Raw genomic sequence first — 111,433 nt, 5'->3', positions numbered from 1 at the left:
ACGATCCTTGTCGGCATCGTGGCCGCGCTCGTCGGATCGTGGATCGCGTCGGCGTTCGACGTGGCCGACACCAACGGCGTCGACTGGATCGAGTGGCTCATCCAGATCGGTCTGGCCGCGGTCGGCGTGGCCGCCCTGGACCGGTCCAGGGCACGCCCGGGCCGTTGAGGACGGACTCGACCGTCACCGGTTGCGGAGCCACGCCTCGTACCAGGTGACGGTCGCGTCCACGGTGTCGGCGAGCGGCGTCGGGGCGGCCCCGAAGAACCGCTCGAAGGCACCGGAGTCCATGATCTGCGGCTCCGTGTGCTGGTAGAACATCTCCTCGTACTCGGCCATCATCTGCTCGTCGAACGGGCCGAAGGCGCGGGGCCGGTCGAGCACCACGACACTCAGCGGGCGGCCCACCCGCTTCTCGACCATCGCGTGGATCTCGCGTGTGCTGACGGCGGGCGCGGTCGGCAGGTGCCAGACGCGGCCGTCGCCGTCGGGACGCTCACCGAGCGTGGCGAGGCCGGCCGCCACGTCCGCCATGCCGGTGTAGCTGTGCGGAAGTTCGATGTCGCCCATGGCCACGACGTCCCCGCCGGTGAGCGCGCCGGGGAAGACCGCCGCCCCCAGGGACGAGTTGAGAACGCCGGGCCCGACGAAGTCGGCACTGCGACCGAGGACCACGCGGGCCCGGCCCGACCGGTGGGCGGCGAGGTACCGCTCGTCCAGTTCGGCGCGCATCCGGCCCTTACGGCTGGTCGCCTTCCAGGGACTGTCCTCGGTCATCACCGCTCCCCCGGTCTCGCCGTACGGGTAGAGCGTGTCGAGTACGACCAGCCGGGCGCCGCTCGCCTCCACGGCGGCCAGGACGGCCTCCTGAACCCGGGGCATCACCTCGACCTGGAGGTGATAGGCGACGTTGACGCAGTGGTACACGACGGCGGCGTCCCTTACGGCGGCACGGGCGCCGTCGGCCGTGCTCACGTCGGCGGCGACGCGCTCGACGCCCTCGATCTCGGGGCCCGCTCCCCTGCGGTCCACCAGCCGGACGGGGTGCCCCCGGCGCACCAGCTCACGGGCGAGCGCGGTGCCGGCGGGGCCGGCTCCCAGGACGGTGTGCGGGGCGTGCGGCTGCGGGGTTGCGGTGGACATGGTGCTCCTCTTGCCTCGACTGGCTAGTGCTACTCCCTTTCGTTAGAGACTCTAACTCGCGCGAATGCCGATAGCAAGATGCTCCGGCGAGGAGACATAGGCTGGGCGGAGAGATCACGTGAGGATCACGTCACGAGGAGGGCCGTACGCCATGGTCGTGAAGGACGCCGAACTGCCCCACCTGCGCCGTTGCGTGGAGCTGGCGGCCGAGGCAATGGGGGCCGGCGACGAGCCGTTCGGTTCGGTGCTGGTGGGCGGGGACGGCACGGTGCTGACCGAGGACCGCAACCGGGTGGCCTCCGGCGACCGGACCCGCCACCCGGAGTTCGAGCTCGCGCGCTGGTCCGCCGCCCGGCTGACCCCCGAGGAGCGCGCCGCGGCCACGGTGTACACGTCCGGCGAGCACTGCCCGATGTGCGCCGCCGCACACGCGTGGGTGGGCCTCGGGCGCATCGTGTACGTCGCCTCGTCGGAACAACTGGTGGCGTGGCTGACGGAGTTGGGCGTTCCCGTGCCGCCGGTGCGGCCGCTTCCCGTGCGGGAGGTGGCGCCCGGCGTGATCGTGGAGGGGCCGGTGCCGGAGCTCACCGAGGAGATCCACGCCCTGCACCGGCGCTTCCACACGGGACACGCCTGAGGCCGGGACGCCTTCGGCGGGGACGGCGCCCCGGTCGGCGCGCTCAGCCCCGGGTGCCCGGCCGGAAGCGGCGGTAGAGGGCGGCGCCACCCAGCACGAGTGCGGCGCTGCCGGCGAGGGCGGGCAGGGTGCCGTCCGCCCCGGTGTGGGCGAGGGCGACCTGTTCCCGCGGCGGCGCGGCGTGCTGGGACGGTCCGGGCCCGGCGCGCTCCTCCTCCGGGGCGGACGGCTCGGGCTCCGCCGGGGGCAGTACGGGTTCCGGGGTGTCGCCGGAGTCGTTGACCGACTCGTTGCCGACGGCCGGGTTGCCGACGCCGACCACGTCGACACTGTTGCCGCTGACGTTCACCGGGAGGTGCACCGGCAGCTGCACCCCGTTGCCGGAGAGCACGCCCGGCGAATCCGCTCCGCCTCCCTCGGCGACCGCGCCGCCCGACGTACCTGTGGACGTGCCCCCGGACCCGCTGTCGGACGTGCCCCCCGGGGCTTGTGCCCCGTGGTGCGAGGCCGCCGTCTCCCCGGTGTTGGCGCAGCTGTTGCCCGCGGCCGGGTTGAGGAGCCCCGCCACGTTCACGGTGTTGCCGCACACGTTGACCGGCACGTCCACCGGGAGCTGGACCGTGTTGCCGGAGATCAGTCCGGGTGAACCGGCCGAGGATCCGTCGGCGCCCGCACCGTCGGACGCGAACGCCGCGCACGCCGGCATCGTCACGGCCAGCGCGCCCGACGCGGCGACGGCGAGCACACCGTTTCGGGTAACCCTTCTCATGAGGTTCCCTGCCTTCCAGACATGGTCGCGGGCGCTCGCCCGCACCGGTTAAAACGCGGGCGCACCATCCGAGTTATGGCTTATCGGTCTTTCACCCCATCGAGTGGGCGGTTCATCGAACAAGCGGTGCCCCGCCCGGTGCGCGGTCGCCCGGAGGCGCGGGGTGCGATGCCCGCTTATGGTGAGCGAGGGCGCCGACCACCGGTCCGCGACGGGGCGCCCGGGAGGCATCGATGCAGGCCAAGCTGGAGACTCGGCCCTCGGTCCGGCGCTGCGCGGTCACCGGAGCGCTCGGCCTGGCCCTGCTGGGTGCGGGACTGCCCGCCGCGAACGCCACGGCCACCGCGGCCCCCGTGACCCCGCGGGACGCCGGGTCCGGCCTGTCCCGGTTCTACGACCAGAAGGTCAAGTGGTCGGCGTGCGAGGGCACGGAGATGCCGAAGGACCTGCAGTGCGGCAAGGTCACCGTCCCCGTCGACTACGCGCGGCCCAGGGGCAGGACCCTCGACGTGGCCCTCGCCCGGTACCGGGCGACCGGCGCCTCGCGGGGCTCCGTCCTGCTGAACTTCGGCGGCCCCGGCGGTTCCGGTGTCAATGAACTCGCCGTCGGCGGCAAGGAGTTCATGCACCTCACCAACGGCTACGACGTCGTGACCTTCGATCCGCGCGGCGTCGGCCGCTCCTCCCCGGTCTCCTGCGGACCGGCCACCTTGAAGATCATGGAGGCGACGGACGGGGACGAGGGGACGGGTGACGCGGAGGACGTGCTGAAGCGGCTGCGGGACGGGGCCGCCGAGTGCGCCAAGTACTCCGGCCCCGTGCTGCCCCACATAGGCACGGTCGACGCCGCGCGCGACCTGGACGTGATGCGCCGCGCGCTCGGTGACGACCGGCTCAACTACCTGGGTTTCTCCTACGGAACCCGGCTGGGCGCGGTGTACGCGGCCCAGTTCCCGGACAAGGTCGGCCGGATGGTGCTCGACGGTGTGGACACGCTGACGGAACCGCTGACCGAGCAGGGGCTGGCCGGCGCGCGGGGACAGCAGACGGCGCTGGAGAACTTCCTCGACTGGTGCGTCGAGGACGTCGCCTGCCCGTTCGGCCAGGACGCGAGGAGCGCCCGGGACCAGGTCGTACGGCTCGTGGGCTCCCTGGACTCCGACCCCGTGCCGTCGGCCTTCGGCGAGCCCTTCACCGGTCAGGACATGGTCGGCGCGATCGGCCAGGCGCTGTACAGCCGGGATCTGTGGCCCTCGCTGGAGCGGGCGCTCGCGCAGCTGCTGGAGGACGGCGACACCCGCGGCCTGGAGGGCTTCTCGTCCGGCGGGGTCACCTTCCCGGTCCGGGCACCGGCGCGCGCACCGGCCCGTGCGGACAAGGACGGCGCCGGGCTCACGGACGAGGAGGACGTCCCCATGGACAACCTTCCGGCCGCCCTCATGGCCATCAACTGCGCGGACGATCCCGACCGTCCCACCGCCGCCCAGGTCACCGCGTCCCTCGGGCCGCTGCGGGCGCGGTACGAGGAGGCCTCGCCGGTCTTCGGCCGGTACCGGCTCACCCAGGTGCTCATGTGCTACGGGCGGCCCAGGGGCACCGACTACATCCGGGACGACGTGAAGAACCTCGACACCGCGAAGGTGCTCCTGGTCGGCACCCGCGGCGACCCGGCCACGCCGTACCGCTGGACGACGGAGACGGCCGACCGGCTCGGCCCCTCCGCCGTGGTCCTGGACAACCGCGGCGAGGGGCACACCGGCTACGCGTCCTCCGAGTGCGTGCACCGCAAGGTCGACGACTTCCTGCTGTACGGTTCCCTGCCGCCCGACGGCAGCTCCTGCGGCTCGGAGTCCGCCGGTGACGGTTCCGGCTGAGCGGCGCTCCGTTCCGAATGCCCTATATGCCCGTCGGCCCTATCGTGCTGTCATGGAGCACGATCTGAGTCCCGCCACCCTCGCCGAGCTGCGGCGCCCCCGCCCGTACCCGGCCGTGTCCGTACTGACGCCGACGCACCGACGTGAACCGGACAACGCCCAGGACCGGGTCCGGCTGCGCAACGCGGTCGCCGCGGCCAAGAAGCAGCTGGAGGAGGACCCGTCGGTCAGCCGCGACCGGCGCGCGGAGGTGTCCCGTGAGCTCGACCGGGCCATGGCCGAGGTCGACCTGACCCACGCCGAGGACGGTCTGGCGATCTTCGCCGCTCCCGGCGAGCACCAGGTCTGGACCCTCAGCCGTTCCGTGCCCGAGCGCGTGGTCCTCTCGGACACCTTCCTGACCCGCAACCTTGTCGCCGCACAGGCCGCCGAACGGCCGTTCTGGGTCCTGTCGGTCGCCGCCGACCGCGTCAAGCTGTGGAACGGCGGCGCCGGCCGGGTCGTGGAGGAACACCTCGGCGGTTTCCCGCTCGACCGGCCCGCGGAGGACTTCGACCCCGAGCGCCAGGAGCGGATCGGCGACGCGCCGAGCACGTTCCGGGACGAGGGCACGCGCAAGTTCCTGCGCGACGCCGACGCCGCGATGGGCAAGGTGCTGCGCGCCCGTCCCCGGCCGCTGTACATCACCGGTCCCGAGCCCGCGCTGTCCCTGTTCGACGAGGCGGGCGCGCTGGCGGCGGACGCGGTGCTCGTCCCGCACGGCGGGCTCGCGCACGGTTCCGCCGAGGCGGTGTGGCAGGCGGTGTGGCCGGTGCTCGAGGACGAGGCGCGCGGATCGGTCGAGGCACTGGCCAGGGAGCTGGACGCGGCCCGCGGCCGCAAGGACTTCGCGGCCGGGGTCGACGAGCTGTGGGAGAGCGCCCACACGGGCCGCGTCCGGCTGCTGGCCGTCGAGGAGAACTTCAAGGTGACGATGCGCGACGACGGCGAGCACCTGCTCCCGGCGGAGGACGGCGACCTCGACGCCCGGGAGGACATCGTGGACGAGATCGTCGAGCAGTGCCTAGAGACGGGCGCCGACGTGCGCTTCGTACCGGACGGCACGCTCCGGGACGCGGACGGCATCGCGGCGGTCCTGCGGTACTGACAAGCCCCGGCCGCCTCCGGCCCGGGGCCGCTCCGCTCCCCCGTGGCCCTTGACGGGCGTGAAAACCTGTCCGCCGTACACGCACCCGCTGCGCGCGGGTGTGCGGCGGACGGTGAAGGAGCGGGCGCGGCGTGAGTGAACTTCTGGGTGTGGCGGTCCTGGGCGCGGGCCACATGGGTGCCGACCACGTACGACGCCTCGACCGGGTGGTGAGCGGCGCCCGGGTCGCCGCGGTGGCGGACCCCGACGCCGAGCGGGCGAAGGAGGCCGTGGGCGGCATCGGCGGGGTGAGCGTGCACACGGAGGCCGAGGCGGCGCTGGACGCGCCGGGCGTCGAGGCGGTCCTGGTCGCCTCGCCCGGCGAGGCGCACGAGGAGGCGCTGCTGGCCGCGTTCGCCCGGGGGCTGCCCGTCCTGTGCGAGAAGCCCATGGCGCCGGACGCCGCGGGCGCGCTGCGCGTGGTCGAGGCCGAGGCACGCCTCGGCAGGCGGCTGGCGCAGATCGGTTTCATGCGGCGCTACGACGCCGAGTACCGGCAGCTGAAGTCCCTCCTGGACGGCGGGCGTCTCGGCCGGCCGTTGATGCTGCACTGCGTGCACCGCAACGTCTCCTCCCCGCCGCACTTCACCTCGGCGATGCTGATCAGCAGTTCCGTCTCGCACGAGATCGACGCGGCCCGCTGGCTGCTCGGCCAGGAGCTGAGCGCGGTGACCGTGCTGCGTCCGCGGCCGTCGGCCGGTGCGCCCGGCGGCCTGCTCGATCCGCAGTTCGTGCTCTTCGAGACCGAGGGCGGAGCCGTGGTGGACGTGGAGATCTTCGTCAACTGCGGCTTCGGCTACGAGGTGCGCTGCGAGGCCGTCTGCGAGGCGGGCAGTGCGCGGATCGGCCAGGAGCACACCATGGTGGTGACGGCTGCGGGCGGCGCGCGGGAGGAGGTGCCGCAGGACTACCTCGTACGGTTCGCGGACGCCTACGACCGCGAGGTGCAGAGCTGGGTGGACGCCACCCGGCGGGGCCGGGTGACCGGGCCCGGTGCCTGGGACGGATACGCCGCCGCCGCGGTCGCCGAGGCCGGAGTGCGGGCGCTGGAGACGGGCGCACGCACGCCCGTCGAACTGGCGCCCCGGCCGGACCTCCACGACCCGGCATAGAACAAGCGTCCGTCGAACGAAAGGGCGATGACGCCCCGGACCCGAATGCGCCTCAAGTCCCGTAGCGAGCCTACGACTTGCCCCCACCCCAGGGGGTACCGAACGCGTACCCGAGTCACTCCGGGAAGACTGTGGCATATGCCGGAAGCACCACCGTATCGTGTGTTGCCAAATCCCTTACGGCGCTTGGCGGGCTGTGCAACAGTCGTAGCGGTCCTCCCGTCACCCTCGGTTCCGCCTTGGTCGTACCGTCAGCACATCGGAGTGCGTCATGTCGTCCCATCTCTCCGCGGACCACCCGGCCGCCCAGCCACCGGGACACGGCTCGGTCGAGGCACTCATATCGCAGGCCCGGCGGCTGCGGGGCGACGTCGACGCGGTACGACGGGACAGCCAGGAGGACGCGGCGGACCCCCGGGGCCGCTGGCAGCGCGCCCTGTACGACCTGGCGCTCCATCAACTCACCGACCTCGACGCCCACTTGGCGCAGCTGCGGGACGGGCCGGCACCCGCGCCACGTCCCGGTTCGCTGCTCAGCCGGGTCGGCAGCGCGGAGTGGAACCTGCTGACGGACGAGGCCGAGTGGTCCGGGGAGCTGTTCCAGATCCTGGGCCGCGACCCCGGGTCCGTCCCGCTGAGCCTCGACGAACTCCCCTCCGTGGTACTCGCCGACGACCGCCCGAAGCTGACCGCGATGGTCACGGACTGTCTCGTCGACGCCCGTCCCATCGACGGCGAGTTCCGCGTCGTGCACGCCGACGGGACCGTACGGACCGTGCACATGATGGGCGAGCCCGTCCTGGACGCCGACGGCAGCACCGCGTCGATGTGGGCGGTACTGCGGGACGTCAGCGAACTGCGCCGCAGCCAGCGGGCGGTGAGCGAGACCCGTGACTCGCTCCGGCACCCGCCGCTGCCGCCCTGGCACGGTCTGCTGCGGTTCCCGGACGAGGGACGCCCCGGTCTCGACCTGGCCGCCGCGCACCTCCCCGCGGTGCCGGCGACGGGCCTGCGGTCCCGGTACGGCGGCTGGTACGACGCGTGTCCGCTCGCCGTCGACGGCGAAACCCTGCTCACCGTCGGCGACTTCGAAGCCCCGGGGAGCGAGGCGCACGGTCCGGCGGTGCTCGTCGGCGCCCTGCGCGGCCTTGCACTGGCGGGCACCCGGCCCGAGCGACTGCGGGACGGGCTCGCCGCACTGCTCGGGACCACCGCCCTGCCCCCGGTGCGCGGCGCCGTCTACTGCGGCTACCGGCCCCGCACCCGCACCCTGACGTGGGCCGACGCCGCGGGCCCCGCCCCGCTGCTGTTCCGCGGCGGGACGGGGCGTGGGCTGTCCGGGCAGGCCGGGGCGACCCTCGAAGCGGGCGACCTGCTGCTCCTGCACACCGGCGCACTCGAACCGGCGGCCGTGGAGCACCTCCTCTCACTGGCCCCCCGGCTGGCGGGGACGGGCTCGGCACAGGACGTGGCACGGATCGTGGCGCGCGAGCTCGGTGAGTCTCCGAGCCGTCAGGACGCCTGCGTGCTGGTGGCCAGGGTGACTCCCTGACTCGACGCCCGGTGGTCCCGCGCGAGTCCGGTGCGTGGCCTCCTACGCCGGCGCGACGGTCCCGCCCGGCCCCTTCCCCCTGGGTGACTTGCCCTTGGGCAGCGCCAGTTTGATCTCCTCGCGCAGCTCCTGGATCCTCGGGTAGCCGGCGTACTCGGCGGTGAGCCGGTACATCTGGCGCAGCCGGTCCCAGGTCCGCTGGGAGGAGTTGGAGCCCATCGACACCAGGGCCAGGCGGGCGTACCGGTCAGCCTGTTCGGGGTCGTCGGCGATGAAGCAGGCGGAGGCCATGGACAGATAGTCGAAGATCTTCGACCGCTGCCGGCCGTCGATCCTGAGGGCCAGGGCCTTGTCCGCGTAGTGCTGCGCGTGCGCGGCGGCCCCCGGCTCGAACTCGGCGAGCGTCCGGTAGGCGAGGGCCTGCATGCCGTACAGGTCCTCCTCCTTGAACGTCTGCATCCAGTCCGGGGGCGGCACGTCCGCCTTGTCGGAGACGAAGAGGTCCTCGGCCCGTCCCAGGGTGCGCCGCATCGCCTGGCCCTTGCCCATGGAGGCCTGCGCCCAGGCCTCGATGGTGTAGAGCATGGCCTTGGTGCGCGGCAGCACCTGCTCGCCGGAGCCGGACCGGGCGAGCTTCATGAGGTCCAAGGCCTCGTCGGGGCGCCCCAGGTGCACCATCTGGCGGGCCGCCCGGGAGAGCGCCTCGCCCGCCCGGGGCCGGTCGCCGCCCTCGCGTGCGGCGTGCGCGGCGATGACGAAGTACTTCTGGGCGGTGGGTTCCAGGCCGACGTCGTGCGACATCCAGCCCGCGAGGACGGCGAGGTTGGCCGCGACGCCCCACAGGCGCCGCTGGAGATGGGGTGGGTGGTGGTAGGAGAGCATGCCGCCCACCTCGTTGAGCTGGCCCACCACGGCCTTGCGCTGGAGTCCGCCGCCTCGGGCGGCGTCCCAGGCGCGGAACACCTCGACCGAGCGCTCCAGTTCCTCCACTTCCTGCGACCCGATGGGGGCGGCCTCGTAGCGGTCGAACCCGGCGGGGTCGGCGTGCAGGGGTGGGTGGGGGTCGGGGGCGTCGGCCGCCAGGGCCGGGTCGGTGTGCAGCCAGTCGTACATGGCGCTGCTGAGTGCGGAGCCCGCGGCGAGCGCGGCGCCCGCGCCCACCAAGCCGCGTCGGTTGAGCATGAGGTCCATTCCCGTGAATTCGGTGAGGACCGCCGCAGTCCGCTCGGGCGCCCACGGCACGCCGTCGGGATGCTCTTCGCTCCCGTCGTGTGGCCGTTTCCCCGCACGCCCGTGCCGGACCAGACCGAGGTCCTCGATGGTCACGACACGGCCGAGACGCTCGGTGAACAGAACCGCCAGCACCCGCGGCACCGGATCGCGCGGGATCTCTCCCATGTCGATCCACCGCCGCACCCGCGAGGTGTCGGTCGCCAGTTGGGGGTGGCCCATGGCCGCCGCCTGCCGGTTGACCAGCCTCGCGAGTTCGCCCTTGGACCAGCCGGCCAGGCCGAACAGGTCCGACAGACGGGTGTTGGGTTCTTTGCTCACGTCAAGCCCCCAGGTTCTCGGCTGAGTTGACAGTAGCCCCGTGCGGGTTGCCGGGCGACTATTCGCCACCGTTCGCCAGGGTGCGCCAGATGGTGTGCCACGGGCGGCCGGGTGTCAGGTAGGAATGCGCCACCCCGACCCGGTCGCCGCGGGGGTACTCCCCAGGGTGGCCCCAGGCGGCCGGTCGGGCGGCGCGACGGCTTACGGAAGACGTGCCGGCCCCCGGTACCGAACGGACCGGGCTGGCACCGCTCTTCAGGCAGGCACAGCAGGCACACGAAGGGATCTGTCTCGCCCATGTACGCAGCATCGTCCTCCGTGTCCGCCCCGCAGCGCTCGCTGCACCCCCGCCCGGCGGCGGGTGGCGGCCCCTATCTCGCCCCCGCGCGTCCGGCGGCCCCGGTGCTCGGGGCGGGCCGGGCGCGGCACGGCGCGGGGCCCGGCACCCAGCCGCTCAGCGGTCGAATCGACCTGTCCGGCCCCCAGGGGGCCCAACTGCGCACGGCGATCGCCGCCGTGCACCGGATCTGCCCGGAGTTCTCCCCCGTCCAGGTACTGCGGCGCAGCGGCCGGTCCGTGCTGCTGGTCGGCACGACCGGGCGCAGCACGGCGGTGGCCAAGTGCTTAGTGGACCACTCCCCCGCGTGGGCGGAGCGCAGCCGGCACGAGATAGGGGCATACCGCTCGTTCGTCCGGCAGCGCCCTCCGGTGCGGGTGCCGAGACTGATCGCGGCGGACCCGGACAACGGCACGCTGGTGATCGAGCGGATGCCCGGGCGGGTGGCGGCGCTGCAGCGGCACCCCCTGGAGGCCCCGCCCCAGGCCGACATCAGGGCCGCGATCGGAGCGGTCTGCCGGCTGAACGCCTGGCGGCCGCCGGCCGGCACCTTCGACGCCCCGCTCGACTACGCGGCCCGGATCTCCCGCTATCACGAGCTGGGGCTGCTCACCGACCGGGACCTGGGCGACCTGCAGAAGCTGCTGCACGGCATCGCCCACGCCGGCGGGCGCCAGGGCATGGGCCAGTTCTGCCACGGTGACGCGCTGCTGTCCAACGTCCTCATGTCCCCGGCCGGACCGGTGCTGGTGGACTGGGAGCACGCGGGCTGGTATCTGCCGGGCTACGACCTGGCCACGCTGTGGGCCGTCCTCGGCGACGCCCCGGCGGCCCGCCGTCAGATCAGCCAGATCGCCCAGTCGACGGGCACGGCGGCACGCGACGCCTTCCTGGTCAACCTGATGCTCGTACTGACCAGGGAGATCCGTACGTACGAGACGGCCCTGCAGCGTTCGATGCACGACACGGTCGCCGCGTCGTCGGCGCCGGCCCATCCGGGTGCCGCGCCGACCGGCGAGGAGCAGCGGCTGCTGCTGCGCCGGCTGCACGACGACTGCCAGATGGCCCGCCGGGCCGTGCGGGCGGCGGTCGGCACGCGCTGACGGAAGGACGAGGAAAGACGGGGAAGACGAAACACAGGAAAGACGAATGGTCCGCGGTGTGCCCCTCGGGGCGCACCGCGGTTTTCGTGTGCCCGGCGGACCGGATCCGCGCGGGAGCCATTGGTGTGAGCCACTGACGCCGCGCAGGCCCGTGGGCCGCCGCCACGAAACTCGCCACACCCCTCCCTGACGTGGGAAATCGTCGATGCGACGGCATGATTGACGGATCGTCGGACCGCCGGGTACCACTGACCCACGCCCGGCCCCGCACACCCCGCCACGCCCCGTCACGCCCGACCGTCACAGGAGGCCGTTTTGCGAGGATCCCCCGTCGTGCCCGCCCTGGCCACCGCGGCGCTGCTGCTGCCGCTGCTCGGCGCGGCACCGTCCGCCGCCGCGCCCCCGGACGCGCCACCCGCCCCGGACCGGCTCCAGCGGGCGTTCGCCACCGCGGCGGCCGAGTACCACGTGCCGCAGAGCGTCCTGCTCGGTGTCTCCTACCTGCAGTCCCGCTGGGACGCGCACGGCGGCGCGCCGAGCGTGACCGGCGGCTACGGCCCGCTGCACCTCACCGACGCCCGCACGGCACTGGCCGAGGTGCCCCGGTCCCACCACTCGGAGGGCTCCGAGGACCCGCGCGGCGACGACGCGCGTGCCCGGCTGCACCCGGCGGACGGTGCCACGCCGTCGGCGTCCACCGATCTGCCGGCCCGGCTGACCACGCTGCCGAAGGCCGCCGGGCTGTCCGGCCTGAGTCCCGAGGCGCTGCGCACCGACCCGGCCGCGAACGTGTCGGGCGGTGCCGCGCTGCTCGCCGCCGCCCAGCGGGACCTGGGTGAGCCGCTCAGTGCGGACCCGGCCGACTGGTACGGGGCGGTGGCCCGTTTCTCGGGCGCGGAGGACGCCGCGACGGCGGCGGCGTACGCGAACGACGTGTTCGAGGTCATCCGCGCGGGCGAGCGGCGCACCACGGACGCCGGCCAGCGGGTCACGCTGGCCGCCCGTCCCGGCCTGGCGCCCGACCTCTCGCAGCTGGACGGCGCGGGCCTGCGCGCCGCGTCCGCCGCCGGAACGGAATGCCCGACGTCGGTGTCCTGCGAGTGGATCCCGGCGCCGTACGAGGAGTTCGGCGACGGCGACTACGGCAACCACGACCTGGGCGACCGGCCCGACTCCCAGCGGATCGGCTACATCGTCGTGCACGACACGGAGGGCACCTGGGACGGCGTCCTCAACATGGTTCAGGACCCCACCTACGTGTCCTGGAACTACACGCTGCGCTCCACCGACGGTCACATCGCCCAGCACGTGAAGGCGAAGGACGTCGCCTGGCACGCCGGCAACTGGTACGTCAACGCCAAGTCGGTCGGCCTGGAGCACGAGGGGTTCCTGGCGGAGCCGGACGCCTGGTACACGGAGGCGATGTACCGGTCGTCGGCACGGCTGGTGAAGTACCTGGCCAAGAAGTACGACATCCCGCTGGACCGGCAGCACGTCCTCGGCCACGACAACGTCCCGGGCACCACCACGGCGACCATCCCGGGCATGCACACCGACCCGGGTCCCTACTGGGACTGGCGGCACTACTTCCAGTTGCTGGGCCGCCCCCTCCAGCCGACCGCCGGGAAGAAGTCCTCCCTGGTGACGATCCGCCCCGACTACGGGGCCAACCGGCCCGAGTACACCGGCTGCGAGAGCGCGGGCGAGTCCTGTGCGACGCACGGTTCCAGCGAGGTGCGGCTGTACTCCGACCACGACGTGAACGCGCCGCTGATCAAGGACATCGGCCTCGGCACCACCCCCACGACCGGGGTGAACGACCTGTCCTCCCGGGTCTCCACCGGCCAGCAGTACGCGGTGGCCGACCGGTGGGGCGACTGGACGGCCATCTGGTACCTGGGCCAGAAGGCCTGGTTCCACAACCCGCGCAGGAGCCCGGCGGCGGTGCCCGCGTCGGGCCGGGTGGTCACCCCGAGGAAGGGGCTCGCCGGCGTCCCGGTGTACGGCCGGGCGTACCCGGAGGCGGCCGCCTACCCCGCCGGCGTACCCGCGCAGGCCGTGTCGCCGCTGCCGTACACCCTGCCCGCGGGGCAGAGGTACGTGGTCGGTGAGAAGGTGCCCGGCGAGTACTACTACGCGGTCGACTTCGACGGGGCGTCCCGCCAGGTGGTGCGGGGCAAGGACCAGTACTACGAGATCCAGTACGGCCACCGGGTGGCGTACGTACGTGCCGCCGACGTGACGGTGACGACCGCGCGGTAACCGCCGGACGCTCTCAGCCCTGCTGGAAAAGCTCCGCCGGGAGCGGCTTCAGCAGGGCGTACAGATCGTCGGTGATGGGGCGGTCCCAGGCGGCGATGGTCACCAGGACGCCGTCGCTCCGGTCGAACTGCACGCAGGAGATCCGGCTCTCGGAGAGCTTGAGGCGGCGCACGACGAGCAGGTTGTCGCCCTGCATCACGGGGACGTCCTCGGCGCCGACGACCGTGATCTCCTCGTCGTTCTCCAGGGCGAGCAGCAGCTGGGCCACCTCGAAGGGGATCTCCCCCTCGGGGACCTCGCGGGCCGGGGAGCCGTCCGGGAGGTTGCCGATGATCATCGCGGGGCCGCGGCCGCCGAACAGGTCGTAGCGCAGGAAGACGCCCTGGCAGGTGCCGTCGGGCGCGGGCAGCAGTCCGGCGCCGAGGTTCCCGGGCCAGTCGCCCGGGTCCATGGCCAGTACGTCGAAGTCGGGCCCGGCGGGCGTGGCGCTGCGGCGGCGGAGGAACGACATGCCGCCATGGTACGTGGCCGGACCGTGTGAACGGCGTGCGGGCGGGCGCCGGCCGGACTACGCGGTCCGCCCGTGCCGCTCCTGGTGGCGGGCCACTCGCGCCCGGTTGCCGCAGGAGGGCTTGCACCATTCCTGACGGGGGTGCTCCTTGAGGAAGTAGCGCACGCAGCGCGGTGCGTGGCAGGCCCGCAGCCGCTGCCGGTCGGGCCCCGCGAGGAAGCCGATCACGGCTTGTGCGAGGGCGGCGGCGAGGTCGGTCCCGGCACCCTCGGCGGGTACGGCGCGGACCACTGGTGGGGTGGCGTCGGCCCAGGCGAGGACGGGGACCGTGGGGGTGCGGGCGGCGGCCTCGTTCAGGCGGCGCACCGCCTCCGGCGCGGGCAGCAGCCGGGCGGCGTCGGCCGGGCTCGGCTCGCCGGGGCGTACGGCGCGGGCGAAGAGGGCGCGGGCCGCGGCCCGTACGTCCCGGACGGCGGCGAGGGCGAAGGCGTCGGCGGTGAAGCCCTCGCCGTCCGGCACGAGCCCCGGGTGATCCTCGACCCAGGCGGTGAGCCCGGAGGGTTCGGCCAGGTCGTCGGCGACCGCGCCGTGTCCGTCGTGCCGGACGGTCAGCGCGAGGTCGAGCGCGATCCGGGTGTCCCTGCCGGGCGAGTCCTGCATGGGGCCGATGATAGGCACGCCGGAGCGGGGCGGGTGTCACTCCTCCGGTGGAGCCGGGGGGATCACCGCGACCGGGGACGCCGCGTGCAGCAGGACGGCGTGGGTGACCGAGCCGATCATGCGGGCGGGGGCCAGCAGGCGCCGGCGGTGGCGGCCGACGACGACCAGGTCGGCGTCCCTGGAGTTCGCGACCAGCTGTCCGGCGGCGTCGCCCGGCGCGACGTACGGCTCGGCGCGGACGCCGGGATGGCGCTCGCGGTAGGGGGCGAGGAAGCCGTCGGCGAGGACCCTGGTCTCGCTCTCGAGGGAGACCTCGTCGATCACCGGGGGCACGATCTGCCCGGCGGCGGCCCAGGTCTGCACCGGCCACGGGTAGGCGGCGACCACTTGGAGGCGGGCGCCGCGCAGCTCGGCCTCGGTGAAGGCGAAGGACAGGGTGGCGTCGTCGGGACTGTCGACGTGCAGGCCGACCACCACCCGGGGGCCGGGTTCCTCCGGCGCCTCGCCGTGGACCTCGCGCCCGGGGCGTGGCACCACGACGACGGGGCATTCGGCGTCGCGGGCGGCGGCCATGCCGTTGGAGCCGAGCAGCAGGCCGGTGAAGCCGCCCCGGCCCCGGGAGCCGAGCACCAGCAACTGGGCGTCGGCGCCCAGCTCCGGCAGCAGGGCGCCCGGCACGCCCTCCATGCCGACGTACTCCGTCGGCACCGCGTAGGCCCGCCCCTGAAGGTGCGCGCGGGCCTGGTCGAGCGCCGGGTCCTCGGCGGTGTCCGGCGGGCCCGCGACCAGGACGTCGGTCTGGGCCCAGGCGGCGTACTGTCGCACGTGCACCACTCGAAGGGGTGCCTCGCGCCGGTGGGCGGCGTCGAGCGCCCAGTCCAGGGCGCGCAGGCCGTCGTCCGAACCGTCGACCGCCGCGATGACCGGCAGGGTGCTCATGGGTCCTCACCTCCGGAGTACGGACTTCCCCCCGTCGGCGGGCCAAACACCCCGGTTCGGCCGGTCGGCGCACCCGCGGTCGTCCTACGTGAGGTCGAACTCCCCTTCCCGCGCTCCCGACACGAACGCGCCCCATTCGGCCGGGGTGAAGATCAGGGAGGGGCTCTGCGGGCTGCCGCTGTTGCGCATGGCGATGAACCCCTCGACAAAGGCGATCTGGACATCCCCCAGGCCACGGCTGCTGGACTGCCACTGCGCGTTGCTGAGATCCAGCTCCGGCTTGTCCCAGCCCATGAGCGGTCGCTGTTGGGTGGTGCTCTCGGCCACGTCCGTGCTCCTCCCGGTTTCGTCGTCCGCGGCCAGCCTAGCGATCTGTTCCGACCGCCGACAGGCCGTGCGAGGGTGCCTTTCGGACGGGAGGCAGGGATTCGGCGGTGATCAGCCCGGTCCGAGGAAGCCGGCGGCGCGGTGGGCTGCCGGCGCGGGTCGTCCAGTCACGGACGGTGCCCGGGGCGCGACCGGACGGTGACGGAGGCGGGCGCGGCGAAGGCTTCCCGGGGGCGGGTGGGCGTCGCCGGCGGGTCCGGCACCCAGGGCATGGCGAGGCAGCGGAGGCACGCGCGGGGGCCGCCGGGCAGGACGGCCGGCGGGTCGCCCTCGTCCCGCACGGGGTGGGCGAGGCGGGTCCCGTCGGGGGCGGTCAAGGGCCGCCCTGCACCGGTCCTCACCGGCCGGCGCCGGGTCGGGCAGCACAGTCGCGGCGTCAGGAAGCGGTGAAGCGGTCCCGCAGCTCCCGCTTGAGGATCTTCCCGCTGGCGTTGCGCGGCAGGGCGTCCACGAACCGGACCCGCTTGGGCGCCTTGAAGGCGGTGAGCTTCTCGCGGGCGTGGGCGATCAGTTCCTCCTCGGTGACCTCGCTGCGCGGCACGACGACGGCCGTGACGGCCTCGATCCACCGTTCGTCGGGCAGGCCGATCACCGCCGCCTCGGCGACGGCGCCGTGGGTGTAGAGGGCGTCCTCGACCTGGCGCGAGGCGACCAGCACGCCACCGGAGTTGATGACGTCCTTCACGCGGTCGACGATCGTGAAGTAGCCGTCGGCGTCCCTTACGGCGAGGTCGCCGGAGTGGAACCAGCCGTCGCGGAAGGCGGTCTCGGTCTCCTCGGGCCTGTCCCAGTAGCCCTCGCACAACTGCGGGGAGCGGTACACCACTTCGCCGGGTGTGCCGTCGGGCACGTCCTTGCCGTCCTCGTCGACCACGCGCGCGTCGACGAACAGGACGGGGCGGCCGCAGGAGTCCATCCGGCCCTCGTGCTCGTCGGGGCCCAGGACGGTGGCGAGGGGGCCGATCTCGCTCTGGCCGAAGCAGTTGTAGAAGGCGAGGTGCGGCAGGCGTGCGCGCAGCCGCTCCAGGACGGGTACCGGCATGATCGACGCGCCGTAGTAGGCCTTGCGCAGGCCGTCGAGGTCGCGGGTGGCGAAGTCGGCGCGGTTGGCGAGGCCGATCCACACGGTGGGCGGTGCGAAGAGGCTGTCGACGCGGCCCTCTTCGACGAGGTCGAAGACGCGGTCGCCGTCCGGCGCGTCCAGGACGATGTTGGTCGCGCCGACCGCGAGGTAGGGCAGCAGGAAGACGTGGGTCTGCGCCGAGTGGTAGAGCGGGAGCGCGTGCGCGGGGCGGTCGCCCGCGCTCAGGTCCAGGGCCGTGATGGCGCTCAGGTACTCGTGCACCAGCGCCCGGTGGGTCATCATCGCGCCCTTGGGCAGCGCGGTGGTGCCGGAGGTGTAGAGAAGCTGCACCAGGTCCTCGGCGCCCGGTTCGGGCCCGTCGTACGCGGGCGCCGACGCGAGGCGGGCGAGGAGCGAGCCGTCGGCGTCGCGCAGCGGCAGGGTGCGGGTACCGGCGGGGAGCCGGGGGGCGAGGCCGGGGTCGGTGAGGACCAGCGCGCTGCCGGACTGGGTGACGAGGTAGGCGAGGTCGTCGCCGGTGAGGTTCTGGTTGACCGGCACGTGCACGAGGCCGGCTCGGGCGCAGGCCAGGAAGCCGATCAGGTAGGCGTCGGAGTTGTGGCCGTAGGCGGCGACCCGGTCGCCCGGGGACAGCCCTTCCTCCAGCAGGACGCTCGCCGCGCGGGAGACCGCGGTGTCGAGTTCCTCGTACGTCCAGGTGCGGTCGCGGTACTCCACCGCGACGCGGGCCGGAGTGCGTCGGGCGCTGCGCCGCAGCACCCCGTCGACGGTGCTGCCGTGTCCGGGCGTCATGACATGATCCTCGGCCGGTCGCCGGGGCGGGTCAAGCCGTGTGCGACGGTGGGCCCGCCCCTCGCGCGCACCGCGCACGCCCCATTGACACAGCCCGCCCCTGACAGGAAAGTTTCACTCCGCACGGCGATCCGGGAAAGATACTTTCAGCTTCGACGGCGGGAGGCTCTTCGATGGCCGGTCAGGCGACGCACGGATGGACACGGCGCCAACTGGGCGCCGGCGCCCTGGCCCTGGGCGGTGCCCTGGCCATCGCCCCGTTCGCGGCCGGGCCCGCCGAGGCCGCCTCGGGCAAGGGCCGCCGCCCCACCCTCGGGCACGGACCGGCCGAGCGCGCCGGGCTGCTCCCGGGCCATCTGCGCCGGCTCGTCACCGACGCCGAGGCCTTCCTCGGCCCGTCCCCCGAGCACCCGTGGTACGCGGGCGCCGTGCTGCTGGCCGGCCGGGGCGGCACGGTGGCGCTGCACGAGCCCATCGGCATGGCGGTGCGCTACCGGGCCTACGACGAGGCGAGCGACACCGGTGTCGAGTTCCCGGCGGCGCAGCAGATCCCGATGGCCAAGGACACGGTGTTCGACCTCGCGTCGGTCTCCAAGCTGTTCACCTCGATCCTCGCCGTGCAGCAGCTGGAGCGGGGCACGCTGGAGCTGGAGGCGCCGGTCGCCTCGTACCTGCCGGACTTCGGACGCGCGGGCAAGCAGGACGTGACGGTCCGTCACCTGCTCACCCACACCTCGGGGTTCCGAGCCTGGATCCCGCTGTACAGCGCGCCCACGTACGAGGAGAAGGTCCGGCTCGTCTACGACGAGGCGCCGGTGAACGCCCCCGGCACGGCGTACCTGTACTCGGACCTGAACATGATCTCGCTCCAGCTGGTGCTCGAGAAGGTGACGGGCCGCACCCTGGACGTGCTGCTGCGTGAGGAGATCACCCGGCCGCTCGGTCTCGGCCGCACCCGTTACAACCCGCCCGCCTCCTGGCGGCCGGGCATCGCGGCCACCGAGGACGCCCGGCAGCCCTGGTCCGGCCTGGACCGCGGGCTGGTCTGGGGCGAGGTGCACGACGAGAACGCCTTCAGCCTGGGCGGGGTGGCCGGTCACGCGGGGGTGTTCTCCTGCGCGTGGGACCTCGCCGTCCTCGGCCGCACGCTCCTCAACGGCGGTTCCTACGGCCGGGCGCGCATCCTGCGGCCGGAGTCCGTGGAGCTGATGTTCACCGACTTCAACACGGACTTCCCGGGCGACGAGCACGGCCTGGGCTTCGAGCTGTACCAGCACTGGTACATGGGCGCGATGGCGACTCCGCGCACGGCCGGGCACACCGGTTTCACGGGCACCTCGCTGGTGCTGGACCCGACGACCGACTCGTTCCTCGTCGTCCTCGGCAACTCCGTCCACCCGGTGCGCAGTTGGCGTTCCGGTTCGGCTCCACGAGTGGCGGCGGGCACCAACCTGGCGCGTGCGGTGCCGGTGCGGCCCGCACACGGACGGACCGCCTGGTTCTCGGGGACGGCCGGTTCCACGACGGTCACGCTGACCCTGCCCGCGCTGGACACCTCGGCCGGGCGGGCGCGGCTGCGCTGCTCGCTGTGGTGGGACACCGAGCCCGGGTCGGACACCCTGGTCCTGGAGTCCACGACCGACGGCGGCGCCTCGTGGCAGCCCGTCCCCTTCACCACGACTCGCCGCGGCGAGGCACCCCGGGAGCATCCGGCGGGCTCGGTCACCGGCTGGTCGGGACGCGTCTGGCACGGACTGAGCGCCGGCCTCCCGGCCGCGCGGCGGCTCGCCCTGCGCTGGCGGTACACGACCGACCCGCTGTACGTCGGCCGCGGGGCGTACGTCAACGGGGTGCGCGCGGAGGCGGGCGGCCGCGTCCTGTTCCACGACGCGCGCCCGGCGGACGCGGCGCGCGTCGAGGCGGTGGGCTGGTCGGCGTCGGCCGACTAGGCAGTTTCGTTTGGATCACCGCGCGGACCAGAGGAAGTGTCCCGCGATGTGGAGTCCGGCCAGGTAGATGGTGGCGGTCTTCTCGTCGCGGCCGGCGATGCCGCACCGCTGCTCGAGGCGGGGCGCCGAACCGGGGGCCTGGCGGGCTCGGCGGCGGCCTGCGGCAGCGCTATCAGGACACAGGTCATTGAAAATACAACAAGGCCTTGCTGGGGGCGCGTCCCGCACGTGACACTCGTGGTGGCTACCGCCCCAAGTGGCGGGGAAGGCAGGTGACTTGACACTGCCTCATGCCCGTAGTGCCTCGTGTCCACAACGCCTCATGCCGCCTTGTGCGCTTCCCCCCAGGAGGTCCTGATGAAGAAGAGCCACCGGAAAGCCGGGTTACTCGTCGGTCTGGCGTCAGCGGTCGCGCTGCCGCTGATCGGCGCGGCGCCGGCTTCCGCCGCGCCGACGGCCGCCGCCCCGCCGGATTCCGCCACCACGTCGGCAACGTGGTCACTGTTCCAAGGCCACAACCAGTACTGCGCGAGGCCGAACAGGCTGACCCGCACCTACGCCATCGGAGCCGTGGAGGGCACCTGGTCCTCCCCGATCACGGCCGGACTGCGGAAGCTGCCCCCGGGCTCGACCAGCGACGGGGTCGCGACCCTCGCCCCGGGCACGAACGAGCGGGACCCGGAGGACGGGGGTCTGGCCATCAACATCTGGCTCCAGCTGTCGATCGCTCCCGCCCCGACCGGGACGTACACCGCCGAGCTCTACGCCACCGACGGCAAGGTGACACAGACCGACCGGGTCACGATCAAGATCAGTGAGGATTGCTGACCCAGTCAGTTTCGTTCGGATCACCGGGCGGACCAGAGGAAGGCGGTGAGAACGAACGCGCGTGGCCGGCAGCGGGCGTCGGCTGCGACGTGGATCTTTGTGGTCAGCCCACCGCGGGAGCGGCCGATGGCGTGGTCGCCGGGTTCGCCGGCCAGGTCCCCTTCTTACGGACCCCGGCCGCGTGCTGATGGGTCCGCACGATCGTGGAGTCGACCGAAACGGCCCAGTCGAGGTCCTCGTCCGCGTCGGCCTGGGCCACCGGGGCGGTGAACACCCGCTCCGTTGAGGGCCTTCTGCAGGTCGACGGGGCCGAGGTCGCCATGACGGGCTCCTTGTCGTGCGGGGATCGCGTACGGAATGTCTGCTGTGTCGCGGTACCCGGCCCCGTCCCGGCCATGCGCGCGCCCGTCAGCCCCGCGCCCCGTCCAGCACCGCCATCGCCGCGTTGTGCCCCGGCACTCCGCTCACCCCTCCCCCGCGCACGGCGCCCGCTCCGCACAGCAGGACGTTCGCCACACCGGTCTCCACGCCCCAGTGGCCGGTGCCCTCCTGGGCGTGGGGCCAGGACAGCTCGCGGTGGAAGATGTTCCCTCCGGGCAGGCGCAGGTCGCGTTCGAGGTCGAGCGGCGACCTGGCCTCGATGCAGGGCCGCCCGTCGGCGTCGGTCGCCAGGCAGTCGGCGAGGGGTTCGGCGAGGTGGGCGTCGAGCTGCGCGAGGGTCGACTTCAGCAGTTCCTCGCGTACGGCGTCGTTGTCCCGGGCGAAGAGGCGGGCCGGCGTGTGCAGGCCGAACAGGGTGAGGGTGTGCATGCCCCGCGCGGCGAGACCCGGACCGAGGACGGTGGGGTCGGTCAGCGAGTGGCAGTAGATCTCGGAGGGCGGCGCGTCGGGCAGTTCCCCGGCGGACGCCCGGGTGTGCGCGGCGGCCAGCTGCTCGTAGCCCTCGGCGATGTGGAAGGTCCCGGCGAAGGCCTCGCGCGGGTCGGCCTCGGGGTCGCGCAGCCGCGGGAGCCGGGTCAGCAGCATGTTCACCTTGAGCTGGGCGCCCTCGGCGGGCGACGGCGGCGCCTCGCCGGTGAGCGCCGCGAGTTCTTGCGGCGAGGCGTTGACCAGGACGTGGCGGGCGGCGGCGACGTGCTCGCCGTCGGCCGAGCGGTGGGTGACCTCGGCTGTCCGGCCGTCGGCCTCGATCCGTACCGCCTCGTGCCCGGTGGCGAGCACGGCGCCGGCGGCGCGGGCCGCGTCGGCCAGCGCGTCGGTGAGGGCGCCCATGCCGCCGACCGGGACGTCCCAGGCGCCGGTCCCGCCGCCGATCACGTGGTAGAGGAAGCAGCGGTTCTGGAGCAGGGAGGGGTCGTGGGCGTCGGCGAAGGTGCCGATCAGGGCGTCGGTGAGGGCCACGCCCCGGACCAGGTCATCGACGAAGTGCTCCTCGATCGCGGCGCCGACCGGCTCCTCGAACAGGGCCCGCCAGGCCGCCTCGTCGTCGACCCTGCGGCGCAGCTCGTCCCGGGTGGGCAGCGGCTCGGTGAGGGTCGGGAAGACCCGCTGCGCGACGCGGCCGGTCATGGCGTAGAAGCGCTGCCAGGCGGCGTACTCCCGATCCGATCCGGTGAGCCGGGCGAAGGACTCGCGCGTGCGCCGCTCGCCCCCGCCGACGAGGAGCCCGGTGGGCCGCCCGCCGCGCTCGACGGGGGTGTACGAGGAGACGGTGCGGCCACGCACCCGGAAGTCCAGGCCGAGGTCCCGCACGATCTTCCTGGGCAGCAGGCTGACCAGGTACGAGTAGCGCGAGAGCCGTGCGTCGACCCCGGCGAACGGGCGCGTGGACACGGCCGCTCCGCCGGTGTGGTCCAGCCGTTCCAGCACCAGCACGGAGCGGCCGGCCCGGGCCAGGTAGGCGGCGGCGACCAGGCCGTTGTGGCCGCCGCCGACGATGACGGCGTCGTAGGTGCGGGAGGTGCGCGAGGTGCTGGGCGGGGTCGTCATGGCTCTTGGTAACACGGCCCGATCGGGGGCGGCCAGCCCGCCGCCGGCCACCGTCCGCCACCGGCGCCCGCCCTCCGTGCCGGTCTGCCGGTCAGTGTGCCGCCGCCCCGCGCACTGCCGCGACCCTGCGGTACAGCTCCGTGGCCTCGGCGGCGCGGCCGAGCTGCTCCAGGCAGTGGGCCTCGTCGTCGCGGGCGGTGAGGGTGTCGGGGTGGTCGGGACCCAGGACGCGTTCACGGGCGGCGGCGACCAGACGGTACTCGGTGAGGGCGGCGGGCCGGCGGCCCAGCCGGCACAGGGCGACGGCGACCTCCCGGCGGCTGACCAACGTGTCCGGGTGGTCCGGGCCGAGCACCCGCTCACGGAGCGCGCGGACCTCGCGGGCCTCGGCGAGGGCCTCTCCCCAGCGGCCCAGCCTGCCGAGGCAGACGCCCAGGCCCTGCCGGGCGCGCAGGGTCTCGGGGTGCTCGGCGCCCTGGGCGCGGGTGCGGTCGTCGGTCAGCTCCTCGTACACGGCCAGCGCTTCGCCGCGGCGGCCGAGGCGGCCCAGGGCGACGCCGGTCTCGTAGCGGGCGGCCAGGGTGTCGGGGTGGTCGGGTCCGAGTGCTCTCGCGCGGGCGCCGGCGACCTCGCGGTAGGTCGCCAGGGCCTCCTGCCAGCGGTCCAGCCGCCCCAGTTCGTAGGCGACCTCGTAGCGGGTGACCAGGGTGTCGGGGTGCTCGGGTCCGAGCACGCGGGCCCGGGCGGCGGCCACCTCGCGGGCCGTACGGTGGGCTTCCCCGGTACGGCCGAGCCGCCCGAGGCTGGCGGCCAGGTTGTGCCGGCAGCGCAGGGTGTCGGGGTGATCGGCACCCATGGTGCGCTCGCGGGCGGCCAGGACCGACGCGTACACCTGGTGGGCGTCGGTGTACCGGCCCAGCCGGCCCAGGGTGTAGGCCATCTCCTGGCGGACGGCGAGGGTGTCGGCGTGATCGGCCCCCAGCATCCTGATCCTTGCCTCGGCGACGCCCTTGTACGCGCGCAGCGCGTCGGCGGCGCGACCGGTGCGGGCGAGGACGAACGCGGCCTCGTGACGGCTGGCCAGCGTGTCGGGGTGGTCGGGGCCGAGCAGGCGCTCGCGTTCCGCGGCGACCGCGCGGTGCACCTCGCCCGCCTCCGCCCAGCGGCCGAGCCGGCCCAGGCTCAGCCCCGCGTTGTGCCGTCCGGCCAGCCTGACGACGGCTTCGGCCGGCGGGTCCGGCCGTTCGCCCGGGCCGGGCGGGGCGGCCCGGTCCCCGGCGGTCCGGGCGCCGGCGGTCCGGGCGCCGGCGGTCCGGGCGCCGGCGGTCCGGGCGCCGGCGGTCCGGGCGCCGGCGGTCGGGTTCTCGGCGATCGGCTCCGTGGCGGCCCGGTTCGCGGCGGGGTGCGGCGTCCAGGCGCCGGACAGGCCCGCCCCGGGGACCGGGGGCGTGAGGCGCGGACCGGTGCCGGTCGCCTTGGGACCGGTGGTCATGCCGCGGGTCCAGGGCGGCAGCCCGGCACCACCGCCGAGCGGCTCACCCGTGCGCGGCCGGGCCGCCACCGGAGCAGGCGCGGGTGCGGTACGTCCGGCGCTGATCCGGCGCCCCAGTTCGCGGGCGTCGTCCGGCCGCTGCCCGGGACGTTTGGCGAGCAGGTCCAGGATGATCCGGTCCAGGTACCCGGGCAGCTCGGGGCGGTGGACGCGGGGTGGCACGGGCTCGGTGTCGCGGTGGCCGACGAGGATCGCCCAGGCGTCGTCGTGGTCGAACGGCGGGGCGCCGGTGGCGATCTCGTAGAGCACGCAGCCCAGGGAGTACAGGTCGCTGCGCCGGTCGACCTCATCGCCGCCGATCTGCTCGGGCGACATGTAGTGCGGGGTGCCCATGGCGATGCCGGTGCCGGTGAGCCGGGCGGTGAAACCCGCGTCGTGGCCGAGCCGGGCGATGCCGAAGTCGCAGATCTTCACGGTGCCGTCGACGGTCCGCACGATGTTCGCGGGTTTGAGGTCGCGGTGGACGACGCCCTGTTCGTGGGTGTGGGCGAGCGCGGAGGCGACCTGCTCCGCGATGTCGACGACGTCGGGGACGGGCAGCGGATGGCCCTTGCCGGCCTCCAGGAGCCGGCTCAGGTCGTGCCCCTCCAGCAGCTCCATGACCAGGAAGAGCACGCCCTCCCACTCGCCGAAGTCGTGGACGACGGTCACCCCGCGGTGCTGGAGCGCGGCGGCCACCCGGGCCTCGCGCCGGAACCTCTCCCGCAGGACGCGGTCGAAGGAGTGGTCGTGCCGCGCACCCAGCGGTTTGAGGCACTTGACGGCTATGCGACGGCCCAGCGACTCGTCCCGCGCCCGCCACACCTCGCCCATGCCGCCGCGTCCGATCCGGTCGAGCAGCCGGTACCGGCCGTGGATCAGCGTGCTGTCCCCCATGACTTCGCCGCCCCCGTGGTTCAGTCCGCCGCGCCCTCCCCTGGCGGGTCCAGTATGGCCGCTTGTCGTCCGATTTTGTATGGCGCCGGACGCGCGGCCGGGCCGAGCCGTGCCATGGCGCGCAGGATGTGCTTGGGCGGCAGCTGCCAGCGCAGACGTGCGGGGGCCCGGCGCAGCAGGGTCCCCGTGGCGCGCAGCCGGCGGGTGACGGTGGCGGGCGGGGGCGCGGGCCTGCCGTAGAGCTCGTGCGCGTACGGCGGCAGTGAGTCGTACGCGAGACGGGCGACCCGCCGCCACAGCAGCTCGCGGGCCGGGACCAGGAGGGGGTGGACGGGCGGGCGGCGCAGGAAGTCGTCGACCTCGTGTGCCTCCTGCCCGGCGGACAGTTCGGGCCCTACCCGCGCGAAGTAGGCGGCCAGGTCGGCCCGGTCCACGGGCACGGAGTCGGGGTCGAGGCCGACGAGGCGGGCGCTCTGCCGGTGTTCGGCGAGGTAGCGGTCGGCGTGCGCGTCGGTCAGCGGGAAGCCGGAGCGGCCGAGGACGTCCAGGTAGGAGCCGATCTCGGCGCAGTGCACCCACAGCAGCAGTCCGGGTTCGTCGATGCCGTAGCGCTCGCCCGTGTCGGGGTCGGTGGCGCCGAGCATGCGGTGGATCTTCCGTACCCGGGCGCCGGCCCGCTCGGCGGCCTCGGTGGTGCCGTACGTGGTGGTGCCGACGAAGCCCGCGGTGCGCATCAGCCGGCCCCAGGCGTCGCGCCGGAAGTCGCTGTTCTGCATCACGCCGCGCACCGCGCGCGGGTGCAGGGCCTGGAGGTAGAGGGCGCGGATGCCGGCCACCCACATCATGGGGTCACCGTGCGCCTGCCAGGTGACCGACTCGGGGCCGAAGAGCCCGGGATCGGCGTTCGTCCGCGTCGCCGCCATACCGGCAGGCTAACGCCCCCGCGCGCCCGGATCCCAGGGCTCAGCGCAGAGTGGCGAGGAACTCTCCGCAGGCGCGGGCGCAGTCGCGGCAGGCCTTGGCGCTCTCCTCCGCGCCCGGGTGGCCGTCGAAGACGTGCGCGCTCTCCAGGCACACCTGCCGGCACCACTCCAGCTGGGCGCGGATGGCGGCCTCGTCCACCTGGTTCTGCTCGGACAGCACCCGGCAGGTCGCGTCGCAGACCTCCGCGCACATGATGCCCCTGCGCCGTACGAGCTCCTGGTTCTCGGTCCCGTCCGGGTCCACGAGGCTCGCCCGCAGGGCGCAGGCCCGGGCGCACTCGGTGCACGCCTGCGCGCACGCGAAGCGGTCCTCGAGGAAACGGAACAGTTCCTGCTGGGAAGTCGTCGTCGATGTCACACCGGGCGGGTTGCCGCCCGCGGCGGCGCCAAACCGCCGGGCCCGGCGCCGCCAAGGGCTCCGGGCCGTTTTCCGGGTGGGTCGCGGGGGCACCCGTGGACCGCCTCCGCGACCGGCGGGGGCGACGACGCCGAAGACGCACGGAGGTGCACGGACATGCCGGGACGACAGGAACTGCCGTCGACTCTGGAACGCTCCCCGCAGGAGGCCCGGCGCACCTGGATCAAGGCCCACGACTCGGCCGTCGAGGAGTACGGCGAGGGCGAGCGGGCCCACCGGGTGGCGTACGGGGCGCTCAAGCACAAGTACGAGAAGGTCGGCGACCACTGGGAGCGCAAGGAGGGCGGCCGCAAGGGCCCCTCCGACCCCCAGTCCGCGCGGCCCCGCGGACGGGGCGGGCGCAGCGGCGAGGGCGTCGACGAGAAGGCCTCGAAGGAGCATCTGTACGGCGTCGCGCGGCGCCTGGGCGTCGAGGGCCGTTCGAAGATGTCGAAGGCGGACCTGCTCGCGGCGATCAGGAAGGCCAACCGTTCGCGGACGCGAGCGTCGCGCGCGGGGTGAGCGGGGTGAGCGGGGTGAGCGGGTTGGTGCCGCGGGCCGGGGGTACCCGCGCTCCATGACCAACGCATGGATGGATCTGGCCGCGGGCGGCTCCGGCGGTTTCCCCGTCTGGCTGATCATCGCGGCCGTCGTGGTGGTGGGTGTGCTGATCGGCGCGTTCGTTTTCGGCAGCCGGCAAAAGCGCCGGGAGCCCCCGCCGCCGACGGCCGACGAGCAGCCCCGTCTGCCCGACGACGGGCCCGTCCAGGAGGTGCGGGAGCGTCGGGAACCGGACGAGATGCCGCGGACCGACGAGCGCACGCTGCCGCACGAACTCGGGCACCAGGGCAGCCGCACCGCCTCCGATCAGCAACGGCCCCGCTGGGACGAGGGCAGCAGCGGCTCCTTCGGCAGCGGTGGCCCGGGCGGACGCTGACCCGCGCAAGGTGCCGTACACAGGGAAGTGAGAACCATGGCGGACCCCGCTCGCGACAACCTGCCGTTGCCCGACTACGACCATCTGCCGATCGGCGGTCTGGAGAGCCGGATCCGGTCGCTGGGTGCGGACGAGGTGCAGGAACTGCTGGCCTACGAGCGGTCGCACGCCGACCGGGTCCCGGCCACCGAGGTGCTGTCGACCCGTCTGGAGCAGTTGCACTCCGGTGCCGAGCCCTCCTCCGGCGACCCGGGCGCCGTACGGCCCGAGCAGGGCGCGGCCCGCACGGGATCCCCCGTGTCGCCCGCGACCTCTCCGCAGCCGTTCTCCCCGCCCCCGCACGGCACTCCGGACCAACGGGGCAAGCCGAAGGGTGACCGCACCTAGGCGGGGCGTAGTTTCCGGCACGGGGCTCGGGGAACCCATGCGCCGTGCTGCTGCTAAGGAGAAGGGCCCGCGCCGGTGCGCGGGCCCGCCACACGGCCGAACGCACCGTCGACTGGGCCGACGGGCGGCTTCCCGTCTCCGCGGGCGGGGGGCTGCTGCGCAAGGCCTTTCCCGAGCACTGGTCGTTCCTCCTGGGCGAGATCGCCCTGTACAGCTTCGTCGTGCTGCTCCTGACCGGGGTCTGGCTGACGCTGTTCTTCAAGCCGTCGATGACGGAGGTCGTCTACGACGGCTCGTACCAGCCCCTGCTGGGGGTGAGCATGTCGGAGGCCTACCGCTCGACGGTGGACATCAGTTTCGACGTGCGCGGCGGGCTGCTGATCCGTCAGGTGCACCACTGGGCGGCGCTGGTGTTCCTGTCGGCCATCGGGGTGCATCTGCTGCGGATTTTCTTCACCGGGGCGTTCCGCCGGCCGCGTGAGGTCAACTGGCTGATCGGTGTCACGCTGTTCGTGCTGGCCCTCGCCGAGGGCTTCGCCGGCTACTCCCTTCCGGACGATCTGCTGTCCGGGACGGGGCTGCGCATCGCGCAGGGGATCATGCTGTCCATCCCGGTCGTGGGGACGTACCTCAGCATGTTCGTGTTCGGCGGCGAGTATCCCGGCCACGACCTGATCCCGCGGCTGTACTCGGTGCACATCCTGCTGGTGCCCGCGCTGCTGCTGGCGCTGGTGACACTCCATCTGATCCTGGTGTTCTACCTGAAGCACACCCAGTGGGCGGGCCGCGGCCGCACCAACCGCAACGCGGTGGGCAAGCCGATGTTCCCGCAGTTCATGACGAACTCCACGGGGCTGTTCTTCATGGTCTTCGGTGTCGTCACAGGTGCTCGCGGCGGTGGCCCAGATCAACCCGATCTGGGCGTACGGGCCCTACCGGCCCGACGTCGTCTCCAGCGGCTCGCAGCCCGACTGGTACGTCGGCTTCCTCGAAGGCTCGCTGCGGCTGATGCCGCCGTTCGAGACGGCGGTGGCGGGCCACACCGTCATGTGGAACGTCCTGGTGCCCGCGGTCCTGCTGCCGGGCGCCCTGTTCGCGGTGCTGTACGCCTACCCGTTCTTCGAGCGGTGGGTGACGGGCGACCACGAGGAGCACCATCTGTGCGACCGGCCCCGGGACAAGCCCGTGCGGACCGGTCTCGGTGTCGCCGCGATCGTCTTCTACGGGGTGCTGCTCCTGGCCGGCGGCAACGACATCCTCGCCCACGCGTTCGACGTCTCGTTGAACCTGCTGACCTGGGTCTTCCGGGTCTCCCTCGTGCTGGCGCCGCCGCTCTCCTTCGTCGCCACCAAGCGGATCTGCCTGGCGCTGCAGGAGCGCGACCAAGAGCGCCTGGCCGAGGGCGAGGAGACGGGCGAGGTGCGCCAGACCATCGCCGGTGGCTATGCCGGGAGTCACGGGCCCCTCGACCCGGAGGAACACCACGTGCTGCGCTCCCGCCGGGCTCCCGAACCGCTCGCGCCGTCCCCGAAGGAGGGCGAGGACGCACCGCACGTGGGACGGCTGCGGGCGACGCTCAGCGAGTGGTACTACGGCGACCGGGTCGACATCGGGGAGCCGGGGCCGGAGCGAGAGCCGGGACAGGAGCCCGAGCGGGAGCCGGCGCTCGGAGCGGCGCCGGACGCGGCGGTTTCCGGGCCGGGCCCCTACTCGGGCGAGCCGGAGCGCTGAACGCCCCGGTCTGCGTACTGGAAGACCAGGCCGCAGACCCCCATGGCCAGCAGGCCGAAGCCGATCAGGGCCAGCCACAGGCCGAAGACGATGCCGAAGGCGAGCACCACGGCGGCCAGCGCGATCGTGATGGGCCAGGGGCTGTGCGGCGGGAAGAAGTCCACGGGGCCCGCGGTGTCGACGACCTCGCCCTGACCGCGGTCCTGGGCGCGCAGACCGCGCCTGCGGTACTGCACGCGCAGGAAGAAGGCGACGAGCGAGGCCATCAGGAAGGCCAGGACGAGCGCGGCCGTGCCGGCGGGCTCGCGCGACCACCAGCCGTAGAGCGCGGCCTCGACGCCGAAGAAGACCGCCACACCGGTGAACAGTCGGGATTCGGTCCTCACTGCACATGCCTCTGATCGTGTCGGGTGACGTCGGGGTGGTGGAGGTCGAACGCCGGGGACTCGGAGCGGATCCGGGGCAGCGACGTGAAGTTGTGGCGCGGCGGCGGGCTGCTGGTGGCCCATTCGAGGGAACGGCCGTAGCCCCAGGGGTCGTCCTGCTCGACCTTCTTGCCGTAGTGGTGCGTGTGCCAGACGTTGTACAGGAACGGCAGCGTGGACAGGCCGAGGAGGAAGGCGCCGATGGAGCTGATGGTGTTCAGCGTGGTGAAACCGTCGGCGGCCAGGTAGTCGGCGTAGCGACGCGGCATGCCCTGCTCGCCGAGCCAGTGCTGGACGAGGAACGTGGTCTGGAAGCCGACGAAGAGGGTCCAGAAGTGGATTTTCCCGATGCGTTCGTCGAGCAGTTTGCCGGTGAACTTGGGCCACCAGAAGTAGAAGCCGGCGAACATCGCGAAGACGACGGTGCCGAACAGCACGTAGTGCAGGTGGGCGACGATGAAGTACGAGTCCGTCAGGTGGAAGTCCAGCGGCGGGGAGGCGATGAGGACACCGCTCATCCCGCCGAGCAGGAACGTCACCAGGAAGCCGCACGCCCAGAGCATGGGTGTCTCGAAGGACAGTGAGCCGTGCAGCATCGTGCCGATCCAGTTGAAGAACTTCACCCCGGTCGGTACGGCGATGAGGAACGACATGAGGGAGAAGAAGGGGAGCAGCACGGCTCCGGTGGCGAACATGTGGTGGGCCCACACCACCGCGGAGAGCATGGTGATGGCGATGGTGGCGCCGACCAGGCTGACGTAGCCGAAGATCGGCTTGCGGCTGAAGACCGGGATGATCTCGGTGACGATGCCGAAGAACGGCAACGCGACGATGTACACCTCGGGATGGCCGAAGAACCAGAACAGGTGCTGCCACAGCAGCGCCCCGCCATTCGCCGCGTCGAAGACGTGCGCGCCGAACTTCCGGTCGGCCTCGAGCATCAGCAGCGCGGCGGTGAGCACGGGGAAGGCGGGCAGCACCAGGATCGAAGTGAAAAGGATGTTCCAGGTGAAGATCGGCATCCGGAACATGGTCATGCCGGGGGCCCGCAGGCAGATGATGGTGGAGATGAAGTTGACGGCGCTGAGCGTGGTCGACACGCCGCTCACCACCAGGCCCATGGTCCACAGGTCACCGCCCGGGCCCGGACTGAAGGTCGCGCTGGTCAGCGGGGAGTAGGCGAACCATCCGAACGAGGCCGCTCCCCCGGGCGTCAGGAATCCCGCCACCACCATCAGGCCGCCGAACAGGTACATCCAGTACGAGAGCGCGTTCAGCCGGGGGAAGGCGAGGTCCGGGGCGCCGATCTGCAGGGGCATGATGACGTTGGTGAACCCGGCGAACAGCGGGGTGGCGAACAGCAGCATCATGATGGTGCCGTGCACGGTGAACAGCTGGTTGTACTGCTGGTTGCTGAACAACTGCAGGCCGGGACGGGCGAGTTCGCTGCGCATCAGCATGGCCAGCACGCCGCCGAGGAGGAAGAAGCCGAACGAGGTCGCCAGGTAGAGATGGCCGATCACCTTGTGATCGGTCGTCGTCGCCCACCGCACCAGTGCCCGCCCGAGCGTGCGGTTCGTCCGCTGCCGAGCCGGTGTCCGGCGCGGCGGCTCGGTCCTGCTGTCCACCGCCATGCGGCGGAGAGTACCCAGGGGTCATGGGCTCAGACGTACGACCACGCCGTGGTCCGAGCCGGGCGTCCGGCGGATGGGCCACCTGGCGCACGCGGACACGGGCCGGGCCGTGCGGGCTCCAGTCCAGCACGCGGGACCCGGTTACGAGGCGTCAGTTCCGCCGGTGCCGCCGGTTCCGCCCGTCCCGGGGGCCGCGGCGGTCTCGGGTTGCCCGGCCGCGTTGCGGGCCGTGCCGGACGGGCAGTCGTCGCTGGAGCGGCCGGCCAGCCGGCCGCCGGGTTGCTCGACGGTCACCTGCGCGCTCCCCAGCGCCGGGTCCTGCCGCAGTCGGGCGGCGGCGACCGTGCAGGCCAGTTGGTCGACGGCCGTGTCGCTGAGACTCCCGGCGGTCCGCGGCAGCCGGACGTTGACCACCGTGCCGTCGGTGCGGATGGTGGGAGCCACGGCGGCGGACGGCAGCTCGGTCGTCAGTCCCCTCCGCCGTTCCTGGGGGCCTGGACCCTTGAACAGCATGAGCACGGTGCTGCCGAGGTCGGTCGAGCCCGCCACGGTGCGGGGGACCGCCGTCAGGTCGCCGTCCGCGACGAAGTAGAGCGGGACCTCGACGAGGGGCACAGCCTCGGGCGAGGTCTCCGACGGCGCGGCCGTGACGCCCGGTCGCAGGACGCCGGTTGCGGGTTCGCCCGCCTCCACCACTCCGGTCTCGGGGATGCCGCAGGCGGTGAGCGGGAGCAGCGCCGCAAGCAGAACGGGGAGCGCGCGCCGGGCACTTCGGCCGGGCCGGCCGCCGGACGTACGCGGGTGCGGGGCCGGGGCGGCCGTCCGTGAGCCTGCCGACGGGGTCATGTCCGGGCCTCCATGGCCGAGTCCGCGTGCGGGTCCGGGTCCGACGCCGTGTCCGCACGCGGGTCGGCTTCCGGCGTCGGCTTCGAGCGCCGGTCCGGGTCGGGGTGCGAGTCCGGGTCCGGGTCGGCCTGCCGGTGCGGCTGGGCCCGCCGGTGCGGCTCGGAGTCCAGGGGCCGCTGCGGGTGGCCGGTCCGGTCCTCCGTGTCGTCCCGCCGCAGTGGCAGGACGACCGTGAAGACGGCGCCGCCCTCCGGGTGGTTGGCCGCCCGGAGGGTGCCGTCGTGCAGGCGTGCGTTCTCCGAGGCGATGGCCAGCCCGAGGCCGCTGCCCTCGCTCCGGGCGCGGGCGTCGGCCGACTTGTAGAAGCGGTCGAAGACATGGGGCAGGACGCTCTCGGGGATGCCGTCCCCGCCGTCGCGGACCGTGACGACGGCCTGCCTCCCGGCGTGCGGGGCGTCCTGGACACTGAGCTCCAGGCGGATCGGGGGCGCGCCGTGTCTGAGGGCGTTGGCGACGAGGTTCGCCACGATCACGTCGAGGCGGCGCGGGTCGACCCGGCCGCGCAGCTCCCCCGGTCGCGGCAGGGCGGTCTCCACGGTGTCCTGCCAGCCGCGGGAGGCGAGCGTGCGCCGCAGCGACTCGGCGAGGTCGATCTCGTCCAGGTGCAGGGCCGCCGCGCCCGCGTCGAACCGGGAGACCTCCATCAGGTCGTCCACCAGGGCGGCCAGCTTCGTGGTCTCCGTGCTGATGAGACGCACGGCCGTCGCGGTGTCGTCGTCCAGGCCGGCCGCGTCCTCGTCCAGCACGTCCGTGACCGCCGACATCGCCGCCAGCGGGGTACGCAGCTCGTGCGAGACGTCCGCGGCGAAGCGGCGGGCGCCGGCCTCCATGCGCCGCAGCTCGGCAACCGAGCCCTCCAGCGCCGCCGCGGTCTCGTTGAAGGTGCGGGACAGGTCCGCGAGTTCGTCGGAGCCCTGCACCGCGAGCCGGGTGTCCAGGCGGCCCTCGGCGATGCTGCGGGTCGCCCGGCGCAGCGCCCGCACCGGCCGCAGGACGCCGCGGGCGGCGAGGAGGGCGACCAGGACGGCCAGGACCAGGGCCGGCACGGTGGCACGCTCGATGGCGGCGACCAGCGCGTCGACGTAGCCCTGCTCCTCCTGCTGCGGCACGGTGAGGTAGACCTCGATGCCGGAGGCAGGTCGCTCGGTGCTGTACTGGCCGGCGAAGGTGACGGGCATGCCGACGACCAGTGAGGAGTGGCCGTCGTGCGTCACGCGCTGGAACACGGTGGCCCGGCGGGAGCGCACGGACTCGCGCATCGCCGGGGACAGTTCCGCGAAGGAGTCCCCGGGGGCGGAGGTCGCCCGGGCCTCCCGGTAGGCGACCAGCACCCGCCACGGCTGGGACCGCCCGCCCCTGGACACGTCGGCGGCGAACGACTGCAGGTCGGCCGCGTCGGGCGGGAAGCGGTAGTTGGGGACCAGGGTGTTGACGCGGTGCCGGAAGTCCTCGATCACCGTGTCCTGGCTCTGCTGCAGTATCCCGGTGCGTGCCTCGCGGAAGGTCAGCGCGCCGGTGGTCACCGTGGCCACGACGGCGACGAGGGTGAAGGCCACGACCAGCCGCAGGCGCAGCCCGATCAGCGCGCGCAGCACCCGCGGGATCCTCACCGGGGGCCGAACCGGTAACCGAAGCCGCGCACCGTGTGGACGTAGCGCGGGCTGCCCGGGATTTCGCCGATCTTGGACCGCAGTCGCTTGACGCAGGCGTCCACGAGGCGCGCGTCGCCGTGGTAGCTGTGCTCCCACACCGCCTCCAGGAGCTGCTGGCGGCTGAACACCTGCCCGGCGGAGGCGGACAGGGTGAGCAGCAGCCGCAGCTCGGAGGGGCCGAGGGCGACCGGCCGGCCCTGGTGGGTGACGGTCAGTCCGGCCCGGTCGATGACGAGGTCGCCGTGGTGCTCGGTGCGCGGCGTGCCCTGCTCGTCCGGCGCGCCGCCCACGCGGCGGAGCACGGCGCGTATGCGGGCGTCGAGGACGCGGGCGCGGACCGGTTTGACCACGTAGTCGTCGGCTCCGGACTCCAGTCCGACGACGATGTCGGTGTCGTCTCCGCGGGCGGTGGCCATGATGATCGGCACCTGGTCGTGGGCGCGTATGCGGCGGCACACCTCCAGGCCCGACATGCCCGGCAGCATCAGGTCGAGGACCACGGCCTCGGGCCGGAACGACCGGAGCTGTTCGAGACCGTCCTCGCCCGTCGCGGCGGCGGCGACCTCGTGCCCCTGCCGGCGCAGGGCGAGCAGCACGCCGTCCCGGACGGCACGGTCGTCTTCGATGATCAGGACCCGTGGCATGGACCTCAGTATGCGTGTGCGCGGGTGGGAGTCCGCGTACGGGTGACGGCTGTTACACAGCGGTCCAAAAGGCGTCCACCCGCGATCACACGCACCGGGCACGCTTTGTGATCATGAACGAGCGCCGCCGACCGAACCTCCCGCCGACCTCTCCCCCGGGCCGCCGACGCCGCGCCGGCCGTGCCCGAAAGGGTGGTCGGCCGCGTCTGCTGTGGCCGGGGCTTACGGCCGGGGCCGTCCTGGTGCTCGCCGGCGGTCTGGCCCTCCGGGGCGCCACGGAACCCGCCGGCCGCTCCGCCGACACGGCCGGCGCGTCCGCGTCGGCGCCGCAGACCGGCGGCACGGAGGAGCCCGGGAAGGACGGGCCCACGCCCGAGCCGGAGGAGGAGACGGCGAAGGACGCCTCGAAGGGCGCCTCGGAAGGCGAGGAGAAGGCAGAGGAGGCGGAGGAGAAGCCGGATCCCGGCTCGATTCCGTCGTCCGGGCCCGGGACCTTCGCCACCGCCGCAGGCGGCGGCGACCGGGTCGGCGGCAGCGAGCGCACGCTGACGTACGTGGTGCAGGTCGAGGACGGCATCGGGATCCCGGCACGGGAGGTCGCGTCCGAGGTCGAGCGCGTCCTCGCCGACGGGCGGGGCTGGACGGCCGACGGGAAGGTGGGGTTCCGGCGGGTGTCCGGCGGCACGTCCGACTTCCGGGTACGGCTCGCGACGGCGGGGACGGTGGACGACATATGCGGCCGGTACGGCCTGGACACCGGCGGTGAGGTCAACTGCAACGTGGGCCGGGACGTCATGGTCAACCTCAAGCGGTGGCTGCTGGCCACGCAGTACTACGCGGACGACGTGGCGTCGTACCGGGCGCTGATCGTCAATCACGAGGTCGGGCACTTCCTCGGCCACGGGCACGAGGGGTGCCCGGGAGCGGGCCGTCCGGCGCCGGTGATGATGCAGCAGATCAAGGGCCTGCACGGTTGCCGGACCAATGTCTGGCCCTACGACGCCGAGGGCCGGCCGATCACGGGGCCGGCCCTCGGCTGAGTGCTCACCCCTTGTGGCCCTCGGTGGGGATGCCGTTGGCCCTGGCCGCGTCGGCGAGGGCCTGGGCGGCGGCCTCGGCGGCCTGTGCCGTGTCGCTGGCCGCCTGGGCCGCCCCGTCGTCCGTCGGGTTCTCCCGGGTGGCCGGCGACTGCGGCAGTGCTTCGGTGAAGGCGCGGGACACTCCCTGGAGCGCGGAGGTGACCTCGCTGGGGATGACCCAGAACGTGCTGCCCGAACCCTGCGCCAGCTGGGGCAGCACCTGGAGGTACTGGTAGGCCAGCAGCTTCGGGTCGGGGTCGTTGCGGTGCACGGCCTGGAAGACCTCGTCGATGGCCCGGGACTGCCCCTCCGCCTTGAGGATCTCGGCGGTGCGGTTGCCCTCGGCGCGCAGGACGGCGGCCTGCTTGTCGCCCTCGGCGGTGAGGATCTGCGACTGGCGCTGGCCTTCAGCGCCCAGGATGGCGGCCCGCTTGTCCCGCTCGGCCCGCATCTGCTTCTGCATGGCGTCCTTGATGGACTGCGGCGGGTCGATCGCCTTGATCTCCACCCGGTTCACCCGCAGCCCCCACTTGCCGGTGGCCTCGTCGAGCACACCGCGCAGCTGGCTGTTGATGGTGTCGCGCGAGGTGAGGGTCTTCTCCAGGTCCATGGATCCCACGACGTTGCGCAGGGTGGTGACGGTGAGCTGCTCGACCGCCTGGAGGAAGCTCGCGATCTCGTAGAAGGCCGCTCGGGGGTCGGTGACCTGGAAGTACAGCACGGTGTCGATCTCGACGACCAGGTTGTCCTCGGTGATGACCGGTTGCGGCTTGAAGGAGACGACCTGTTCCCTCAGGTCGATCACCGGATAGACGCGGTCGATGTACGGGATGACCACGCTGAGTCCGGGTTTCAGGGTGCGGTGGTAGCGCCCGAGCCGTTCGACGTTGCGGGCGCGGGCCTGCGGCACGATGCGCACCGCGCGTACAACGGTGAAAACGGCGAGAAGCGCGACGATCACACCGGCGATGAGGAACGCCGAGGCTTCCATGGTCACTCCCGGGGATAGACGAATGCGGTGGTTCCGCTGATCTCCAGAACGTCGACGGTCGCACCCCGGGGAATCACCAGCGTCTCGTCGTAGGAACGGGCCGTCCATTCCTCACCGCCGATACGGACCCTGCCCTCCCTGCCCGTCACGTCGGAGACGACGTAGGCGGCCTGACCGACCAGGGCCTCCACGCCGAATCGCTCGGTCTGGGGCTGCAGCAGGTGACGGAGGGCGACGGGGCGCAGGAAGAGGAGGGTGACGGCGGAGACGACCGTGAACACCAGGAACTGAAAAGGCGAGGAAAGACCGGCCGCCGCGGACCCGGAGGTGATCAGCGCGGCCACTCCGAGCATTCCGAGCGCGGCGGTCAGGGTGAAGATCTCCGCCACGATCAGAACCGCTGAAACGATCAGCCAGATCAGCCACGGGTCCATTGCGACCCCCTTCCGCTTTTCAATTATTTTACCGGCTTTCGGGAAAAGCGGACCCGTTCGTCACCGGCGATCGCCGGAGCGGCCGCGGGGCCGGCGCGCGCCGCGGCCGGTGCGCGCCGGCCGGTCGCGGTCACGCGGCCGCGCAGGCTCCGAGGTCCTCCCAGACGCCCCACTCACCGGTGGTGCCGGGCTCCTCGCCGGTCACCCACCACTTGGCGCGCCAGTTGTGGCCGCCGTGGGAGACGGTGTCGCCTCCGCCGTAGACGCTTCCGGCGCTCCACACCGGGGCGTCGCAGGCGCCCGGGTCGCCGTCTCCGCCGCCGTCACCGCCCCCGTCGCCGCCACCGGTCCCGCCGATGTTGACGTCGATGCAGGAGTAGAAGGCGTTGCCGGTGTCGGCCACGTTCCAGACGGCCAGTACCTTCTGGCGGCCGGTGAAGCCGCCGAAGTTCACCTGGTGGCTCACGTCCGGGGCCGGCTGTGCGCTGTGGCCGTCGAATTCGGCGATCTTCTGGTTGCCGATGAAGTACTGCCAGTTGGCGGTGGCGTGCCGTGCCGTGTGGTGCCAGGTGAAGGTGTGCGTGGTACCGACCGGCGTGACCCGCCAGCCCTTGCTGTCGTCGTCGAGTTCGGCGAACTGGCTGTTCCCGCCGCTGCAGCTGTTCAGGCCCTTGGGGCCCTCGACGCTCTGCGGCTCGTACTTGATCTGGCCGCAGTCGACGATGCCCGCGGCGCACTGGTCCTGCCGGCTGCCGGGCGAGGTCACCCACCCGTGGGCGCCGGCCGTGCTCGCCGGAAGGCTGACGGCGAGCAGCGGAGCGACCAGCGCCCCGACCGCGAAGGCCACCCGTCTCTTGGTGCGCATGTCGTGCCCCTTTCGATACAGGTCTAGACCTGACGAGTTCAGGTCTAGACCATAGCGGCGAAGTCGGTCCGGTCAAGAGCTCGCGCAACATCAACCGGCAGCCGGTCGCAGGGACTTGACGCTTCTCTCCTCGCGGTCAACTCGTTGCGCTATTGGTCTAGACAAGGATCGTCGTGATGGTTAACAGTCGAATGGGCCGCGCGTCACCCCCTCCCTCAGGACGCCGTCGGACCCCGCCCCGTGCTGCGCCATCCCCACCGGTCACCCGGTTCGCCGGCGACCGCTGCGCAAGAGAGGAGCACCACCGTTGGAAGCGCTGGAAAAACGCAGGGAGCACGTGATCGCGCTCTTCCGCATCGTCGTAGGCCTGCTGTTCGCCTGCCACGGAGCCGCCACCCTGTTCGACGTCCTGGGCGGTCCGCACGGAGCCTCACCCGGCTTCGCCGCCTGGCCCGGCTGGTGGGCCGCCGTGGTGCAACTCGTCGGCGGCACACTGGTGCTGTGCGGCCTCGCGACCCGCACCGCGGCGATCCTGTGCTCCGGGTCCATGGCCTACGCCTACTTCGTCGAGCACCAGCCCGACGGGCTCTTCCCCATCGAGAACGGCGGGGAGAACGCGGCCATGTTCTGCTGGTCCTTCCTCCTGGTCGCCGCCGTCGGACCGGGCCGCTGGACCCTGGCCTCCCGCCTGCGCCCCCGCCTCAAGGACGACGGCCGGCCGGTCGGCGGGTCGCTGCCCGCGGACAGAGCGACGTCGGCCTGAGTCATCGCGTGCCCCGACCGGCGAACGGGGCGGCGTGCGTCTCCCCTTCGACGCGCTGTCGGCGACCGCGAGACCGACGTTGCACACCGCGACCGACCCGGGCCGCCGGGTCGGTCGACGGCGTCCGCAGAGCACACCCACCCCGGACGACCGCCGGCGGCATACGGACTCGCCACGCCGAGCGCCGAGCGCCGAGCGCCGAGCGCCGAGCGCCGAGCGCCGAGCGCCGAGCGCCGAGGGGCGGCAACCCGCTATCCCTGGCCGGCGAACATCCTGATCAGGCCGTGCGGCGCGTCGTCGCCGAACATCAGCGTCTGGAGCCGGGCCGCCTCGGCGGCCTCGGCGGCGCTGCGCGGGAACAGGTCCCGCTCGTACGCGGTGAGCGCGACCTCGATGTCATGGGGGTGCGCGGCGAGTGCCGTGCCGAGCTCCGCGCCGTCGTACATGGCGAGGTTGGCTCCTTCCCCGGACGGGGGCATGAGGTGGGCGGCGTCGCCGAGCAGGGTCACGCCCGGCACCCGCTCCCACCGGTGCCCGGCGGGGAGGGTGTGGAGGGGGCGCAGGACCGGCACGGTGTCGGCGTCGGTGATCAGCGCGGTCAGCTCCGGCGCCCAGCCGGCGAACTCCCCCGCCACCCGGGCGGCGCCCGCCGGCCCGGCGAGATCGACGCCGTCGAACCACTCCCGCGTCCTGCGCAGGGCGACGTACGCGTGCAGGGTCCCGCCGGTCTCGCGGTGGGCCTGGATCGCCTTCCCCGGCGCGAGCGCGTACATCGCTCCGTCGCCGACCGCCTTCGCGGTGGCCGGGTGCCTGGTGTCGGCGTCGTACAGACAGGTCTCGACGAACGACATGCCGACGTACTCGGGCACGGCGCCGGAGAGCAGCGGCCGGACCCTGGACCACGCGCCGTCCGCGCCGACCAGCAGGCTCGTGGCGCGGGAGGTGCCGTCGGCGAAGGTCACCTCGTGCCGGCCGCCGCCGAGGGAACGGACGGCACGGACCTTGTGCCCCCAGCGGACGGTGCCCGCCGGCAGCGAGTCGAGCAGCGTCCGGCGCAGTTCGCCGCGCATCACCTCGGGGCGCCCGCCCGTGCCGTCGTCGGTCTCCTCGAACAGGACCGATCCGTCCGCGGCGAGGGCCCGCGACGCCTGACGGCCCTCAAGGACGAGCCCGCGGAACTCCTCGGCCAGACCCGCGGCCCGGAGAGCCGGCTGCCCGTTGTTGTCGTGGATGTCGAGCATCCCGCCCTGCGCACGCGCATTCGGGGAGGGCTCGGCCTCGTAGACGGTGGCCGGGATCCCGTGGACGTGCAGGACTCGGGCGAGCGTGAGGCCGCCGAGTCCGGCGCCGACGATCGTGACGTGTGTGGTCATGACGCTTCCCTCCTGATCGCGGACCGCCGTGCGGGGTGCTGGCAGGCCATCTCACTGGAACACCGTTCCAGCACCTCTACAGTGGAACGACGTTCCAGAGCCTGTCAAGCTGGAACGGTGTTCCACGCGGTCTAGGATGGGCGCATGGCACCCAGGTCGCGCCGCCCGGAACGGCGTCAGGAACCCCTCTCGCGGGAGCGCATCGTCTCGGCGGCCGTCGAACTGCTCGACACGGTGGGCGAGCGCGGCCTCACCTTCCGTGCGCTGGCCGAGCGCCTCGCGACCGGCCCCGGGGCGATCTACTGGCACATCACGGGCAAGGCGGAACTCCTCGCCGCCGCCACCGACGCGGTCGTCGCCGCCGTGACCGTCGAACCCGCCGGGACGGCCGACTCGCCGCAGGACGCGGTCCGCGCCGTCGCGCTCGGCCTCTTCGACGCGACCGAAGCGCACCCGTGGCTGGCGGCACAGCTCGCCACGCAGCTTTCCCGCACCCCCTGGGGGTCGGTGGCGCCGCGGATCTTCGAGAGCCTCGGCCGGCAGGTCCGGGCGATGGGCGTGCCGGAGGCCGACTGGTTCACGGCGTCCTCGGCGCTGATGCACTACATCCTCGGCGCGGCCGGCCAGAACGCCGCGAACTCCGCGAGCGCCGGACCCCCCGGGCCCGGCGTGGACCGGGACGAGTTCCTGGACACCGTGTCGGCGGCATGGGAAGGGCTCGACCCGGACGCCTACCCCTTCACCCGGGCCGTCGCGGCCCAGGTGCGCGGCCACGACGACCGCGAGCAGTTCCTCGCCGGGCTCACCCTCGTCCTCGCCGGCATCGCGGCACTTCACCGGGCCGGCGAGTAGAACCGGCCGCGACCGCGCGCCGCCGAGGCGACCCTCGGCGTGTGCGCCGTCTCACGTACCCCGATGCCGCCCAAGTTGCGTGGGTCACTGCGTAAATGCCCGTTTCGCCGCCATGCTCGAAGTGAGAGGCGCCGCCCGAAGTGGCGCGCCCCGCCGACGACTTGGTCGCCGCGTACCGAAGTGAGCCACACCACAGCACACGTGACGCTCCCCTCCCCCGACGGCTCACCCGCTACGCCGACTCACCTGCTCCCTGACCTCCTGCTCCCTGACCCCCTGCTCCTGCTCACCGCAGACTCCGCAGAAAGGTGCCGATCGTGGCCGCATACCTGTGCCCGCCCGCCGTGATACAAGGCGAACACTCCGTAGACACCCGAGAGATCGTGGCGGAAGTACACAGCCGGCACCCGGACGCGGCGTGGGCGCCGCGGGTCGACGGCATCGCGGCCAGTACGGGGATCGAGACCCGCGGCTGGATGCTTCCGCTGGAGGCCGCCGTCGCGCCCGGCACCGGGAGCGCCGTGGGGCCCGCCGGCGCGGTGCCCGCCCGGGAGGCGCTGATCCGCGACGGGTTCACCGAGCAGGACGCGGACCGCGTGATCGCCGCTCTCGATGCGGTGCCCGCACCGCAGACCGTCCAGGAGCGCACCGCACCGGCCTGGGAGGCCGTGCAGTCCTACGGGGAGCGGGCGGCACGCGGGGCCCTGCAGATCGCCGGTCTCGACGCCGCGGACGTCGACTGCCTGATCACCAGCAACTCCACCACCCCGGCGCTGCCCGGACTGGACGTCGCCCTGGCCAACCGGCTCCCGCTGCGCGGCGACACCATGCTGCTGCCGGCCACGCAGTGGGCCTGCGTGGCCGGGACCCGTTCCCTGGCGCTGGCGGCGGAGCTGGTGGCGGCGGACCCCGACCGGGTGGTCCTGGTCGTGATCTCCGAGGCGCTGAGTACGACCTACCAGCCCGCGGACGACACCCTGGAGTCCCTGATCGTCCGGCTGCTGTTCGCGGACACTGCGGTCGCGGCGGTGGTCACGGGCCGGCCGCGGCCCGAGTCGGTGCTCCGGCTGGACGCCGCCTGGCACCACACCCTGCCGGGCACGCGGGATCTGCACCGCCTGGAGACGCGGGCGGACGGCACCCACTTCGTGATGGACCGGCGCGGGCCGCGCGCGGTGCAGGACACGGTCACCGCGATGTGGGAATGGCTCCGTGTCCGTTACGAGGACGACCCCGCCTCCTGGCACCCCGACGTGCTGCTCGCGCACCCCGGCGGCACCCGGGTGCTGGAGTACATGGAGCAGACGATGCCCGCCGAGTGGCCGTCGGGACTCCTGGAGTACAGCCGGGACAGCTACACCACCGGCAACCGCGGGGGCGCCGCCGTGTTCGACATCCTGCGCCGGGCGCACGACGCCGGGCAGAAGGCCGGCAGCCGTGCCGTCCTGTACGCGGCGGCACCCGGCCTCACGGCCACCGCCCTCGAAGGGGAGTGGCTGTAGGCGCGAGGCGGCAGGGACGCGACACCGTCACCGTCCGTGTTCGCCGTGCGGCCCGCTGATGTGGGCGAAGCGTCCGCGGGTGTTATTGAATGGGGTGTGCGGTCGGGGTACTCGGGGCTCTTCCGCATGGGTTCGGGTACGGCCCCGGCACTGTGCCGGGGTTGGCGAGTGAGCTGAGGGAGCCGCATGGACTCCACACCCCCCTCTTCGTCCTCGTCGCCGTTCGACCTGGTCAGCAGCGCCCTGGGGCACTACATCCCGCGTGGCCAGGCGGCGGCGTCCGGCCCTGCCGAGTCACCGGCCGATTCCGCCGGTCACCCGCCGGAGCACGACCTTCCGGCGGCGGGCCGCCAGGAGCAGATCCTCGGTGCGGTCAATCTCGACCGGGAGCTGAGGGTCACCCACCGCAATCTTGAGGCACCCGTCTTCGCGGGGCTGGACGCGGTGGTCGGCAGTCCGTTCGTCGATCTGCTGCCGCAGGGGGACGTGCCGACGGTCACCCGGCGGCTGCGGCAGGTCCTCGAGACCGGTGAGGCGCACGTGGCCCGAGTGCAGCGGCTCCGCCGGGCCGACGGGTCGGAGCTGGTGGTCTCGATGAGCATCCTGCCCGCGGCGGCTCCTCAGGAGGGTCTGACCGTCTCCCTGATCGCCATGGCCAGGAGGCTGCACCTGTACGCCGCCGAGACCGCCATCGGCACCTCGCTGGACATCGGCGAGACCGCGCAGTCGCTCGCGGAGTCCCTGCTGGCCTGGGGAGACGTGGCCGCCATCGATCTCGACTTCGCCGTGTGGACGGGCGAGGGGGTCACCGAGCGCGCGCAGGGCCGCATCCGGCTGCGCAGGGCGGCCCTGGTGCCGGACCGGGCCTGGCCCGAGGGCTATGTCACCCTGGGCGACGATCTCCCCGGCGAGGCGAGTCGCCTGCTGGCGCAGGCGATACGGCGTGCCGACACCCCGCAGTCCATCGTCGTCCCCGACCGTGAATCGATCGAACGCGTACTCGGAAGCCCGCGGCTGGTGCGTGCCCTGGTGCCGTCGGACCGGTCGGTGGGTGTGGCGTGCGTGCCGCTGGTGCTGGAAGGCGATCCGCCGGTCGTCCTGGGCGTGGCGGAGGTCTGGCGGCGGGCCGACCGCCCCTTCGCCGACAGCGAGCTGCTCGACCTGGAGGAACTGGTCGCCAGGACCTCCCACCACGTGGACCTGGCCCGCCAGCACCAGCGCGAGCACACGCAGGTGCTGGCCCTGCAGCGCCGGCTGCTGCCGCGGTCCGGCGGCGGCACCATCCAGACCGCCAGCGTCTACCAGCCCGCCACCCCCGACAGCGCGGGCGTCGGCGGTGACTGGGTGAACAGCTTCCCGCTGCCGGACGGACGGACCGCGCTGGTGGTCGGTGACGTCGTCGGCCACGGCCTGGGCGCGGCGGCGACCATGGGCCAGTTGAGCATGGAGGCCCGCGCGCTGCTGTCCGCGGGGCTGGCGCCCGACGAGGTGCTTGAGCACCTGGACGAGACCGTGACGCTGCTGGACGACGCGGAGACCGGGCTGGCGGCCGGCTACAGCGCCCTGGGGTCGACCTGCTGCATCGCCGTCTACGACCCGGTCAGCCACCGGGTGGCGTTGTCCAGCGCGGGCCACCTCCCCCCGATCCTGGTGTCGCCGGACGGGCACGCCGGCCCCCTCGCCGTCCACCCGCACCCGGGCCTGGGCGCCGAGTTCGCGCTTCGGGAGCCGTTCGGCGTGCACACGTTCGTCGCACCACCGGGTTCCCTGCTCGCCCTCTACACGGACGGCCTGGTGGAGGATCCGGCCGTGCCGATCGACGAGGGCATCGGCAGGCTGGCGGACGCCGTGGCCACGGTGCACCCCTGGGACACGCTGCAGCAGGCCGCACGGCGGGTGGTCTCCGAGGTGATGCCGGCGCGCCAGCGCGACGACGTGACCCTGCTGCTCGCGCGCATGATCGGCTACCGGAAGGGGGACACCGCGACCTGGCGGCTGCCCGCCCGTGACGACGCGGCCGCCCGGGCCCGCGCGCTGGTCTCCGGACTGCTGCGGCAGTGGCGCACCAGGGACAGCACCAGGGACAGTGTGCTGCTCCTGGTCAGCGAGCTGGTCACCAACGCGGTCCGCTACGCCCGCGGGCCCATCACGGTACGGCTGATCCGGGACGGTCCCGGCCTGCTGTGCGAGGTCGGCGACACGGGCAACGGCAGGCCGCGGCTGGGCCGGGCCGGGCTCCTCGACGACGGTGGCCGCGGCCTGCACGTGGTGCACCGGCTCACCACCCGGTGGGGGGTGCGCTGGACGGAGACGGGCAAGGTGGTCTGGGCGGAGGTCGTGCGGTGAGGCGGTCGCGGGGCCGTGCTCGCGCGGCGTGCGCGGGAACCGGGGCGCTCGGAACGGGCGTCCGTGAGGCACGAGATCACCCGTGCGCACCGAAGGAGTTCCGAGATGACCGGCACGGCCACCCGCTACCTCTACCTGGCCCGGCACGGCGAAGCGTCACCGGACGAGAGCGAACTGACGGACACCGGCCGGCGCCAGGCCACCCTGCTCGGCAGGCGCCTGCGGAACACCCCCTTCACCTCCTTCCACCACGGCCCCCTGCCGCGGGCGGAGCAGACCGCACGCCTGGTCGCCGACGAGCTGAAGGGCGTCACCCCGCGTGCCGACGAAGTCGCCGGTGACTACGTGCCCCACCTGCCTCAGCGGTCCGAACTTCCCGCCGAGGCGGCGGACTTCTACCTGCGTTTCCTCGCGGGCGCCGACGACGAGGAACGCGAACGCGGCCCGGAACTCGCCCGGCGGGCACTCGATCGGTTCACGGGGGCGGTCACGGACGGCACGGAGGACCGTCACGACCTGGTCGTCACCCACAACTTCCTCGTCGCCTGGCTGGTCCGGGACGCCATGCACGCGCCCAAGTGGCGCTGGCTCGGCCTCAACCACTGCAACGCAGCCCTCACGGTCATCCGTTACGCCCCCGGCCGGGCGCCCTCCGTCCTCCTCTGCAACGACATGCGGCACCTGCCCGACGAGCTGCGCTGGACCGGCTTTCCCCCCGAAGTGCGGGTCTGACCGACGGGGCGTCCAGCAGACCCAGCGCGTCCCCTTCGGCCGCGCGACGCGTTCTCGGCCGGGGGCATGGAGGGGGCCCAAGCCGCCGGACGGGCCCTGGGCGACCTCGCCGACGCCTTCGGCCCCGACCCGGTTATTGTCGGCGGTGGCGTGGCCGGCATCGGCGAGCGCTACTGGGTTCCCCCGCGCGCGGCGTTCGCCGCCGAACGCATGGCTCGCCTCAGTGGCCTCGGGCCCGGGGTGATCGCCGTCCCCCGGACGGACTGACCCCACCCGCCGTCCCCCGGCCCCGGGGCGGCGCCCCACCGAACCATCGCTCGGCGAAGAGCGCATCCTGGAGACACCGTGACAACCGAGCCCGCAGCGGCACCGCCCTGGTACCGGGAAGTGAGCCGCACGCGGTGGAAGTCGTTCTTCGCCGCCTGGATCGGATACGTCCTGGACGGATTCGACTTCGTCCTCATCACCCTGGTCCTGACCGAGATCAGTGACGAGTTCGGTCTGAGCACGGTCGAGGCCGCCGGCCTGATCTCCGGCGCTTTCATCACCCGCTGGCTGGGGGGCGCGGTGCTCGGCGCGGTGGGCGACCGCTTCGGGCGCAAGGCGTCCATGGTGGCGAGCATCCTGCTGTACTCGCTCGGCACCTTCGCGTGCGGCTTCGCGTGGGACTGGACGAGCCTGTTCACCGCCCGGCTGCTCGTCGGGACGGGCATGGCCGGCGAGTACGGCGCGAGTGCGACGTACGTGCTGGAGAGCTGGCCGGCTCGGGTCCGCAACCGCGCCTCCGGCTTCCTCATCTCCGGATTCTCGATCGGCTCGGTGCTCGCAGCCGAGTGCTACGAGTGGGTCGTGCCGAACCTGGGCTGGCGCTGGATGTTCTTCCTCGGCATCCTGCCGGTGATCGTCGCCCTGTGGGTGCGCCGCGCGCTGCCCGAGGCGGAGGAGTGGAGTGCCTCGGTCGGCGAGCGGCCGGAGCGGCCCAACCCCTTCCGGCCCCTGTTCGCCACCCGCGCCCTTGCCGCGGTCAACACGACCCTGGTGGTGCTGGGCACGGTCACCCTGTTCGCGGTGTTCACCCCGGTCGGGGCCGGTGCCGTCCCCGTGCTGTCCGTACTCGCCGGCGCCTGTCTGGTCGCGCTGGCCGTTCAGCTCGGCGGGCGCGAGGGCTGGCTGCTGTACCTGTCCCTGATCGTCACCGTCTTCGTGGCGTTCCTGTACACCTGGCCGATCCAGGCCCTGCTGCCCACCTATCTCAAGAACGACCTGGGCTACACGCCCGACCAGGTCACGGACGTCCTGTACTTCGCGGGCTTCGGCACGGCGGCCGGCTGCGTCCTGGCGGGCTTCGTGGGCGACTGGATCGGCACCCGCAAGGCGTACGCCTTCACGCTGACCGCCTCTCTGGCGTTCGTCTTCCCGGTGTTCGCGACCAAGGACGACCTGCTCCTGATGGGTGTGCTGCTCTTCGCCCTGCAGGCGCTGAGCTTCGGCATCTCCGGGCTGCTGCCGCGCTACATCGGCGGCCACTTCCCCACCGAGAGCCGCGGTTCGGGGCTCGGGTTCACCTACAACGTCGGCGCGCTCGGCGGCGCCGTGGCCCCGGTGCTCGGCGCCCGGCTCGCCGACGGGAAGTCCCTGGGCACCTCGCTGGCCGTGCTGACGTTCGCCGGCACGATCCTGGTGGTCCTTCTGGTCGGTCTCGACGTCCCGGCCCGCCTCAACCGGCTGGTCGACCCCGACGCCCCGCGCGATCACCTGGCGCAGGGGATCCCGGAGGCGAACGGATCGGCACCGGGACCGGCTCCGGCCGCGCCGGCGGCCGGCGGCGCCCCCGGACTGCGGCCGGCCGCGGAACGCACGGGCCCCGGCGGGCGGCACTGAGCCACGCGCTCTAGGCCGCCGCCGACCCGCCCGGTGCCCGGCAGCGGCCGTGACCGCCGGGCACCCGGGGCAGCCGCCCGTCACGCCTGCGGTGTCCGCGGCCTGGGCCAGTCCAGTCCGCGCTGTTCGGCGTCCAGGCCGCCGTCGCAGTCATCAACGTGCCCACGCGGTACCCGGACTTGGCGGACAGCAGGAAGAGCACCAGTTCCGCGACCTCTCCGGTGCTGCCCGCCCGGCCCGCCGGTACGGACTTCAGGAAGGCCTCGATGCCGGCGGCGATCCGCGGGTCCTCGCGGCCCGCCCGGGTCATCGGGGTGTCGATGAATCCCGGCGCGACGGCGTGAGGCGGATGCCGTCCGCTACGCAGTCGGCGGCGCGGGTGTAGTGGGCGATGGCCGCCTTGGTGGCGGGATGGGTGAGGACGCCGCCCTCGTCGGTCTGCGGGTCCGCCGGCGCCCGGGCCGCCTCCTCGGTTGTTGACGGAAACCGGCAGGCTCGCGCGCCGGCCCGCGCCGCCGGAGATCCCGGCGAACGGCACGAAGCCGTCGAGCCGCCCGTCGCACAGGCGGGTGACTTCGGCCGCGGCGGCGGCCCGTCCCGCCGGGGTGCCCAGGTCTGCCTCCACGTCGGTGCCGCGCAGATCGACGCCGATGACGCGCGGCGATCGAGCGGACAGGGCTGTCAGCCGGACCGCGAGTCCGCCGTCCACGAGGCGGTACTTTGTGCGTGCATGATCAAAGGGAAGCCGGCCGGGCAGGACGAGGAGGATGCGATGGCCAAGGCGGTGCGGGCCTCACTGGGCGAGATGTGGATCAAGTGTCAGATCTGCGGGGGCGACACCTTCCGCGAACGGGGGGTGAAACTCAACAGCACCGGCGGGGAGTTGTTCAATATGGCCTGGGCGGACGAAACCGCCACGGGGTTGATCTGTCTGCGTTGCGGTTACGTGCACCTCTTCGTCAATCAGCAGATGCGGCTGCACCGCGTCAAGGACTGATGCCGCCCGCCCTTCAGGTCAGCAGGTGCCGCGTGTGGGAGAGGCGGCGGGACGCGGCCAGCAGGGCGTGGATCTGCGGGCCGACGTGGTCGATGTGCCGCACGGCCCTGTGGAAGGGCAGCCGGACGTCGCGGTGACCCCGCGCGCGTTCGAGGCGAAGCGTCAGTCCGTAGCGGTCGATGCCCACCGGGACCACCCGCCGCACTTCCCTGCCCGGCAGAGGGCGCACCAGGCGCAGGAGCAGGGGCACGAGCTCGGGGTGGTCGTCGACGAGGTGGGTGAGCAGGCCCGCCTCGCTCGTTGCCAGGGGGTCGAGGTCGGCCGCCTCCAGCTCCGCGAGGGACACGAAGGTACGCCCGGTGGCGTCCTCCAGGACGCACTGGCCGAACTCCATGCAGGTGCTCTCGGCGGAGTCGGGGTCGTACGGCGCGGCCAGCAGCCCGGTCAGGGTGACGCGGGCGCGCAGGCGGTCGCGTACGGGGGTGGGGGCGATGTCGGTGAGTTCCAGCCGGATCGGCACCCGCCCGGCCGGCGGGGCACCGGGGCCCTCGAACGGGGCGTGCAGATGGACATGGCCCATCACCCCGGCGCCGTCGAGGTGCTGGACTTCGGTGTGCCGACCGTCGGTGACCACGGTCATCGAGTGGGCGGCGGCCAGGATCGAGCGGGCGCGTTCGGCGGCTGACGGCACGCCGGCACGCGAGGGGGTACGACGCATCCGGCGTCCTCCCGGAGGTCAGTGAGTTAGGTTTGCCTAACCTAACTTACCCGAGCCTCGTTGTCAGGACGACAGGGCCCACTACGCCGAAGGCCCTCGAAGGCGGGCGGCGGATGCAGAAACACCCGACCGCCGCGGACCGCCGGGTGGTTCACCGCCGTGACACGCCGGCCTGCCCCCGGAGCCCCGGCACGAAGGCGTCGATGAGCGGACAGCGAGCCAAGGCCGACCTACGTTCGAGTGCCGGTCCGGCGCACCGCGGCCGCTTCGCCGACCAGTTCGCACCAGGCGAGGTCGGTGGCGCCCGCCTGTGCGGCGTCCGCGGCGGCCGGCCAGCGCTGCCAGAATCCGCCCTCGCTCCACGCGGTGAAGCGCCGGTGTGCGGTGGAGTGCGAGACGCCGAAGTACGGCGGCAGCTGCTGCCAGCCGCAGCCCGAGGTGAGGACGTAGACGACCGCGGTGAGGGCGGCGCGCTCGTCCTCGGAGGCGGCGGGCAGCAGGGGCGCGGCGGCCTCCCACAGCACGTCGGGGACCAGGCGCCGGGCCAGCGCCGGGTCGAGTGCGGACGAGGAGCGGCCACGGGGTGCCTCCAACGGTGCGGTGGTCTCCTCGGTGCGCTCGCCGGCCGGGGTGCTCGCCCCGTCCCGCGTCTCCCCGGCGTCGTCCGCCTGCGCCTGATAGGCCTTCCACTGCGTGAGCAGATCGTGGTGGCTGCCGCGGATCCAGCGCATGTAGTCGCGCATGTTGCCGAGCCGGCGGCGCGGCGCCTCCTCCTCGGGGTCGAGCAACGCCAGCGCCTCGACGGCCAGTTCCTCCTGCCGGTCCAGGTGGCGCCGTTCGCCGGCCAGAAAGCTCCCCCACACGTCGTCGTCGACACGGAAGTAGTGGCCACGCCTGCCGGGCACCGCGTGCCGTCTGATGAATCCCGCCTCGACCAGCCGGCGGGTCGCGAGCGAGACCGAGCCGGCGCTCACCTTCAGCTCCCGGGCCAGCTCGGCCGAGGAGACGTACGGAACGTCGGTGATCAGGAGGTAGGCGACGATACGGCCATCCATGCGTCCGCTGCCCGCGCCCTCCCAGACCAGGCCGACCTCCTCGACGAAGAGCTCGCGGCTCCAACCCCCCGCTCCCTGACGCCTGCCGGTGTCGCGCGCGGTGCCGTCCCCGGCGTCGCCGCCGCCCATGTTGCCTCCCAGTAAACTTTCATCTCATGCTAAAAGTTTTGCACTTTTGCATTGACATGGCATCTCAGCGACACCCAGTATCCCGGTACGCGCCGCGTTGAGAACCCCGAATCCGGCCCCTCTCCCGGTCCGGCACACGGCGCCCGCCCTCTCCTCCAGGGAGTCGTCTTGCGCAGAACATCCATGCTCACGGCCACGGCAAGTCTGTCCCTTCCCCTCGTTCTCGTCCTGGCCGGCTGCTCCGGCGGCGGCACGGACGGGGGAGCCGCCGCCGGCGGATTCTCGGTCGCCGTCGGCGAACCCGACCATCTCACCCCCGGCCGTACCACCGTCGGCTACGACCAGGTGCGGGTGCTGTTCGCTCCGCTGGTCAAGGTCGACGACAAGGGCAGGACCAGTTACGTCCAGGCCGAGTCGGTGACCTCCTCCGACGCCCGCCACTGGACCGTCGAGCTCCGTTCCGGCTGGACCTTCCACAACGGCGAGCCCGTCACCGCCCAGAGTTACGCCGACGCCTGGAACGCCACCGCCTACGGTCCCAACGGCTGGGCGGGCAACGGCCAGCTCGCCGGGATCGAGGGGTACGAGGCGCTGAACCCGGCCGAGGGCAAGCCGAAGACCAGAACGCTCTCCGGAGTCGAGGTCGTCGACGCCACCACCCTCAAGGTCACCCTCTCCAGCCCCGACAGCCAGTTCCCGCTGCGTCTCACCCCGAGCCAGACCGGCTTCTACCCGCTGCCGAAGGCCGCGTTCAAGGACCCCGAGGGCTACGACAAGGCGCCCGTCGGCAACGGCCCCTTCGAGATGGCCGACGCCTGGAAGGCGGACGAGGGCGCCACGGTCACCGCGTACGACTCCTACCGGGGCACCAAGCCGAAGGCACCCGCCATCACCTTCAAGTCCTACGCCGATCTCAACACCGCCTACACCGACGCGCTGGCGGGCAACACCGACGTCATCGGCGTGCCGGTCAGCAAGTACGGCCAGGCCAAGGCCGACTTCGGAGACCGCCTGCACACCTACGAGGCCCCGTCGCTGGAGTTCATGGCGCTGCCCCTGAAGGACGAACGGTACGGCGACGTACGGCTGCGCAAGGCCCTGTCCATGGCCATCGACCGGGACGCGGTGAACAAGGCCATCTACGGCGGCCTGTACACCCCGGCCACCTCGCTCACCCCGCCCTCCGAGGTCGGCGCACGGACCGGCCTGTGCGACGCCTGCGCCTACGACCCGGCGGCGGCCAGGAAGCTGCTGGCCGAGGCGGGCGGCTGGTCCGGGGAGCTCACGATCACGTACCCGGGCGGGCTCGGTCTCGACGAGCTGTACAAGGCGATCGCCAACCAGATCCGCCAGAACCTGGGCATCGACGCGGTCCGGGCCGAACCCACCGCCGACTGGGCGGAGTTCAGCGAGAAGGTGCTCGGCAAGAAGATCACCGGTCTCTCGCACGCACACTGGGGCGCCCTGTACCCGAGCATGCAGAACACGTTGCAGGGCGTCTTCACCGAGAGCGGCGGCTGCATGTGCAGCAACTACGGCGACAAGGCCGTCGACGAGCTGCTCCGGCAGGCCGACGCCGCCACCGAACCGGCCGCGGCACAGCGCCTGTACAACGACGCCCAGAAGGAGATCCTCAGGGACTTCCCCGTGGTCCCCCTGTTCTTCGGCAGCTACGTCTACGCCGCCACGGAGCGGGTGTCCGGAGTGACCGTCGGCCCGGCCGACGTCGAACTCACCCGCATCTCCGTCACGGGCTGACCCGCCCCGGCCGCCCGCCGCACGCCCGCCCCTACGCCTCGGGAGTTCCGTACCCGTATGACAGCCGCGACGTCAGAATCCGCCTCCTCCACCACCCCTTCCGCACCGGGTCCCGACGCCTGGGTACGGCAGGCGGCGACCGTCCCGCCGACTCCCGCCTATCCGGGCGTGGACGAACTCGTCGCCCGCTTCCGTGAGTTGGCGGCCCGTCACCCCACGCTGGTCACCGAGCGCCGTATCGGCACCTCCGCACTCGGTGAACCCCTGTACTGCTTCACGGTGGCCGAGGACCGCCCCACCGCCGAGGAGGACGGCGGTTACGTCGTCGTGGGCGGTGTCCATCCCAACGAGCCGGTCGGCGCGGTCACCACCCTCCACCTCGCCACCGCCCTGTGCGAGGACCCGGACCTGCGGGCCCACTTCGGCGGTGCCTGGCACATCGTGCCCTGCGTCGACCCCGACGGGGCCCGGCTCAACGAGGGCTGGTTCGCCTCCCCCGCCGACAAGCGCGCCTACGGCCGCCACTTCTACCGGCCGGCCGGCGACCAGCAGGTCGAGTGGACCTTCCCCTTCGCCTACAAGGACGCCTACTTCGACCGGGTGCTGCCCGAGACGCTCGCGCTGATGCGGCTCCTGGACGCCACCCGCCCCCGCTTCCTGACCACCCTGCACAACTGCGAGACGGGCGGCGTCTACTACTACCTCAACCGGCCGGCCCCCGCCCTGTACCCGCTCCTCGCCGACATCCCGGCCTCCCTCGGCATGCCGCTGGCCACCGGCGAACCCGAGGCGGCGCACGCCCCGCGCCACGCCCCCGCGGTCTACGGCTGCATCGACATGAAGGACGCCTACGACTACCTCGAAGGGCTGGGCGCCGACGCCGCCGGCAAGATAGCGGGCTCGTCCAGTGCCGCGTACGCCGAGAAGTACGGCACCTTCTACTTCGTCACCGAGGTGCCCCACTGGAGCCACCCGGACGCGGACGACGACTCGCCCGCCGAACAGCGGTACGCGGACGTGGTCGCGCGCCGGGCCCGCGCCCTGGACGAGACCGGCACCTTCCTGGGCGGCATCCTCGACCGGGCGAGCCCCCACCTGACCATCGCGACCCCCTTCCTGCGCGCCGTACGCGACTTCGTGCCCTCGCTGACCGAGGTCGCCGCCCTGGAGTCGGCCCGCGTGGACGACCTGCCGGACCGGGCCGCGACCGTCGCCGAACGCCACGACTGCGAGGCGAGCGTGCACAGCTTCCGCATCCGCGTCGGCGGCATGCTGCTGCGCGCCCTCAACGCCGAACTGGCCGCCGGCACCGCCACTCCCGAGGTGCGCGGCTGCCACCGTGAACTGCTCGCCGCCTACGAGACCTGGGAGCGGGAGGCCGACCGGGTCACGGGTGAGCCCATCGCGATCTCCACGCTGGCCGGCATCCAGTACGGGGCGCTGCTCGCCGCCGCGGACCACGCGCGCGCCGGCGACACCTCCGCGGCGCGACCGGAGCGCACCGGGGAACCACGATGACCTACCTCGTACGCCGCCTGCTGGAGGCGCTGCTCGTCTTCTTCGGCATCAGCCTGGTCATCTATGCGATGACCTATGTACTGCCCGGTGATCCCGTCGCCGCACTCGCGGGCGACCGGCCGCTGGCCCCGAGCGTGGTGCGGGCACTGCGCGAACAGCACCACCTGGACGACCCGTTCCTCGTCCAGTACGGCCACTATCTGGCCGGACTGTTCCAGGGCGACCTGGGCACGGACTTCAGCGGCCGTCCGGTCGCCGACCAGATGGCCGACCGCTGGCCGGTCACGATCAAACTGGCCCTGACCGCCTGGGTGGTCGAGGCCGTCGTCGGCATCGGACTCGGCGTGCTGGCGGCGCTGCGCCGGGGCACCTGGACGGACCGCACGGTGCTGGCGTTCACCATCGGCGCCACCTCGGTCCCGGTGTTCGTGCTCGCGTACACCGCGCAGGTGGTCCTCGGGGTGAAGTTCGGCCTGTTCCCGGTCGCCGGAACCACCGAGGGCTGGCCGGCCGGCTATGTGCTGCCCGCCCTGTGCGTGGCGGCCTTCGGACTGGCCTCGGTGTCCCGGCTGGTGCGCGCCGAGGTCATCGACAACCTGCGCGCCGACTACGTCCGCACGGCCGTCGCCAAGGGTCTCACCCGGCGCCGGGTGGTCGGCGTGCACGTCCTGCGCAACTCCCTGATCCCGGCCGTCACCTTCCTCGCCGTGGACCTCGGTTACCTCCTCGGCGGCACCGTGATCATCGAGGGGGTCTTCAACCTGCCCGGCATCGGCCAGCTGCTCTTCCAGGCCGTCCGTGGGCACGCCGGGCCGACGGTGGTGGGGGTGTCGACGGCGCTGATCCTGATCTTCCTCGCCGCGAGCGTGCTGGTCGACCTCCTCAACAGCCTTCTGGACCCGAGGATCCGCCATGACTGACACCCTGACCGCTCCGGTGGACAAGTCCCCGGACGGCGCCGCCCCGCCGGTCTCCTCCGCCGGCGCAGGATGGCGCGCACTGCGCCGCAGGCCCGCCTTCCTGCTCACCGGGGCCGGAGTCCTGCTGCTCGTCCTCGTCGCCGCCGCACCGGGTCTCTTCGCGGGCTGGTTCGGCCACGGCGACCCGACCGTCTGCGACCTCACGCACAGCGCGCGGGGCCCGTCCGCCGGGCACCCCTTCGGCTACGACGTCCAGGGCTGCGACCTGTACGCCAACGTCGTGCACGGGGCGCGCGCCTCGCTCGGGGTGGGCTTCCTGGCCACCGCCGCCTCGCTCGCCGTGGCGCTCGTCCTCGGCTGCCTGGCCGGCATGGCGGGCCGCATCGTGGACAGCGTGGTCGCCCGGCTCACCGACGTGTTCCTGGGCTTCCCGTTCCTGCTCGGCGCGATCGTCGTCCTGAACACCCTGCCCACCCGCGACATACCGACGGTGGCCGCCGTACTGGCACTGTTCGGCTGGCCGACCATGACCCGGGTGGTCCGCGCCTCCGTCCGTTCGGTGCGCGAGGCCGACTACGTCGTGATGGCCCGCAGTCTGGGCGCCGGCCCCTGGGACATCGTCCGCAGGCACGTCCTGCCCAACGCGCTCACCCCGGTGCTGGTCCTCGCCACCATCACCGTGGGCGGGGTCATCGTGGCCGAGGCCGCGCTCACCTTCCTCGGCGTCGGACTGCAGTCCCCCTCGATCTCCTGGGGACTCCAGCTGGCCGGGGCGCAGAACTCCTTCCGCACCCATCCGCATCTGCTGATCTTCCCCGGGCTGTTCCTCTCCTTCACCGTCTTCGTCCTGATCACCTTCGGAGACACCGTGCGCGACGCCCTGGACCCGAGAGGACGGTGACCCCGTGACGACCACGACCGGCGGCACATCCGCCGAGCCGCAGCCTCTGCTGGAGGCCGAGGACCTGACCGTCGACCTGCTGTCCGGGGCCCCGGGCCCGCCCCGGCCCCGGCGTGTGGTGCGCGGTGTCTCCTTCACCCTGCACGAGGGCGAGACCCTGGCCCTCATCGGCGAGTCCGGGTCCGGCAAGAGTCTGTCGGCGATGGCGCTGATGGGTCTGCTGCCCGCCACCACCGCCGAGGTCGGCGGCAGCGTCCGCCACCGCGGTACGGATCTGCTCACCCTGCACCCCGACGCGTTGCGCGCACGGCGCGGCAAACACATCGCGATGATCTTCCAGGACGCCCTGTCCGCCCTCAACCCCACGCTCACCGTGGGCTTCCAGATCGCCGAGGTGATCCGCGCCCACGAGAAGGTGGGCCGCCGCGAGGCCCGCGCCCGCGCCGTCGAGCTGATGGCCCGGGTCCGCATCCCCGACCCCGCCCGCCGCTACCGCGACTACCCGCACCAGTTCTCCGGCGGCATGCGCCAGCGCATCATGATCGCCTCGGCCCTCGCACTCGCCCCCGACATCCTGATCGCGGACGAACCGACCACGGCCCTGGACGTCACCGTGCAGGCGCAGATCATGGAGCTGCTCGCCGAACTGCGCGAGGAGACCGGGTCCGCGCTGCTGCTGATCACCCACGACCTCGGCCTCGCCGCCACCGCGGCCGACCGGGTCGCCATCATGTACGCCGGGCACATCGTGGAGCAGGCACCGGTCGGGGAACTCTACGACCGGCCCGCCCACCCCTACACCGAGGGCCTGCTCGCCGCCCTGCCCCGCCTGGAGGGGCCGCCCGGCGATCTCACACCCATCCCCGGTACTCCCCCGGCCCCCGGGCCCCTGCCGCCCGGCTGTTCCTTCCGTACGCGCTGCCCCGCCGCCCGCGACTCCTGTGCCACGCGGCAGCCCGCGCTGCTCCCGGCTCCGTCCGCACGGCTCGTCGCCTGCCACTACCCGCTGGAGGCCTCCAGTGCCCGATGACGTCACAGACACCGGCAAGGGCCCGACCGCCACCGCCGCCGCACCGGTTCCGCCCGTGCTGCTGGAGGCGCGCGAACTGGTCAAGCACTACACCTCGGGGGGTCCGTTCGGCATCGGCCGCGGCCGGGCGGCGGTCCGCGCCGTCGACGGGGTCGACCTGACCCTGCGCAGCGGCAGCACCCTGGGGCTCGTCGGCGAGTCCGGCTGCGGCAAGTCGACCCTCACCCGGCTCCTGCTGGCCCTCGACCGGCCCACCTCCGGCACGGTACGCGTGGACGGGCGGGACCTGCTCGGCCTGTCGCGCTCCGAGCTGCGGCGCCGCCGGCGCGACATCCAGCTCGTGATGCAGGACCCGTACACGTCGCTGGACCCGCGGATGACCGCCCTGGAGACCGTCCGGGAGCCGATGGACGTCCACCGCGACCCGGAGGCGAAGGAGAGCCGGTCGGCCCGGGCCCGCGAACTGATGGAGATGGTCGGCCTCGACCCGGACCACGGGCACCGCCACCCCCACCAGTTCTCCGGCGGCCAGCGCCAGCGGCTCGGCATCGCCCGGGCGCTCGCCCTGCGCCCCAGGATCCTGCTCTGCGACGAACCGGTGTCGGCCCTCGACGTGTCCGTGCAGGCGCAGGTGATGAACCTGCTCAAGGAACTGCAGCGGACCTTCGGTCTTTCGTACGTCTTCATCGCCCACGACCTGGCCGTGGTCCGCAACATCGCGGACGAGATCGCCGTCATGTACCTGGGCCGGATCGTGGAGCAGGGCGACCGCGACACGGTGTACGGCCGTCCCGCGCACCCCTACACCCGCGCGCTGCTCTCCGCCGTTCCCGAGCCGGACCCGCGCCGCCGGGGCAGGGGCGAGCGCATCGTGCTCCAGGGCGACCCGCCGAGCCCGGCCCGCCCGCCGGCCGGCTGTCCGTTCCACACCCGCTGCTGGAAGAGCGAGAAGCTCTGCACCGAGGAGCGGCCCGTACTGAAGCCGACCGAGCCCGGCGGCGGCCGCCGCGTCGCCTGCCACTTTCCCGAGACCGACTGACGGACGGAACAGATGCTGCAACAGGAGATCTTCCGGGTCGACGACCCCGGGTGGATCCGCGACCTCGCCCATGCCCATCCCTGGGCCGCACTGATCAGCAACACCGAGCACGGCGGCCTGGTCGTCTCCCATCTGCCGGTACTGGTCGAACGCGCCGCACCGGACGACCCGGACGGCACGCTCACCCTGCTCGGTCACCTGGCCCGCACCGACGCCCTGGAGCACGAACTCGGTTCGCACGACGTCGCCGTGGTGCTCCAGGGACCGCACGGCTATCTCTCGCCCGTCTGGTACGAGGAGACACCGCACGTCCCCACCTGGAACTTCACGGTCCTGCACGTCCACGGCAGGCCCGAGATCCTCGCCCCCGACGAGACCTACGGCGTCCTGTCCGCCACCGTGGACCACTTCGAGGACCGCTTCCCCGAGCCCTGGCGGCTGGCCCGGGTCGAGGACTACGCCCACCGCATCGCCCCGGGGGTGACCGGGTTCCGGCTGCCCGCCGCGCGCCTGACGGCCAAGGCGAAACTCAGCCAGGACGAGTCCGAGCACGTGGTGCGGCGCCTGACGACGGCCCTCGAGTCGGACCAGCCCTACGCTCATCCCCAACTCGCCCGTGCCATGCGCGACATACGGAGGAAGCCGTGACCTCGACCACCACCACCGTGCCGGCCGGCTACGCGCGGGCCGCCGCGCCGCCCGTCACCCTGCGCCGGGTGCACCTGGGCGCGGGCGGGCCGCTGAGCGACGTCCGGACCGAGGGCGGCCTGGTCACGGCCGTCCACCCGGCGGGCGCCGCCCCGCGGGCCCAGGGAGAGGATCTCGACCTCGACGGGCGCACCCTGCTGCCGGGGCTGTGGGACGCCCACGTCCACATGGTCCAGTGGGCCGGTGTGCGCCGCCGTCTCGACCTGTCCGGCGCGGGCTCGGCCCGGGACGCGGCGGACGCCACCGGGCTGCGGGCCGAGGGCCTGCCGGCCGACGAACGGCTGATCGGCTACGGCTTCCGGGACGCGTTGTGGCCGGACACCCCGCACAAGGACCTCCTGGACACCCTCGTCCCCGACCGGCCGACCCTGCTGATCAGCATGGATCTCCACTGCGCCTGGCTCAACTCGGCCGCGCTGGCCGCGGTGGGGCGCGGCGGGCACCCCACCGGCCTGCTCTTCGAGGGCGAGAGCATGCGGGCCATCGCCGAACTCACCGCCGTACCGGCGCGGGTGACGGACCAGTGGGTCCGGGAGGCCGGCGCTGCCGCCGCCGCCCGGGGCGTCACCGGCATCGTCGACTTCGAGTACGCGGACAACATCACGGACTGGACCCGGCGGATGAGCGAGGAGGAGGCCGGGACGTTTCCCCTGCGGGTGGCCGCCTCGATCTGGCTCCCGCAGCTGGAGGGCGCGATCGCCCGCGGTCTGCGCACCGGCCGGCCGCTGCCCGTCCCGGGGGGTCTGCTGGAGGTCGGGCCGTTCAAGCTGCTCACCGACGGATCCCTCAACACCCGGACCGCACTGTGCCACGACCCGTATCCGGACCGGGACCCCGAGGAGCCCGGTGCGCGCGGGCTGGAGGAGGTGTCCCCGGAGGAACTCGTCTCGCTGCTGCGCCGCGCGTCGGGGCACGGCATCACACCCGCCGTGCACGCGATCGGGGACCGCGCCAACGAGATGGCCCTGGACGCCTTCGAGACGGTGCGCTGCCGGGGCAGCGTCGAACACGGCCAGCTCCTCGCCGCCAAGGACGTCCCGCGCTTCGCCGAGCTGGGGATCACCGTCAGCGTCCAGCCCACCCATGCCGTGGACGACCGGGACGTCGCCCGGCGGCACTGGGCGGGCCGTACCCACCGCGCCTACGCCTTCGCGGACCTGCTGGCCGCCGGGGCCGTCCTCGCGCTGGGCTCCGACGCACCCGTCGCCCCGCTCGACCCGTGGCTGACCATCGCCTCCGCGGTCGAGCGGACGGACGACGAACGCCCGCCGTTCCACCCCGAACAGCGCATTCCGGTGACGGCCGCCCTCGCCGCCTCGTCCCGGGGCCGACGGCTGATCCGGGTCGGCGACGACGCGGACCTGGTGATCACCGACGCCGACCCGCTGACCGCGGACACCGCCACCCTGCGGGCCATGCCGGTGCACGCGACCATGCTCGCGGGTGCCTGGACCCACCGGACGTCCTGAGCCGCGGTACTCCGCCGCGTCGGCCGACGGACTCGGCGGCCGACGCGGGCCACCGCCGTCACGGGCGGCGCGTGGCGGCGGCCAGGTCCGCCTCCAGGCCGGTGAGCAGGGTCTCGATCGTGTAGCGGTACAGCGTCTCGCGGTTGCTGTCCGGGGTGTCCGTCCAGTCGCGCAACCAGGACCGCATGGCGTCCCAGCCCACTCCCGCGCCCGGGGGCGGGGGCATCGCCGCCAGCTCGGCGGCGACATCACCGCGGTCGGCGAGCCTGCGGTCGTCGTCCAGCGCGATCAGCAGGGCCGCGCTGTTGAGCAGTACGGCATAGGCGAGCGGGGCCCGCTCGCCGAAGCCCGCCTCGGTGAGCAGTCCGACGCCACGGTCCATGATCGGCAGGGCGGCGGGAACCGTCGCACCGTCGCGGGCCAGCCGACGGGCGACGCCCGGGTGACGCGCGATGACGGCACGGCTCGGGTAGAGCAGCTCCCGGAACCAGTCCTGCCAGCCGAGTTCGGCCGACGGGTTGGGCATCATCGCGACCACCCGCTGCACCACGGCGCCGACGACGGCCTCACGGTCGCCGACGTGATGGGCGACGGTGTTGGGCCAGGTGTCCAGCGCACGGGCCAGCTGGCGGACGGTCCAGCCGTCCAGCCCGTGCTCACGGGTCAGCTCCAGCGCGGCGTCCACGACCCGGTCGGGTGTGAGCGCCGGCCGGTTCCGCCGCGACGGACTCGGGGCCGCGGGGGTCGCCGACTCGCCGGTGGGTGCTGCCATGAACGCTACGGTCTCACAACCTCCCTGGTCGGCTCCGCGGCGGGCTGAACTCCCTGTACATCAAAGATAGGTAAGGCTAACCTATTTGGACACTGTCCAATCAGATGGGGAGAACGGGAGCAGCCATGCCGACGAACCGGCCGTCCGCCGCTCAGGGCCCGCGCGAGAGCGAGCGGCCACCGCGCACCGGCCTGGTGCTCACGGTCGTGTGTCTGTGCCAGCTGATGGTCGTGCTGGACATCTCGGTGGTGAACGTCGCACTGCCGTCGATCAGAACCGACCTGGGCTTCGGCGCGAGCGGGCTGCAGTGGGTGGTCAACGCGTACACGCTCACCTTCGGCGGCCTGCTGCTGCTCGGCGGGCGCGTGGCCGACCTGGTGGGCCACCGTCGCGCGGCGGTGGCCGGGCTCGGCGTGTTCGGACTGACCTCGCTGCTGGGCGGCCTGGCCCAGACACCGGGCGAACTGATCGTCGCGCGGGCCGCGCAGGGCGTCGCCGGGGCGGCGCTGCTCCCGCTCAGCCTGACCGTGATCACCGCGACCTTCGCCGAGGGGCCGGCGCGGCACCGTGCGCTGAGCCTGTGGGGTGCGGTGGCCGGGGCCGGCGGCGCGGTCGGCGTACTGCTGGGCGGCGTGCTGACCGAGTACCTGGACTGGCGGTGGGTGCTGTTCGTCAACGTCCCGATCGCCGCCGTGGCGATCCCGCTGGCCGTGGCCTGCCTCACGGACGTGCGGCCCGCCCGCCGTCCGCGGGTGGACGTGATCGGCGCGGTGCTGGCCACGTCGGCGATGACGGTGCTGGTGTACGCCATGGTGCGCACCGACACCTACGCCTGGGGCTCGCCCCGGACCCTGGGCGGCCTCGCCCTGGCCCTGCTGCTCGGCACCGCGTTCGTGCTGGTGGAGCGGCGGACGGCCGAGCCGCTGGTGCGGCTGGGGATCCTGCGGGCGCGCTCCCTGTGGGTGGCCTGCGTGGTCGTCTTCCTGATCGCCTGCGGTCAGTTCGGCGCCTTCTACTTCGCCTCGCTCTACCTCCAGGGCGTCCTCGGCTACAGCCCGGTCGCCACCGGGCTGGCCTTCGTGCCGTTCAGCGTCGGGGTGGTGGCGGGCACGGTCGTCGCGAGCAGGTTCATGCCCCGGACCGGCGCCCGGCCGCTACTGGTCGGCGGGCTCGCCCTCGCGGCGGTCGGCATGGGCTGGTTCGGCTGGGTGAGTCCCGACGGCAGCTTCCTCGGGGACATCCTCGGGCCGTCCCTGATCGCCTCGTTCGGGCTCGGCCTGTGCATGGTCACCAACACCGCGGCCGGGACCTCGGGGGTGTCGCGGGAGGAGGCCGGGCTGGCCTCCGGGCTGCTCAACTCCGCGCGCCAGTGCGGGGGAAGCATCGGCCTGGCCGTCCTCGTCACCGTCGCCACCACGGTCACCCGCGACCACGCCGACCCGGCCGGCCCCGCCGGGCTGACCGCGGGCTACGGCCGGGCCTTCCTCCTCGCCGGCATCCTCATCGCGGCGGCGGCGCTGGCCTCGGCCGTCTTCCTGCCCAAGTCCCCGCCCCGCCCTGCCGAGACGGCGGAACCGGCCCCCGCGACGACCACCTGAGCCGGCTCGGCAGGACGCTCCCGGCCCGCGCTGCCCCGGCACGGGTGCCCCGGTCCTCTGCCGCCCGCCACCCGGCCCGGCCGGCACCTGGCGCGCGGACCGACGGCGCGCCACCCCCGGCAGGGATGGCGCGCCGCGCGTGAGGACGGTGCTGTGCCCGACGCCGGGCCGGTCACCGGCTCAGCCGGGTGTGTCAGTGGCGACCGCCGCGGCGGTGGTGGCCCCAGGACTCGCTGTCGACGAGGCGGCGGTGATCGTTGCGGAGGGTGGCGGTGTCGGACCGGTCCCACACGTAGTTGTGGCGGTCCTGGTACACGTCCTTGCGGGTGTCACGGCCCTGGCCGGTGTGGACGCGGACGGTGGCGCGGCCGTCCAGGCGGTAGTGGCGGAAGGTGTAGGTGTGGCCTTCCTCGTCCTTGAGGGTCCAGCCGTGCAGGTTCACCGCGCGGCGGGTGTTGTTGGTGATCTCCACCCACTCCTTGTTCAGCGAGCGGTTGGAGCGGTCGTCACGACCCGGGGATTCGTACTGGACGCGGCTGATCTCCACGTTCGGCCGCTTCGCCCGGTGGTCGCGGTCGGCGGCCGTGGCCGGCACCGCGACCGCGGCGGTCAGAGCGCCGACGGTGAGGGCGGCAGCGGTCAGACGGCGGGCGGTGATGGACTTCGACACAGGTTCCCCCTGCTGGGTACAGGCACAACACGACCGCGAGGCCCGGAGGCCGCGAGACCGGGTTGAGCGTGGTGCGGTGGCGGCCGGTCGGCCGCGCAGTCACAGATTGCCGACCGGTCGACCGGTTCGTGGAGAAGGCGTGAACGGCGTTACCAACCGTCCATGCCGCCGTGACAGTCGTCTGTAATATCCATTTATGCGCTGAATGCGTCAGGTTGACGGCCACGTCGGACAAGATGCCTTGCGCACGCTGGCCTGTGACTCTCGAGCGCCACGGCTCGCCACCCCGGGCGCGACGGGGCACTCACCCGAAAGTGAGTAACAACCTCGCGTGCCACTGGGGGCCGCAGATGTGAGTGCCGGGCTCCGCGGCCCGGAGCCGACATACGGGCTGCGGACACGTGGTGGCGAGCGGCAGCCCCGTGAGGCGGGAGCGGGAGTGACGGCTCCTGTGCTTCGGTCTTGTCTGCCAGACCGGTACTCCCTGGCCTCTTCGGACGTCGCCTCGCGTGACCTTCGCGGACGCAAGGTCAATACTTCCCTTGCAGGCCTCTTGTCGGTCTGTGCTACGACTCGCCGCGAGTACCTGACGCCGCGTCATCAACGTCAGCGTTGAGTCGGCATCAGTACCGCCGGGACCCCCTCACGACCGCCACCCACCGCCGAGATCACGAACTGACCTCCACCACCCCGACCAGCAGCAGAAACACTGGTCATACGCCCATCTGCTACCTAGGAGATTCCCTTGAGGATGCTCATCAACGTCCCCGAGACCGTCGTCGCGGACGCGCTGCGCGGTATGGCGGCCGCCCATCCCGAGTTGACCGTGGACGTGGAGAACCGGGTGATCGTGCGGCGGGACGCCCCCGTGGCCGGCCAGGTCGCGCTGGTGTCGGGCGGTGGTTCCGGGCACGAGCCGCTGCACGGCGGGTTCGTGGGCCCCGGGATGCTGTCGGCGGCCTGTCCGGGTGAGGTGTTCACCTCGCCGGTGCCGGACCAGATGGTGCGGGCCGCGGCGGCTGTGGACAGCGGGGCCGGGGTGCTGTTCGTCGTCAAGAACTACACCGGTGACGTGCTCAACTTCGACATGGCCGCCGAGCTGGCCGAGGACGAGGGCATCCAGGTCGCGAAGGTGCTGGTCAACGACGACGTGGCGGTGACGGACAGCCTTTACACGGCCGGCCGGCGCGGCACCGGGGCGACCCTGTTCGTGGAGAAGATCGCCGGGGCGGCGGCACGGGAGGGACGGCCGCTGGAGCAGGTGGAGGCGATCGCCCGCCGGGTCAACGAGAGCTCCCGCAGTTTCGGCGTGGCGCTGAGCGCCGTCACGACGCCGGCCAAGGGCAGCCCCACCTTCGACCTCCCCGCCGGCGAGCTGGAGCTGGGCATCGGCATCCACGGGGAGCCCGGCCGGGAGCGGCGGCCCATGATGACCTCGGGCGAGATCGCCGAGGCCGCCGTGGACGCCGTGCTGACCGACCTCGGCCCGAGCAACCCCGTCCTCGTCCTGGTCAACGGCATGGGCGCGACGCCGCTTCTGGAGCTGTACGGCTTCAACGCCGAGGTGCAGCGGGCGCTCGGCGAGCGGGGTGTGGCCGTGGCCCGCACCCTCGTCGGCAACTACGTCACCTCCCTCGACATGGCCGGCGCCTCGGTCACCCTGTGCGAGATCGACGAGGAACTGCTCGGACTGTGGGACGCGCCGGTCAGCACTCCGGGCCTGCGGTGGGGCATGTGACGGCGGACGGGGGAAGAATCGCGACGTACCTACCAGGCAAGGAGATCCCGTGCTCGACGCCGATTTCTTCCGCCGTTGGATGACGGCGACCACCGCACTGGTCGACCGCGAGGCGCAGCGGCTCACCGCCCTCGACTCACCCATCGGCGACGCCGACCACGGCAGCAACCTGCAGCGCGGGTTCACGGCCGTGGCCGCCGCCCTGGAGAAGGAGGCGCCCGAGACGCCCGGCGCCGTCCTGATCCTCGCCGGGCGGCAGCTCATCTCGACGGTCGGCGGCGCCTCCGGGCCCCTGTACGGCACGCTGCTGCGCCGTAGCGGCAAGGCGCTCGGGGACGCGGCCGAGGTGAGCCGGGAGCAGCTGGCCGAGGCGCTGCGGGCGGGGGTGGACGCCGTCCGGACGCTGGGCGGTGCCGTGCCGGGCGACAAAACCATGGTCGACGCCCTGGTGCCCGCCGTGGACGCGCTGGGCGACTCGTTCGCCGCGGCCCGCGCGGCGGCCGTGGAGGGGGCCGAGGCGACCACGCCGTTGCAGGCCCGCAAGGGCAGGGCCAGCTATCTGGGCGAGCGCAGCATCGGTCACCAGGACCCGGGGGCGACCTCGGCCGCGCTGCTCTTCGAGGCGCTGAAGGAGACGGCCGGTGAGTGACGGGCAGCGGTTGGTGGGCATCGTGCTGGTCTCCCACAGCGCCGAGGTGGCCGCCTCCGTGGCGGCACTGGCGAAGGCGCTGTCGGGCGGCGCCGGGGCGGTGGCCGTCGCCCCGGCGGGCGGTACCGCCTCCGGCGAGTTCGGCACCAGTTCGGAGCTGGTGGCGGCCGCCGCCGCGTCCGTGGACCGGGGTGCGGGGGTCGCCGTCCTCACCGACCTCGGCAGCGCGGTGCTCACCGTCAAGGCGCTGCTCGCCGAGGGCGACGAACTCCCGGACAACACCCGCCTGGTGGACGCGCCCTTCGTCGAGGGCGCGGTGGCGGCGGTCGTCACCGCCTCGACGGGGGCCGACCTCGGGGCCGTCGAGGCGGCGGCCGCGGAGGCGTACTCCTACCGGAAGAACTGAGCGGCCGGTCCCGTCCCGGCGCAAGGTCCGGGGCGGCCGGCCCCGCCGGGTCCCGGCCCCGCCGGGTCCCGGCCCCCCGCACCGCTCAGCCTCCGGCCCGCTCAGCCCCGGCCCCGCTCAGCGCCCGTCCACGAACTTCCGCGCCAGCCGCTCCCCCGCCTTCTCGGTCGCGGCCGTGTCCTCGACGGGCTCGACCTCGCTGTCCTTGAAGACGATGTACGTCACGTCGGAGGCCACTCCGCCGCCCGCCGGGTCCGCCGGGATGCCGAGGGAGCGTGCTGCGGCGTAGGAGGCCTCGCCGACGAGGTCGCTGGGGCCGACGTCGCCGACGACCGCGTACCGGACCCGGTCCCCGTGGACGAGGGCGGCGAGCGATCCGCCGCGGATGCCGTCCTCCCGGGGGTCCCAGATGTCGCTGGGTCCGGGCACGACGACGTAGGGTAGACGTTCGGCGTCCAGGGGGCCGCCGTCCGACTCCGTGTACGCGGTGGCGGGGCTGAAGTGCGGGTCGGTGCGGCCGTTGCACCGGTCGCCGGGCCGGCCGTCGCAGTCGACGTCGAGGTCTGCCTTCCAGTACACGGCGTCCCGGGTGCCGCAGACCGGGATGTCCGCCGGCGCTCCGGCGTCGCTGCGGTAGCGCCCGCGCGAGACGGGCTCGCAGTCCCGCACCCTGGCCAGCAGGTCGGCGGCGCGCACCGGTCCCTCGTCCCCGCCCCGCTTCGCACCGGCACCGGCACCGGAGCCCGGTACGACCCGCGAAGGGGACGCGGGCTGCCCGGACGGGACGTGCGGGACGGGCCCGACCCGGACTCCGGACCGGTCCGCGCGCGGCGGCTCGACCCGGTCCGGGGCGCCGGGCAGCAGGATCCGCGCCGGGTCGGGCAGGGGCGCGGGCGGAGCGTCGGGGAACGTCGTGGGGGCGAGCAGGGCGGCGCTGGCCGCGACCAGTGTCAGCGACTGGACACGCACGATGGGGCCTCTCCTCGGGGACAGGGACGAACACTCGGCCCCATCTGTCCCCGAAACGCTCGCGCGACCACCTTTTGCAGGGCCAGACGGTGCACACCCGGCGTCCGCCGCGCGCGTCGCAGAGGGGGCGACCGGGGGCGGGCGGGCCGTGCCTGTTCCGGCTCCGGCCCGTCCGGCCGCCCACGCCGGCGCGGGGTCAGCGACGACAGCGGTCCACGCGCCTTCGGCCCGAACATCCCCGGAAATCCGGAGAGTTCGGCCGTGAGGTGACTCAGCATACGTAACCCGTCCGAGTGACCGTGACCCACGGCCCTCTTGATGCGAGCGCGTCACAGGCGCCATATTGGTCCGGACCATTGCAGCCCGGGATGGGAGGCAGAGCCATGCGTGACGTTCCCGTTCCCGTGCGCCGCTGTGCCCTGCTCTGCGGGGCCCTCGTGCTGCTCACGTCCTGCGGCTGGGGCGCGGGCGAGGACGGCGACGACGGTGGGCTGCCCGCGGTGCCCACGGGCGTGACCGCGGCGGCCGGCAGCGCGACGACCGTGCATGTGATGTGGCACGCGGTCGGCGGCGTCGAGACCTACGAGGTGTACCGCGGCGGCACGCTGGTCAAGGAGGTACCGGCGTCCGAACGGATGGTGGACGTGACCCGGCTGCGCCCCTCGACGGCGTACGCCTTCACCGTGCGGGCCCGGGACGCCGACGGGCGGCTCGGACCGCGCAGCCGCGAGGTGCGGGCGACCACCCCCGCCGCGGCGGGCGACGACTCCGCGCCCACGCGCCCGGGGAACGTGCACGGCAGGACGGCGGGCAGCCGGGCGGTCCAGCTCACCTGGTCGGCCGCCAAGGACGACCGCGACGTCGTGTCGTACGACGTCTACCAGGGCGACGCGAAGGTGCACAGCGTCGGTGGCGACCAGACGGCGACCGTGGTCACGGGGCTGCGACCGGGCACCCGCTACTCGTTCACCGTCCGGGCGCGGGACGCCGCCGACAACCTCTCCCCCGCCGGCGCCGCCGTCCGCCTCACCACCCCGGGCTTCGACGACGGGCACGCCACCGCGCCCACCGGACTGCGTGCCGCCTCCCACCTGGCCGACGGGGCGTACTACCTCGACCTGTCCTGGACCCCGCCGCCGGCCGACGACCCGGTGACCGAGTACCAGATCCACCTGGACGGCCGTGCGGCGACCTCGCTGGTCTACGGGGCCGACGCGCCGCGCGACCGCGCCGAGTACAGCTTCTACACCGGTCGCGAGGCCGGGGTCACGCACCGGGTGAAGGTACGGGCGCGGCTGGCCGACGGGACCTGGGGCGGGTTCTCGGAGGAACGGAAGGTGACCACGGGCGGGGAGTGACGGCCCCCGCTCCGTGCAGCGCCGGCCCGGCCCGGTGGACGCGTCACCTGGGCGGTCGCGCTCCGCATGCGGGCGCGGCCGGTGCCCTGTTGGCTGCCAGAGGGGGCACGGGCGTTCCCGATCCCGGCGGCGCAAGGGATGTACCGCCGACCGTGCCGCCGGAGGGCAGTCCACATGCGCATCTCATCGCCACTTCTCCGCTCCGGTGCGACCGTGGCAGCCGTCGCCGCGCTGCCCGTCGTCCTGGCCGCCGGACCGGCACAGGCCGGCCCGGGGATTTCCGTGAGCACCACCGGGACCACCGTGTCGGTCACGACCACGGCCTGCGCCCAGCTCAACGGCAGTTGGGGCACCGCCTCGCTGCTCACCAGCAGCCAGCGGGACTTCGCCCAGGGGCGTCAGGTGGCGCTGTCCGGCAGTGGTTCGGGCCAGTCCGCGGCCTGGTCGGGGATCACGCCGGGCACGTACACGGTGATCGTCATGTGCTCGAACAACAGCACCGCCGGCACCCAGACGGTCATCGTCTCCTCGGCGCCCTCCCCCTCGCCCTCGCCCAGCCGTTCCGCCACTCCCTCCCCGTCCGCGTCGCCCGGCGGTGTCATGGGCGGTCTCGGCGGGGCCGTCCAGGACTACGGCACGGCCACCCTGGTGGCGGGTGGCGCGCTGGTCGGCGCCGGGGTCATCGCCGCGGCGTGGTTCCTGCGCCGCCGCTCGAAGCCGTACCGGTTCTGAACGGGTACCCACGAAAGGCGGTCAGGCCGGTTCGTCGCCGGGCAGCTCGGCGAACTCCGCCAGCGCGCGTCTGAGCCACTGGGTCCAGAACGTCTCCAGGTCGATGCCGGCCCGCAGCACCAGGTGCCGCAGCCGGTCCTCGGTGCTGTCCCGACCGGGCGGGAAGTCCCGCGCCTCGATCTTCTCGTACTCGGCCAACTGCCGCTCGTGCAGCTCCAGATGCCGGCGCAGGTCCGGCCCGACACCGTCGGTGCCGACCACGGCGGCGGCGCGCAGCCGCAGCAGCATGGTGTCCCGCATCGGCTTGGGATCGTGCGGGGCCGCGGTCCAGCGGGCCAGTTCGGCGCGGCCCGCGGGCAGGACCTCGTAGGACTTCTTCTGCCCGCGCGCCGGCTGCTGGCCGGGCAGGGCGCGGATCAGGCCCTCCGCCTCCAGTTTTCCCAGCTCGCGATAGATCTGCTGGTGCGTGGCCGACCAGAAGTAGCCGATCGACCGGTCGAACCTGCGGGTCAGCTCCAGCCCCGAAGACGGCTTTTCGACCAGGGCGGTGAGGATCGCGTGCGGGAGTGACATGGGCTCATCCTAGGGACGGCCCGCCCTTCGCCCGCCCTCCCTCACAGCGCCGCCGCCAGCTCGGTGCCCTGCTTGACGGCACGCTTGGCGTCCAGCTCGGCGGCCACGTCGGCGCCGCCGATGAGGTGCGCGCCGATGCCCGCGGCGACCAGGTCGTCGTACAGGCTCCGGCTCGGTTCCTGGCCCGTGCACAGGACGACCGTGTCGACTTCCAGCACGGTGGACTCGTCGCCGACGGTGATGTGCACTCCGGCGTCGTCGATCCGGTCGTAGCGCGCGCCCGGGACCATGGTGACGCCGCGGTGCCTGAGCTCGGCGCGGTGGATCCAGCCGGTGGTCTTGCCGAGTCCGGCGCCGACCTTGGTCGTCTTGCGCTGGAGCAGGTGGACGGTGCGCGGCGGGGCGGGACGCTCGGGCGCGGCGAGGCCGCCGGGGGCGCGGTAGTCCATGTCGACGCCCCAGAGGCGGAAGTACGTCTCGGGGTCCTCGTGCGCCTTGTCGCCGCCGTCGGTGAGGTACTCGGCGACGTCGAACCCGATGCCGCCCGCGCCGAGGATCGCGACGCGCTCGCCGACGGGGGCGCCGTCGCGCAGGACGTCGAGGTAGCCGACGACGGACGGGTGGTCGACGCCGGGGATGTCGGGGGTGCGCGGCGTGACGCCGGTGGCGACGACGACCTCGTCGTGACCGGTGAGGTCGTCGACGCCGACGCGGGTGTTCAGGCGCACGTCGACGCCGTGGACCGCGAGCTGCGTACGGAAGTAGCGCAGCGTCTCGTCGAACTCCTGCTTGCCGGGAACCTTGCGGGCGACGTTCAGCTGACCGCCGATCTCGCTCGCGGCGTCGAACAGGGTGACCTCGTGGCCGCGTTCGGCGGCGCTCACCGCGCAGGCCAGTCCGGCCGGTCCGGCGCCGACGACGGCGACGCGCTTGCGCAGCCGGGTGGGGGTCAGGACCAGCTCGGTCTCGTGGCAGGCACGCGGATTGACCAGGCAGGAGGTGATCTTGCCGCTGAAGGTGTGGTCCAGGCACGCCTGGTTGCAGCCGATGCAGGTGTTGATGGCCTCGGGGCGGCCGGCCGCGGCCTTGGCGACGAAGTCGGGGTCGGCGAGCATCGGGCGGGCCATCGAGACCATGTCGGCGGTGCCCTCGGCGAGCAGCCGCTCGGCGACGTCGGGGGTGTTGATGCGGTTGGTGGTGACGAGGGGGACGGACACCTCGCCCATCAGCCGCTTGGTCACCCAGGTGTAGGCACCGCGGGGGACGGAGGTGGCGATGGTGGGGATCCGGGCCTCGTGCCAGCCGATGCCGGTGTTGATGATGGTCGCCCCGGCGGCCTCGACGGCCTTGGCCAGGGTGATCACCTCGTCGAGGGAGGAGCCGCCGGGCACCAGGTCGAGCATGGACAGACGGTAGACGACGATGAAGTCCTCGCCGACGGCCTCGCGCACCCGGCGGACGATCTCGACGGGGAAGCGGGTGCGGTTCTCGTACGAGCCGCCCCAGCGGTCGGTGCGGTGGTTGGTCCGCGCGGCGATGAACTCGTTGACGAGGTAGCCCTCGGAGCCCATGATCTCGACGCCGTCGTAGCCGGCCGTACGGGCCAGCCGGGCGGTGCGGACGTAGTCGTCGATGGTGCGCTCGACCTCGGCGTCGGTCAGCTCGCGCGGCACGTGCGGGCTGATCGGGGCCTGGAGCGCGCTCGGGGCGACCAGGTCCGCGTGGTAGGCGTAACGGCCGAAGTGCAGGATCTGGAGGGCGATGCGGCCGCCCTCGCGGTGCACGGCGCCGGTGACGGCACGGTGCTGCTCGGCCTCCGCCTCGGTGGTGAGCTTGGCGCCGCCCTCGTACGGGCGGCCCTCGTCGTTGGGGGCCATGCCGCCGGTGACGATCAGCCCCACTCCGCCGCGGGCCCGGGCGGCGTAGAAGGCGGCCATGCGCTCGAAGCCGCGCTCGGCCTCTTCCAGGCCGACGTGCATGGAGCCCATCACGACCCGGTTGGGCAGCGTGGTGAAGCCCAGGTCGAGCGGGCTCAGCAGATGCGGGTAACGGCTCATCGGGCCCTCCGTGCGCGGTGTGGTGCCTCTGTTGTAGAGGACCGCCACCCTATTTTGCAACTAGTTGCATAACGGGGTGGCGCACACCTCACCGCACACGGACGGCCCGGCCCGGCGGCCGTCGAACTCGGCGGCTTTCGAACTCAGTGGCTTTCGAGCCGTACGTGCAGCTCCCGTTCCTGGTCCCCGGAGGCCGTGCTCAGATCGTGCACGGTGAACAGGGAGTCCAGGGTGGTGCGGAACCTGTCGATCGCCCAGTAGCCGCCCTGCACGTCGGCCTCCACGGACGCCCCCAGCCGGGCTGGGTCGCACTCGCCGCCCTGGGCGTCGGCCACGTCGAAGGTGCCGAGCCAGACGGTCGGACGCACCTCGTCGTACTCCCGGGTCACGTCGCCCGCGTGCCGGTCGGAGGGGAAGCACGCGCACAGGGTGTCGAAGACGACCCGGGCGTCCTCCTTGCTGCATCCGCTCAGCTCCACCGAGACGGACTCCGGATGCAGTCGCTCACCGTCCATCGTGATCGCTCCCTCTCGTGGACACAGCCGATACCACCAGAAAAGCACCACCCGCCGCCCGGCGCGAAGGGGCCGGGTCAGCCCCGCGTGAACCGGTACGTCTTGCTGTCGGTCAGCACGCAGAAGCCGGGTGACACGACGATGACGCGCAGGGTGCCGGTGCGCCGGTCGTAGTCGACGCCCTCCGCCTCGAAGGAGCCGGAGCAGGCGCTGCGCAGGGGCAGCTGCCGCAGGGCGGTGACGTGTCCGGTGACGTCGGTGCCGTCCGGCGCCGCCGACAGGTCGATCCTCAGCAGCGGCTTGGTGATGCCGAACAGGGCGCCCTCCGGGTCGTCGGAGGAGCAGAGCAGCGTGGTGGGGTCCAGGAAGTCGCAGCCCTGGACTTCGCGCACGGCGTGGTCCAGGTGGACGGTCGCGGCCTGCGGAAGGTTCGCCGAGGGCGAGGTCGCGGGGTTGACGCCGGGAGTGGGGAAGACCAGCAGCCGGTTCATCGTGCCCCACTCGCCCGCCAGCATCCACTGGCCGTCGGGCGAGACCGCGGACCACGAGTTGTTCAGCGCCTCCCCGGCGCTCAGCGTGTGCACGTACTCCGACCAGCTGCCGTCCGGCGCCTGCACGCGGAACATCTTCGTGTTCCCGTCGTCGCGCTGGTACGGCTCGATGTAGTGACCGTCGTAGGAGGCGTCGGGGTCGCCGACGTGGTTCCAGCCCCGGGCGCCGACGCCGAGCGGGACGGTGCCGATCCCGGTGTAGCGGTTGGGGCTGCCCGCCGGGACCTCGACCGAGGCCAGGCCCTGGCTCTCGGTCAGCGGGTCGGCGCGGTCGGAGCCCACCTCGGTCCAGGTGTCGGCGGCGGGGGCGGCCGCGGTCGCCGGACCGGCGAGAGCCAGGGAGAGGGCGAGGACGGCGAGGCCGGTCAGGGCTGTGTGACAACGTTGCCGGGGGCGCAGGGGCATGGGGGCTCCTCGGTGGGGGCGGCCGGGGCGGCACGGGCGGGCTCGGGGCACTCGGCGCACAGTCTGGACCGCCCGCGCGGTCATGTACAGACCAACTCCGGACGCCTTCGTGCGGCGCCCGCCGTGCCGCGGGGAGATGCTGGAAGGAGACGGCGGAGCCACGGAGAACCGGCCCTGTGCGCGGTGGAACGCGGTAGAACGAGGGAGCGGCGAAGTGTGCCGCGTCGGACGGCGAAGGCGGGGCGTGGGATGAGTGCAGCGGGGTCTGCCGGGATCGAGGGCGAGCCGTCGCCGCGCGGACCCGTGCGGCCCAGCGGACTGCTCGACCTGCTGAACGTCGCCTCGATCGTGCTGGACGCCGAGGGCCGGATCGTCCTGTGGAGCCCGCAGGCCGAGGAGCTGTTCGGATACTCGGCGCCGGAGGCCCTGGGACGGTACGCCGCGCGCATCATGGTCCACGAACGCCATCTCGACCTGGTCGTGAGGCTGTTCGGGGACGTCATGAAGACCGGCCGGAGCTGGGCCGGCGCCTTCCCCGTCCGGCACAGGGACGGCAGCACCCGTCTGGTCGAGTTCCGCAACATGCGGCTGCTGGACGACCGCGGTGACGTCTACGCCCTCGGGCTCGCGGCCGACCAGTCGATGGTGCGCCGGCTGGAACGGGACGTGGCCCTGTCCACGCGGGTCATCATGCAGTCCCCGATCGGTCTGGCCGTCCTGGACACCGAGCTGCGGTACGTGTCGGTCAACCCGGCCCTGGAGCAGCTCAACGGCATCCCCGCCGAGGAGCACCTCGGCCGGAGGATCCGCGAACTGCTGCCGCTGGTGGACACCGGCCCGCTGGAGGAGGCGGCACGCGAGGTGCTGGAGACCGGGCGCCCGGTCGTCGACCGGCCGGCGACCGGGCGGACCCCTGCCGACCCGGACGAGGAGCACGCCTGGTCGGTGTCGCTGTACCGGCTGGAGGACTCCCTGGGCGCCGTACTGGGTGTGGCGGTCTCGATCGTCGACGTCACCGAGCAGTACCGGACGGCGGCCGAGGCCGAGGGCGCACGCCGGCGGCTGGCCGCCGTGGCGGACGCCTCCGCCCGGATCGGCACCACGCTGCGGCTGGACCGCACCGCCCACGAGCTGGCCGACGTGGCCGTGCCCGGTCTCGCCGACATCGCGGCCGTGGATCTGCTGGACGCCGTGGTGGAGGGCCGGCGCAGCACGCTGGGTCCGGCCGAACCAGCGGTGATCAGGGCGCTGGCCGTGCGGGCCGACGACGCCCGGGACGCGCTGCGGGCGGCCGACCGGCCCGGTGAGGTCGCCCGGTACGGGCCGGACCGCCTGGTCACCGAGTGCGTGCGCACCGGCCGTCCGGTGATGGTGGCCCGGGTGACGCGCGAGGACCTGGGGCGCATCGCCCGCTCCCCGGAGGCGGCCGGGCTGCTGGGCCGGGCGGGCGTGCACTCGTATCTGGCCGTGCCGCTGATCGCGCGGGGGGAGGTGCTGGGCGCCCTGGACCTGAAACGGATCGCCAACCCCCTGCCGTTCGGCGAGGACGACCTGCTCCTTGCCCGGGAGCTGGCCGCGCGGGCGGCGCTGCAGATCGACAACGCGCGCTGGTACCAGAACGCCCGCGACACCGCGCTCACCCTCCAGCGCAGCCTGCTGCCGAGCCATCCGCCGGTGACGGGCGGCCTCGAGGTCGCCTCCCGGTACCAGCCGGCCGGGGGCACCAGTGAGGTCGGCGGCGACTGGTTCGACGTGATCGAGCTGGCGGGCGGCAGGACCGCGCTCGTGGTGGGCGACGTGATGGGCAGCGGCATCACGGCGGCGGCCTCCATGGGGCGGCTGCGCACCGCGACCAACACGCTGGCCGCCCTCGAAATGGATCCCGCGCTGCTGCTCGAACACCTGGAGCGGACCACGGCGGGGCTGGACCAGGCCATCGCCACCTGTGTGTACGCCGTGCACGACCCGCACCGGCGGCGGTGCCGGATCGCCAACGCGGGGCACCTCCCCCCGGTCCGCCTGCGGGCGGGCCGGCCGCCCGAGCTGCTCGACCTGCCCACCGGGGTGCCGCTCGGGGTGGGCGGTGTCGCCTTCTCCACCACCACCGTCGACCTGGAGCCGGGCGACCGGCTGGTGTTCTACACCGACGGCCTGGTCGAGACGCGCCGGCATCCGCTGGACGAGCGGCTGGACGCGCTCCTCGCCCTGCTGGAGGGCCCGGACCGCCCGCTGGAGGAGGTCTGCGACCTGCTGCTGCGCACTCTGCACGAGCCGGAGAACTCCGACGACGTGGCCCTGCTGATCGCCCGGGTCACGCCGCCGGTGCCGTAGTGGTGCGGGGCGCAGGCGGTCAGTCCCGGACGCCGATCACCACATGGGCGTACAGGTCCTCGCAGACCGCGAGGCGCGTGGTCAGGCCGGCCCGGGCGAAGGCGCCGACGGCGTCGGCCGCCTGGCGTTCGCTCGTCTCGACCAGCAGGCAGCCGCCGGGCGCGAGCCAGCCCGGCGCCGCGGCCGCGACCCTGCGCAGCACGTCGAGGCCGTCGCTGCCGCCGTCGAGGGCGACCAGCGGTTCGTGGTCGCGGGCCTCGGCGGGCAGCAGGGCCACCTCGCCGGTGGGGACGTACGGCACGTTGGCCGCGAGGATGTCCACCCGGCCGCGCAGCGTGTCGGGCAGCGCGTCGAAGAGGTCACCGGCGTATACCCGGCCGCCCGCGTCGGCGAGGTTGCCGCGGGCGCAGCGCACGGCGGCCGGGTCGACGTCCGCGGCGTGCACCTCGGGCCGGCCGAGGGCGGCGGCCAGGGCCGCGCCGACGGCGCCCGACCCGCAGCACAGGTCGACGACGACCTCCGCGCGTGGCACCTGGGCCAGGGCCTGGGACACCAGGAACTCGGTGCGGCGGCGGGGCACGAAGACACCGGGGGCGACGGCGACGCGCAGGCCGCGGAACTCGGCCCAGCCCAGCACGAGTTCGAGGGGCAGGCCGGTGACGCGGCGCTCGACCAGCGCGGTCAGGTCGGCGGCGGTGCGGGACGCGTCCAGGATGAGGGCGGCCTCGTCCTCGGCGAAGACGCAGCCGGCGCCGCGCAGCGCGGCCACGACGGCGTCACGCGACGGGAAGGCCCCGGAGAAGAGCGGGAGAGAGCAGGAGGGAGCAGGAGAAGGCGAGGACGGGGACGAAGGCGAAGACGGGGCGGGGGAGGAAGCAGGCATGGAAGCCGAGAGCCTTTCGGGAACCGAAGGGCGCTCTCCCGGTCACTCGTTTCCGGTGACCGCACTGCCGTGAGGTGAGAGCACCCGGGCCGACACAGCGGTAATCGGTCTCACCTCCCAGTCGTCCGGCGGCCGGGGCGGTCCGCGGCCGCCGATCACATTACCCCAACGATCGGCCGCCGGCGGCTGCCCGGAAGCAGGTGGTCCACGCGGCCTCCCGGCCGAGTTGTAGTGTGCAACCAGCGATGCGAGGAGGACCCGTGGCGGCTGCCGAGACACCGGACGAGACCACCGTCGCCCTCGACGGCGGTTCCGTGGACGCGGCCGTGGAGACCATCCAGCGCGAGATGACGGCCTTCGCGCGCCGGGCCCGCGCCTCGGCGGGGCGCATGCACCCGCAGCTGTCGCTGGTGTCGTACACGCTGCTCGGGCATCTGGAGGAGCGGGACGGCCGCCGGGCCACCGACCTGGCCACCCACTACGCGCTGGACAAGTCCACCGTCAGCCGCCAGGTGTCCGCGCTGGAGCGCGCCGGGCTCGTCGAGCGGCGCGTCGACCCGGACGACCACCGCGTGCAGGTACTGCACCTGACGGAATCGGGGCGGCACGTCCTGGGCGAGGTCACCGAGCGCCGGCGCACCGCCTTCCGGGAGCGGCTCGCCGACTGGCCCGAGCAGGACCTGTTCCGCTTCGCCGCGTACCTGGAGCGGTACAACGCGTGGCCGGACGGGACCCCGGACGAGGAGCGGGACCGACCGGCGCCCCGGGACACGTACGGTTGACGGGTAAGCACCGACGACGGGTCCGCACCGTTCACACCGTCCGGAGGCAGCCGGCCCACCCGGCGGCCCGAAAGGCACCACCGCATGAACACCACCCGAGGCTTCACCGGGCGCACACGCGCCGCCCGGCCGGGGCTGCCGCCCGGTCAGTACGACGCGGGCGACGACTGGCCCGTGCTGTCCGCCGAGGTCACGCCCGACCTCGCACCCGCCGACTGGACCTTCCGGGTGGGCGGCCTGGTGGCCGAGTCCCACACGTGGGACCTGGCCGCCGCGCGCCGGCTGCCGGCGTCGCGGTACGCGGGCGACATCCACTGCGTCACCGGCTGGTCGAAGTTCGGGGTGTGCTTCGGGGGCGTGTCGCTGGACGCCTTCCTGGACGCCGCGGGTCCGCTGCCGTCCGCCACCCACGCCGTCGCGCACTCCCACACCGGCTACACGGCGAACCTGCCGCTCGCGGACCTCACCGGCGCACGGGCCTGGATCGTGTGGGAGTACGACGGGCGGCCGCTCGCCCCGGAGCACGGCGGGCCGGCCCGGCTGGTGGTCCCGCACCTGTACTTCTGGAAGAGCGTGAAGTGGGTCGCGGGCCTCACCCTCCTCGACCACGACGAGCCGGGCTTCTGGGAGCAGAACGGCTACCACTCGCGCGGCAACCCCTGGGAGGAGCAGCGGTACTCCGGTGACTGAGACGGCCACGCACACGACAGGGGCTCTCGCGCCCCCGACGCGGTTCGCCGTGCCGGGGCGCATCGAGGTGAACGGCGAGGTGACCGGGACGTGGCGGACGGCCACGCTCACGGAGATCCGCCGCGAGACGCCCCGCGCGTCGACCTTCCGCCTGGCCGTGCCCGGCTGGGCGGGCCACCTGCCGGGGCAGCACCTGATGCTGCGGCTCACCGCCGAGGACGGTTACCGGGCGCAGCGCCACTACTCCCTGGCGTCCGCGCCGGACGATTCCGGGCACGTCGAGCTGACCCTCGACCGGGTGCCCGACGGGGAGGTGTCGGGCTGGTTCCACACGGTGGCGCGGCCCGGTGACGAGATCGAGGTCCGCGGCCCGCTCAGCGGCTTCTTCGCCTGGCCGGGCGACCGGCCCGCCCTGCTCCTGGGCGCCGGCTCCGGGGTCGTCCCGCTGATGTCGATGGTGCGGCACCACCGGGCGCGCGGCCTGACGGTGCCGCTGCGCCTCCTGGTCTCGGCGCGCGGCCCCGAGGAGCTGATCTACGCCGGTGAGTACGGCGCGGAGACGACGCCCGTGTTCACCCGCACCGCGCCGCCCGGGACGCCCGTGGGCAGGCTGGGCTCCGGACATCTGGCGCCGCTCCTGGCCGAGCCGCCCGCCGGTGGCTGGGAGGCGTACGTGTGCGGATCCAACTCCTTCGCCGAGCACGCGTCGCGGCTGCTGGTGGCGGCCGGGCAGCCGGTGGACCGGATCCGGATCGAACGCTTCGGCTGATCCCGCCGGGATCGTGAGCGAGGCCCGCCGGACTGGGTACCTGTCCAGTGCGGGCACTCGCACACGTGGCGCGACACGAAGGCGCGGCGGCCTCCCCGCACCCCACGGCCGTCCGTCCGTTCCTCCGGTCGCGGTGATCGCGGGGAGGTCGACATGCGAACCCGGGTACGCGGCTGGCGCTGGCGGCGCAATCCGCTGCGGCGCCGGTCGGACGTCGTCGAGGCGTGGACCACCGTGGTCGTCGCCCTGCTGCTGTGCGTGGGCGCGCCGCTGCTCGGGGCCGCCACCGCCTGGTGGGGCTACGGGCAGGCACAGGCGATCGTGGCCGAGCAGCGGGCCGAGCGGCACCAGGTCCGAGCCACGGTGGCCGACCGCACCCCCGGCTCCCTGTCGACGGGACAGCTCGGCGGGCAGCACTCGTACCGCGCGACGGTCCACTGGAAGGCCTCGGACGGCACGGAGAAGAGCACGACGGCGCGGGTGCCGGCCGACACCCGCCGCGGTGAGACGGTCGGCATCTGGCTGGACTCCCGCGGCGAGAGCGTGCCGCCGCCGTCGGACGGCGCCGAGATCTGGCAGCACAGCGCCACCATCGGCTCGTTCACCGCCATCGGGACGGGTCTCACGGTGCTTCTCGCACACCGTGCCGTGCGCGCGGTGTGCCTGCGGCGCCGCATGGCGGAGTGGGACCGCGACTGGGCGCTCACCGAGCCGCAGTGGACCCACCGACGGGCCTGACGGCCCCGGCCCGCGGCGCTCGGTCCGCACGGTCCCCGGCAACGTCCGGACCTGGCGGTTCCGTTGGCCGCTCACGTACGGTGTGATCACTCGTACGATCTGACACATTCCCCGCGAAGGCGGTACTCGATGGCCCTGTTCGACCTTCCGCTCGACGAACTCCACGCGTACCGCAGCGCCTCGGCCGAACCCGAGGACTTCGACGCGTTCTGGACCAAGACGCTCCAGGAGGCCCGCGAGTACGAGCTGGACGCCCGCTTCGAACCGGTCGACACGGGACTGTCCACCGTCCGGGTCTACGACGTGACGTTCGCCGGGTTCGGCGGTCACCCGGTGAAGGGCTGGCTGACCCTGCCGGCCCCGGCGGCAGAGCCGCTGCCGCTGGTCGTGGAGTTCGTCGGGTACGGAGGCGGGCGGGGGCTGCCGCACGAGCACCTGCTGTGGGCGTCCACCGGACGGGCCCACTTCGTGATGGACACCCGCGGCCAGGGCAGCGCGTGGGGCGGCGGTGGCGGGACGCCGGACCCCGTCGGCGGCACGCCCGCGTACCCGGGATTCATGACCCGGGGCCTGGACGCCCCGGAGAACTACTACTACCGCCGGGTCTTCACCGACGCCGTGCGCGCGGTCGAGGCGGCCCGCTCCCACCCGCTGACCGACCCGGCCCGCACGGTCGCGCTGGGTGCGAGCCAGGGCGGCGGCATCGCCATCGCGGTGGGCGGTCTGGTGCCGGACCTGGCCGCGGTCGCGCCGGACGTGCCGTTCCTGTGCGACTTCCCGCGCGCGACCACGCTCACCGACCGGCACCCCTACCGCGAGGTCGGCCTGTACCTGAAGACCCACCGCGGCCGGACCGGGGACGCGCTGCGCACGCTGTCGTACTTCGACGGCGTGCACTTCGCGGCGCGGGGCCGGACGCCGGCCCTGTTCTCGGCCGCCCTGGAGGACCAGACCTGCCCGCCGTCGACTGTTTTCGCCGCGTTCAACGCCTGGCCGCACGAGGACAAGAGGATCGAGGTGTACGAATTCAACGACCACGAGGGCGGCGGGCCGTTCCAGGAGGCCGCCAAGCTCCGCTGGCTGAGCCGCTACGCCTGAGGTCCGTGGGTGGTGTTTCGGCCGAACCGGCGGACCGGCCTTCCCAGCTGGTTTAGACCAATGGTACTTCTGGTGGCACACCGAGCCCGCGCGGCTACCGTACGTCATCAACAGGAGGCGCGGCATGGCCCGCACCACCCCTCACGACCAGTCCCCCGGCGATGCCCGGCCGCCCCTGTACCGGCGGGTGGCGGACCAGTTGCTCGCCGAGCTGCGGGACGGGACCGTCCCACCGGGGGAACGGCTGCCCGGCGAACGCCGGCTGGCGGAGCACTTCGGGGTCAGCCGGGAGACCGTGCGGCAGGCGCTGGACGTGCTGCGCCGGGACGGTCTGCTCAGCACCGACCGGCGGGGCAGTCACGTCGCCCTGCCGGGTCCGCCGGCCGGAAGTCCGGCGCCCCTCGTCTTCCCGGTGGGCGCCCGGGCGGCGGAGCCCCGCACCGGCGACCGGGCCACCGTCGTCTGGGCCCCGCCGCCGCCGGAACACGCCGCGGCGCTGGGACTGGTGCCGGGCCGGGCGACGCTGGTGCACCGCTACACGTCGGCGGCGGCGGGAGGAAACGGCAGGCGGACGGCCGTGACATCGTTTTCCGCCGTGGCGCTCGCCGAGGTGGAGGAGCTGGCCCGCTACCGCGACCGCGCCGACGGTGTCGCCTGCGCGCAGCTGCGGCGGGCCTACGACTGGATGCGCAGGGCAGGCCTCACCTTGCATCACCGGGACACCATCACCCTCCAGCCCGACACCGCGTCGGTCCGGGTGGTGCGGCGGGTGCACGACCAGTACGCACGACCGCTGGAGATCACTGACCTCCTGGTGGACACCCGGCAGGACGCGCTGGTCTACGAGTTCACGCTCCCGGCGGCCGGCTGACCCGGCCCTACGCGAGCCGCCGGGCCACGACCAGCCGGACCCGCGGGCTGCCGTCGGGGCGGCGTCCGAACTCCGGCAGGGCGTGCAGGTCCGCCCGGAAACCGGCGCGGGACAGCTCCCGTCCCACGCCCCCGAGCCGGAACGTCCGGTAGTACATGACGAACGGCGGCCGCCACAGCGCGTTGCGCACCCGCATCGCCGCGTCGAAGCCCAGCAGCGTCCAGTACCCCGGGGAACCGGGCCGGGGCGGGGCGGCGACGGGGAAGGCGAAGCAGCCGTCCGGCCGGAGCACGGAGCGCACCTGGCCGAACAGGCCCGGCAGTTCGCGGGGCAGGAAGTGCCCGAACGCCCCGAAGCTCACCACGAGGTCGAAGGCGGGGCCGAACGGCAGGGCGCGGGCGTCCGCGCGCACCCAGGAGACCGCCGGGCCCGGCGGCAGGGCACGGCCGCGCGCGACCTCCAGCATGCCCGCGCTGAAGTCGACCCCGGTCACGCGCTCCCGGCACACCCGGGTCAGGACGTCCACGCCCGCGCCGGTGCCGCAGCACAGGTCGAGTCCGGCGGCGAAGGGCCCCATCGGCTCGATCGCGCGGGCCGCGGCGTCGAGCACCCGCTCCGGTGTCCGGTACGGGGTGTGGTCGAACTTCGGGGCGAGCAGGTCGTAGCCGCGCTCGACCGACGACAGCGCCTGGACGGCGAGTTCGCGCAGGGTGGGGCCTTCGGGGCTGAACATCCGGTCAGCCTAGGTGCTGCCCGGCGGGCCCGGCGGGAGCGCGGCGCTCGTCGAGCACGGTGAGCACGTGCTCGCACCAGCGGGCGTTCTCCCGCTCGAAGGTGATCCCGGCTGCCAGGGTGAGGTAGGGTCCGACGCGGTCGGCGTCCCGCAGGTGCTCCTCCTCGGTGCGGCCGTCCAGGAGGCGTTCGCGCACCCGCTCGTAGCGGGCGAGCTTGCCCAGCGCCCAGGCCCTGCGCTCCTCGACCAGCGCACGGACGGCCTGCGGGTCGACGCCGTCCATGGCCTGCATCTTGATCAGGAACTCGTCGCGGATGGCGGTGGGCCTGCGGGTCGGCTCGGCGGCGAAAACGCCCAGCTGCTCCCGGCCGGCCTCGGTGAGCGAGAACAGCCGCTTGGTGGGCCTGCGTTCCTGCGGCACGGTCCGGGCCTCGATGAGTCCGTCGCCCGCGAGGCGCTCCAGCTCCCGGTAGAGCTGCTGCGGCGTGGCGGGCCAGAAGTTGGCGAGCGACACGTCGAACACCTTGGACAGCTCGTAGCCCGAGGCCTCGCCCTCCAGCAGGGCGGCCAGGACGGCGTACTTGAGAGACATGTCGACACGCTAGCAAGCTGGGCCCGCGACGACTACTCTACTCCACACCTATTCAAATATTTCAGTATGAGGGAGTGGCGATGCGGGCATTCCGCGAGGCGGTCGAGGCGCACGACCTGGACGCCGTCGAAGCACTGCTGGCCGACGACGTGGTCTTCTCCAGCCCCGTCGTCTTCAAGCCGTACCGGGGCAGGGCGATCACGGCGTCGATCCTGCGCGCGGTCGAGCGCGTCTTCCAGGATTTCCGCTACGAACGCGTCATCGGCGAGGCGGACGGCCGCGACCACGCCCTGCTCTTCACGGCGCGGGTGGGCGACCGCGAGATCAGCGGCTGCGACTTCCTGAGCCTCGACGCGTCCGGCCGGATCGCCGAACTCACGGTGATGGTGCGCCCGCTGTCGGGTGCTCAGGCGCTCCAGGCGGCCATGGCCGCGCAGTTCGAGCGGATCGCGCAGGAGGTACAGGAGACGCAGGAGGCTCAGGCGGCGGGGGCGGCAGACCGGATGCGCTCGGCAGGCTGACCCCGGCACGGCACCGGCAAGGAAGCCGGAAGGAAGACTGAAGGAAGCCGGAACAAAAGCCGCCCCGGCCGCGTTCCCCCTGGTGAGCATGGTGGGGCGGATATCGATCGTCCCGCCCCACCACCACCGCACCGGATCCCGTGGTACGGTGCGGTCAGCATTTGTGTACGCCCCTCTCGATCTGGGGCGCCGGTGCCAGTTTCCCTTCGGTTCGCAGATCCGCCCGTCCCGGTGCGACCGGCGCGTCCGCTTCTCAGCACAACCTCGTGAACAGGGCTCGTTTCGCCTGCTGGATCCGAGGTGCTGTTCCCGCCGCCTGGAGGCGTGTCGTTTCGACCCCTCGCGGCTCCCCCTTCCTTCCGCATGTCCCATGCCCGTGTCCTCGAAAGGACCGACCACCATGACCACCACACTCGAACACCCCCCTGTCCAGCAGTCCCCGGCCGAGATCGCGAGCGGCGTCCTCGACCTCGAAGCGGGCGGCAAGGGGCGCCTGCGCGGTGAGAGCCTGCGGCCCGAGCCCGCCGACCCCGCCCTCTCCCCCGCACTGATCCGCCGGTACGGGCTGCGCAAGGGCGACCTCGTCGAGGGCGTGCGCGGCGACCGGCGCGCCCTGACCGACGTCGTGCGCGTCAACGGCCGCACGCCCGACCGGCACGGCGGCCGACGGCACTTCGCCGACCTGACCCCGCTGCACCCGCACGAGCGGCTGCGGCTCGAACACCCGGCGGGCGGCCTCACCGGACGCGTCGCCGATCTGATGACCCCCGTCGGCAAGGGCCAGCGCGGCCTGATCGTCGCTCCGCCGAAGACCGGCAAGACCGTTCTCCTGCAGCAGATCGCCGCCGCCGTGGCCGGCAACCACCCCGAGGCCCGGCTGATGGTGGTGCTGCTCGACGAACGCCCCGAGGAGGTCACCGACATGCGGCGGTCGGTGCGGGGCGAGGTGTACGCCTCGACCTTCGACCAGAGCGCCAAGCAGCACATCGCCCTCGCCGAACTGGTCGTCGAGCGGGCCAAGCGGCTCGTCGAGGCCGGGGAGGACGTGGTCGTCCTCCTGGACTCCCTCACCCGGCTGTGCAGGGCGCACAACAACGCCGCCTCGTCCAGTGGCCGCACGCTCAGCGGCGGTGTGGACGCCGGAGCGCTGCTCGGGCCCAAGCGGTTCTTCGGCGCGGCCCGCAAGGCGGAGGAGGGCGGCTCCCTCACCATCCTCGCCACCGCCCTGGTCGAGACCGGCTCGCGCGCCGACGACTTCTACTTCGAGGAGCTCAAGAGCACCGGCAACATGGAACTGCGGCTGAGCCGGGACCTCGCCTCCCGCCGGATCTTCCCGGCCGTGGACCTGACCGGCTCGGGCACCCGGCGCGAGGAGCTCCTGCTGACCGCCGCCGAGACGACCACCGTGCGCGGGCTGCGACGTGCCCTGGGGACGCGGGACGGGCAGTTCGGCCTGGAGACCCTGCTGGAGCGGCTGCGCCGCACGCCCGACAACGCGACGTTCCTGCGCCAGGTGCAGCCGACGCTGCCCGCGGACTGACGGCCGCGCCGCCGCCCCCTCCACCGACCACCCCGGACACCGGCCGCGCCGCACCGCCCGCCGGCCGTCGCTACGGCATCCGGGTGCTTGCGGGCGCGACCCGGCGCGGTCAGCGTGGCGGTTCGGTGGGCCGTTCCTACGTTTGCGGTATGACTATCGGATTCTCATTCCGGGCGGCTCGATCCACCTGCTTGCTCTGCGTGGCAGGGCTGCTGACCCTCGTGCCCGCCGCCGCGGCCGCCCGTGCGGCGCAGCCGGATCCCGGCCCGCCCGGCGGCGCGGCGGCACGGCAGTCGCCGCTGTACCGCTCCGGTACCCAGGTGCGGCCGCACCCCGGAGCGCCCCGGGTTCCCGATGTCTCCGCCCTGTCCTGGGTCGTGGCGGACGCCGGCACCGGCGACGTGCTGGCGGCGAACGACGCGCACCGCAAGCTGCCGCCGGCCAGCACCCTCAAGACGCTGTTCGCCCTCACGGTGCTGCCGGCCCTGCCGGGCGGCCTCCACCACGAGGTCAGCCCGCAGGACCTGTCCGGCATCGGTCCGGGCAGCAGCCTGGTGGGCGTCGTCGAGGGCCAGACGTACCGCGTCTCCGATCTGTGGAACGGCGTCTTCCTCAACTCCGGGAACGACGCCGTGCACGTCCTCGCCGCGCTCACCGGCGGCTGGAGTGCCACGGCGGCCCGGATGCAGGCCGAGGCGCAGGCGCTCGGAGCCCGCGACACGCACGTCCGCTCGCCCGACGGGTACGACGCGCCCGGCCAGGTCTCCTCGGCGTACGACCTGGCCGTCTTCGGCCGGGCGGGGCTGCGGCGTCCCGACTTCGCGCGGTACTGCGCCAAGGTCGACGCGATGTTTCCCGGCCGCGACGGGAGCACGTTCGGGATCATGAACACCAACCGGCTGCTCACCGGGGCCGACGGTGTGGAGCCCTACCCCGGGCTGATCGGCGTCAAGAACGGCTACACCAGCAACGCGGGCAACACGCTCGTCGCCGCCGCGCGCCGGGACGGACGCACCCTGGTCGTCACGGTGATGAACCCCCAGGAGGGCGGCGGCCACGCCGTGTACGAGGAGGCCCGTGCCCTGCTCGACTGGGGCTTCGAGGCGGACGGGGAGGTCGACCCGGTGGGGTCGCTGGTACCCGGGGGCGTCCGGCCCGGTCAGGGACCTCAGGCGGCGCCCGCGGCGGTGACGGCGGCGAAGCCGGCCGAGGACGGGCCGGGCTGGCCGGAGACCGGCGCGATCCTGGGGGTCGCGGTGCTCGGCGCGGGCGTCGCGGCACTCGCGCTGCGGCTCAAGCTCGTACGGGACGACGGCAGTTGACGAGTCCGGCTCAGAACACCGACAGCCCGGTCAGGGTCGTGAAGCGGTCGAGGGCCGCCACCCCGGCCACCGAGTTGCCCCGCTCGTCCAGGCCGGGGCTCCACACGCACAGCGTGCAGTGGCCCGGCACCACCGCGATGATGCCGCCGCCCACGCCGCTCTTGCCCGGCAGTCCCACCCGGTGGGCGAAGTCGCCGGCCGCGTCGTAGGTGCCGCAGGTCAGCATCACCGCGTTGATCTGCTTGGCCCGGCTGCGGCTGAGCAGACGCGTGCCGTCGGCGCGGATGCCGTGCCGGGCCAGGAAGCCCGTCGCGAGGGCGAGATCTGCGCAGGATGCGGCGACGGAGCACTGGCGGAAGTACTGGTCGAGGAGCACCGGCACGGGGTTGTCGATGTTGCCGTACGAGGCCATGAAGTGGGCGAGGGCGGCGTTCCGGTCGCCGTGCGCTGCCTCGGAGGCGGCGACCTCCTCGTCGTGGGCCAGGGCCGGGTTGCCGCTCTCCGCGCGCAGGAAGGCGAGCAGTTCGCCCGCCGCGTCGCCGGTACGGGTGTGCAGCCGGTCGGTGACGACGAGGGCGCCCGCGTTGATGAACGGGTTGCGCGGGATGCCGTTCTCGTACTCCAGCTGCACCAGGGAGTTGAACGGGTTGCCGGACGGCTCGCGGCCCACGTGCTCCCACAGGGCGTCGCCCTCCCTGGCCAGATCCAGGGCGAGGGTGAAGACCTTGGTGATGGACTGCGTGGAGAACGGCTCCCGCCAGTCGCCCACTCCGTAGACCGTGCCGTCCGGTTCGGCGACGGCCATGCCGAAGCGGCGCGGGTCGCGGGCGGCGAGCGCGGGGATGTAGTCGGCGGGCCGGCCGCTGCCCGGGGTCCGCTCGATCTCCTCGGCGATGCGCTCCAGGACCGGCCGGAAGGTCGTCGGTGTGCTCATGATCGCCATTGTCCTCCCGGGTCGGTCGGGGGGCGGGAGGCCGGCGGTGGGTGGACGGGCCCCCGCACCGGGGTGGTGCTGGCCTCACCCCCACTTCGGGGGCGTACGCCATTCTGCGACGCGGAGGCCGTTCACATACTCGACTACATGGTCGAATCAACGGTGCTCGTCGAGAGCCTGCCCACGCCCGCGCCGGAAAAGGGACGCGGAGAGGAACGCGAGAAGGGGAGCGACTTCTCCGAACTCTCCCGGCGCATAGCCGACGCGGGGCTGCTCCGGCGCCGCCCGCTGTACTACACCGTCCGTTTCGGCGCGGTCGCCCTCGCGCTGGCCGGCGGTGTCGCCGCGTTCGTCGCCCTGGGGGACAGCTGGGGCCAGTTGTTCGTCGCGGTCGCGCTCGCCGTCGTCTTCGGCCAGCTCGGGCTGGCGGCCCACGACCTCGCCCACCGGCAGGTCTTCTCGCGCCGGCGTCCCAGCGAGGCGGGCGGCCTGCTGACGGCCAACCTGCTGCTCGGCATGAGCTACGGCTGGTGGATGAACAAGCACACCCGCCACCACGCCAACCCCAACCACGAGGAGAAGGACCCGGACGTCTCCCCCGACATCCTGGTGTGGTCGCACAAGCAGGCGAGCCGGGCCACGGGGCTTGCGCGTTTCGTCGGCAGGCACCAGGCCGCCCTGTTCTTCCCGCTGCTGACGCTGGAAGGGCTCAACCTGAGCTTCAACAGCTTCAAGGCGCTCCGCAGCCGGGCCGTGAAGCGGCCGGTCCTGGAGGGCACGCTGCTCGTCGCGCACTTCGTCCTGTACTTCGGCGGCCTGTTCACGGTGCTCTCCCCGGGCAGGGCGCTCGTCTTCCTCGCCGTGCACCAGGGTCTGTTCGGGATCTATCTGGGCTCGGTCTTCGCGCCCAACCACAAGGGCATGCCGATGATCGAGGAGGGCACGCGGCTGGACTTCCTGCGCCGTCAGGTCCTGACCTCCCGCAACGTGCGGGGCGGCGTGCTCGTGGACGCCTTCATGGGCGGCCTCAACTACCAGATCGAGCACCACCTCTTCCCCAGCATGCCGACCCCCGCCCTCGGCCGGGCGCAGGCCCTCACCGAGGCGTACTGCGCCGAGCTGGGCGTGCCGTACCACCAGACGGGGCTGCTGGCGTCGCACCGCGAGGCCCTGCGGCACATGAGGAGCGTCGGGGAGCCCCTGCGCGCCGCCCGCTGAGCCGTCGGGCCGTGCGGTCAGCTGTGCAGCATCCCCGTGCCGAGCAGCCCGAACAGCAGGAGACCTACCGCGATCCGGTAGATCACGAACGCGTTGAAGGTGTGCTTGGCGACGAACTTCAGCAGCCAGGCGATGGAGGCGTAGGCCACCACGAAGGAGACGAGGGTGCCGACCGCCAGGGGCGCGGCGCCCGTTCCCGTGCCCAGGGCGTCCTTCAGCTCGTAGATCCCGGCCCCGGTCAGGGCCGGGATGCCGAGGAAGAAGGACAGCCGGGTGGCGGCGACCCGGTCGAGGCCGAGCATCAGGGCGGTGGACATGGTGGCACCGGAGCGGGAGAACCCTGGGAAGAGCAGGGCGAGGATCTGCGAGCCGCCGACCAGCATCGCGTCCTTGAAGGACGTGTCGTCCTCGCCCCGCTTGTGCCGGCCGGTGCGGTCGGCCCACCACATCACGCCGCTGCCGACGATCAGCGAGCCCGCGACCACCCACAGCGAGGCGAGGGGGCCCTTGATCAGGGGCTTGGCGGCCAGGCCGACGAGCACGACGGGGACGGTGGCGAAGACGACCCACCAGGCGAACCTGTAGTCGTGGTGGTACCGCTCCTCCCGGTCGCGCAGCCCGCGTGTCCAGGCGGAGACGATCCGCGCGATGTCCTTGGAGAAGTAGACGAGCACGGCGGCGATCGCGCCGACCTGGATGACCGCGGAGAAGCCGATGACGGCGTCGTCGTCGACCGGAATGCCCATCAGCCCCTCGACGATCTTGAGGTGTCCGGTGGAGGAGACGGGCAGGAACTCGGTCACCCCCTCGACGGCTCCGAGGACGACGGCCTGTCCGATGCTGATGGCGCTCATGGCATCCAGTTCCTACTACACCCGGCCGTGTGCCCGGCGTCAGGTCCAGAGCGCGTCGGCCAGAGTCACCCCCGCGAACGCCGCCGCGAGGCCGGCCGCCACGCTCCCCGCCACGTTCACGGCGGCCTGCAGGCGCGCACCGGTCTCCGCCAGCCGGAGGGTCTCGTAGGAGAAGGTCGAGTACGTCGTGAGGGCGCCGCACAGCCCGGTCCCCAGCAGCAGCCGCAGGTCGGAGCCGACCGCCCCGGCCAGGGCGGCGCCGGTGAGCACGCCGAGGACCATGCTGCCGACCACGTTCACCGTGAAGGTGCCCCAGGGGAAGACGGAGTCGTGCCGGGACTGCACCGCGCGGTCGGTGAGGTAGCGCAGCGGGGCGCCGGCCATGCCGCCCGCGACGACCAGCAGCCAGTTCACGAAGGCCTCCTGCCCTCGTACCTGACGACCTCGCAGGGGTCGAGGGTGACCAGGCCCTCGGTGACGAGTTCGTCGAGCAGCGGCAGGAAGTCCCGTACCCGCTCCTCGGTGTCGACGATGACGACGGCCACCGGCAGGTCCTCGCTCAGGGACAGCAGCCTGGTGGTGTGGATGAGCGAGGTGGCGCCGAAGCCCTCGACACCCCGGAAGACGCTGGCGCCCGCGAGGCCCGCCGCGTGGGCGCGGTGGACGATCTCCGAGTACAGGGGGCGGTGGTGCCAGGTGTCGTTCTCACCGACGAAGACGGTCAGGCGCAGGGCGCCGCCGGTCAGCCTTGTCATGACTGCCTCCACTTCAGGACCCGGCGGGTCGCCCATGCGGCGAGCCACACCGCCGTGAGTGCCGCGAGCGGGGTCGCGGCGAGGTAGGCCAGGCCGGTGTGGACCTGGCCGTCGGCGAACAGGGAGCGGCTGTCGACGGCGTAGGTGGAGAAGGTGGTGAAGCCGCCGAGCACGCCGGTGCCGAAGAAGGGCCGGACCAGGCGGTGGGCGGCCCACACCTCGGTGATGACGACCATGAACACGCCGATCACGGCACAGCCGAGGACGTTGATCCCGAGGGTCGTCCAGGGGAAGCCGCCGGTCCGCGTCGGCCACCACAGGGAGGCCGCGTAGCGGGCGGCGGCGCCGGTGCCTCCGCCGAGGGCCACGACCGCGACGACCGGTGCCTGGCCGCTCCACCGCGGCCGCCTCGGTGCGGTGGGCCCGATCCGGCCGATGCCCCCGGTCTTCGGGACTGTCATTTCCGTACGTCTCCTACTCGCCGGGCAGGGGTGTGCCCCCGTGCGCAAGTAGGGACCGTTGGCGGCGCCTGAGCCGCGGTTCGGGTACGGCGGGCCCCACCGCCGCGCCGCGTCCCTGCGGGTCGCGGCCGGTGCCCAGCGTAACGCCGGGGCGGCGTCCGGGTCACTCCGGGAGGGGTGCCCGCGCCTACCAGCCCTTCTCGAACATCCGCGCCACCTCGGCGATCCGCACCTCGTCGCGCCGGTAGTACGTGCGGCGGCGGATCCTCCTGGCCCGGAGCAGGCCGAGGCCTGCGAGGAGGGCGAGGTGGGTGCGGGCCACGCGGCGGGGCACACCGAGCTTCGCGGCGACGAGACCCTCGTGGACGCCGTGCTCGACGGGGTCCACCCGGCGCTGCGGCGGGAAGTGCGCGGCCGGGTCCTTCAGCCACTCCAGGATGTCGAGACGCGTGCCGTGCACGGGGGTCCTCGGCATCTCGTCCTCCCTCCGCGCGGGCCCGCCCGTCCCGCGTTGCTCCACCTTCCCGCAGCCGGCGTCCCGTTGTCCGGCCACCGGGCCATTTGCGCATTCAACCAATATCGTCCGCGGTGCTACCGTTCGCTCATGGCAGCCAGAACCGCCGGTGCGCGGCTCGAGGAACGGTGGCGGGACATCCTCGCGGTGCACGCGCGCGCGATGTGCGAGATCGAGCGGGCGCTGCATCCGCACGGTCTGGGCGCCAGCGACTTCGAGGTGCTCGACCTCCTCGTGACCGAGGGACCCGGGCACGGCGACCGGTGCCGGGTGCAGAACCTGGTGGGCCGGGTGCATCTCAGCCAGAGCGCGCTGTCCCGGCTCATCGCCCGGCTGGAGCGGGACGGACTGGTGCGGCGCTCGATGTGCGCGGAGGACCGGCGCGGCGTGTACGTCGAGCTCACCCCCGAGGGCCGCCGGCTGCACGCCGAGATACTGCCGCTGCAGCGGGCCGCGCTGGCCCGCGCGCTCGGCGACGACGAGGGCCCCCGCCCCTCCTGAAGGAGGACGGGGGTCCGGGCCGGGGAGGGCTCCTGCCCTCAGGGGCGGGCCAGCAGGGTGCGCACGCCGTCCGAGGTGAGGGTGAGGCGGTGCTCGGAGCCGGCGTCGATGGACAGCGACAGATCGTCGGCCGGCCACTGCGCGGCGAGTGCGCCGAGCGGCACCATGCGATAGCGGGAGACGTACGGCAGCAGGTCGGCCATCTCCACCTCCGAGGTGAACACGGGTACCACCTGGCGGCCGCCCTGCTGCTCCAGCACCGGCAGGGCCAGCATTCCGGGGTCGGCGGACTCCTGGTCGTTCGCGTCGTCGGGGACCGGGACGAGGACGTCGCTGCTCGCGAGCGTGTCGAGCGCCTCCGTGTTGTCGGCGGTCTCGGTCGTCTCGGCGAGCGCGTCCAGGGCCCGCTGGGCGGGCGTGACGGGATGGTCGTTCGCGGGTGTCTCCATGGCAGATTCCCTGGTAGCGGCGGTGGTACGGCCCACGCGGACGATCGGCGCGGACGCGGTCCAGCCTCGCGTACCCCGGCGGTCCGCGGCGCAATCATGTTCGACACCCGCACCCGTCGCCGCGCCCGGCCCCGTGTCCCGCCCCCACCAGGTTCCGTACTCATCTGATCGGGAGGGGGCCCACTTGATCGATCAGCAGTGCGGTCGGGTTAGCATATGAGCGCCGCCTAGCTCGAAAGATAGAGACGTGACTGTCAACGACGACTCGTTCACCAACTGGAAGCACCGCGAAGAGACCGCGGAATCGATGATCCCGATGATCGGGAAGCTGCACCGGGAGCAGGACGTCACGATCCTGCTGCACAGCCGTTCCCTGGTGAACAAGTCGGTGGTCAGCATCCTCAAGACCCACCGCTTCGCCCGCCAGATCGCCGGCGCGGAGCTGTCGGTCACCGAGACGATGCCCTTCCTGCGGGCCCTCACCACGCTCGACCTCGGGCCCTCGCAGATCGACATCGGCATGCTCGCCGCCACCTGGAAGGGCGACGACCGGGGCCTGTCGGTCGAGGAGTTCACCGCCGAGGCCGTCGCCGGGGCGACCGGCGCCAACAAGATCGACCGGCGGGACGGCCGCGACGTCGTCCTGTACGGCTTCGGCCGCATCGGCCGGCTCGTGGCCCGGCTGCTCATCGAGAAGGCGGGCTCCGGCAACGGGCTCAGGCTGCGCGCCGTCGTCGTCCGTGGCGGTGGGGAGCAGGATCTCGTCAAGCGCGCCTCGCTGCTGCGCCGCGACTCCGTGCACGGCCAGTTCCAGGGCACGATCACCGTCGACGAGGAGAACAGCACGATCCTCGCCAACGGCAACGCCATCAAGGTGATCTACGCGGACGACCCGACGCAGGTCGACTACACGGCGTACGGCATCAAGGACGCCATCCTCATCGACAACACGGGCAAGTGGCGCGACCGCGAGGGCCTCTCCAAGCACCTGCGTCCCGGCGTCGACAAGGTCGTGCTGACCGCGCCGGGCAAGGGCGACGTCCCGAACATCGTCCACGGCGTCAACCACGACACCATCAAGCCGGACGAGCGGATCCTGTCCTGCGCGTCCTGCACCACCAACGCGATCGTCCCGCCGCTCAAGGCGATGGAGGACGAGTACGGGGTGCTGCGCGGTCACGTGGAGACGGTGCACTCCTTCACCAACGACCAGAACCTGCTGGACAACTACCACAAGTCGGACCGTCGCGGCCGCAGCGCGCCGCTCAACATGGTCATCACGGAGACCGGTGCCGCCTCCGCCGTCGCCAAGGCGCTGCCCGACCTGAAGGCGCGGATCACCGGCAGCTCGATCCGGGTGCCCGTGCCGGACGTGTCGATCGCGATCCTCAACCTCCAGCTGGCCCGCGAGGCGAGCCGCGAGGAGGTCCTGGACCACCTGCGCGAGGTGTCGCTGACCTCGCCGCTCAAGCGCCAGATCGACTTCATCGGCGCTCCCGACGCGGTCTCCAGCGACTTCGTCGGCTCGCGCCACGCCTCGATCGTGGACGCCGGCGCGCTGAAGGTCGAGGGCGACAACGCGATCCTCTACCTCTGGTACGACAACGAGTTCGGCTACTCCTGCCAGGTCGTCCGCGTCGTCCAGCACGTCTCCGGGGTGGAGTACCCGACGTACCCGGCTCCGGCGGTCTGACGCTCCGACCCGGGGGACGAGCGGGGCGAGCGTGGGGGGGGGGGGGGGGGGGGCCCGGGGGCCCCCCCCCCCCCCCCCCCCACGCCGGTTCACGGTGCCAGGGCGTCCGCGAAGAGCCGGGTCAGCGCGGTCGGCGCCGTGATGGCGGTGCCCACGACGACGCTGTGGGCACCCGCGGCCAGCGCCCGGGCGGCCTGCTCGGGCGTCGCGATGCGGCCTTCGGCGATCACCGGGGTGGCGAGCGCGCCGGCGAGGTCGGTCACGAGCGCCAGGTCGGGGGCGTCCTGCACCGGGGAGCCCGGCACGTAGCCGGACAGGGTGGTGCCGACGAGGTCCGCCCCCTGGTCGGCGGCGGCGCGGCCCTCGCCGAGTGTGGACACGTCGGCCATGACCAGGGCGCCCGCCGCGTGCACGGCCTCGGCCAACTCGGCGAAGGTGCCGCCGTCGGGCCGCGGACGCGCGGAGGCGTCGGCGGCGACGACCGCGGCCCCCGCCTCCACCAGGGCGAGGGCGTGGCGCACGGTCGGGGTGATGAAGACGCCGCTGTCGCCGTCCTTCCACAGGCCGATCACCGGAAGGTCGACGGCCGCGACGGTGGCCGCGACGACCTCCGGGTCGTTGACGCGCACGGCCGCCGCGCCGCCGGAGCGCGCCGCGAGGGTCATGCGGACCAGGGTGTCGGTGTGGCGCATCGGGTCGCCGGGGGGCGCCTGGCAGGACACGATCAGGCGGCCCTTCAGCCGGTCGGCCAGGGAGAGGGACCCGGGGGCGGGCGGGGTCATGACGGGGCTCCGGTGGTGTGGGGGTGGTGCAGGGGCAGGGTGCGGGGCAGGGCGGCCGCCCCGAGGACCGCGGCGTCGGCGCCGCCCCGCGGCGGGCGCGGGCGCAGGTCGCGCAGCGGGGGCATGAGTTCGGCGGCGAAGGCGGCGCACAGGGCGTCCCAGTACAGGACGCCGACGCGGGGCACACCGCCGGCGACCACGACGCGATGGGGGCCGAGCGCGTTGGCGAGGCCGCCCAGGGCGCGGCCCGTCGCACGGGCGCCGAGCACGATGGCCGCCGTGGCGTGCGGGTCGCCCCGGCCGGCGCGTTCGGCGACGGTCTGGAGGCGGTCGGCCGGCTGCCCGCCGAGCCGTGCGCACTGGGCGGTGATGGCGGGGCCGGCCGCGACGGCCTCCAGGTGGCCGGTGGCCCCGCAGGTGCAGGGCAGTCCGTCGGCCTCCGGGCTGGGCAGATGCCCGAGGTGTCCGGCGATTCCGGCGGCGCCGTGCAGCATGCGTCCGGAGGCGGCGACGGCGCCGCCGACTCCGGTGCCGACGGCGGCGTAGAGGAGGGTGGCGTCGTCGTCGGGTCCGTCCAGTTCCGTCGCGGCGGCGGCGCGTACGTCGTTGTCGCAGGCCACGGGGAGTCCGGTGCGCGCGGCGAGGCCGGCCGCGAGGGCGGTGCCGGCCCAGCCGCGGATGGTGTCGGTGGCGCTGGTGACCGTCCCGGTGACGGGGTCGATCACGCCGGCCGCGGCGACGCCGATCGCGGTGGTGCCGGGTGCCCGCACCTCGCGGGCCGCTTCGGCCAGCGCGTCCAGGACCTCCTCGGCGCCCCGGGTCGCCGGGGTGGGACGGGTGTGCCGGGCGAGCACCGTGCCGTCGGTGCCGACCAGGGCGGCGGCGATCTTCGTGCCGCCCAGGTCGAGGCCGACGACCGGTGCGTCGAGGTGCCGTGCGGTCATCGGACCGGCAGCAGGCCGGCGCCGCGCAGGTGCCGCTCGACGTGGGCGACGGAGTCCTCGCCCAGCTGGATCTGCGGGGCGGCGGTGGTGCCGTGGCTGAACACCCCGAGCAGCCGCAGGGCGTGCTTGAAGGCGCCGATGGCCGAGGAGTTGCGGCCCATCTCGTCCTCCGGGCCCGCGTCGACCAGGCCGAACAGCTCGACGATCCGCTCCTGTTCCTTGACCGCGCGGTCCAGGTCACCGCCGCGCACGGCGTCGTAGAGGCGGACGTAGCCGGCCGGGTCCACGTTGCCGAGGCCCGGTACGACGCCGTCGGCGCCGGCCAGCAGGGCGGCGTCCACGGTCAGTTCGGAGCCGGTGAGGATGCTGAAGGAGGGGGCGGGGCCGTCGGCTCGGCCGTGGCGTCCGCCGAGTGCGACGACGAGCCTGCGCAGGCCGCCCTCGTCGCCGCTGCTGTCCTTGAGGCCGGCCAGCGTGCCGTCCACGGCGAGTTCGCGCACCAGGGCGGCGGAGAGCTTGCTGTGCACGGAGACGGGGAGGTCGTAGGCGTACAGGGGCAGGTCGGCGGTGGAGCGGACCGCGCGGAAGTGGGCGGTGATCTCGCGCGGGTGGGTGCGGGCGTAGAAGGGGGCGGTGGCCACCAGGGCGTCGGCGCCGGCCTTGCGGGCGGCCTCGGCGTGGACGAGCACCCGGGGGGTGGTCATGTCGATGACACCGGCGAGGACCGGGACGCGGCCCGCGGCCGCCTCGACGACCGTGTCGAGGGCGACGGCCCGCTGCCGGTCGGTGAGGAAGGCGACCTCGCTGCTGGAGCCCAGGGCGAACAGCCCGTGCACTCCCCCGCCGACGAGGTGCTCGACGAGCCGGGCGAGCGAGGCGGTGTCGACTTCGCCCGACGCGTCCAGAGGGGTGCAGACGGGCGGCACGACGCCGCTCAGGGGCTGGGACGAGGACATGGTGTTTCTCCTGGGCTGTGCGAGTGGTGGTACGGATGGAACGGGCCGCCGGGCGCCGGGGTGACGGCGCCGGGCGGCCCGTGGCCGGCTACGGCAGGGTGACGGTGAACGTCGTGTCGCCGTAGGAGTGCTGGCGGCCGCGGACCTCGTAGGCGGCGGTGGCCCGCACGGTGCCCGCGCCGGCGTCGGCGGGGACGGTGACGGGGATCCTCATGTTCGCGCCCTGACCGGGGTTGAGCGCGGGCACGGTGACCTCGGTCGCGCTCCAGCCGTCCGGCAGGTCGAGGGAGAGGCTGCCCGCGGGCAGCCGTACGTCGTTCTGGCTGACGACGCGGACGGTGACGGTGGTGGTCCGCCCGGCGGGCAGGGAGGCGGGCGCGGTGACGGTGACCGGCGCGCAGACTCCGCCGAGCCACTGGAGGTCGAAGGAGGAGTAGGTGATGTGGTCGACGTTGCCCCGCTCCCACAGCAGGCCCATGCCCGGGTTGGCTCCCGTGCCGTCGCCGAGCGGGGTGAGCGTGGAGTAGGCGGCGGCGCCGGACTCGACGGTCCTGCGCACCGGCCAGGTCTGCCCGTTGTCGCAGGAGAGGCGGACGGTGAGGTTGCTGCGGCTGCCGGTCGTCGCGGTGTTGCTGAACATGAGCCACGAGGCGCGCGGGTGCGAGGCGTCCACGTCCGGCGCGAAGCGCGTGACGGAGCCGTTGTTGGCGGGGTCGGGCAGCTCGGTGTCCTGCTGGAAGGGGGTGTAGGTGACGCCGCCGTCGGTGGAGTAGGCGACCGTGCGGTAGGGCTTGGAGCGGTTGTTGAGCATGACGCGGCCGTCGGACAGTTCCACGGTCTTGTTCTCGTCGCCGCCCGGGCCGACGGGGGTGCCCGTGTTCCAGGTGGCGCCGTGGTCGTCGCTGTAGGCGCTGACGGCGTAGTTGGCGCCGTCCTTGCGGATGGCGTACTGCTGGACGAGCCGGCCCTTGTGGGCGCCGTGGCGCAGCTGGATGCCCTCGCCGGAGGCGGCGAACATGCCGCCCCAGGAGGGGTCCTTGATGTCGGCGGTGATCCGCTCGTGCTTCCAGGTGAGGCCGTCGTCGTCGGAGTAGCTGTAGTCGGCCTGGAGGACGTCCGGGTCGCTCTCGTCGTTGCCGGTGGCCGAGCCGAAGAAGCCCTGGTTCACGGCGGCCGCGTAGAAGAGGAAGACGCGGCCGGTCTCGCGGTCGACGAGGAGGCTGGGGTCGCCGTAGCCCTTGGGGGCGGCGTCCTTGCGTACGACCTGCTGTGCCTGCCAGGTGGTGCCGCCGTCGGTGCTGCGCCTGAGGACGACGCCGATGTTGCTCGGCAGGTCGCCGAGGGTGGGGCGGGCGTCGTAGGCGGCGATCAGGGTGCCCTCGGTGGTCCGGGTGAGGGCGGGGATGCGGTAGTACGGGGAGCCGGTGCCGGCGGTGGCGAGGTCCTGCGAGGCGAGGGCGCCGGCGGCCGCGGCGGCCTTCCGCGGGGAGTCGGCGCCGTGGGCGGCGGGGACGGTCGTGCCCAGGACGACCAGGGCGGCGGTGCCGACGGCCAGGGTGACTCTTCGCTGCATGAACAGGCCTCTTCTCGGGTGAGGGGTCAGGCGAGTTGGGGGTCGTGCAGTGCGGTCGGGGCGGTGGGAGCGGTGGGGACCTCGGGGCGGGGTGCGGTGAGCAGTTCGCGCACCCAGTCGAGTTGGGCGCGGCGGTGGTGGCCGCCGCCGCCCTCGTGGCCGTTGAACTCGTAGACGCGCAGGTCCTTCGGGCCGCCGTAGCGGTGGTAGGCCGCGAAGCTCGTCGAGGGCGGGCAGATCTCGTCCATCATCGCGATGGAGAACAGCGACGGGGCCGTGGCGCGGGCGGCCAGCAGGGCGGCGTCGACGTAGGACAGGGTGGTGAAGACGGTCTCGGTGCGGTCGCGGTGCAGGCGCAGGTACTCGGCGACCTCGGTGTAGGGCGGCCGGGCCGCGACCGTGGCGCCGCGCCGGATGTCGCAGAGGAAGGGGACGTCGGGCATCGCCCCGGCCAGGCCAGGCACGAGGCCGGCCACCGCGAGGGCGATGCCGCCGCCCTGGCTGACTCCCGTGACGACGACCCTGTCCGCGTCCACGGCCGGATGCTCGCGGGCGGCCTCGACGAAGCGCACCGCGTCCGTGAACACCCGCCGGTAGTAGTGGTCGTGGGGACTCTCGACGCCGCGGGTCAGGAAGCCGGGGACGGTGCCGTTCAGGGCGGCGGTGTCGGGGGTGTCGCCGCCTGCGGTGGACCAGCCCTGGCCGCGGGTGTCCATGACGAAGTGCGCGTAGCCGGCGTTGGCCCAGAGCACCTGTTCGTGCGGCAGGCCGCGGCCGCGGCCGTAGCCGAGGAACTCCACCACGCAGCCGAGCGGTCCGCTCGTCCGGGCGGGCAGGTGCAGCCAGCCCTTGACGGGCTCGCCGGCGAAGCCGGGCACCGTGACGTCGTGGGTCGACACCTCGGTCAGTCCGGTGTCCACGGGCGTGAAGCCGGGTGCACCGCCGGCGTTCCGGGCCTCGCGGAGGGTCCGCTCCCAGAAGGCGTCGAGGTCGGCGGGCTCGTCGAGGTCGGGCCGCAGTGCGAGGCACTGGGCGAGAGTGAGGTCCGTCAGTGGCATGGAGGGGCCCCGGTGGGTGAGGCGTGCGCGCGGCGCAGCGCGGAGGAACGGGCGGGACCGGCCGGACCGGACCCGACGGGGAGAGCGGTTGCCCTCATCAAGAGCAGACGTCTGATGTCTGCTGATCGAGGACATTAGAGATCGGGGCGGCGACCGTCAAGTGCCCGGGTTCAGGGGGCGGGAGCGGCCCGGCCCGTCGGCGCGCGCGAAAGAGGCGCCCCCGGCGGGGCGCCTCTTTCGCCGGCCGCGTCCGGTTCAGCGCCGGGCGCGGGCCTCCTCGATCCGCAGCCGCACCGGCGCGTAGTGCTCGGCGAGGGCCGCCGCGAACTCGATCGGATCGCGGTCGCGCACGGCGTCCACGATGCGCTGGTGATTGGCGATGGTGGCCGCCTCGTGCTCGCGGGTGAACACGTCGAGATGCGGCGCGACGATGACGTACACGTCCCAGAACGCCGTGGACAGCTGCCCGATGAGGTCGTTGCCGAGCGGGGCGAGCAGCAGGGTGTGGAAGGCGCGGTCCGCCTCGACGAACCCGTGCCCCTCGCCGGCGCCGGCCCGGCGCATCTCCTCCACGTGCGCGTCGAGGCGGGCGATCTGCTCCTCGTCCAGGGAGGAGACGAGCCGTTCGGCCATGCCCCGTTCGAACAGCTCGCGCACCTCGATCAGGTCGCTCATCACCTGGAAGTCGTCGTCGGGGCTGAGCAGGCCGCGGAAGGTGAGGCTCTCCACCAGGGCGGACAGACTGAGCCTGCCGACGTAGGTGCCGTGCCCGTGCCGCACCTCGACGATGTCGAGCGCGGTGAGGATCCTGATCGCCTCCCGCACACTGGACCGGCTCGCGCCGAGCGCCTCGCACAGGGCGGGCTCGGTCGGCAAGGGATCGCCCGGGCGCAGCTCGTTGCGCAGGATGTAGGCCTTGATGCCGTCCACGACCTCCTGCCGCAACGGCTGTCGTGCCGTCTTGGGCTCCGGCACCGTGTGCCGAATCGCCCTTTGCCCCACCGCCACCTCTTGACCCCTCTCACTTGCCCGGCTACGTTCCCACGTTATCAAGCATCAGACATCAGACGTCTGATGCAGCCGTCGGTGAGGCGCCGACCACATCCGCCTCCTCCACCTTGCTCGACTCTCATCTCCCGCCTGGAGGACTCCTTGTCCGCGCGCAGTGCAGCCGGCGTCTCTCGCCGCACCTTCATGAGATACACCAGTGCCATCGGTGTGGCGACCGCCGTCACCACGGGCCTGACGGCCTGCGGGGGCCCTGCCTCCAGTGGAGACGGTACCGGTGACTCGGGCAGTGGCGGCGACACCATCGAGGCCGGCCTCTCCTACCCGCTCTCCACCGGCTTCGACCCGATGATCACCTCGGGCGCGACCCCGTACGCGGCCAACATGCACATCTTCGAGGGGCTGGTCGACCTCGACCCCGCCACGCTCGTCGCACGGCCGGCCCTGGCGACCGAGATGCCCAAGAAGATCAACGCGACGACCTACCGGGCCACCCTGCGCGAGGGCGCGACCTTCCACGACGGCTCGGCGGTCACCGCGGACGACGTGGTGTTCAGCTTCGAGCGGGTCCTGGACGAGGCGAACGCCTCGCTGATGGCGCAGTTCGTCCCGTTCGTCGACCGGGTCACGGCCGTCGACAAGTCGACGGTGGAGTTCAAGCTCAAGTACGCCTTCGCGCTCTTCCCCTCCCGCATATCCGTGGTGCGGATCGTGCCGAAGAAGATCGCGGGCGCGGACGCCAAGTCCTTCGACGCCAGGCCGGTGGGCTCGGGCCCGTACAAGTTCGTGTCGGCGGTCCGCGAGGACAAGATCGTCATGGAGGCCTACGACAAGTACAACGGCCCCCGCCCGGCCAAGGCCAAGAAGATGGTCTGGCGGCTGATGTCCGACCCGTCCGCCCGGGTCAGCGCGCTCAAGTCCGGCCGCGTGCAGGCCATCGAGGACGTGCCCTACATCGACGTCAAGGGCTTCACCGGCCAGGACAAGGTGGAGTCGGTCCAGTCCTTCGGGCTGCTCTTCCTGATGTTCAACTGCGCCGACAAGCGGTTCACGGACAAGCGGGTGCGCCAGGCGCTGCACTACGCCCTGGACACCGAGAAGATCATCTCCACCGCGCTGCTGGGCAACGCCGAGGCCGCCTCCGGGTACGTTCCGGCCACCCACCCGGACTACCACAAGGCCGCCACCGTCTACGCGCACGACCCCGCCAGGGCCAAGAAGCTGCTCGCCGAGGCGGGCGTGGGCAAGCTGTCCTTCACGCTGATGCTGACCGACAACGGGTGGGTCAAGGACATCGCGCCGCTCATCAAGGAGAGCTGGGCGGCGGTCGGTGTCGACGCCAAGCTGGACATCCAGCAGTCCGCCGCCCAGTACGCCGAGATCGACCAGGGGAACTTCGACGCGCTGGCCGCGCCGGGCGACCCGTCCGTCTTCGGCAACGACGCGGACCTGCTACTGCGCTGGTTCTACTACGGCTTCTGGCCCGAGAACCGTTACGGCTGGAAGGGCAGCGACGCCTACAAGCAGACCAAGTCGCTGCTCGACAGGGCCGCGGCCGAGGCCGACGAGGCCAGGCGCAAGGAGCTGTGGGGCCAGGTGACCGACCTGGTCGCCGACGAGGCGGCCCTGTACCCGATCCTGCACCGCAAGCTGCCCACCGCCTGGCGGGAGGGGGCGCTGACCGGGTTCAAGCCGCTGCCCACCACCGGGCTGTCCTTCCTCGACGTCGGCCGGGGCTGACTCCGCACGCCCCAGGCCGCCGGGCCGCCGCCGCGCCACCGCGGGCGGCGGTCCCCGCCCCAATCGCTAGGAACCTCACGATGGTTGCATTTCTCCGGCTCGCGCTGCGCCGCGTCGCGATGATGCCGGTGATGGTCCTCGGCATCGCGCTGCTGGTCTTCGTGGTCCTCCAGTTCTCGCCGACCGACCCCGCGTACAACGCGCTGGGCGAGTCGGCGAGTCCTCAGGCGCGAGCGGCGTTCGCCGAGGCGAACGGACTCAACGACCCCCTGCCCGTGCGCTACTTCGCCTTCCTGGGCGATCTGCTGCGGGGGGACCTCGGCGTCACGATGTCGCCCAGTCAGCCCGTCACCGACCGGATCGCCACCGCGTTCCCGCTCACGCTGCAGCTGACGCTGCTCGGCCTGGCGCTGGCCGTGGTCCTCGCGCTGGTCTTCGGCGTCCTGAGCGCCGTGTACCGCGACCGCTGGCCGGACCAGGTCTTCCGGGTGCTGTCGATGGCCGGCATCGCGCTGCCCTCGTTCTGGATCGGCGTGCTGCTCATCCAGCAGTTCTCGCTGAACATGCCGCTCTTCCCGACCGGCGGCTACGTCAACCCGGCCGACTCCTTCTCCGGCTGGATCGAGAGCATGACGCTGCCCGCGCTCTCCCTCGCCCTGCCGGTCGCCTCGTCGCTGGCCCGCCTCATCCGCACCTCGATGGTCACCGAACTCGACCGCGACTACGTGCGCACGGCCCGGGGCAGCGGCCTGCCGCCGTTCCTGATCATCCGGTCGGTGCTGCGCAACGCCCTGGTCACCCCGCTGACCGTGCTCGGCGTCAAGGTCGGCTACATGCTCAGCGGCGCCGTCGTCATCGAGGCGATCTTCGACCTGCCCGGCATGGGCAAGCTGATCCTCGAGGGCGTCAACGGAGGCGACGTCGGACTGGTCCAGGGGACCGTGCTCACCATCGCGATCGCCTTCCTCGTGGTCAACGTCGTCGTCGACCTGCTCTACCTGCTCGTCAACCCGCGCATCAGGACGGTGTGATGTTCGCTCCACGCTCCCTCGCCGGGCACCTCGCCCGGCCCGGCACCCGCCTGCGCCGGCTGCCCCTGTCCTCCCGGATCGCCCTCGGGATCCTCCTCGTGGTGGTGCTGGGCGCGGTGTTCGCGCCGCTGCTCACCCAGGATCCGCTCGCCACCGGAGTCCCCGCCCGGGCGCCGGGCGCGGACCACTGGTTCGGCACCGACCGGGCCGGCCGCGACGTGTTCGCCCGGGTCGTGCACGGTGCGCGCTACTCCCTGGTCATCGGGCTCGGCGCGACCCTGCTCGCCCTGGTGCTCGGCTCCGCCCTGGGCGCGCTGGCGGCCACCTCGCGGAGGCTCGCCGACGAGTCGGTGATGCGCACGCTCGACGTCGTCATGTCCTTCCCGCCGATCGCGCTGGCCGCCGTGCTCGTCGCGGTCTTCGGGCCCAGCGTCCCGGTCATCATCTTCACCATCGCGTTCGTGTACTCGCCCTCGCTCGCCCGCGTGGTGCGGGCCAACGTGCTGGAGCAGTACGGCGAGGACTACGTCGCCGCCGAACGGGTCGTCGGCGCCCGCCGCGGCTACATCGTGGCCCGGCACGTCGCGGTCAACTGCGCGGCACCGGTACTGGTGTTCGCGACCGTCATGGTGGCCGACTCGATCATCTTCGAGGCGAGCCTGTCCTTCATCGGCGCCGGTGTGCAGGACCCCGACCCGAGCTGGGGCAGCGTGCTGGCCTACGGCCGGCAGATCCTGCTGTCCGGCGGCTGGTGGGCGACCCTCTTCCCCGGCCTGTGCGTGCTGGTCACGGTGCTGGCGCTGAACGTGCTCTCCGAGGGCATGACGGACGCCGCCGCCTCCCCGGACAGGTCCCGCACCGGCGGCACCGGCACCGACGACAACGCCGCCGACGCCGCCGCGCCGGCGGCCGACGAGAGCGAGGTGAACGCCGCGCTCGCCGAACTGGCGGCCCGGCTGGAGGCCGTGGAGCCCGCCGTGCCGCCGCTCGCCGGGGACGCGGCCGAACTGCTCGTCGTGCGCGACCTGTCCATCCGCTTCCCCGACCGCTACGGCGACACCCGGGTCGTCGACGGCATCTCCTTCACCGTCCGCGAGGGCGAGACCCTCGGCCTGGTCGGCGAGTCGGGCTGCGGCAAGTCCGTCACCAGCCTCGCGGTCATGGGCCTGCTGGCCCGCAACGCCGAGGCCGACGGCGAGATCCTCTACCGTGGCCGCGAACTGCTGAAACTGGGGCCGAAGGAGCGCCGGGCGCTGATGGGCCCGGAGATCGCCATGGTCTACCAGGACGCCATGTCGTCCCTGAACCCGTCCGTGCTGATCGGCACCCAGCTGAAGTGGCTCACCTCCCGCGGTGGCACCCGCACCCCCGCCGAGCTGCTCGAACTGGTGGGCCTCTCCCCCGAGCGCACCCTGCGCAGCTACCCGCACGAGCTGTCCGGCGGGCAGCGCCAGCGGGTCCTGATCGCGATGGCCCTGTCCCGCGGCCCGCGCCTGCTCATCGCCGACGAGCCGACCACCGCCCTGGACGTCACCGTGCAGGCCCAGGTCGTCGAGCTGCTGGTCGAGCTGCGCGACGAACTCGGCTTCGCGATGGTCCTCGTCTCCCACGACCTGGCCCTGGTCGGCGACCTCGCCCACCGGGTCGCGGTCATGTACGCCGGGCAGGTCGCCGAGGCCGGTGACACCCGCGCGCTGCTGACCGACCCGGCGCACCACTACAGCCGGGGGCTGCTCGGTTCGGTGGTCTCGCTGGAGTCGGGTGCCGGGCGGCTGCACCAGATCCGCGGTGTCGTACCGGCCCCGAAGGCGTTCGGCGCCGGCTGCCGGTTCGCGTCCCGCTGCGCCGCCGCCACCGGCCTGTGCGCCACCACCCCGCCGCCCGCCACCGACCGCGGCACGGGCCCCGACCACCTCTTCGCCTGCCACCACCCGGCGTCCCCCCACCGGCCGGCGTCCGCGAACGGATCGGCCAAGTCGCTGGAGGGCGCCCGATGACCGCCACCGAGGACAGCACCATGGACCCACTCGTCCGGCTCGACCGCATCCACGTACGGCACCGGGCCCGCAGCGGCGGCATCCTGCGCCGGGACGCCGTGCACGCCCTCACCGACGCCTCCCTGGAGGTCCGTCGCGGCGAGATCCTGGGTCTCGTCGGTGAGTCGGGCTGCGGCAAGTCGACACTGGCCCGCGTGGTCACCGGACTGCAGCGCCCCACCGAGGGACACGTGTACTTCCGGGGGCAGGACCTGTGGACGATGGGCGCCGCCGAGCGCCGCAGCGGGTTCGGCGCCGCCGTCGGCGTGGTCTTCCAGGACGCCTCCACCGCGCTCAACCCGAGGCTGCCGGTGCGCCGCATCCTGCGCGACCCGCTGGACGTGCACCGACGCGGTACGCGGGCCGGGCGCGAGGCCCGGGTGGAGGAACTCCTCGACCTGGTCGGGCTGCCCGGTCACACCCTGGACGCGCTGCCGGGCCAGCTGTCCGGCGGTCAGCGCCAGCGCGTGGCCATCGCCCGCGCCCTGGCCCTGGAGCCGGAGCTGATCGTCGCCGACGAACCCACCAGCGCCCTGGACGTGTCGGTGCGCGCCCAGATCCTCAACCTGCTGGTGGACCTGCGCGCCCGGCTCGGTCTCGGCATGGTGTTCATCTCCCACGACGTGCAGACGGTGCGCTATCTCGCGGACCGCATCGCGGTGCTGTACCTGGGCCGCGTGGTCGAGGAGGGCGGGGCCGCCGAGGTCTCCGGCGCCTCCCGTCACCCGTACACCGAGGCGCTGCTGTCCGCGACGCCGAGCCTGCTGGAGCGCCCGGAGCGGATCGTGCTGCACGGCCCGGTGCCCTCGGCCACCAACCCGCCGTCCGGCTGCCCGTTCCGGACCCGCTGCTGGAAGGCGGACGACGCCTGCGCCACCGCTTTCCCGGCGGCGGAGGCTGCCGGGGGCCATCGGTGGCACTGCGTCCACCCTCAGGAGGGCAAGGTCCCCGTCGAGGGGGTGGCCGGCGGCTGACAGGTATCGGCCGGCCCGGGGCGGGGCATGCGTGTGATGGCACTCCCCCCGCCGGGCGCCGTGCGGCACGACGGCCGGCTGATACGAGAATGGTTCCATGAACGCACTGGTCCGGCACCCGCCCTGGGTCGAGGTGCTGGTCTGGTGCGTGGCGGTGCTGAGCCTGACCGTGCTGGCCGCGGCGGCCGTCGTCCGCAGTACCGTGCTCGACCCCGGGTTCTACGGCCAGGTACTGGAGGACGAGCGGGCCTACCAGCGCTTCTACGACGAGGTGCTGGTGGACCCGGGCAGTACGCCGTTGACGAGTGATCTGCTGGAGCGGCTGCCCGTGCCGCAGTCGACCGTCACCTCGAACCTCAAGGTGGTGATCCCGCCGGAGACGCTGCGGACCATGGGCGAGGGGCAGATCGCGGAAGTGGTCCACTATCTGGAGGGCGACCGCGACCGGCTGCGGATCACGGTCGACCTGGAGCCCGTCGTGGCGAACGTCGAGCGGCTCAGCCAGGCGTACTTCGGTGATGCCGTCGCCGCGCTGCAGAAGCGGTCCGAACCCGACTTCCAGGCCTTCGTGCAGCGCCTGTCCGAGCTGGTGGCGCGGGTGGTGGCCGGTGAGGCTCCGCTGGACGAGCTGCCGACGCTGCCGCTCTCGCACGGCCAGGCGGCCGCGGCCACGGACGCGCTGATGCGTCTGGTGCCGGACGGCGCGACGCACGACGGCGTCAGATCGACCGTGCGCACGGCGCTGGACCGGGGCGACGTGGCCTCGGCCCTGGCCGCGATCGCCCCGGTCGCCCTGACCGACCAGGTCCGGGACGCCGCCGAGGAGCTGTTGCAGGAGGCGAGACAGGGCACCTGGGTCGTGACCGTCGATCTCGAACCCGGCACACAGGCGCTGGCTCCGCTGGACCGGGCCCGGGGCGTCACCCGGCTCTTCCAGGACGTGGTGGAACCGGCGGCGGCCGTGCTGTGCGCCGCCGCGCTGACGCTGCTGTGGTTCCTGACGCCCTCCCCCGCCAAGCGCCGGCTGATACCGCTGGGCTGGGTGCCGGCGGCCGCCGCCTCCCTCATGGCGCTCACCGTGCTCCTGCTGCGGCTCACCCTGGGCGACACGCTGTTCGGCACTCCGGCGTCGTGGCCGCCGGCGGCCTCGGGGCTGCTGGCCGACGTCGAGGCCGCCGCGCTCGACCGGCTGCTGACCACCGCCGTCGTGGTCGCGGTGATCCTGCTCGCCGCGGGTGCCCTGCTGATCACCGTCGGCTGGGTCTGGCAGACCCGGCCCAGCGTGCCGGTCCTCACCGACCCGCGGCACGTTCCGGCGCTGACCTTCGCCGTCACCGCCGTCGCCCTCGTCGGGACCATGCTGGCACCGGTGGCGATCACCGGCTCCTCCCCGCGCATCTGCCAGGGCAGCGCCGAGCTGTGCGACGCCCGCTACGACGAGATCGCCCAGCTCGCTTCGCACAACGCGATGGCGACGACGGCCGACCGGTTCATCGGCCCCCTGCAGGACCCGGACATCGTCGGTCAGCTGGGCGCCGGGGTGCGGGTCCTGCTCCTCGACACCCACCGCTGGGAGCGGCCCGAGGAGGTGGCGGACCGGTTGAGCACCTCGGACTTCTCCCCCGCCGAGCGCCGCCGGCTGACCTCGATCCTGGAACGGGTCAACCCGCCCCACTCCGGCCTGTGGCTGTGCCACTCGGTGTGCGGCGCCGGCGCCCTGGAACTGGAGCCGACGCTGCGGCAGATCGGCGAGTGGCTGCGGGACAACCCCACGGAGGTCGTCACGCTGGTCCTCCAGGACGGCGTGGACGCGGTGACGACGCAGGAGGCCTTCGTCCGGGCCGGCCTCTCGGACCTGCTGTACGAGCCGGACAGGGACCCGGACCGCCCGTGGCCGAAGCTCAAGGACATGATCGACAGTGGCCGGCGGCTGGTGGTCTTCGCGGAGAAGGCCGACGGACCCGCGCCCTGGTACCGGAACCTCTACCGGTACGCCATGGAGACGCCCTTCGCCTTCCGCAGCCCGGACGAGATGTCCTGCCTGCCCAACCGGGGCGGCTCGGACAAGCGCCTGTTCCTGCTCAACCACTTCGTCACGGCGGGCGGCGGACTGCGCCTGGACGCCGGGGTCGTCAACTCCCGGCAGCGGGTGCTGGAGCGGGCGCGCACCTGTGAACGGCAGCGGGGCAGACCGGTCAACTTCGTCGCGGTGGACTACGCGACGATCGGTGACGCGCTCGGCGCGGTGAACGAACTCAACACCGAGCGGCTGAAGGACGACGGTCCCCGGGTTCCCGTGGAGCGCTCGCCGGGCCGGCTGGAGGGCGCGGCGGAAACCCGGCGGCGCGGTGGTGCTCCGCGCCGCCGGGCGGGCGACCGCTGACCGGTCCTGCCGGCCGGCTCCGGTTGGTGGCTCCTACTGGCCTGTTCCTACTGGTCGATCTTGAACTGGGAGCCGGGTTCTATCCGGACGTCCCCCTCGGCCGAGTTGGTGATGGTGACGTCGGTCAGGGTCGCGCTGCCGCGGGCGCCGCCCATCGCGAGGATGCCGGAGCCGTTGTTCGACTTGTCGATGCGGACGTTCTCGATCTTCACGTCCGGCATCGCGCCGCCTCCCGTCTTGAACTGGATGCCGTCGTAGGTGGAGTCGAGGATCTCGGTGTCCCGGACGGTCACGCCCGGGATGTCCTGGCCCTGCGCGAAGAGGGTGATGGCGCCGAACTCCTGGTCCTCGTTCCAGAACGCGCCGCCGGTGCGGTGCAGGGCGTTGCCCGCGATCAGGGTCTGCCCGGAGAAGGGCAGCGGGTCGTGGTCGGTGGCGAGCATGATGCCGGGGTAGTTCATGGTGTCGGAGACGACGTTGTTCTCGATCGTGTTGCCGTAACCGCCGTACACCGCGATGCCGTTGGCCCGCCACGGCAGCTGGACGGTGTTGTTGCGGAAGTGGTTGTCGTGGCCGACGTCCACGGACGTGTCCTTCACGTACTTGTTGGCCCAGACCGCGAGCGAGTCGTCGCCGGTGGTGCGGAAGGACGAGTTGTAGACGGTGGAGTTGCGGGTGCCGTTGGAGAAGTTGATGCCGTCGGCGTAGGTGTCGCGGATGCGCATGCCGGTGAACTCCAGGCCGTCGGCGGGGCCCCACAGTTCGGGGATGTTCGAGTAGTCGCGGCCGACCCAGACGCCGACGTTGGCGTGCTCGATCCACACGTTGCTGATCTTGGTGTTCTTGCCGAAGCGGCCGTTGAGCCCGACGCCGCCCTCCTGGTTGCCGTCGCCGCCGCGGATGGTGCCGGAGCCGAAGATGGCGAGGTCGGAGATCTGGGTGTTGTCGTCGATGTCGAAGCCGAAGTTGCCCTCGTGCGGGTGGTTGATGCCGCCGGCCTCGTGCGGCGGGGTGAGGGTGTAGAGCTGGGAATGCCACATGCCGGCACCCCGTACGGTGACGTCGCTGATGCCGACCTGGTTGTACTGGCCGCGGTTCTGCGGATCGTCGGTGAGGATCTTCTGTTCCTGGCGCCACTGTCCGGCGGGGATCCACACGCAGTCGATCCTGCCGTTCTGGTCGTCGGTGACGGCGCGCTGGATGGCGTCGGTGTCGTCGAGTCCGTCACCGGGGACGGCCCCGTACTCGGTGATGGAGGTGCACTCGGCGGGCTTGGTCTTGGCGGGCGCGACCTGCTCCAGGTCGATCAGGTCGATGACGTAGAACGCGGCCGAGTCGCCCGCGTCTCGCTGGAGGCGGAACTCGGTGCCCTGCGGGAAGGTCCGGTCCAGGAGCGCGTGGGACTCGTCGAAGAGGCGGCGGGCGTCGCCGCCGGGCCGGTTGGTGAGGCCCTCGGGGTCGTCGGTGCTGCCGTAGAGCCAGCTGTGCTTGGACGTGAGGTTGAGCTTCTGCACGAACTCGCCGTCGGCGTAGAGGCTGATGGTGGCCTCGGCTCCGCCGCCGCCGGGGGCGTCGGGGACGGAGTTGCGCACCACGATGGAGTTGGTGGGCGTGGTGGACGTGAACTCGACGTACTCGCCGGTCGCGTCGAGCCGGACGGACTTGCGGCCCGAGGACTCGGTGCCGAAGTTGGTGTGCCCGAAGGTGCGCTTGGCGTCGGTGGTGAGCAGGGTGCCGTCGTAGCGTCCGTCCTCCGCCTCGTACTCGGTGTACGGCACGGCGGCGCCGCGTCCGACGACGAGTGACTTGGCGAGCACGTTGTTGTTCTCGTTGGTCTCGGCGACCCGACCGGTGGCGTCGGCGGTGGCGGTGAGCGCGACCCCGCCGCCGGTCGCCGTCCAGGTGCCGCTGATCGGCACGTCGACGGTGGCACCGGCCGCGACCTGCCCGGTGGTGCCGTCCAGGGTGGTGGAGCCGGCCTGGACGCGGGTCACCGTGCCCGCCTCGACGGCGCTGGTGCCCCGGTTGTGCACGGCGACGGTGAAGGAGACCTTCGCGCCCACCGCCGGGTTGGCGGGGTTGGTGGTGATGGAACGCACCTCGAGGTCGGGTCCCGGTGCCCGTTCGACGACCAGCCGGTCGGTGGCGGCGCGGCTGTTGTTGGTGTCGTCCAGTTCGGCGACGGTGTCACGCGGGTCGACGACCGCGGCGACCGCGTAGCTGCCGGCCGTATGGGTGCCGGTGGAGACGGGGACCTCGGCGGACTCGCCGGGGTCGAGTGCGGGGACCGCGGCGCTGCCGGCCGTCGTGCCCTCCACGGTGACCTCGGCTGTGGTCGCGGCCGAGCGCGCGGTGCCGGCGTTGCGGACCGTGGCGTCGACGGTGACCTCGTCCCGCTCGTTCGGTGCGGCGGGCGACCAGTCGAGGCCGGTGACCGTGAGGTCGGGCGCGGGCGCGGCGGTGCCCAGGACCTGGAACTCGGCGACCTGGCCGCCGGGTGCGCCGGTGTTGGAGAAGAACCGGAGCCGTACGTCGCAGACCCGGCCGCCGACGGGGATGGTCACGGCGTTGTCCTGGCCGGGGCTGAAGGCGTAGTCGGCCCGGTCGCGCAGCGAGGTGAAGCCGCTCTCCCCCTGGGCCCGGCCGAGCACCTGGATGCTCTGGGTGCGGGCGGACCACACCGGGTCGGGGTTGAGCTTGACGACGACGCCGCTGACGTCCGCGTCGGCGCCGAGTGCGACGGTGAGGTCGGCCGGGCTGCCGGCGGCCTCCCAGTACGTGGAGGTGGAGTCGTCCGTGGCGTTGGCGGCGACGTAGTTCTGGGTGGTCGAGGTGGCCTCGGCGGGCTTGTTGCGGGCGAGGTTGGTGCCGGTGGGCGGCGGGCCGGTGTCCACGTCGTCGCCGTACACCTCGAGTTCGGCCAGTTGCGCGGCGTTCCAGCCGGTGTTGCCGGTGATGTCCACGCGGACGTAGCGGGCCTCGGCGGGTGAGTCGAGGTCGACGGCGACGGTGCCCGCCTGCGCCGGGCCGAACGCCCGTGCGTCCGAGGCGTCGAGGGTGTGGAAGGCGGAGCCGTCGGTGCTGCCCCGCAGGGAGAGCGTCTGGGTCCGGTTCTCCCAGCCGGCGGGCAGTTTGAGGACCACCCGGTCGACGTCGCGGGCGGTCCCGAGGTCGACCTGCAGCCACTCGGGGAAGGTGCCGGCCGGTCCTTCCCAGTAGGTGGCCTGCTGTCCGTCGGTGGCGTTGCCCGCCGGGTAGGCGCCGTGCGAGCCGCCCGCCGTGGCGGGGCGGCCGAGGGCCAGGTTGACGTCGGCGGCGGCGGTCACCGGCGCCGTTGCCGCCCGCGCGGTGACGGCGAGGGGCAGGGGCAGCAGCCCGACCGTCATCAGCCCGGCGACGGCGGCGCCCGTGAGCGTCCGCCGGCCGAGGGATCTCCGTCTCATGGGGGTCCTCTGTTCCGTGGGGAGTCGGGGAGGGCGCGACGGTCCGGCAGTTGCGGGGAAGCACCGACTCTGCGCGCCAATTGAGCAGGACAGTCGATTCTTTGCGGAAAGCGCGTCATCAGGTTTCTAGCGCGTTACCTGTTTGTCAACGGTCGCGGTTGAGACCGGAGTTGAAGCGTAAGCAGCTTGCGTCGCTTACGAAGTGCTTGCGCAGCACTTGAACAGGCAACCAGGCCCATGGATGGGCGGAGTGGACCGTTGGAAGCTCGCAACGCACGCAAGCTGTGCACGGTGGAGAGAAAAGAGAAGGGGCGGGGGGGGGGGGGCCGGGGGGGGGGGGGGGGGGGGGGGGGGGGGGGGGGGGGCGGGGGGGGGGGGGGGGGGGGGGGGGGGGCGGGGGGGGCCCGGGGGGGG

At 73.2% G+C, this 111,433-nt stretch carries 103 protein-coding genes and 4 pseudogenes (1 of these 107 cut by a window edge); 55 read left to right on the top strand and 52 right to left on the bottom strand.

Annotated features, from left to right (window positions below):
- A protein-coding gene (locus ACIQFU_RS27620) for a GlsB/YeaQ/YmgE family stress response membrane protein (RefSeq protein WP_402554930.1) crosses the window boundary here: on the top strand, positions 1–168 show its 3' portion. The gene continues 102 nt to the left of window position 1, outside the view; the window shows 168 of its 270 coding nt (coding positions 103–270); its start codon lies off the left edge, out of view; its stop codon occupies positions 166–168.
- Between the two features lie 15 nt (positions 169–183).
- Here the strand turns inward: ACIQFU_RS27620 and ACIQFU_RS27615 are convergent, their stop codons facing one another.
- Entirely contained in the window at positions 184–1,143 is a 960-nt protein-coding gene (locus ACIQFU_RS27615; RefSeq protein WP_402554929.1) for an SDR family oxidoreductase, read from the bottom strand.
- A 151-nt stretch (positions 1,144–1,294) separates the two neighbouring features.
- Here ACIQFU_RS27615 and ACIQFU_RS27610 point away from each other — a divergent pair, with 151 nt between their 5' ends.
- A complete protein-coding gene (locus tag ACIQFU_RS27610; RefSeq protein WP_402554927.1) occupies positions 1,295–1,780 on the top strand; it encodes a nucleoside deaminase in 486 nt (161 codons plus the stop codon).
- Between the two features lie 43 nt (positions 1,781–1,823).
- Here the strand turns inward: ACIQFU_RS27610 and ACIQFU_RS27605 are convergent, their stop codons facing one another.
- Positions 1,824–2,549, bottom strand: a complete 726-nt coding sequence (locus tag ACIQFU_RS27605; protein WP_402554925.1) for a chaplin — start codon at positions 2,547–2,549, stop codon at positions 1,824–1,826.
- Positions 2,550–2,782: 233 nt separating this feature from the next.
- Between ACIQFU_RS27605 and ACIQFU_RS27600 the strand changes: the two genes are divergently transcribed.
- The 4 genes from ACIQFU_RS27600 to ACIQFU_RS27585 all read left to right on the top strand — a co-directional run bounded on the left by ACIQFU_RS27600 (position 2,783) and on the right by ACIQFU_RS27585 (position 8,273).
- Positions 2,783–4,423, top strand: coding sequence for an alpha/beta hydrolase (locus ACIQFU_RS27600; protein ID WP_402554924.1), 1,641 nt, complete (start codon positions 2,783–2,785; stop codon positions 4,421–4,423).
- A gap of 52 nt (positions 4,424–4,475) precedes the next feature.
- Positions 4,476–5,570, top strand: coding sequence for a chemotaxis protein (locus ACIQFU_RS27595; protein ID WP_402554922.1), 1,095 nt, complete (start codon positions 4,476–4,478; stop codon positions 5,568–5,570).
- A gap of 131 nt (positions 5,571–5,701) precedes the next feature.
- Entirely contained in the window at positions 5,702–6,721 is a 1,020-nt protein-coding gene (locus ACIQFU_RS27590) for a Gfo/Idh/MocA family protein (protein WP_402554921.1), read from the top strand.
- Positions 6,722–6,992: 271 nt separating this feature from the next.
- Positions 6,993–8,273 carry a PAS domain-containing protein gene (locus ACIQFU_RS27585; protein ID WP_402554919.1) on the top strand — a complete coding sequence of 427 codons (1,281 nt, stop codon included), beginning with the start codon at positions 6,993–6,995 and terminating at the stop codon, positions 8,271–8,273.
- Positions 8,274–8,315: 42 nt separating this feature from the next.
- On the opposite strand, the gene ACIQFU_RS27580 is transcribed toward ACIQFU_RS27585, so the two are convergent.
- The gene (locus ACIQFU_RS27580; protein WP_402554917.1) at positions 8,316–9,824 is read right to left on the bottom strand and encodes a hypothetical protein; all 1,509 of its coding nucleotides are present in this window, start codon (positions 9,822–9,824) and stop codon (positions 8,316–8,318) included.
- Positions 9,825–10,121: 297 nt separating this feature from the next.
- Between ACIQFU_RS27580 and ACIQFU_RS27575 the strand changes: the two genes are divergently transcribed.
- Together ACIQFU_RS27575 and ACIQFU_RS27570 are read left to right on the top strand one after the other, a co-directional pair.
- Positions 10,122–11,264, top strand: a complete 1,143-nt coding sequence (locus ACIQFU_RS27575) for an aminoglycoside phosphotransferase family protein (protein ID WP_402554915.1) — start codon at positions 10,122–10,124, stop codon at positions 11,262–11,264.
- Positions 11,265–11,597: 333 nt separating this feature from the next.
- Entirely contained in the window at positions 11,598–13,526 is a 1,929-nt protein-coding gene (locus ACIQFU_RS27570; protein WP_402554913.1) for an N-acetylmuramoyl-L-alanine amidase, read from the top strand.
- A gap of 13 nt (positions 13,527–13,539) precedes the next feature.
- Here the strand turns inward: ACIQFU_RS27570 and ACIQFU_RS27565 are convergent, their stop codons facing one another.
- The 6 genes from ACIQFU_RS27565 to ACIQFU_RS27540 all read right to left on the bottom strand — a co-directional run bounded on the left by ACIQFU_RS27565 (position 13,540) and on the right by ACIQFU_RS27540 (position 17,899).
- On the bottom strand, positions 13,540–14,037 hold the full coding sequence (locus ACIQFU_RS27565) for a hypothetical protein (RefSeq protein ID WP_402554912.1): 498 nt from the start codon (positions 14,035–14,037) through the stop codon (positions 13,540–13,542).
- Positions 14,038–14,094: 57 nt separating this feature from the next.
- Positions 14,095–14,697: a CGNR zinc finger domain-containing protein gene (locus ACIQFU_RS27560; RefSeq protein ID WP_402554910.1), complete on the bottom strand. Its 603-nt coding sequence runs from the start codon at positions 14,695–14,697 to the stop codon at positions 14,095–14,097.
- 36 nt (positions 14,698–14,733) lie between these two features.
- Positions 14,734–15,636 (bottom strand): universal stress protein, encoded by a 903-nt coding sequence (locus tag ACIQFU_RS27555; protein ID WP_402554909.1) that lies wholly within the window; start codon positions 15,634–15,636, stop codon positions 14,734–14,736.
- Positions 15,637–15,720: 84 nt separating this feature from the next.
- Positions 15,721–15,963, bottom strand: coding sequence for a DUF397 domain-containing protein (locus ACIQFU_RS27550; RefSeq protein ID WP_007446660.1), 243 nt, complete (start codon positions 15,961–15,963; stop codon positions 15,721–15,723).
- A 167-nt stretch (positions 15,964–16,130) separates the two neighbouring features.
- A complete protein-coding gene (locus tag ACIQFU_RS27545) occupies positions 16,131–16,340 on the bottom strand; it encodes a hypothetical protein (protein WP_402554907.1) in 210 nt (69 codons plus the stop codon).
- A 59-nt stretch (positions 16,341–16,399) separates the two neighbouring features.
- Positions 16,400–17,899: an acyl-CoA synthetase gene (locus tag ACIQFU_RS27540; RefSeq protein ID WP_402554906.1), complete on the bottom strand. Its 1,500-nt coding sequence runs from the start codon at positions 17,897–17,899 to the stop codon at positions 16,400–16,402.
- 173 nt (positions 17,900–18,072) lie between these two features.
- Here ACIQFU_RS27540 and ACIQFU_RS27535 point away from each other — a divergent pair, with 173 nt between their 5' ends.
- Complete coding sequence (locus ACIQFU_RS27535) at positions 18,073–19,848, top strand: serine hydrolase (RefSeq protein ID WP_402554904.1); 1,776 nt, start codon at positions 18,073–18,075, stop codon at positions 19,846–19,848.
- 357 nt (positions 19,849–20,205) lie between these two features.
- Positions 20,206–20,676, top strand: coding sequence for a DUF5980 family protein (locus tag ACIQFU_RS27530; RefSeq protein ID WP_402554902.1), 471 nt, complete (start codon positions 20,206–20,208; stop codon positions 20,674–20,676).
- 41 nt (positions 20,677–20,717) lie between these two features.
- Here ACIQFU_RS27530 and ACIQFU_RS27525 read toward each other — a convergent pair.
- The 6 genes and pseudogenes from ACIQFU_RS27525 to ACIQFU_RS27500 form a co-directional block, all read right to left on the bottom strand.
- Positions 20,718–20,804: pseudogene (locus ACIQFU_RS27525) on the bottom strand (IS5/IS1182 family transposase); the annotation flags it as partial.
- Positions 20,780–20,998 carry a hypothetical protein gene (locus ACIQFU_RS27520; RefSeq protein ID WP_402554901.1) on the bottom strand — a complete coding sequence of 73 codons (219 nt, stop codon included), beginning with the start codon at positions 20,996–20,998 and terminating at the stop codon, positions 20,780–20,782. The pseudogene ACIQFU_RS27525 and the gene ACIQFU_RS27520, both read right to left, overlap by 25 nt.
- Positions 20,999–21,084: 86 nt before the next feature.
- Positions 21,085–22,665: a phytoene desaturase family protein gene (locus ACIQFU_RS27515; RefSeq protein ID WP_402554899.1), complete on the bottom strand. Its 1,581-nt coding sequence runs from the start codon at positions 22,663–22,665 to the stop codon at positions 21,085–21,087.
- Positions 22,666–22,756: 91 nt separating this feature from the next.
- Complete coding sequence (locus ACIQFU_RS27510; RefSeq protein ID WP_402554898.1) at positions 22,757–25,093, bottom strand: tetratricopeptide repeat protein; 2,337 nt, start codon at positions 25,091–25,093, stop codon at positions 22,757–22,759.
- Between the two features lie 20 nt (positions 25,094–25,113).
- Complete coding sequence (locus ACIQFU_RS27505) at positions 25,114–26,016, bottom strand: oxygenase MpaB family protein (protein ID WP_402554896.1); 903 nt, start codon at positions 26,014–26,016, stop codon at positions 25,114–25,116.
- Positions 26,017–26,056: 40 nt separating this feature from the next.
- On the bottom strand, positions 26,057–26,434 hold the full coding sequence (locus ACIQFU_RS27500; protein ID WP_402554895.1) for a four-helix bundle copper-binding protein: 378 nt from the start codon (positions 26,432–26,434) through the stop codon (positions 26,057–26,059).
- Positions 26,435–26,590: 156 nt separating this feature from the next.
- Between ACIQFU_RS27500 and ACIQFU_RS27495 the strand changes: the two genes are divergently transcribed.
- The 4 genes and pseudogenes from ACIQFU_RS27495 (at position 26,591) to ACIQFU_RS27480 (ending at position 29,528) form a co-directional block, all read left to right on the top strand.
- On the top strand, positions 26,591–26,995 hold the full coding sequence (locus ACIQFU_RS27495; RefSeq protein WP_402554893.1) for a ChaB family protein: 405 nt from the start codon (positions 26,591–26,593) through the stop codon (positions 26,993–26,995).
- Positions 26,996–27,050: 55 nt separating this feature from the next.
- Positions 27,051–27,410 (top strand): DUF6479 family protein, encoded by a 360-nt coding sequence (locus ACIQFU_RS27490; RefSeq protein WP_402554891.1) that lies wholly within the window; start codon positions 27,051–27,053, stop codon positions 27,408–27,410.
- 36 nt (positions 27,411–27,446) lie between these two features.
- The gene (locus ACIQFU_RS27485) at positions 27,447–27,797 is read left to right on the top strand and encodes a hypothetical protein (protein WP_402554890.1); all 351 of its coding nucleotides are present in this window, start codon (positions 27,447–27,449) and stop codon (positions 27,795–27,797) included.
- Positions 27,798–27,841: 44 nt separating this feature from the next.
- A pseudogene (locus tag ACIQFU_RS27480) lies at positions 27,842–29,528 on the top strand (cytochrome b N-terminal domain-containing protein).
- Here ACIQFU_RS27480 and ACIQFU_RS27475 read toward each other — a convergent pair.
- The 5 genes from ACIQFU_RS27475 to ACIQFU_RS27455 form a co-directional block, all read right to left on the bottom strand.
- Positions 29,504–29,914, bottom strand: coding sequence for a cytochrome c oxidase subunit 4 (locus tag ACIQFU_RS27475; RefSeq protein WP_402554888.1), 411 nt, complete (start codon positions 29,912–29,914; stop codon positions 29,504–29,506). The pseudogene ACIQFU_RS27480 and the gene ACIQFU_RS27475 overlap by 25 nt on opposite strands.
- Positions 29,911–31,587, bottom strand: a complete 1,677-nt coding sequence (gene ctaD / locus ACIQFU_RS27470; protein ID WP_402554887.1) for a cytochrome c oxidase subunit I — start codon at positions 31,585–31,587, stop codon at positions 29,911–29,913. Before ctaD ends, ACIQFU_RS27475 begins: the two co-directional genes overlap by 4 nt.
- A 141-nt stretch (positions 31,588–31,728) precedes the next feature.
- Positions 31,729–32,433: a hypothetical protein gene (locus ACIQFU_RS27465; RefSeq protein ID WP_402554885.1), complete on the bottom strand. Its 705-nt coding sequence runs from the start codon at positions 32,431–32,433 to the stop codon at positions 31,729–31,731.
- A complete protein-coding gene (locus ACIQFU_RS27460; RefSeq protein WP_402554884.1) occupies positions 32,430–34,088 on the bottom strand; it encodes an ATP-binding protein in 1,659 nt (552 codons plus the stop codon). The genes ACIQFU_RS27465 and ACIQFU_RS27460 overlap by 4 nt, the downstream gene beginning before the upstream one ends.
- Positions 34,089–34,099: 11 nt before the next feature.
- Positions 34,100–34,789 carry a response regulator gene (locus ACIQFU_RS27455; protein ID WP_402554882.1) on the bottom strand — a complete coding sequence of 230 codons (690 nt, stop codon included), beginning with the start codon at positions 34,787–34,789 and terminating at the stop codon, positions 34,100–34,102.
- Positions 34,790–34,902: 113 nt separating this feature from the next.
- Here ACIQFU_RS27455 and ACIQFU_RS27450 point away from each other — a divergent pair, with 113 nt between their 5' ends.
- Positions 34,903–35,829: a DUF3152 domain-containing protein gene (locus tag ACIQFU_RS27450; protein WP_402554881.1), complete on the top strand. Its 927-nt coding sequence runs from the start codon at positions 34,903–34,905 to the stop codon at positions 35,827–35,829.
- Between the two features lie 4 nt (positions 35,830–35,833).
- Here the strand turns inward: ACIQFU_RS27450 and ACIQFU_RS27445 are convergent, their stop codons facing one another.
- From ACIQFU_RS27445 to ACIQFU_RS27435, 3 genes are all read right to left on the bottom strand, one after another.
- Positions 35,834–36,859 carry an SPFH domain-containing protein gene (locus ACIQFU_RS27445; protein ID WP_402554879.1) on the bottom strand — a complete coding sequence of 342 codons (1,026 nt, stop codon included), beginning with the start codon at positions 36,857–36,859 and terminating at the stop codon, positions 35,834–35,836.
- Positions 36,860–36,861: 2 nt separating this feature from the next.
- Positions 36,862–37,293: an NfeD family protein gene (locus ACIQFU_RS27440; RefSeq protein ID WP_402554877.1), complete on the bottom strand. Its 432-nt coding sequence runs from the start codon at positions 37,291–37,293 to the stop codon at positions 36,862–36,864.
- 130 nt (positions 37,294–37,423) lie between these two features.
- A complete protein-coding gene (locus ACIQFU_RS27435; protein WP_402554876.1) occupies positions 37,424–38,158 on the bottom strand; it encodes a lytic polysaccharide monooxygenase in 735 nt (244 codons plus the stop codon).
- Positions 38,159–38,465: 307 nt separating this feature from the next.
- On the opposite strand from ACIQFU_RS27435, the gene ACIQFU_RS27430 reads away from it, so the two are divergent.
- A complete protein-coding gene (locus tag ACIQFU_RS27430) occupies positions 38,466–38,921 on the top strand; it encodes a DoxX family protein (protein WP_402554875.1) in 456 nt (151 codons plus the stop codon).
- Positions 38,922–39,172: 251 nt separating this feature from the next.
- On the opposite strand, the gene ACIQFU_RS27425 is transcribed toward ACIQFU_RS27430, so the two are convergent.
- The gene (locus ACIQFU_RS27425; RefSeq protein WP_402554873.1) at positions 39,173–40,294 is read right to left on the bottom strand and encodes an FAD-dependent oxidoreductase; all 1,122 of its coding nucleotides are present in this window, start codon (positions 40,292–40,294) and stop codon (positions 39,173–39,175) included.
- Between the two features lie 144 nt (positions 40,295–40,438).
- On the opposite strand from ACIQFU_RS27425, the gene ACIQFU_RS27420 reads away from it, so the two are divergent.
- The 6 genes from ACIQFU_RS27420 to ACIQFU_RS27395 all read left to right on the top strand — a co-directional run bounded on the left by ACIQFU_RS27420 (position 40,439) and on the right by ACIQFU_RS27395 (position 47,607).
- Positions 40,439–41,146, top strand: coding sequence for a TetR/AcrR family transcriptional regulator (locus ACIQFU_RS27420; protein ID WP_402554871.1), 708 nt, complete (start codon positions 40,439–40,441; stop codon positions 41,144–41,146).
- 317 nt (positions 41,147–41,463) lie between these two features.
- Complete coding sequence (locus ACIQFU_RS27415; RefSeq protein ID WP_402554870.1) at positions 41,464–42,648, top strand: type III polyketide synthase; 1,185 nt, start codon at positions 41,464–41,466, stop codon at positions 42,646–42,648.
- Positions 42,649–42,834: 186 nt separating this feature from the next.
- Positions 42,835–44,994, top strand: coding sequence for a SpoIIE family protein phosphatase (locus tag ACIQFU_RS27410; protein WP_402554869.1), 2,160 nt, complete (start codon positions 42,835–42,837; stop codon positions 44,992–44,994).
- A 105-nt stretch (positions 44,995–45,099) separates the two neighbouring features.
- The gene (locus ACIQFU_RS27405) at positions 45,100–45,726 is read left to right on the top strand and encodes a histidine phosphatase family protein (protein ID WP_402554868.1); all 627 of its coding nucleotides are present in this window, start codon (positions 45,100–45,102) and stop codon (positions 45,724–45,726) included.
- A 66-nt stretch (positions 45,727–45,792) separates the two neighbouring features.
- Positions 45,793–45,993 carry a hypothetical protein gene (locus tag ACIQFU_RS27400; protein WP_402554866.1) on the top strand — a complete coding sequence of 67 codons (201 nt, stop codon included), beginning with the start codon at positions 45,793–45,795 and terminating at the stop codon, positions 45,991–45,993.
- A gap of 78 nt (positions 45,994–46,071) precedes the next feature.
- Entirely contained in the window at positions 46,072–47,607 is a 1,536-nt protein-coding gene (locus ACIQFU_RS27395) for a sialate:H+ symport family MFS transporter (protein ID WP_402554864.1), read from the top strand.
- Between the two features lie 10 nt (positions 47,608–47,617).
- Here the strand turns inward: ACIQFU_RS27395 and ACIQFU_RS27390 are convergent, their stop codons facing one another.
- Positions 47,618–47,917, bottom strand: coding sequence for a hypothetical protein (locus ACIQFU_RS27390; protein ID WP_402554863.1), 300 nt, complete (start codon positions 47,915–47,917; stop codon positions 47,618–47,620).
- Positions 47,918–47,998: 81 nt separating this feature from the next.
- Here ACIQFU_RS27390 and ACIQFU_RS27385 point away from each other — a divergent pair, with 81 nt between their 5' ends.
- Positions 47,999–48,604, top strand: a complete 606-nt coding sequence (locus tag ACIQFU_RS27385) for a hypothetical protein (RefSeq protein ID WP_402554861.1) — start codon at positions 47,999–48,001, stop codon at positions 48,602–48,604.
- Positions 48,605–48,617: 13 nt separating this feature from the next.
- On the opposite strand, the gene ACIQFU_RS27380 is transcribed toward ACIQFU_RS27385, so the two are convergent.
- The 3 genes and pseudogenes from ACIQFU_RS27380 to ACIQFU_RS27370 form a co-directional block, all read right to left on the bottom strand.
- Positions 48,618–49,322, bottom strand: a complete 705-nt coding sequence (locus ACIQFU_RS27380; protein ID WP_402554859.1) for a DUF2470 domain-containing protein — start codon at positions 49,320–49,322, stop codon at positions 48,618–48,620.
- A gap of 335 nt (positions 49,323–49,657) precedes the next feature.
- Positions 49,658–50,185, bottom strand: a pseudogene (locus tag ACIQFU_RS27375) (transposase); the annotation flags it as partial.
- Between the two features lie 45 nt (positions 50,186–50,230).
- Positions 50,231–50,377 (bottom strand): annotated as a pseudogene (locus ACIQFU_RS27370) (MarR family transcriptional regulator); the annotation flags it as partial.
- 297 nt (positions 50,378–50,674) lie between these two features.
- On the opposite strand from ACIQFU_RS27370, the gene ACIQFU_RS27365 reads away from it, so the two are divergent.
- Genes ACIQFU_RS27365 through ACIQFU_RS27330 form a run of 8 tightly spaced genes read left to right on the top strand, consistent with a single transcriptional unit; the run spans position 50,675 to position 59,849 of the window.
- On the top strand, positions 50,675–52,264 hold the full coding sequence (locus ACIQFU_RS27365) for an ABC transporter substrate-binding protein (RefSeq protein ID WP_402554858.1): 1,590 nt from the start codon (positions 50,675–50,677) through the stop codon (positions 52,262–52,264).
- A 57-nt stretch (positions 52,265–52,321) separates the two neighbouring features.
- Complete coding sequence (locus ACIQFU_RS27360) at positions 52,322–53,782, top strand: M14 family zinc carboxypeptidase (RefSeq protein WP_402554857.1); 1,461 nt, start codon at positions 52,322–52,324, stop codon at positions 53,780–53,782.
- On the top strand, positions 53,779–54,702 hold the full coding sequence (locus tag ACIQFU_RS27355) for an ABC transporter permease (protein ID WP_402554856.1): 924 nt from the start codon (positions 53,779–53,781) through the stop codon (positions 54,700–54,702). The genes ACIQFU_RS27360 and ACIQFU_RS27355 overlap by 4 nt, the downstream gene beginning before the upstream one ends.
- Complete coding sequence (locus ACIQFU_RS27350) at positions 54,695–55,603, top strand: ABC transporter permease (RefSeq protein WP_402554855.1); 909 nt, start codon at positions 54,695–54,697, stop codon at positions 55,601–55,603. Before ACIQFU_RS27355 ends, ACIQFU_RS27350 begins: the two co-directional genes overlap by 8 nt.
- A 4-nt stretch (positions 55,604–55,607) precedes the next feature.
- Complete coding sequence (locus tag ACIQFU_RS27345) at positions 55,608–56,633, top strand: ABC transporter ATP-binding protein (RefSeq protein WP_402554853.1); 1,026 nt, start codon at positions 55,608–55,610, stop codon at positions 56,631–56,633.
- Positions 56,623–57,672 (top strand): ABC transporter ATP-binding protein, encoded by a 1,050-nt coding sequence (locus tag ACIQFU_RS27340; protein ID WP_402554852.1) that lies wholly within the window; start codon positions 56,623–56,625, stop codon positions 57,670–57,672. Before ACIQFU_RS27345 ends, ACIQFU_RS27340 begins: the two co-directional genes overlap by 11 nt.
- A 12-nt stretch (positions 57,673–57,684) precedes the next feature.
- The gene (locus ACIQFU_RS27335; protein WP_402554850.1) at positions 57,685–58,320 is read left to right on the top strand and encodes an FMN-binding negative transcriptional regulator; all 636 of its coding nucleotides are present in this window, start codon (positions 57,685–57,687) and stop codon (positions 58,318–58,320) included.
- Entirely contained in the window at positions 58,317–59,849 is a 1,533-nt protein-coding gene (locus ACIQFU_RS27330) for an amidohydrolase (RefSeq protein WP_402554849.1), read from the top strand. Before ACIQFU_RS27335 ends, ACIQFU_RS27330 begins: the two co-directional genes overlap by 4 nt.
- Positions 59,850–59,907: 58 nt before the next feature.
- Here ACIQFU_RS27330 and ACIQFU_RS27325 read toward each other — a convergent pair whose 3' ends face one another.
- Positions 59,908–60,621, bottom strand: coding sequence for a TetR/AcrR family transcriptional regulator (locus tag ACIQFU_RS27325; protein WP_402554847.1), 714 nt, complete (start codon positions 60,619–60,621; stop codon positions 59,908–59,910).
- A 125-nt stretch (positions 60,622–60,746) separates the two neighbouring features.
- Between ACIQFU_RS27325 and ACIQFU_RS27320 the strand changes: the two genes are divergently transcribed.
- Complete coding sequence (locus ACIQFU_RS27320; protein WP_402554845.1) at positions 60,747–62,219, top strand: MFS transporter; 1,473 nt, start codon at positions 60,747–60,749, stop codon at positions 62,217–62,219.
- Positions 62,220–62,412: 193 nt separating this feature from the next.
- On the opposite strand, the gene ACIQFU_RS27315 is transcribed toward ACIQFU_RS27320, so the two are convergent.
- Positions 62,413–62,889, bottom strand: coding sequence for a lamin tail domain-containing protein (locus tag ACIQFU_RS27315; RefSeq protein WP_402554844.1), 477 nt, complete (start codon positions 62,887–62,889; stop codon positions 62,413–62,415).
- Positions 62,890–63,634: 745 nt separating this feature from the next.
- Here ACIQFU_RS27315 and dhaK point away from each other — a divergent pair.
- Genes dhaK through ACIQFU_RS27300 form a run of 3 tightly spaced genes read left to right on the top strand, consistent with a single transcriptional unit; the run spans position 63,635 to position 65,682 of the window.
- Complete coding sequence (gene dhaK, locus ACIQFU_RS27310; protein ID WP_402554842.1) at positions 63,635–64,627, top strand: dihydroxyacetone kinase subunit DhaK; 993 nt, start codon at positions 63,635–63,637, stop codon at positions 64,625–64,627.
- Positions 64,628–64,676: 49 nt separating this feature from the next.
- Positions 64,677–65,276 carry a dihydroxyacetone kinase subunit DhaL gene (gene dhaL, locus ACIQFU_RS27305; protein WP_402554840.1) on the top strand — a complete coding sequence of 200 codons (600 nt, stop codon included), beginning with the start codon at positions 64,677–64,679 and terminating at the stop codon, positions 65,274–65,276.
- The gene (locus tag ACIQFU_RS27300; RefSeq protein ID WP_402554839.1) at positions 65,269–65,682 is read left to right on the top strand and encodes a PTS-dependent dihydroxyacetone kinase phosphotransferase subunit DhaM; all 414 of its coding nucleotides are present in this window, start codon (positions 65,269–65,271) and stop codon (positions 65,680–65,682) included. The genes dhaL and ACIQFU_RS27300 overlap by 8 nt, the downstream gene beginning before the upstream one ends.
- Positions 65,683–65,799: 117 nt before the next feature.
- On the opposite strand, the gene ACIQFU_RS27295 is transcribed toward ACIQFU_RS27300, so the two are convergent.
- A complete protein-coding gene (locus ACIQFU_RS27295) occupies positions 65,800–66,651 on the bottom strand; it encodes a glycoside hydrolase family 75 protein (RefSeq protein ID WP_402554837.1) in 852 nt (283 codons plus the stop codon).
- Positions 66,652–67,034: 383 nt separating this feature from the next.
- Between ACIQFU_RS27295 and ACIQFU_RS27290 the strand changes: the two genes are divergently transcribed.
- Both ACIQFU_RS27290 and ACIQFU_RS27285 read left to right on the top strand, forming a co-directional pair.
- Positions 67,035–68,009, top strand: a complete 975-nt coding sequence (locus tag ACIQFU_RS27290; protein WP_402554835.1) for a fibronectin type III domain-containing protein — start codon at positions 67,035–67,037, stop codon at positions 68,007–68,009.
- 174 nt (positions 68,010–68,183) lie between these two features.
- Positions 68,184–68,741, top strand: coding sequence for a hypothetical protein (locus tag ACIQFU_RS27285; protein ID WP_402554833.1), 558 nt, complete (start codon positions 68,184–68,186; stop codon positions 68,739–68,741).
- A gap of 21 nt (positions 68,742–68,762) precedes the next feature.
- Here ACIQFU_RS27285 and ACIQFU_RS27280 read toward each other — a convergent pair whose 3' ends face one another.
- The 4 genes from ACIQFU_RS27280 to ACIQFU_RS27265 all read right to left on the bottom strand — a co-directional run bounded on the left by ACIQFU_RS27280 (position 68,763) and on the right by ACIQFU_RS27265 (position 72,842).
- Positions 68,763–69,314, bottom strand: coding sequence for a PadR family transcriptional regulator (locus ACIQFU_RS27280; protein WP_402554831.1), 552 nt, complete (start codon positions 69,312–69,314; stop codon positions 68,763–68,765).
- A gap of 41 nt (positions 69,315–69,355) precedes the next feature.
- Positions 69,356–71,371 carry an FAD-dependent oxidoreductase gene (locus tag ACIQFU_RS27275; RefSeq protein ID WP_402554829.1) on the bottom strand — a complete coding sequence of 672 codons (2,016 nt, stop codon included), beginning with the start codon at positions 71,369–71,371 and terminating at the stop codon, positions 69,356–69,358.
- 143 nt (positions 71,372–71,514) lie between these two features.
- Positions 71,515–71,886: a hypothetical protein gene (locus tag ACIQFU_RS27270; protein ID WP_402554827.1), complete on the bottom strand. Its 372-nt coding sequence runs from the start codon at positions 71,884–71,886 to the stop codon at positions 71,515–71,517.
- A gap of 77 nt (positions 71,887–71,963) precedes the next feature.
- Positions 71,964–72,842 carry a hypothetical protein gene (locus tag ACIQFU_RS27265; RefSeq protein WP_402554826.1) on the bottom strand — a complete coding sequence of 293 codons (879 nt, stop codon included), beginning with the start codon at positions 72,840–72,842 and terminating at the stop codon, positions 71,964–71,966.
- Positions 72,843–73,091: 249 nt separating this feature from the next.
- Here ACIQFU_RS27265 and ACIQFU_RS27260 point away from each other — a divergent pair, with 249 nt between their 5' ends.
- Positions 73,092–75,173 carry a SpoIIE family protein phosphatase gene (locus ACIQFU_RS27260; protein WP_402554824.1) on the top strand — a complete coding sequence of 694 codons (2,082 nt, stop codon included), beginning with the start codon at positions 73,092–73,094 and terminating at the stop codon, positions 75,171–75,173.
- 19 nt (positions 75,174–75,192) lie between these two features.
- Here ACIQFU_RS27260 and ACIQFU_RS27255 read toward each other — a convergent pair whose 3' ends face one another.
- On the bottom strand, positions 75,193–76,056 hold the full coding sequence (locus tag ACIQFU_RS27255) for a putative protein N(5)-glutamine methyltransferase (protein ID WP_402554822.1): 864 nt from the start codon (positions 76,054–76,056) through the stop codon (positions 75,193–75,195).
- A gap of 260 nt (positions 76,057–76,316) precedes the next feature.
- Here ACIQFU_RS27255 and ACIQFU_RS27250 point away from each other — a divergent pair, with 260 nt between their 5' ends.
- The 6 genes from ACIQFU_RS27250 (at position 76,317) to ACIQFU_RS27225 (ending at position 81,004) form a co-directional block, all read left to right on the top strand.
- Complete coding sequence (locus ACIQFU_RS27250; protein ID WP_402554821.1) at positions 76,317–76,838, top strand: MarR family winged helix-turn-helix transcriptional regulator; 522 nt, start codon at positions 76,317–76,319, stop codon at positions 76,836–76,838.
- A gap of 84 nt (positions 76,839–76,922) precedes the next feature.
- Positions 76,923–77,528 (top strand): sulfite oxidase-like oxidoreductase, encoded by a 606-nt coding sequence (locus tag ACIQFU_RS27245; protein ID WP_402554820.1) that lies wholly within the window; start codon positions 76,923–76,925, stop codon positions 77,526–77,528.
- Positions 77,521–78,297: a ferredoxin reductase gene (locus tag ACIQFU_RS27240; protein WP_402554818.1), complete on the top strand. Its 777-nt coding sequence runs from the start codon at positions 77,521–77,523 to the stop codon at positions 78,295–78,297. Before ACIQFU_RS27245 ends, ACIQFU_RS27240 begins: the two co-directional genes overlap by 8 nt.
- 153 nt (positions 78,298–78,450) lie before the next feature.
- Complete coding sequence (locus ACIQFU_RS27235) at positions 78,451–79,035, top strand: hypothetical protein (RefSeq protein ID WP_402554816.1); 585 nt, start codon at positions 78,451–78,453, stop codon at positions 79,033–79,035.
- 129 nt (positions 79,036–79,164) lie between these two features.
- Positions 79,165–80,133 (top strand): acetylxylan esterase, encoded by a 969-nt coding sequence (locus tag ACIQFU_RS27230; protein WP_402554815.1) that lies wholly within the window; start codon positions 79,165–79,167, stop codon positions 80,131–80,133.
- Between the two features lie 124 nt (positions 80,134–80,257).
- Complete coding sequence (locus ACIQFU_RS27225; RefSeq protein ID WP_402554814.1) at positions 80,258–81,004, top strand: winged helix-turn-helix domain-containing protein; 747 nt, start codon at positions 80,258–80,260, stop codon at positions 81,002–81,004.
- Between the two features lie 7 nt (positions 81,005–81,011).
- Here the strand turns inward: ACIQFU_RS27225 and ACIQFU_RS27220 are convergent, their stop codons facing one another.
- On the bottom strand, positions 81,012–81,737 hold the full coding sequence (locus ACIQFU_RS27220) for a class I SAM-dependent methyltransferase (RefSeq protein WP_402554812.1): 726 nt from the start codon (positions 81,735–81,737) through the stop codon (positions 81,012–81,014).
- A gap of 4 nt (positions 81,738–81,741) precedes the next feature.
- Positions 81,742–82,329, bottom strand: a complete 588-nt coding sequence (locus ACIQFU_RS27215; protein WP_402554811.1) for a PadR family transcriptional regulator — start codon at positions 82,327–82,329, stop codon at positions 81,742–81,744.
- A gap of 80 nt (positions 82,330–82,409) precedes the next feature.
- On the opposite strand from ACIQFU_RS27215, the gene ACIQFU_RS27210 reads away from it, so the two are divergent.
- From ACIQFU_RS27210 to ACIQFU_RS27200, 3 genes are all read left to right on the top strand, one after another.
- Positions 82,410–82,850 (top strand): nuclear transport factor 2 family protein, encoded by a 441-nt coding sequence (locus ACIQFU_RS27210; RefSeq protein ID WP_402554809.1) that lies wholly within the window; start codon positions 82,410–82,412, stop codon positions 82,848–82,850.
- A 400-nt stretch (positions 82,851–83,250) separates the two neighbouring features.
- Complete coding sequence (gene rho / locus ACIQFU_RS27205) at positions 83,251–84,390, top strand: transcription termination factor Rho (protein WP_402554808.1); 1,140 nt, start codon at positions 83,251–83,253, stop codon at positions 84,388–84,390.
- Positions 84,391–84,539: 149 nt separating this feature from the next.
- Positions 84,540–85,712 (top strand): D-alanyl-D-alanine carboxypeptidase family protein, encoded by a 1,173-nt coding sequence (locus ACIQFU_RS27200; protein ID WP_402554806.1) that lies wholly within the window; start codon positions 84,540–84,542, stop codon positions 85,710–85,712.
- 10 nt (positions 85,713–85,722) lie between these two features.
- Here ACIQFU_RS27200 and ACIQFU_RS27195 read toward each other — a convergent pair whose 3' ends face one another.
- Complete coding sequence (locus ACIQFU_RS27195; protein WP_402554805.1) at positions 85,723–86,655, bottom strand: glutaminase; 933 nt, start codon at positions 86,653–86,655, stop codon at positions 85,723–85,725.
- Positions 86,656–86,793: 138 nt separating this feature from the next.
- Between ACIQFU_RS27195 and ACIQFU_RS27190 the strand changes: the two genes are divergently transcribed.
- Positions 86,794–87,864, top strand: a complete 1,071-nt coding sequence (locus tag ACIQFU_RS27190; RefSeq protein WP_402554803.1) for a fatty acid desaturase family protein — start codon at positions 86,794–86,796, stop codon at positions 87,862–87,864.
- A 17-nt stretch (positions 87,865–87,881) separates the two neighbouring features.
- Here the strand turns inward: ACIQFU_RS27190 and ACIQFU_RS27185 are convergent, their stop codons facing one another.
- The 5 genes from ACIQFU_RS27185 to ACIQFU_RS27165 all read right to left on the bottom strand — a co-directional run bounded on the left by ACIQFU_RS27185 (position 87,882) and on the right by ACIQFU_RS27165 (position 90,409).
- On the bottom strand, positions 87,882–88,718 hold the full coding sequence (locus tag ACIQFU_RS27185) for an undecaprenyl-diphosphate phosphatase (protein WP_402554802.1): 837 nt from the start codon (positions 88,716–88,718) through the stop codon (positions 87,882–87,884).
- Between the two features lie 39 nt (positions 88,719–88,757).
- On the bottom strand, positions 88,758–89,132 hold the full coding sequence (crcB, locus tag ACIQFU_RS27180) for a fluoride efflux transporter CrcB (protein ID WP_402554801.1): 375 nt from the start codon (positions 89,130–89,132) through the stop codon (positions 88,758–88,760).
- Positions 89,129–89,473: a DUF190 domain-containing protein gene (locus ACIQFU_RS27175; protein ID WP_402554800.1), complete on the bottom strand. Its 345-nt coding sequence runs from the start codon at positions 89,471–89,473 to the stop codon at positions 89,129–89,131. The genes crcB (ACIQFU_RS27180) and ACIQFU_RS27175 overlap by 4 nt, the downstream gene beginning before the upstream one ends.
- Positions 89,470–89,934, bottom strand: a complete 465-nt coding sequence (gene crcB, locus ACIQFU_RS27170) for a fluoride efflux transporter CrcB (protein ID WP_402554799.1) — start codon at positions 89,932–89,934, stop codon at positions 89,470–89,472. Before crcB (ACIQFU_RS27170) ends, ACIQFU_RS27175 begins: the two co-directional genes overlap by 4 nt.
- Positions 89,935–90,121: 187 nt before the next feature.
- Entirely contained in the window at positions 90,122–90,409 is a 288-nt protein-coding gene (locus ACIQFU_RS27165; RefSeq protein WP_402554798.1) for an ArsR family transcriptional regulator, read from the bottom strand.
- Between the two features lie 129 nt (positions 90,410–90,538).
- On the opposite strand from ACIQFU_RS27165, the gene ACIQFU_RS27160 reads away from it, so the two are divergent.
- The gene (locus tag ACIQFU_RS27160; RefSeq protein ID WP_402554797.1) at positions 90,539–90,949 is read left to right on the top strand and encodes a MarR family winged helix-turn-helix transcriptional regulator; all 411 of its coding nucleotides are present in this window, start codon (positions 90,539–90,541) and stop codon (positions 90,947–90,949) included.
- 38 nt (positions 90,950–90,987) lie between these two features.
- Here ACIQFU_RS27160 and ACIQFU_RS27155 read toward each other — a convergent pair whose 3' ends face one another.
- Positions 90,988–91,398, bottom strand: a complete 411-nt coding sequence (locus ACIQFU_RS27155; RefSeq protein ID WP_402554796.1) for an SseB family protein — start codon at positions 91,396–91,398, stop codon at positions 90,988–90,990.
- 247 nt (positions 91,399–91,645) lie between these two features.
- On the opposite strand from ACIQFU_RS27155, the gene ACIQFU_RS27150 reads away from it, so the two are divergent.
- Complete coding sequence (locus ACIQFU_RS27150; RefSeq protein WP_402554795.1) at positions 91,646–93,091, top strand: glyceraldehyde-3-phosphate dehydrogenase; 1,446 nt, start codon at positions 91,646–91,648, stop codon at positions 93,089–93,091.
- A gap of 89 nt (positions 93,092–93,180) precedes the next feature.
- On the opposite strand, the gene ACIQFU_RS27145 is transcribed toward ACIQFU_RS27150, so the two are convergent.
- From ACIQFU_RS27145 to ACIQFU_RS27120, 6 genes are all read right to left on the bottom strand, one after another.
- Positions 93,181–93,873, bottom strand: a complete 693-nt coding sequence (locus tag ACIQFU_RS27145; RefSeq protein ID WP_402554794.1) for an N-acetylmannosamine-6-phosphate 2-epimerase — start codon at positions 93,871–93,873, stop codon at positions 93,181–93,183.
- Complete coding sequence (locus ACIQFU_RS27140) at positions 93,870–94,817, bottom strand: ROK family protein (protein WP_402554793.1); 948 nt, start codon at positions 94,815–94,817, stop codon at positions 93,870–93,872. The genes ACIQFU_RS27145 and ACIQFU_RS27140 overlap by 4 nt, the downstream gene beginning before the upstream one ends.
- The gene (locus ACIQFU_RS27135) at positions 94,814–95,773 is read right to left on the bottom strand and encodes a dihydrodipicolinate synthase family protein (RefSeq protein WP_402554792.1); all 960 of its coding nucleotides are present in this window, start codon (positions 95,771–95,773) and stop codon (positions 94,814–94,816) included. Before ACIQFU_RS27135 ends, ACIQFU_RS27140 begins: the two co-directional genes overlap by 4 nt.
- 88 nt (positions 95,774–95,861) lie before the next feature.
- Positions 95,862–97,346, bottom strand: a complete 1,485-nt coding sequence (locus ACIQFU_RS27130) for an exo-alpha-sialidase (RefSeq protein WP_402554791.1) — start codon at positions 97,344–97,346, stop codon at positions 95,862–95,864.
- A gap of 26 nt (positions 97,347–97,372) precedes the next feature.
- Positions 97,373–98,404 (bottom strand): acetylxylan esterase, encoded by a 1,032-nt coding sequence (locus tag ACIQFU_RS27125; protein WP_402554790.1) that lies wholly within the window; start codon positions 98,402–98,404, stop codon positions 97,373–97,375.
- 255 nt (positions 98,405–98,659) lie between these two features.
- Complete coding sequence (locus tag ACIQFU_RS27120; RefSeq protein ID WP_402554789.1) at positions 98,660–99,412, bottom strand: FadR/GntR family transcriptional regulator; 753 nt, start codon at positions 99,410–99,412, stop codon at positions 98,660–98,662.
- A gap of 186 nt (positions 99,413–99,598) precedes the next feature.
- Here ACIQFU_RS27120 and ACIQFU_RS27115 point away from each other — a divergent pair, with 186 nt between their 5' ends.
- The 5 genes from ACIQFU_RS27115 to ACIQFU_RS27095 all read left to right on the top strand — a co-directional run bounded on the left by ACIQFU_RS27115 (position 99,599) and on the right by ACIQFU_RS27095 (position 107,576).
- Positions 99,599–101,152, top strand: a complete 1,554-nt coding sequence (locus ACIQFU_RS27115) for an ABC transporter substrate-binding protein (RefSeq protein WP_402554788.1) — start codon at positions 99,599–99,601, stop codon at positions 101,150–101,152.
- Between the two features lie 80 nt (positions 101,153–101,232).
- Positions 101,233–102,183 (top strand): ABC transporter permease, encoded by a 951-nt coding sequence (locus ACIQFU_RS27110; protein WP_402554787.1) that lies wholly within the window; start codon positions 101,233–101,235, stop codon positions 102,181–102,183.
- Positions 102,183–104,180, top strand: a complete 1,998-nt coding sequence (locus tag ACIQFU_RS27105; protein ID WP_402554786.1) for a dipeptide/oligopeptide/nickel ABC transporter permease/ATP-binding protein — start codon at positions 102,183–102,185, stop codon at positions 104,178–104,180. Before ACIQFU_RS27110 ends, ACIQFU_RS27105 begins: the two co-directional genes overlap by 1 nt.
- Positions 104,177–105,193, top strand: coding sequence for an oligopeptide/dipeptide ABC transporter ATP-binding protein (locus tag ACIQFU_RS27100; protein ID WP_402554785.1), 1,017 nt, complete (start codon positions 104,177–104,179; stop codon positions 105,191–105,193). Before ACIQFU_RS27105 ends, ACIQFU_RS27100 begins: the two co-directional genes overlap by 4 nt.
- A gap of 97 nt (positions 105,194–105,290) precedes the next feature.
- A complete protein-coding gene (locus ACIQFU_RS27095) occupies positions 105,291–107,576 on the top strand; it encodes a hypothetical protein (RefSeq protein WP_402554784.1) in 2,286 nt (761 codons plus the stop codon).
- 47 nt (positions 107,577–107,623) lie between these two features.
- Here ACIQFU_RS27095 and ACIQFU_RS27090 read toward each other — a convergent pair whose 3' ends face one another.
- Positions 107,624–111,019 (bottom strand): CARDB domain-containing protein, encoded by a 3,396-nt coding sequence (locus ACIQFU_RS27090; RefSeq protein WP_402554783.1) that lies wholly within the window; start codon positions 111,017–111,019, stop codon positions 107,624–107,626.
- Between the last annotated feature and the right edge of the window lie 414 nt (positions 111,020–111,433).

Source organism: Streptomyces sp. NPDC093065 (assembly GCF_044754585.1).
Lineage (GTDB): Bacteria > Actinomycetota > Actinomycetes > Streptomycetales > Streptomycetaceae > Streptomyces.
This window is presented reverse-complemented; position numbering and strand designations above follow the sequence as displayed.

Coding starts and splice junctions, on each gene's coding strand:
- ACIQFU_RS27380 (WP_402554859.1), bottom strand. CDS start 49,322: ATGCGTCGTACCCCCTCGCGTGCCGGCGTGCCGTCAGCCGCCGAACGC.
- ACIQFU_RS27355 (WP_402554856.1), top strand. CDS start 53,779: ATGACCTACCTCGTACGCCGCCTGCTGGAGGCGCTGCTCGTCTTCTTC.
- ACIQFU_RS27385 (WP_402554861.1), top strand. CDS start 47,999: ATGGCCGCCTTGGTGGCGGGATGGGTGAGGACGCCGCCCTCGTCGGTC.
- ACIQFU_RS27290 (WP_402554835.1), top strand. CDS start 67,035: ATGCGTGACGTTCCCGTTCCCGTGCGCCGCTGTGCCCTGCTCTGCGGG.
- ACIQFU_RS27360 (WP_402554857.1), top strand. CDS start 52,322: ATGACAGCCGCGACGTCAGAATCCGCCTCCTCCACCACCCCTTCCGCA.
- ACIQFU_RS27490 (WP_402554891.1), top strand. CDS start 27,051: ATGACCAACGCATGGATGGATCTGGCCGCGGGCGGCTCCGGCGGTTTC.
- ACIQFU_RS27560 (WP_402554910.1), bottom strand. CDS start 14,697: ATGCAGGACTCGCCCGGCAGGGACACCCGGATCGCGCTCGACCTCGCG.
- ACIQFU_RS27140 (WP_402554793.1), bottom strand. CDS start 94,817: ATGACCGCACGGCACCTCGACGCACCGGTCGTCGGCCTCGACCTGGGC.
- ACIQFU_RS27555 (WP_402554909.1), bottom strand. CDS start 15,636: ATGAGCACCCTGCCGGTCATCGCGGCGGTCGACGGTTCGGACGACGGC.
- ACIQFU_RS27450 (WP_402554881.1), top strand. CDS start 34,903: ATGAACGAGCGCCGCCGACCGAACCTCCCGCCGACCTCTCCCCCGGGC.
- ACIQFU_RS27320 (WP_402554845.1), top strand. CDS start 60,747: ATGCCGACGAACCGGCCGTCCGCCGCTCAGGGCCCGCGCGAGAGCGAG.
- ACIQFU_RS27125 (WP_402554790.1), bottom strand. CDS start 98,404: ATGCCACTGACGGACCTCACTCTCGCCCAGTGCCTCGCACTGCGGCCC.
- ACIQFU_RS27425 (WP_402554873.1), bottom strand. CDS start 40,294: ATGACCACACACGTCACGATCGTCGGCGCCGGACTCGGCGGCCTCACG.
- ACIQFU_RS27245 (WP_402554820.1), top strand. CDS start 76,923: ATGAACACCACCCGAGGCTTCACCGGGCGCACACGCGCCGCCCGGCCG.
- ACIQFU_RS27270 (WP_402554827.1), bottom strand. CDS start 71,886: ATGGACGGTGAGCGACTGCATCCGGAGTCCGTCTCGGTGGAGCTGAGC.
- ACIQFU_RS27485 (WP_402554890.1), top strand. CDS start 27,447: ATGGCGGACCCCGCTCGCGACAACCTGCCGTTGCCCGACTACGACCAT.
- ACIQFU_RS27495 (WP_402554893.1), top strand. CDS start 26,591: ATGCCGGGACGACAGGAACTGCCGTCGACTCTGGAACGCTCCCCGCAG.
- ACIQFU_RS27325 (WP_402554847.1), bottom strand. CDS start 60,621: ATGGCAGCACCCACCGGCGAGTCGGCGACCCCCGCGGCCCCGAGTCCG.
- ACIQFU_RS27175 (WP_402554800.1), bottom strand. CDS start 89,473: ATGACAAGGCTGACCGGCGGCGCCCTGCGCCTGACCGTCTTCGTCGGT.
- ACIQFU_RS27510 (WP_402554898.1), bottom strand. CDS start 25,093: ATGGGGGACAGCACGCTGATCCACGGCCGGTACCGGCTGCTCGACCGG.
- ACIQFU_RS27600 (WP_402554924.1), top strand. CDS start 2,783: ATGCAGGCCAAGCTGGAGACTCGGCCCTCGGTCCGGCGCTGCGCGGTC.
- crcB (WP_402554799.1), bottom strand. CDS start 89,934: ATGACAGTCCCGAAGACCGGGGGCATCGGCCGGATCGGGCCCACCGCA.
- ACIQFU_RS27505 (WP_402554896.1), bottom strand. CDS start 26,016: ATGGCGGCGACGCGGACGAACGCCGATCCCGGGCTCTTCGGCCCCGAG.
- ACIQFU_RS27265 (WP_402554826.1), bottom strand. CDS start 72,842: ATGCCCCTGCGCCCCCGGCAACGTTGTCACACAGCCCTGACCGGCCTC.
- ACIQFU_RS27445 (WP_402554879.1), bottom strand. CDS start 36,859: ATGGAAGCCTCGGCGTTCCTCATCGCCGGTGTGATCGTCGCGCTTCTC.
- ACIQFU_RS27090 (WP_402554783.1), bottom strand. CDS start 111,019: ATGAGACGGAGATCCCTCGGCCGGCGGACGCTCACGGGCGCCGCCGTC.
- ACIQFU_RS27215 (WP_402554811.1), bottom strand. CDS start 82,329: ATGTCTCTCAAGTACGCCGTCCTGGCCGCCCTGCTGGAGGGCGAGGCC.
- ctaD (WP_402554887.1), bottom strand. CDS start 31,587: ATGGCGGTGGACAGCAGGACCGAGCCGCCGCGCCGGACACCGGCTCGG.
- ACIQFU_RS27200 (WP_402554806.1), top strand. CDS start 84,540: ATGACTATCGGATTCTCATTCCGGGCGGCTCGATCCACCTGCTTGCTC.
- ACIQFU_RS27400 (WP_402554866.1), top strand. CDS start 45,793: ATGGAGGGGGCCCAAGCCGCCGGACGGGCCCTGGGCGACCTCGCCGAC.
- ACIQFU_RS27185 (WP_402554802.1), bottom strand. CDS start 88,718: ATGAGCGCCATCAGCATCGGACAGGCCGTCGTCCTCGGAGCCGTCGAG.
- ACIQFU_RS27405 (WP_402554868.1), top strand. CDS start 45,100: ATGACCGGCACGGCCACCCGCTACCTCTACCTGGCCCGGCACGGCGAA.
- ACIQFU_RS27605 (WP_402554925.1), bottom strand. CDS start 2,549: ATGAGAAGGGTTACCCGAAACGGTGTGCTCGCCGTCGCCGCGTCGGGC.
- ACIQFU_RS27515 (WP_402554899.1), bottom strand. CDS start 22,665: ATGACGACCCCGCCCAGCACCTCGCGCACCTCCCGCACCTACGACGCC.
- ACIQFU_RS27520 (WP_402554901.1), bottom strand. CDS start 20,998: ATGGCGACCTCGGCCCCGTCGACCTGCAGAAGGCCCTCAACGGAGCGG.
- ACIQFU_RS27130 (WP_402554791.1), bottom strand. CDS start 97,346: ATGCAGCGAAGAGTCACCCTGGCCGTCGGCACCGCCGCCCTGGTCGTC.
- ACIQFU_RS27210 (WP_402554809.1), top strand. CDS start 82,410: ATGCGGGCATTCCGCGAGGCGGTCGAGGCGCACGACCTGGACGCCGTC.
- ACIQFU_RS27235 (WP_402554816.1), top strand. CDS start 78,451: ATGCGAACCCGGGTACGCGGCTGGCGCTGGCGGCGCAATCCGCTGCGG.
- ACIQFU_RS27565 (WP_402554912.1), bottom strand. CDS start 14,037: ATGTCGTTCCTCCGCCGCCGCAGCGCCACGCCCGCCGGGCCCGACTTC.
- ACIQFU_RS27440 (WP_402554877.1), bottom strand. CDS start 37,293: ATGGACCCGTGGCTGATCTGGCTGATCGTTTCAGCGGTTCTGATCGTG.
- ACIQFU_RS27410 (WP_402554869.1), top strand. CDS start 42,835: ATGGACTCCACACCCCCCTCTTCGTCCTCGTCGCCGTTCGACCTGGTC.
- rho (WP_402554808.1), top strand. CDS start 83,251: ATGACCACCACACTCGAACACCCCCCTGTCCAGCAGTCCCCGGCCGAG.
- ACIQFU_RS27350 (WP_402554855.1), top strand. CDS start 54,695: ATGACTGACACCCTGACCGCTCCGGTGGACAAGTCCCCGGACGGCGCC.
- ACIQFU_RS27190 (WP_402554803.1), top strand. CDS start 86,794: ATGGTCGAATCAACGGTGCTCGTCGAGAGCCTGCCCACGCCCGCGCCG.
- ACIQFU_RS27285 (WP_402554833.1), top strand. CDS start 68,184: ATGCGCATCTCATCGCCACTTCTCCGCTCCGGTGCGACCGTGGCAGCC.
- ACIQFU_RS27160 (WP_402554797.1), top strand. CDS start 90,539: ATGGCAGCCAGAACCGCCGGTGCGCGGCTCGAGGAACGGTGGCGGGAC.
- ACIQFU_RS27610 (WP_402554927.1), top strand. CDS start 1,295: ATGGTCGTGAAGGACGCCGAACTGCCCCACCTGCGCCGTTGCGTGGAG.
- ACIQFU_RS27595 (WP_402554922.1), top strand. CDS start 4,476: ATGGAGCACGATCTGAGTCCCGCCACCCTCGCCGAGCTGCGGCGCCCC.
- ACIQFU_RS27575 (WP_402554915.1), top strand. CDS start 10,122: ATGTACGCAGCATCGTCCTCCGTGTCCGCCCCGCAGCGCTCGCTGCAC.
- ACIQFU_RS27165 (WP_402554798.1), bottom strand. CDS start 90,409: ATGCCGAGGACCCCCGTGCACGGCACGCGTCTCGACATCCTGGAGTGG.
- ACIQFU_RS27095 (WP_402554784.1), top strand. CDS start 105,291: ATGAACGCACTGGTCCGGCACCCGCCCTGGGTCGAGGTGCTGGTCTGG.
- ACIQFU_RS27145 (WP_402554794.1), bottom strand. CDS start 93,873: ATGACCCCGCCCGCCCCCGGGTCCCTCTCCCTGGCCGACCGGCTGAAG.
- ACIQFU_RS27225 (WP_402554814.1), top strand. CDS start 80,258: ATGGCCCGCACCACCCCTCACGACCAGTCCCCCGGCGATGCCCGGCCG.
- ACIQFU_RS27230 (WP_402554815.1), top strand. CDS start 79,165: ATGGCCCTGTTCGACCTTCCGCTCGACGAACTCCACGCGTACCGCAGC.
- ACIQFU_RS27615 (WP_402554929.1), bottom strand. CDS start 1,143: ATGTCCACCGCAACCCCGCAGCCGCACGCCCCGCACACCGTCCTGGGA.
- ACIQFU_RS27220 (WP_402554812.1), bottom strand. CDS start 81,737: ATGTTCAGCCCCGAAGGCCCCACCCTGCGCGAACTCGCCGTCCAGGCG.
- ACIQFU_RS27390 (WP_402554863.1), bottom strand. CDS start 47,917: ATGACCCGGGCGGGCCGCGAGGACCCGCGGATCGCCGCCGGCATCGAG.
- ACIQFU_RS27105 (WP_402554786.1), top strand. CDS start 102,183: ATGTTCGCTCCACGCTCCCTCGCCGGGCACCTCGCCCGGCCCGGCACC.
- ACIQFU_RS27115 (WP_402554788.1), top strand. CDS start 99,599: ATGAGATACACCAGTGCCATCGGTGTGGCGACCGCCGTCACCACGGGC.
- ACIQFU_RS27465 (WP_402554885.1), bottom strand. CDS start 32,433: ATGACCCCGTCGGCAGGCTCACGGACGGCCGCCCCGGCCCCGCACCCG.
- ACIQFU_RS27195 (WP_402554805.1), bottom strand. CDS start 86,655: ATGGCGATCATGAGCACACCGACGACCTTCCGGCCGGTCCTGGAGCGC.
- ACIQFU_RS27540 (WP_402554906.1), bottom strand. CDS start 17,899: ATGACGCCCGGACACGGCAGCACCGTCGACGGGGTGCTGCGGCGCAGC.
- ACIQFU_RS27335 (WP_402554850.1), top strand. CDS start 57,685: ATGCTGCAACAGGAGATCTTCCGGGTCGACGACCCCGGGTGGATCCGC.
- ACIQFU_RS27275 (WP_402554829.1), bottom strand. CDS start 71,371: ATGAGCCGTTACCCGCATCTGCTGAGCCCGCTCGACCTGGGCTTCACC.
- ACIQFU_RS27260 (WP_402554824.1), top strand. CDS start 73,092: ATGAGTGCAGCGGGGTCTGCCGGGATCGAGGGCGAGCCGTCGCCGCGC.
- ACIQFU_RS27280 (WP_402554831.1), bottom strand. CDS start 69,314: ATGTCACTCCCGCACGCGATCCTCACCGCCCTGGTCGAAAAGCCGTCT.
- ACIQFU_RS27100 (WP_402554785.1), top strand. CDS start 104,177: ATGACCGCCACCGAGGACAGCACCATGGACCCACTCGTCCGGCTCGAC.
- ACIQFU_RS27455 (WP_402554882.1), bottom strand. CDS start 34,789: ATGCCACGGGTCCTGATCATCGAAGACGACCGTGCCGTCCGGGACGGC.
- ACIQFU_RS27110 (WP_402554787.1), top strand. CDS start 101,233: ATGGTTGCATTTCTCCGGCTCGCGCTGCGCCGCGTCGCGATGATGCCG.
- ACIQFU_RS27585 (WP_402554919.1), top strand. CDS start 6,993: ATGTCGTCCCATCTCTCCGCGGACCACCCGGCCGCCCAGCCACCGGGA.
- ACIQFU_RS27420 (WP_402554871.1), top strand. CDS start 40,439: ATGGCACCCAGGTCGCGCCGCCCGGAACGGCGTCAGGAACCCCTCTCG.
- ACIQFU_RS27155 (WP_402554796.1), bottom strand. CDS start 91,398: ATGGAGACACCCGCGAACGACCATCCCGTCACGCCCGCCCAGCGGGCC.
- ACIQFU_RS27530 (WP_402554902.1), top strand. CDS start 20,206: ATGAAGAAGAGCCACCGGAAAGCCGGGTTACTCGTCGGTCTGGCGTCA.
- ACIQFU_RS27135 (WP_402554792.1), bottom strand. CDS start 95,773: ATGTCCTCGTCCCAGCCCCTGAGCGGCGTCGTGCCGCCCGTCTGCACC.
- ACIQFU_RS27255 (WP_402554822.1), bottom strand. CDS start 76,056: ATGCCTGCTTCCTCCCCCGCCCCGTCTTCGCCTTCGTCCCCGTCCTCG.
- ACIQFU_RS27535 (WP_402554904.1), top strand. CDS start 18,073: ATGGCCGGTCAGGCGACGCACGGATGGACACGGCGCCAACTGGGCGCC.
- ACIQFU_RS27435 (WP_402554876.1), bottom strand. CDS start 38,158: ATGCGCACCAAGAGACGGGTGGCCTTCGCGGTCGGGGCGCTGGTCGCT.